This is a genomic window from Pseudomonas sp. RC10-4-2 (assembly GCF_050433085.1).
Taxonomy (GTDB): Bacteria; Pseudomonadota; Gammaproteobacteria; order Pseudomonadales; family Pseudomonadaceae; genus Pseudomonas; species Pseudomonas aeruginosa.
This window is the reverse complement of the sequence record NZ_JBNPXX010000005.1, coordinates 1-113861: the sequence shown is the minus strand read 5'-3', so window position 1 is coordinate 113861 and position 113861 is coordinate 1. Positions and strand designations below refer to the sequence as shown.

The window sequence follows — 113861 nt, the reverse complement described above, 5'->3', positions numbered from 1 at the left end:
GGTGTGCCGGTGAAGGAGCTGTGCCGGCGGCATGGCTTTAGTGATGCCTCGTTCTATACTTGGCGCGCCAAGTTCAGTGGCATGACCGTGCCGGATGCCAAGCGGCTCAAGGATCTCGAACTGGAGAACAGCCGGCTGAAAAAGCTGCTGGCCGAAGCCCATCTGGATATCGAGGCACTGAAGGTGGATGCTCGGGGAAAAGGGTAAGCCCGACAGCTCGACGGGAAGCAGTGCAGGAGATGCGGGCTCAAACCGGCATCTCCCAGCGCCGTGCCTGTCAGCTGATCGGGCTATCTCGCTCGGTGCTGCACTATCAACCCCGCGCCAGCGAGCAAAACACCAGGCTGCAAACCCAACTCGTGGAACTGGCACAGGAGCGCCGGCGTTTCGGCTATCGGCGCCTGCATATCCTGCTGCGGCGCGCTGGCGTGCAGGTCAACCACAAGCGGATCTATCGCCTGTACCGGTCTGCCGGTTTGATGGTGAAACGGCGGAGGCGCCGTCACGGTGTCGCCATAGAGCGCGAACGCCTAAGCCTACCGATCGCGCCGAATCAGGTGTGGTCGATGGACTTCGTCTTCGATGCGCTCAGTACGGGGCGGAGGATTAAATGCCTGACGGTGGTCGATGACTTTACCAAGGAGGCGGTGGGTATCCTTGTGGATCACGGCATCAGCGGCTTTCGCGTTACTCGCGCACTGGATGAAATGGCTCGGTTCCGCGGTTACCCGACAGCAATCCGCACCGACCAAGGCCCGAATTCACTGGCAAGGCACTCGATCAATGGGCCGGCCTATCAGCGCGATATCAAGCTGAAGCTGACTCAGCCTGGCAAACCCACACAGAATGCGTTCATCGAGTCCTTCAACGGCAAGTTTCGAGACGAATGCCTGAATGAGCACTGGTTCTGCTCACTGGCCGAGGCCAGAATTCGCATCGCAGCCTGGCGGAGGGATTACAACGAGCACCGACCGCATAGCGCTATCGGCAATCTCACCCCAGCAAAGTTTGCTGCGAAATGGCGGGCGAGTCAGCAGCAACCACGACATGAAAAATTGATATCAACCCCAGGACGTACTAACTAGGAAGAGGTACTAAGACTGGGGGCAGGTCAACGTCACCGTAGACCACCTGGCGAGGGGATTAAGCACTGCCCCAGCCATGGGCGGATATCTCATAGCCAGAAGTTATTCGGCCTTGCTTTTTTTGACGGTGTAGAGTTTAGATTTTTTAACTTCACCTTTGAACTTAAGTACTTTCTTAAGGTAATACTCCATTGCATTGCAGAGTTCATCCGGGGCGCGGGGATCGAATACAATCTGCTGGATCAGTTCGTGACCATTAACACTGACCTTAACCGGGCTAATCCTTGGGTTTTCGATCCGCTCTGCGTTTCCATTGTAGAGAATTGCTCTTACTTCATTCTCGTGCTTGAATGCGCTTCGCTTCAGGCAAAGTATATCCGCTGCTAAACTTGGCTCGCTAGCAATTAACTGCATGATGCCATCAATCCCGTCCACTCTATCCCGATATTTTACTGGCGAAAGATATTCGACATCTGCAACGCGACACTTAAATCCAGGATTAGCTTTTGCATACCCTCGCAATGCTACTAACAAAGTCTCTCTTCTCGTTCTCAGCCGGACCCCCAGCATATTTGGCGAGTAGATACGCCACATAGCGTCCGATACGCTTGACTTGGTCCAGCATTGGCCAAAGACTGCATGGTCGTACTCATGTTTGACATGCGTTTCGTATGGATCATCCCATGACGACGGATGCGAAAAGTGAAGGTCTCCTTTTAGAATTTCCACCGCACGATCAAACCTGACGATTCGGTACAGATATCCTAGATTATTTTTCGTCAATGGCCACCTCAGCAACAAAAGCTTGTCAAATTACTTTTTATCTGTAATCGAGTTGAGCGGGCGAATTTGAAACTTCCTCGAATACAATGGAGAAGTAAAATATCGGCCATCCTTAACAGCACTAGATATTAGTCTATCCATTGCTGCCTCTAACCCCTGATCAGCATAAGCGATAGACTCTTCATTGGCAGAGTAAGGAAGGTCTGGATTTGATGTGATACATGGTATTGAAGGATGCCCTATCTCTTCCAAATAATTATAAAAAGCATCCTTTGCTACAGCTAGTCCATATTGACGCCATGCATATTTCCTCCCCCAGTAATAGTCACCTCCACCTTCATGCCTTACTCGTTGGTCATTTTTTGCTACATTTTCATCTCTCTTATCCAAAGAAATTTTCTTTGCTACCTGATAGCTCAAATTTTTATCGACACCATCCGAGCGCCCCAAAGCAGTCACTTCAACAACATTCCTGCCATTAGGCGTCACATAAAAACCTATGTTGTACCTATCACCCTCGGTCAACACTGGCGAGCTATTAGCTACAAACTCATATACTGTATCAGTAGTAGCAGGAGTAAACTGATGGAGATATTTCCCATCAGGAAGCGCAGAAATTCTATAATTACTCACAATGAGATCATGAATTGTGCGCAAATCTCTAGACCTCATTCCAGCCCCCTAATTATTCAAAGACGCCTTTTCAGCATTCTTTTCTCAATATTGCTCAGACCATCCATAGCCCCAGCCCCCCTTATCCTTCTTCGAATCTCTTCTATATCTTTGACCCCAGACAGCCTATCCGAAAGCACTGATATTATTGACCGTGGAAGCCCTGCATCTGCCAGTAAAATATCTTGAGGCTCCGTACTTCCATATTGAAGCCTTGTAATAAAAAGAGAGAAGCTAACCTTCTCATGATACACGAAATTATATATATTCTCTAAAGACTTTATATACTTAGGCAAAGCATATTCAAAATACGTATAAACCAAGTCAAGGACATTCCTTATCCTCGTATCCTCCTTAGCCGCAGAGTGCTCTTTAATCATCTGCTTAATAGACGGATTATGGTAAATATGAAATTTAACAAATCGAGAAATATTCCCTGTAGACCAAGCCCTTCTTTTGTCAGAGTCAGCAAATAATATTTCGTGGACCAACTCAATAATCAGATCAACCTGTCGCTTATTCGGGGGATTGAGAGCCCCCTTCAGCTCTAAACGTATATCAGGGTTCGACCTGAGATATTCAATTAACCTAAGCTGATTATCAAATGGCACATATTTATTCTGCCTGAGGATTTCAATCGGGACATTTTTAGAGCCTACAATACTATTTATTTCCTCCCTCTGCTCCCTAGCCTTAGCACTTAAATCACCATAAGAAATCTGAATATTATCCTCGGGCAACAAACTGTCATAATCGAATATCGGGAAAAATATCTCCCCCATATCTCTCTGCTCCTCATGACTCTCGAGGAAAATTGCGCGCCCTATAAAGTGTTGTCCAAAGCGCCCAGACCGGCCAACAACGTTCTTCACCTCGAATCCGGTTAAAGCTATATCAGCTTTCGTAGTATCGTAGAATATTACATTTTTTGCGCTAGTATTAACACCTTCCGTCAAAGTCGGCGTACACACAATTACATCCAGCACCCCCGCATTAAACAAATCAACTATCTCAGACTGAATATACTTAGGGACTCCTGCATGATGAAAAGCAACACCCACCTTCAGAAAATCTATCAAGTGCCATTCAGAGGAAATATTTTTCTTAATATACTCTATTAACTCAAAAAGTCCGTCATCCTTCTTTTCGAGCTTTCTAGACTTAGCGATAAACTTCGCTCTAGTTTCGGCAGAGTCCTTCCTGCCAACATAGACAATCGATTGGCCATCGATCTTCGAAAGTACCTGGGTCAATCTAGCATCTTTACTTTCTCGAGCAGGGAGCGTCCTACCATCGTAAATGGCGACCCCATCATAGTAATTAACAGTCTCTTTTTGGACTATATCTGTCTCAAACTTAACGAAGTGACCATCGGTGCGCTCGAGATATTCTTTACTAAACCCTTTAAAATATGGGCCAATTAAATAATAGTCACACTTCTTCAAGTAGGCCTTATACAGACAGTTTGAGAAAACCGACGATCTTCTATCCTCAGCGTCCACCTTATAAACCTCATCAAACACAAAGAAGTCATAAGATATTTTGTGCTCATCTGTATAGACATCAAATTTCTCAGGCGTAAATATATAAATCACCTTACCTTCAGGCGGCTCTATATGGGTGGAGAAAATGAGTCCATACTCAGAGAGGCGCACATCCTCCCTAAAGGCCTGATAAGTCTCGCTAAGCAGCGCATTAGTTGGAACAACAACCGCAATGGAGTTGTAGGAACAGTGCGTAATTATCTCTCTAACAATTCTCGACTTCCCAAATGACGTCGGAGCACTTACCACCAAGCGCCGCTTTCGCATGAATAGGTCAAATAGGTCTTTCTGTTCTTTTGTCAGCAAAATCTCGCCATCAATAGAATAGAAAGCATTTTGAGCCAAGTCCAAGAGACCGTTCTCTTCAGATATATCAACCCCTCGCTTTCTCAGCATCTCTTCATATAAAAATATACGTGACGCCTTAATACACTGCTGAAGAATACTCTTCGCGAGCGAATCACTATCGTCGGCAACCTCACAAGCGAAGCACAGCTCACGCACAGCAACCGAGTAATAGCTTTCAGATTGAAGGAGCTTATAAATATCCTCAAGGTATTTAATATAGTCAAAGGCTTCAGAATTCCGCATAGCAAGAGCATCCGTTCCCACTAACCGGCTATATGCCCTATCCGCCAAAACCTGATATATACTCATGCAAATACGGCCTCCATTGCCTCAAGCTTTTCCTTAATACTTCCTACATCTGCCAATGGCAGGAGAATGAAAAATACTTCAATATTAACATTCTGTTTGATCTCTCTCTTATCAATCAGATCAAATTTCCCTTCTATTTGCTTCGCCATCTTCGCCTTAAAGGCGTCATCCAACTTACTAAACCCATTAAACATAGCAGTCTCGTAAGTTATCAATGCCGGAATCACAATGCGGACGTCATCTAAAGAGATTGTCCCATCAAGCATCTCGATTATTTTTTCTGAGACTGGAACCTCATGATTTACTTCGACATTGGGACAAAGGATAGAAAACTCATCTTTCAAATATTGCCCCTGAGTATGTCGTTCAATCTCCCCAACGACATCATCAAGAGCTTTTGAAAAATCTTTATAGAATTTTACTTCTCCAAGCCAAAGCTTGACCTCTTCGTTCTCATCCACAGTAAAGTGAGCACAATCAAATCCTTTAATTTGATCCTTGACCGAGCTTCGTAACTTCACCTTTGTAACTAGGCGATCAGCATCATAAAAAGTCTTTAAAATGAGAAACAGCAGAAGTTCGCCATAGTCACCTTTCTTATCTTTCTTAGCTTTAGAGATTCTAGAGAATGCAAGTCTATACATCTCATCGACATCATCGTCATCCTTGAGCCTCTGATACTCTTCAGAAGTCAAAGCAAAATGAGGAAGCGCGCCACGAATGACTTTCACAAGCTCGTCTTGACGATAAGCCCCATTCTCATACGTCAAATGATAAGGGTCTTTCTGCAGACCGCTACATAGAACGTCAGACTCAAACTTGATCGCCAACTTAGAAAAACGCTTGTATAACTTCTTCATGCCTCACCACTAAATTTCCTAGATCGGTAAAGGAAACAGCGAGAGGTATCAGTAAGCTAGAGACCCAGAAGATGATCGCCAACACCATGCGTGTTGAAGGAGGAGCAGATAATCCCTTTCACGTTCTGACTGAGTCACGAACCCACGAACCAAGCCATCCTTTTGCCATCACCAACATAATCGTTAGGCCGTACGAAGGCAATGGACTTTGCTTGGTTGTAGTCAAAAATCTTCCCACGCTCAAGCCGGGGCGAGCAGCGCAAGGATAGGAACGAAAAGGTGGAATGCATGACGTGCACCCCTTGGGTGTACCAAGAAGCTGTCACACTCAGAGATTTTCAGCAGAGAAAGCCCTTTATAATTAAGGACTTAGGAAATGGAGGCGGCCCCGCCAGCCACACCCCGGCACACAATGTTCCCGCTGTGGCTGCTTCCTTCCGGACCTGACCAGGTTGACGGGTAATCGTTGCGGGGGGACCGACAGGGCCACCATTGCAGCCTACCCTCGGGTAGGCCGCGCCATTCTACCGGCTTGCGCGTAAGTTACAACCACTTCAAGCACTTACGTTTGCAATCCATTTCGCGAAAGCGGTTCATTGCTGCTGGATCAGCCCCTCCGGCGGCGGCTGGGTCGATACGCTCAGCTCGGTATCGACATACAGGTCCAGGGTGCCCCAGCCCGGCTTGGTGCTGAACGACGCATACTTCTCCTCACCGCGATGGAAGGAGAAGGCGATCCGGTAATCGCTGCCGCCGAACAGCTTCACCGGAAACTCGCGGACCTGGCCGGGCCGGATCTCCCCGGAGAAGGTTTCCACGCCCTGCTCCTTGTAGCTGTAGGCGATCGGCGCCGAAGCCTGGCCACTGTAATGCAGCAGGATGCGCGGCCGCTCGCTCCAACCCACGTAGGCGCCGAACAGCACCACCAATGCGAGCACGCCCAGCAACCGCTGCTTTCTTGCCTTGTCCATCGTTAACTCCAGTCTTCGGAAATCTTTCGCAGCAGCGCCGCCGCTTCAGCGGGCGACGCCGTGCTCGTCGAACAGTTTCAGCAGGCCGTCTTCGTCGAGCACCTTCACGCCCAGCTCGTTGGCCTTGGCCAGCTTCGAGCCGGCGCCGGGCCCGGCGACCACGCAGTGGGTCTTGGCCGACACCGAGCCGGCCACCTTGGCGCCGAGCCCTTCCAGCTTGTCCTTGGCCACGTCCCGGCTCATCGCCTCCAGGGTGCCGGTCAGCACCCAGGTCTGCCCGGCCAGAGGCAGGCCTTCGACCGCCTTGCGCTCGCTCTGCCAATGCATGCCGAACTCACGCAACTGCGCCTCGATGGCCAGGGCACGCTGCACGTTGGCCGGCTCGTCGAAGAAATCGCGCAGGCTTTTCGCCGCGCGCTCGGGCAGACGCTCCACCTGGCGTAGATCGAGCCAGTCGGCGCGGATGATGCCGTCGAGCGAACCGAAGCGGCTGGCCAGCTTTTCCGCGCCGGTGGCGGCGATGAAGGGAATGTTCAGCTTGTCGATGAAACCGGCCAGCGAGGCACAAGCGGCGAACTCCGCGGCAACCTCGCCCTCTTCCTGCAACTGCACGCCATGTTCGGCATCGCGCAACTGGGCGATCACCTGGCGGTTGTGCTCGTCGGCGAAGAAGTTGTGGATCTCGTAGGCTACCTCGGCGCCGACGTCCGGCAGGTAGGTCAACACTTCCGGGAGTGCCTTGCCGATCCGCTCGAGCGAACCCAGCGAACGCGCCAGCAGCTTGGCGGTTTCCTCGCCGACGTCGGGAATCCCCAGAGCGAAGATGAAGCGCGCCAGCGAAGGCTTGCGGCTATCGGCGATGGCCGCCAGCAGGTTGTTGGTGGACAGCTCGGCGAACCCTTCCAGCTCGAACACCTGTTCATAGGTCAGGGTATAGAGATCCGCCGGCGAGGCGACCAGCCCGCGATCCACCAGTTGCTCGACGATCTTGTCGCCAAGACCGTCGATATCCATTGCCCGGCGCGATACGAAATGGATGATCGCCTGCTTCAACTGCGCCTGACAGGAGAGGCGGCCGACGCAGCGATAGATGGCGCCCTCGCTGATCGACTCCTTGCCCTTGCTGCGCTTGACCAACTGGGTCGGCTCCACGGCCGAGCCGCAGACCGGGCAATGCTCGGGCACCTCGATAGCCTGCGCATCCGCCGGGCGGCGCTCGAGCACCACCTGCATGACCTGCGGAATCACATCGCCAGCACGGCGGATCACCACCGTATCGCCGATGCGCAGGCCCAGGCGGGCGACTTCATCCATGTTGTGCAGGGTCGCATTGGACACCGTGACGCCGGCCACCTGCACCGGCTTGAGGCGTGCCACCGGGGTCACGGCGCCGGTGCGGCCGACCTGGAACTCGACACCCAGCAGCTCGGTCAACTCCTCGCGCGCGGGGAACTTGTGGGCGATCGCCCAACGCGGCTCGCGCGCGCGGAAGCCCAGTTCGCGCTGGAAGGCGATGCGGTTGACCTTGAACACCACGCCGTCGATCTCGTAGGCCAGCGCATCGCGTCGGCGACCGATGTCGTCGTAGTAGTCGCGGCAGGCCTGGGCGCCCTTGACCAGGCGCAGCTCGCGACTGATGGGGATACCCCAGCCGCGGAACGCCTCGAGGATGCCCACCTGGGTGTCCGGCAGCGTCCCGCTGACCTGGCCGAAGCCGTAGGCACAGAATTCCAGCGGGCGACTGGCGGTGATCTTCGAATCCAGCTGGCGCAGGCTGCCGGCCGCCGCGTTGCGCGGGTTGGCGAAGGTCTTGCCGCCGGTTTCCACGGCCTTGGCGTTGAGCGCCTCGAAACCGGCCTTGGACATGAACACCTCGCCGCGCACTTCGAGGATCTCCGGCCAGCCTTCGCCGTGCAGCTTCAGCGGTACGTTGCGAATGGTGCGTACGTTGCTGGTGATGTCCTCGCCGGTGCTGCCATCACCGCGGGTGGCGCCGCGCACCAGTTGGCCGCGTTCGTAGAGCAGGCTGACGGCCAGGCCGTCCAGCTTCGGCTCGCAACTGTACTCGACCTCCGCGCCACCGCCGAGCAGGTCGCCGCCAGGCAACAGGTCGGCCAGTCCTTCGCGTACGCGGCGGTCGAAGTCCAGCAGGTCCTGCTCCTCGAAGGCGTTGCCGAGGCTGAGCATGGGGATCTCATGGCGCACTTCGCCGAACGCCGAGGCCGGCGTGCCGCTGACCCGCTGGGTCGGCGAGTCGGGCGTCAGCAGTTGCGGGTACTCGGCCTCCAGCGCCTGCAACTCGCGGAACAGGCGATCGTATTCGGCGTCGGGAATGCTCGGTTCGTCGAGCACGTAGTAACGGTAATTGTGGGTGTCCAGTTCGGTTCGCAGTTGCGCGATGCGTTCGGCGGCAGCCTGGGTGTCGGTCATGGTGGGAGTCCGTGAAACGAAAAGAGCAGCCTCGGCTGCTCTATAGAGTAGTTCGCCCCCTCCCGTACGAAGAAAGGGGCTGTGGCCGGATCAGCGCTTCTGCATCAGGCTGCGACGCTCATGGTCGATGATGCGCTGGCGGTAGTGCTCGATGGTCTGGGCGGTCAACACGCTGCGCTGCTCGTCCTTCAGCTCGCCGTTCAGCTCGTGGGCCAGCTTGCGCGCGGCGGCAACCATCACGTCGAAGGCCTGCTTCGGATGGCGCGGCCCCGGCAGGCCGAGGAAGAAGCTCACGGCGCGGGTGCTGAAGTTGTCGATGTCGTCCAGGTCGAAAGTGCCCGGTTTCACCGCATTGGCCATGGAGAACAGGATCTCGCCATTGCCGGCCATGCTTTCGTGGCGATGGAAGATGTCCATGTCGCCGAAGCGCAGGCCGCTCTCGAGGATGTTCTGCAACAATGCCGGCCCCTTGAAGCCGCTCTCGTCGCGGGCGATGACGTTGATGATCAGCACCTCGTCGACCGGGGCAGGTTCGGCAGCAACCGCAGGGGCTTTCTCCCGCTCTTTCTCCTTGCGGCCCTTCGACTTGCCCTTGCGCGGCTCCACCGTCTCGGCGGCATCGCTCGGGTCCGCCTCCAGGGCCAGCCCCTCGTCGAGGTCCAGATCGCCCTGGCGCGGCTCTTCCTGGCGCTTGCCGCCCTTGCGTTCCTTGGCTTCGCGGGCGCTGACGCTGGGCAGGTCCTGTTCGTCGAAGGATGGCTCGCGATGCTCGACCACGCGCGCCGGCCCCAGCAGTTCAGCCGAGTCGCCGTCGTCGTCCGGCAGATTGGCGAAACTGCGGTCGAGCTTGAACTTCAACTTGCCCTTGCCGCCCCGCATCCGCCGCCAACCGTCGAAGAGAATGCCGGCGATCACGATAAGCCCGATAACGATAAGCCATTCGCGCAGACCGATATCCATGTAATTCCGTAGCCCCTAGTGAAAGTGGTGAATAAAAAATGAAAAAAGGACGTCCTGTCCCTTGAAACGTGGAGCCAACCTTGTTCTGACAGAACTTTCCCACGCGATACAAAAAGTGGCCATTAAACTAACATGCCCATGCACAAGTTTACACTGCCTGACACTCAGGCTTCAGCCAATGCGACCGCCTCTTCCACGTCAACTGCAACAAGCCGTGAACAGCCCGGCTCATGCATGGTCACGCCCATCAACTGATCGGCCATTTCCATGGCGATCTTGTTGTGGGTGATATAGATGAACTGCACCTTTTCCGACATCTCCTTCACCAATCGCGCATAACGTCCGACGTTGGCATCGTCCAATGGCGCATCGACTTCGTCGAGCATGCAGAACGGCGCCGGGTTCAACTGGAAGATGGCGAATACCAGCGCCAGCGCGGTCAACGCCTTTTCCCCGCCGGACAACAAGTGGATGGTGCTGTTCTTCTTGCCGGGCGGGCGCGCCATGATCGCCACACCGGTATCGAGTAGATCTTCGCCGGTAAGTTCCAGATATGCCGTACCGCCGCCGAATACCTTCGGGAACAATGCCTGAAGGCCAGCATTGATCTGGTCGAAGGTTTCCTTGAAGCGATTGCGGGTCTCCCGGTCGATCTTGCGGATGACGTTTTCCAGCGTCTCCAGCGCTTCGGCCAGGTCGTCGTTCTGCGAGTCCAGGTAGCGCTTGCGCTCGGACTGCTGCTGGTACTCCTCGATCGCCGCCAGGTTGATCGGCCCCAGACGCTGGATGCGCGCCGCGAGACTCTCGAGGCGCTCCTCCCATTCGCGCTCGCTGGCATCCAGGGGCAGGTTGGCCAGCACCGTGTGCAAGTCGTAGCCGTCTTCGGCGAGCTGCTCCTGCAAGGCTTTGCGCCGCACCACCAGCCCCTGCCACTCCAGGCGCTGCTGCTCCAGCTGGCCACGCAGCAGTTGCGATTGCTGCTCGGCCTGGCCGCGGCGCTTCTCCACCTCGCGCAGTTCGCGATCGGCGTCTTCCAGGGCCAGCCGCGCCTGCTTGAGTTCGTCCTCGACGGCCATCCGTCGCTCCAGCAACTCCTCGAGCTTCATGCGCAGCTCTTCCAGCGGCGCCGCACCCTCCTCCAGATTGAGGTTGAGCTGTTCGCAACGCTCGTTGAGGCGCGCCGACTGCTGGTCGAGGCGCTCCAGAGCCTGCTGGGTGGAATTGTGCTGCGCCCTCAGCGAGCCGACCCGCACCGCCAGTTGGTGCGCATGGTCCTTGTGGGTACGGGCATCCTGGCGAATCCGGTCGAGCCGTTCGCGCAGGGCGTCACGCTCCGCCAGCAGGGTTTCCCGGCGCTCGGTGTCCAGCGCCATGCTATCCAGCGCTTCCTGCAGGGTCAGGCGCGCCTCGCTCAGTTGCTCCTGTTCCAGCGCGCGCTGCTCGGCCAGTTCCGCCACTTCTTCGTCGAGACGGCGGCGACGCAGCACCAGTTGCTCGACCTTGGCCTGCTGCGCGGACAACTGCGCCTTCAGCTCGCCGTGCCGGCGCCCCTCCTCCTGGACCTGGCGCCGCACCTGCTCGCGCGCGCCTTCCAGCTCGCGCTGCTCGTCGCGGGCCGCAGCCAGACGCTCCTCGCCCTCGGCGACGCGGGTTTCCAGGACCTCGCGCCGTTCCTGCAACGCCTCCAGTTCCTGGGCGCGGGCGAGCATGCCGCCTTGGGCCTCGTCGCTGCGCCGGACCCGCAGGAAGTGCCGGCCGACCCAGTAGCCATCGCGACTGATCAGGCTCTCGCCGTCGTCCAGGGCGCCGCGCTGGGCGAGCGCCTGTTCCAGGGTCTCCACCGGTTTCACCCGGGCCAACCAGGGACTCAGGTCGGCGTCGGCGCGGACCTTGTCCAGCAGCGAACCGGCCGCCGTCGCGGCTCCGCGAGCGGGGCTGAGCAGGCGCAGCTCGCCCTTGCCGAAGCCGGCCAGGGCGAGCCCGTCGAAGCCGTCCAGCAAGACCGCCTGCAGATCCGCGCCGAGCACGGTCTCCACCGCCAGCTCCCAACCCGGCTCGACACGCAAGCCTTCGGCGAGGCGCGGACGTTGTTCCAGGCCCTGCTCGCGCAACCACTCCAAGGCGCCCTGTCCGGGGTCGAGAGCGGCCTGCTGCAGGGCCTCCAGCGAAGCGATGCGCCCGTTCAGGCGCTGCAACTCGCCCTGCGCCTGGTGCTGTTCGGCGGCCAGCTGCTGCAATTCCTGGCGCAATTGTTCGAGTCGCTCGGCTTGGCCCTGCTCCTGCAATTGCAGTTCTTCCAGGGCCAGTTCGGCGATCGCCACCTGTTCGTTGAGTTCGAGGATCGCCGCGTCCTCGGGGTCGGCCGCCAACTGGCCACGCTCCTCCTGCAGGCGCCGCTCGCGATCCTGCAGGCGCTCCAGGCTCTGCTCCAGGTGCTGGATGCGCGACTGCTGCACCTCGGCCTGGCGGCGGGGTTCGGCGCTCTGCTGGTTGAAGGCATCCCACTGCTGCTGCCAGGCCTGCATGCCCTGCTCGGCCTGTTCCAGGGCGATGCCCGCTTCTTCCGCGGCGGCCGCGCTGAGTTCCTGTTCCGGTGCGAGCATGGCCATTTCCTCGGCCAGGGTCGCGAGCAAGGTACGGTCGTGCCCGAGGTGCGATTCGGTTTCCTGGCGGGTCCGTTCGGCTTCGCGCAAGTCGTCCTGCAACTGGCGCTGGCGCTGCTGGCCATGCTGGATGCTCTGCTCGACCCGGGCGATGTCGCCGCCGACCGAATAGAAGCGCGCCTGCACCTGGTTGAAGCGTTCGGACAACTCGTGATGGCCGTCGCGCAGCCGTTCGATGCCGGCATCGGCACCACGCTGCTCGGCCACCAGGGCCTCGAAGGCGATCTCCTGGTCGCCGATGACCCGCTCGCGCTGACCGACCTGCTCGTTCAGGTCGCGCCAGCGCACGGCACCCAGCTGGGCCTTGAGCTGGCGCTCCTCGGCCTTGTGTTCCTGGTATTTTTCCGCCGACTGGGCCTGCCGGTGCAGGCGTTCCAGTTGCCGCCCCAGCTCTTCGCGCAGGTCGGTGAGGCGTGCCAGGTTTTCCTGGGTCCGACGGATGCGGCTTTCGGTTTCGCGGCGGCGCTCCTTGTACTTGGAAATGCCCGCGGCTTCCTCGATGAAGTTGCGCAGGTCTTCCGGACGCGCCTCGATCAGCTTGGAGATCATGCCCTGTTCGATGATCGAGTAGCTACGCGGCCCCAGGCCGGTGCCGAGGAAGATGTCGGTGATGTCGCGCCGCCGGCACTTGGTGCCGTTGAGGAAATAGGTGTTCTGCCCGTCCCGCGAGACCCGCCGGCGAATGGATATCTCGGCGTACTGGGCGTATTCGCCCACCAGGGTGGTCTCGGCGTTGTCGAAGATCAGCTCGATGCTCGCCTGGCTCACCGGCTTGCGGGTATTCGAGCCGTTGAAGATGACGTCGGTCATCGACTCGCCGCGCAGGTTCTTCGCCGAGCTTTCGCCCATCACCCAGCGCACCGCGTCGATGATGTTCGACTTGCCGCAGCCGTTCGGCCCTACCACTGCCGCCATGTTGCTGGGGAAGTTCACCGTGGTCGGATCGACGAAGGACTTGAACCCCGCCAGCTTGATGCTCTTCAGGCGCATGCGTGCGCTCCCGCCAGGGTCGCCATCAGCGTTCGGCGAGCGCGGCCAGCACCAGCTGGCAGTTGTGGCGGCCGTATTCCAGCAGGACCTCGCGGATCCTCGCCTCGTCACGGGCGATCACCGCTTGCAGGAGCTGAGCAAAACTGCCGAGGAACTGGTTCATTTCCGCCTTGCGCCGCTCCAGCGCCAGGTGGTAGGCGCGACTCACCGCCGGCAGCAGGTTTTCGACGGTTTCCTGCAGGTAGGGATTGTTCGCGAAAGGAAAGGCCGCGCGCATGATGTCGAAGCTGGCCTCGACGAAGCCGTCGATATCGCTTTGCGCCAGGTTATTCAGCAGGCGCTGCTGGATGGCCAGGAACGGTGCCAGCTCGGCCTCGCTGCGCCAGCGCCGGGCGACGCTTTCCGCCAGCAGGATGTAGAGCTGCACGATCAGCGCGTAGAGGCTTTCCACATGTTGCGGGGACAGTTCGGACACCTGGGCGCCGCGGCGCGGCAGGATGTTCACCAGGTGGCGGCGTTCGAGAATCAGCAGCGCCTCGCGGACCGAGCCGCGACTGACGTTGAGGGTCTGGGTGACCTTCTGCTCCTGGATACGTTCCCGTTCCTTGAGTTCTCCCCGGATGATGCGTTCCGCGAGGTGGTGGGCGATCTGCTCTGCCAGGCTGTCCGGGGCCTTGAACGTCATGGTGATCCTTTTATCCAGGGGCGCGTTTTCCGGGGGTATATGGATAGGAAGTGTAACACAGGGCGTTACCCCGCCGGCTTCCCGGCGAAGCGGCGGACAGAACGAAGGTTGGGATGGGGCAGGCCGGCCAAGGGAGGACAATTGTCAGACAATCTAACAAGATAAATACGAGGACTTCCCATGTTTGCCTCGCTTTCCTCTGCCTGGATGCTGCGTCTGAAAAAGTACGGCTACTGGATCTGGCTGATCGCGGTGCTCGGCATTCCGCTCAGCTACTGGTGGTCGCTCGGTAGTGACTATCCCAACGCCTGGCCCTGGCTGGTGATCAGCGTGGTGTTCGGGCTGATCCCGATCCTCGATGCCATCGTCGGCCGCGATCCGGCCAATCCCGAGGAAGCCAGCGAAGTGCCGGAGATGGAAGCACAGGGCTACTACCGCGTACTGTCCCTGGCCACCGTCCCGCTGTTGCTGGGCATGCTCGTCTGGTCCGGCTGGATCCTCGCCCACGAGACCCGCTGGGACTGGGTCGGCCAACTGGGCTGGATCCTGTCGGTGGGCACCGTGATGGGCGCCATCGGCATCACCGTCTCCCACGAACTGATCCACAAGGACCCGCAACTGGAACAGAACGCCGGCGGCCTGCTGCTGGCAGCGGTGTGCTATGCCGGCTTCAAGGTCGAACACGTGCGCGGCCACCATGTACACGTCTCGACCCCGGAAGATGCCTCGTCCTCGCGCTACGGCCAGAGCCTCTACTCGTTCCTCCCGCACGCCTACAAGCACAACTTCCTCAACGCCTGGCGCCTGGAGGCCGAGCGCCTGAAGCGCAAGGGCCTGCCGGCCCTGCACTGGCGCAACGAGCTGATCTGGTGGTACGCCATCAGCGCCCTCTTCCTGCTCGGCTTCAGCCTGGCCTTCGGCTGGCTGGGAGCGATCTTCTTCCTCGGCCAGTCGGTGATGGCCTTCACCCTGCTGGAGATCGTCAACTACGTCGAGCACTACGGCCTGCATCGGCGGCGTCTGGACAACGGCCGCTACGAACGCACCACGCCGGAACACTCGTGGAACAGCAATTTCCTCCTGACCAACCTGTTCCTTTTCCACCTGCAGCGCCATTCCGACCACCATGCCTACGCCAAGCGCCGCTACCAGGTGCTGCGCCACTACGACAGCAGCCCGCAACTACCCAACGGCTACGCCGGGATGATCGTCCTCGCCCTGTTCCCGCCGCTCTGGCGCGCGGTGATGGACCCGAAGGTGCGCGCCTACTATGCCGGCGAGGAATACCAGCTTACCGACACCCAGCGCATCTGAGCGTCCCGCCCCTGGGAAACGGCACCTTCGGGTGCCGTTTTCGTTTATGGGGAAACTGACTGACCTACAGGTCAAAAAATTATTTGACTCAAAAGTCAGTTTTTTCTAGATTCGCCTCCATAGCTCCTACCGTGGAGCCCTGTGCGGAAACCGCCCCACTCCGGCCGGTTCTCCTGCAAGGCCTAGAATTCAATAACAAGAACCCGCCTGGAGGCACGCCTTGATCAGGTTCCTGCTCAACCGGGAGATCCGCGTCGAAGAACGCCTGGACCCCAACCTCACCGTCCTCGACTACCTGCGCCGGCACCTCGGCAAGACCGGCACCAAGGAAGGCTGCGCCTCCGGCGATTGCGGCGCCTGCACCGTGGTGGTCGGCGAACTGGTCACCGGCGAGGATGGTGCCGAACGCATCCGCTATCGCAGCCTGAACTCCTGCCTGACCTTCGTTTCCGCCCTTCACGGCAAGCAATTGATCACCGTCGAGGACCTCAAGCACCGGGACCGCCTGCACGACGTGCAGCAGGCGATAGTCGACTGCCATGGCTCGCAGTGCGGGTTCTGCACGCCGGGCTTCGTCATGTCGCTGTTCGCCCTGCAGAAGAACAGCGCCGGCGCCGATCCGGCCAAGGCCCACGAGGCGCTCGCCGGCAACCTCTGCCGCTGCACCGGCTACCGGCCGATCCTCGACGCCGCCGAGCAGGCCTGCTGCCACAAGCGCGCAGACCAGTTCGACGCCCGGGAAGCCGCCACCATCGAGCAATTGCGCGCCATCGCTCCGCGCGAAACCGCCGAGCTGAACAGCGGTGACCGGCGCTGCCTGCTGCCGCTCACCGTCGCCGACCTGGCCGACCTCTACGGCGCCAATCCGCAGGCACGCCTGCTGGCCGGCGGCACCGACCTGGCGCTGGAGGTCACCCAGTTCCATCGCGAACTGCCGGTGATGATCTATGTCGGCCACATCCGCGAAATGAAACGCATCGAAGTGGGCGCCAACTGCCTGGAAATCGGCGCCGCCACCCCGCTGACCGACTGCTACCAGGCGCTGGCCGCGGACTACCCGGACTTCGGCGAGTTGCTGCAGCGTTTCGCGTCCCTGCAGATCCGCAACCAGGGCACTCTCGGCGGCAATATCGGCAACGCCTCGCCGATCGGCGACGCCCCGCCGCTGCTGATCGCCCTCGGCGCGAAGATCGTCCTGCGCCGCGGCGAACGGCGCCGCGAGCTGCCGCTGGAGGAGTACTTCCTCGACTACAAGGTCACCGCCCGCGAAGAAGGCGAGTTCATCGAGAAGATCCTGGTCCCGCGTGCCCGGCCCAGCCAGGCGTTCAAGGCCTACAAGGTCTCCAAGCGCATCGACGACGATATTTCCGCGGTCTGCGCCGCCATCAGCCTCGACCTGGAAGATGGCCGGATCGTCCGCGCCAGGGTCGCCTTCGGCGGCATGGCGGCGATTCCCAAGCGCGCCGCCGCCTGCGAAGCGGCGCTGCAAGGCGCGCGCCTGGAAGCCGCCAGCTTCGAACGCGCCGCCGCCGCCCTGGCGAACGACTTCACCCCGCTCAGCGACTTCCGCGCGAGCAAGGAATATCGCCTGCTGACCGCGCAGAACCTGCTGCGCAAATGCTTCCTGGAGCTGCACGCTCCCGCCGTCGAAACCCGGGTGACCGCCTATGTCTAACCATCGCAAGCCGCACAAGAGCCAGGAAGAGCTGGCCGACCTGTTCCGCGCCGAGCTGACCACCGGAGTCGGCCGCAGCGTCAAGCACGAAAGCGCCCCCAAGCACGTCAGCGGCGAGGCGATCTACATCGACGATCGCCTGGAGTTTCCCAACCAGTTGCACGTCTATGCGCGCCTGAGCGAGCGCGCCCACGCCCGCATCACCCGCCTCGACGTGACGCCCTGCTACCAGTTCCCCGGCGTCGCCATCGCCCTCACCGCCGCCGACGTTCCCGGCCAGCTCGACATCGGCCCGGTGGTGGCCGGCGACCCGCTGCTGGCCGATGGCAAGGTGGAGTATGTCGGACAGATGGTCCTGGCGGTCGCCGCCGACAGCCTGGAAACCGCGCGCAAGGCGGCCATGGCGGCGATCGTCGAGTACGAAGACCTGGAGCCGGTGCTCGACGTGGTCGAGGCCCTGCGCAAGCGCCATTTCGTCCTCGACAGCCACCAGCACCGCATCGGCGATTCCGCCGCCGCGCTGGCCGGCGCGCCGCATCGCCTGCAAGGCACGCTGCACATCGGCGGCCAGGAGCATTTCTACCTGGAGACGCAGATTTCCTCGGTAATGCCCAGCGAAGACGGCGGCATGATCGTCTATTGCTCGACGCAGAACCCCACCGAAGTGCAGAAGCTGGTGGCTGAGGTCCTCGGGGTTTCCTTCAACCGCATCGTCATCGACATGCGCCGCATGGGCGGCGGCTTCGGCGGCAAGGAAACCCAGGCCGCGGCGCCGGCCTGCCTGTGCGCGGTGGTCGCCTACCACACCGCGCGTCCGGCGAAGATGCGCCTACCGCGCATGGAGGACATGCAGATCACCGGCAAGCGTCACCCGTTCTACGTCGAATACGACGTCGGCTTCGACGACGATGGCCGCCTGCACGGCATCCAGATCGACCTGGCCGGCAACTGCGGCTATTCGCCGGACCTCTCCGGCTCGATCGTCGACCGCGCCATGTTCCACTCGGACAACGCCTACTTCCTCGGCAACGCCACCATCAACGGCCACCGTTGCAAGACCAACACCGCCTCGAACACCGCCTACCGCGGTTTCGGCGGGCCCCAGGGAATGGTCGCCATCGAGGAGATCATGGACGTCGTGGCCCGCAGCCTGGGCAAGGATCCGCTGGAGGTGCGCAAGCTCAACTACTACGGCAAGAACGAGCGCAACGTCACCCATTACCACCAGACCGTCGAGCACAACCTGTTGGCGGAGATGACCGCCGAGCTGGAAGCGAGCAGCGAGTACGCCCGCCGCCGCGAGGAAATCCGTGCCTTCAATGCCGCCAGCCCGGTCTTGAAGAAAGGCCTGGCGCTGACCCCGGTGAAGTTCGGCATTTCGTTCACCGCGACCTTCCTCAACCAGGCAGGTGCGCTGATCCACATCTATACCGACGGCAGCATCCACCTGAACCATGGCGGCACCGAGATGGGCCAGGGCCTCAATACCAAGGTCGCCCAGGTGGTCGCCGAGGTCTTCCAGGTCGACGTGGAGCGCATCCAGATCACCGCCACCAATACCGACAAGGTGCCCAATACCTCGCCCACCGCCGCCTCCTCGGGCACCGACCTGAACGGCAAGGCCGCGCAGAATGCCGCCGAAACCATCAAGCGGCGCCTGGTGGAGTTCGCCGCGCGGCACTGGAAGGTCAGCGAGGAAGACGTCGAGTTCCGCAACAACCAGGTGCGTATCCGCGAGCTGATCCTGCCGTTCGAGGAACTGATCCAGCAGGCCTACTTCGGCCAGGTCTCGTTGTCCAGCACCGGCTTCTACCGCACGCCGAAGATCTTCTACGACCGCGAGCAGGCCCGTGGCCGGCCCTTCTATTATTTCGCCTACGGCGCCGCCTGCTCGGAGGTGATAGTCGATACCCTCACCGGCGAATACCGCATGCTGCGCACCGACATCCTGCATGACGTCGGCGACTCGCTGAACCCGGCCATCGACATCGGCCAGGTCGAAGGCGGCTTCGTCCAGGGCATGGGCTGGCTGACCATGGAGGAACTGGTCTGGAACGCCAAGGGCAAGCTGATGACCAGCGGCCCGGCCAGCTACAAGATTCCCGCCGTCGCCGACATGCCGCTGGACCTGCGGGTGAAACTGCTGGAGAACCGCAAGAATCCGGAGCAGACCGTGTTCCATTCCAAGGCCGTGGGCGAGCCGCCGTTCATGCTCGGCATCTCGGTCTGGTGCGCGATCAAGGACGCCGTGGCCAGCCTCGCCGACTACCGCGCGCAACCCGCCATCGACGCGCCGGCGACGCCCGAGCGGGTGCTCTGGGGCGTGGAACAGATGCGCCGGCTGAAGGCCGCCCAGGCGCAAGCGGCGGACGCCGCGGTCGAACCGGCCTGAACCGCCGCGATCGGGAGGATGACGAGATGAACTGGATCAGCGCCCTGGCCGAGTTGCAGCGTAGCGGCGAACCTTGCGTCCTGGTGACCATCATCGAGGAACGCGGCTCGACCCCGCGCAACGCCGGCTCGAAGATGGTGGTCAGCGCCGAGCGGCTCTACGACACCATCGGCGGCGGCCACCTGGAATACAGGGCCCAGGCCATTGCCCGGGAAATGCTCGCCGCGCGGACCCAGGACACCCGCCTGGAGCGCTTCAGCCTGGGCGCCAGTCTCGGCCAGTGCTGCGGCGGCGCCACGGTGCTGCTGTTCGAGCCGATGGGCCAGCCGCAGGCACACATCGCCGTGTTCGGCGCGGGCCACGTCGGTCGCGCCCTGGTACCCTTGCTCGCCAGCCTGCCCTGCCGGGTGCGCTGGATCGATTCGCGGGAACACGAATTTCCCGCGCTCCTGCCCGACGGCGTGGAGAAAGTGGTGAACGACGAAGTGCTCGACGAGGTCGAGCGGATGCCGCCCGGCAGCCACTTCATCGTCATGACCCACAATCACCCGCTGGACCTGGAGCTCACCGCGGCGATCCTGGCGCGCAACGACTTCGCCTACTTCGGCCTGATCGGCTCGAAGACCAAGCGCGTCAAGTTCGAGCACCGCCTGCGCGAACGTGGCGTCGACGCCGAACGCCTGCAACGGATGCGCTGCCCGATGGGCCTGGAGCGGGTGAAAGGCAAGCTGCCGGCGGAGATCGCCATCTCCATCGCCGGCGAGGTGATCGCCACCTACAACGCCGCCTTCGGCCTGGAACGCAAGCAGGGGCCGTCGAGCGTCACCCGGCTGACCCCGGAGTCGCGCCGCGCCCACGAATCCTGAGCGGCCCCCCGCTCCCCCGCGTCCGCCGCCAGGCGGCGGACCTCCCACGAACCTTTTTTTTTCGAGACTGCCATGACCCGCAACGCCAAAGCCTACCGCGCCGCCATCCTGCACAGCATCGCCGACCCCGCGGAGGTCGGCGTCGAACGCTCCTACGAATACTTCGAGGACGGCCTGTTGCTGGTGGAGGACGGCAAGGTCGCTCGCCTCGGTGACGCCGAGGCCCTGCTCGGCGAGATCGGCGACGTCGAGGTCTTCGAGTACCGCGACGCGCTGATCACCCCCGGCTTCATCGACACCCACATCCATTTCCCGCAGACCGGGATGATCGCCTCCTACGGCGAGCAACTGCTGGACTGGCTGAACACCTATACCTTCCCCACCGAACGCCAGTTCGGCGACAAGGCCCACGCCGACCAGGTCGCCGAGATCTTCCTGCAGGAACTGCTGCGCAACGGCACCACCACCGCGCTGGTCTTCGGCAGCGTGCACCGGCAATCGGTGGAATCGCTGTTCGAGGCCGCCCGGCGCCTGGACCTGCGCCTGATCGCCGGCAAGGTGATGATGGACCGCAACGCGCCGGACTACCTGACCGACACCGCCGAGAGCAGCTACCGCGACAGCAAGGCGCTGATCGAGCGCTGGCACGGCCAGGGCCGTCTGCTCTACGCGGTGACCCCGCGCTTCGCCCCGACCAGCACCGCGGAACAGCTGGACATGGCGGCGCGGCTGCTGCGCGAGCATCCCGGCGTATACCTGCACACCCACCTGTCGGAGAACCTCAAGGAAATCGAGTGGGTGAAGGAGCTGTTCCCCGAGCGCAGCGGCTACCTGGACGTCTACGACCACCACGGCCTGCTCGGGCCGCGCTCGGTGTTCGCCCATGGCGTGCACCTGTGCGACGGCGAATGCCAGCGCCTGGCGGAGACTGGCTCGGCGGTGGCGTTCTGCCCGACCTCCAACCTGTTCCTCGGCAGCGGTCTGTTCGACCTGCCGAAGCTGGAGCGCTACAAGGTCAAGGTCGGCCTCGGCACCGATGTCGGCGCCGGCACCAGCTTCTCCCAGTTGCAGTCCCTGAACGAGGCGTACAAGGTCATGCAGTTGCAGGGCGCCCGCCTCGATCCGTTCAAGTCGCTCTACCTCGCCACCCTCGGCGGCGCCCGTGCGCTGGAGCTGGACGACCGGATCGGCAGCTTCGCCACCGGCAACGAGGCGGACTTCGTGGTCCTCGACTACCACGCCACCCCGCTGCTCTCCTACCGCCTGAGCCAGGCCGGCAGCCTGGCCGAACGGCTGTTCGCGCTGACCATCCTCGGCGACGACCGCACGGTGAAGGAAACCTTCGCCGCCGGTCGCTCGGTGCATCGCCGCGACTGACACGCTCATGAAAAAAGCCCCGAAGGTGTCCGAACTCTAGCTGGGGGGAGCCACACTTCTGCACTGCTGAGTTTCGCGTGGCTGAGTCACCTGTATCGGTGGGCTGGAGCGGTCCTTAAATAGGCCACTGCTGGCCGGAGGCAGTCTCCCGGCCCCCCTCACTCCCCCACCCGCCCCTCGACCCTCCGCAAGCGCGCCATGCTGTACACATCCACGAAGCGCCCGTCCCGCACCGCGTAGTCGCGCATCTCCCCTTCGGTCTCGAAGCCGAACTTGCGATACAGCGCCAGCGCCGGGGCGTTGTCGGTGTAGACGGTGAGTTCGACGCGGCGCAGGTTCATCCAGTTGTCGGCGATGTCCAGCAGTTCGCCGAGCAGGCGGCTGCCGACGCCCTTGCCCTGCCAGGCGACGGCGACGCCCATGCCGATGCTGCCGCTGTGGCTGCGGCGGATGCGCGGGTGCTGTTCGAGGCTGGCGCTGCCGATGACGTCGCCCTGGTGCAGGGCGACGAGGATCAGCAGGCGGTCGTCGTCCGCGCTGTCGTGCAGGCGCTTGCGGCGCTGCTCCACCGACTGGTAGGGCATCTGCAGGACCTGGCGGGCCACGGCGGGGTCGTTGTACAGGGCGGTGAGGCCTTCCACGTGGCGTTCGCTGTAGCGTTCGAGGCGGATCGTCGGCGATTCGGCGGTCATTGCGGTCATCCCTGGGCTGTCTGGCCACCCAGCATAAGCGTCTGCGCCGGGCTCGACCAGCCGGTCGGAGATCGCGCTTTCCCTGCCGCGCGGCTCTGGCTAAGCTCGACCTTCGAACAACGAAAGGACGCCAGCATGGTCCAGAGCGCCCCAGCCAGCGAAATCGCCGCCCTCATCCTGCGCGGTTTCGACGATTACCGAGAGCAGTTCCGCGAGATCACCGACGGCGCCCGTGCCCGCTTCGAGCAGGCGCAGTGGCAGGAAGCGCAGCGCGCCTCGGCGCAGCGGATCAACCTCTACGAGGAAAAGGTCGCCGAGACGGTGGCCGGGCTGCGCGCGGGGCTGGCCGACAGCGAGCTGCTGGACGTGGAGCGCTGGCCGATCATCAAGAGCGCCTACATCGCGCAGATCGACCTGCGGCTGGACGACGAGCTGGCCGAGACCTGGTTCAACTCGATCTTCTGCGGGCTGTTCAGCCACGACAACATCAGCGACGGCACGATGTTCGTGCACACCACCCGGCCCTCGCTGCGCGCCCACGCCCGCGCGCCCTACACCCGCACCTACCGGCCGGGCGGCGACCTGCGCCAGGCGCTGGAGAAGATCTTCGACGACTACCGCTTCGACGTGCCCTACGACGACCGCGAGCGCGACCTCGAACGGATCGACGCACTGCTGCACAGCAACCTGCCGGACTGGGTGTGCAAGGACCCGGACCTGGCCATCGAGCTGATCGGCTCGGTGTTCTATCGCAACAAGGGCGCCTACCTGGTGGGCCGCCTGTTCACCCCGGACGAGCAGTGGCCGCTGGTGTTCCCGCTGCTGCACCGCGAGGGCCACGGCATCCAGTTCGACACGGTGATCACCGACGAGGCGGAAGTCTCGATCATCTTCTCCTTCACCCGCTCCTACTTCATGGTCGACGTGCCGGTGCCGGCCGAGCTGGTGGCCTTCCTCAAGCGTCTGCTGCCGGGCAAGCACCTGGCCGAGCTGTACACCTCGATCGGCTTCTACAAGCAGGGCAAGAGCGAGTTCTACCGCGCCCTGATCAACCACCTGGCGACCACCGACGACCGCTTCGTCATGGCCCCCGGCGTGCGCGGCATGGTGATGAGCGTGTTCACCCTGCCCGGCTTCAACACGGTGTTCAAGATCATCAAGGACCGCTTCAACCCGTCGAAGAGCGTCGACCACGCCACGGTGATCCAGAAGTACCAGTTGGTGAAGAACCACGACCGGGTCGGACGCCTGGCCGACACCCAGCAGTTCGCCGACTTCCGCTTCCCGGTGAGCAAGTTCGAGCCGGAGTGCCTGGCAGAACTGCTGGAAGTGGCGCCGTCGACGGTGGTGATGGAAGGCGACGTGGTGCTGATCCGCCACTGCTGGACGGAGCGGCGCATGACCCCGCTGAACATCTACCTGGAGAACGCCAGCGAGGCGCAGACCCGCGAGGCGCTGAACGACTACGGGCTGGCGATCAAGCAACTGGCGGCAGCGAACATCTTCCCCGGCGACATGCTGCTGAAGAACTTCGGCGTGACTCGCCATGGCCGGGTGGTGTTCTACGACTACGACGAGATCTGCTACCTCACCGAGGTGAACTTCCGCTACATCCCCGAGCCGCGCTTCCCCGAGGACGAGATGTCGTCCGAGCCCTGGTATTCGGTGGGGCCCAACGACGTGTTCCCGGAAGAATTCCCGCGCTTCCTGTTCGTCGACCTCAACCAGCGCCGGCTATTCGCCAAGCTGCACGGCAACCTCTACGACGCCAAATACTGGCAGGGCCTCCAGGAGCAGATCCGCGAGGGCAAGGTGATCGACGTGTTTCCCTATCGGCGGCAGGAGACGCCTGAGCAGTTGCTCAAGTAGACCGAACCAGCCGCCCATTCCTAGACCAACTGCGCCCCCAGCGCCCGCACCACCCGCTGCAACTCCACCCGTCCACCGGTGGCGACGCGCAGGCCGGTGATCTCGCGGCGCGGCGGGTAGTGTTTGCGCAGGGCGTCGAAGGCGGCGCGGCGGGTGGCGCTGTCGCCGGTCAGGCTGCGACGGAAGGCGGCGTCGTCGCTGCGCGGGTCGTATACCGCGCGGCACAGCGTGGCCAGCGCCCAGACCGGGTCGCAGCCGGGGTTGAGTTGCAGGCCGGCGAGCCAGGTTTCCGGCAGCACGTCTTGCAGGCTCACGCGTTCGGCGATGCCGCGCCAGGCGCAGTAGGCCTGGTAGATCTGTGCGGTGCCGCGCAGCTTGCCTTCCAGGCTGTAGCCGGCGATGTGCGGCGTGGCGATCAGGCAGCGCGCGGCCAGTTCGGGGTCGGCCTGCGGTTCGCCTTCCCAGACGTCCAGCGCCACTTCCAGGTCGGCGCCGCCTTCGAGCAGGCGGCGCAGGGCCTGGTTGTCGACCACCGCGCCACGGCTGGCGTTGACCAGCCAGGTGCCGGGACGCAGGGCGGCCAGGCGGGGTTCATCCAGCAGGTGGCGGGTCGGGTGTTCGCCGTCGCGGTTCAGCGGAGTGTGCAGGCTGATCACGTCGGCCTCGGCCAGCAGCCGTTCCAGCGAGACGAATTCGCCGTCCGGCTCGCGTGCCTGGCGCGGCGGATCGCAGACCAGCACTTTCCAGCCCAGCCCGCGCAGCACCTCCACCAGCCGCCCACCGACCTGCCCAGCGCCGACCACCCCATAGGTGCGTTCGGCCAGGTCGGCGCCGCGCACCTCGGCCATCGCCAGCAGGCAGCCGAGCACGTAGTCCACCACCCCGCGGGCGTTGCAGCCGGGCGCGCTGGACCAGGCGATGCCGGCCTCGGCGAAGTAGTCGAGGTCGAGGTGGTCGGTGCCGATGGTGCAGGTGCCGACGAAGCGCACCGGCGAGCCGGCCAGCGCGGCGCGGCTGACCTCGGTGACCGAGCGCACCAGCAGCACGTCGACCTCGGCCAGCGCCGCGCGGTCGATGGCGCGCCCGGGCAAGCGGCGAATGGAGCCCTGGTCGGCGAAGAAGGCGTCGACCACGGGAATGTTTTCATCGGCGAGAATACGCATGCAGACCTCCGCGAACGAGGCTGCACACTCTAGCAGGCCGAGGGCTCGCGGTGTTGCCGAACGGCTCGCGAGGCGGACCTGCCAGCGCCATGCGCAAGCCTCGACGATCGCGTTTTTCCCAACCACGACCGCGAACGATGGCCAGCTACAAGGAACAGAACCGCGAACGCCTCGTCCGTCTCCTCGACCAGGCGGCGGACGCCAGGGAGCCCGTTCATCGAGCCGGTAGCTCGCTCCGCTCCGGCATGGCCGCCAGGCGCTGGCGCATTTCCTCGCTGGCGGCAGGCCCGGCCTGTACGGTGCATTGCTCCAGCGGTACCGTTCGGCCATCGGCGAGAGCCGCCATGAACGAGCGCACCGGCCGCCCGCTTGTTCGCTCGACGAGCTGCACGCTCTGCCCTTCCTCTGCGTAGTGGCGATTGCCCCAGGCGACGAAAGCCATGAGCACGACGCGAAAATCCTCGCCCTTGGCCGTGGGCACGTACTGATAGCGCAGCGGGCGCTGGCTGTAGGGCTGGCGTTCGAGCAGGCCCGCCTCCACCAGCGCGTTCAGGCGCCGGGTGAGCATGTTCGGCGCGATATCCAGGCTGCGGGAAAATTCGTCGAAGCGGCGCAGGCCCTGTAGTGCATCGCGCATGATCAGGATGCTCCACCATTCGCCGACCCGTTCCAGGCTGCGGGCGATGGGGCATTCGGCATCGGCGAAGGTCTTGCGTTGCATGGTTCTTCCTTGGCGAGGCTCACAAAGTGCTGGTCCGCATGTTACTTTCATGATGATAGTTACGTCCACTGACTGCTATTCCAACGGAACAGAAGGACTCGGACCCTCATGAGCAAACGTATCGTCGTCACCGGCATGGGCGCGGTCAGCCCGCTGGGCTGCGGAGTCGAACCCATATGGCAACGCCTGCTGGCCGGGCAATCGGGCATCGCCACGCTCCCGGCGGAGCTGATCGGCGACCTGCCCATCAGCATCGGCGGCCAGGTCCCCGACCGTGTCCAGGACCCGCAGGCCGGCTTCGATCCCGACCTGCTGCTGGCCGCCAAGGAACAACGCAAGATGGACCGCTTCATCCTCTTCGCCCTGGCCGCCGCGCAAGAGGCCCTGGCCCAGGCCGGCTGGGCGCCGCAGAGCGCCGAGGCGCAGGAGCGCACGGCGACCGTCATCGCCTCCGGGGTGGGCGGCTTCCATGCCATCGCCGAAGCGGTGCGGACCACCGACGGCAAGGGACCGCGCCGCCTGTCGCCCTTCACCATCCCGTCCTTTCTCTGCAACATGGCGGCCGCCCATGTGTCGATCCGCCATGGCTTCAAGGGACCGCTGGGCGCCCCGGTGACCGCCTGCGCGGCGGGCGTGCAGGCCATCGGCGACGCGGCGCGGATGATCCGCGCGGGAGAGGTCGACGTGGCGCTCTGCGGCGGCGCGGAAGCGACCATCCACCGGGTGAGCCTGGCCGGCTTCGCCGCCGCGCGCGCCCTGTCCAGCGATTTCAACGACAGCCCCGAACGCGCCTCGCGCCCCTTCGACCAGGCCCGCGACGGCTTCGTCATGGGCGAAGGCGCCGGCCTACTGGTCATCGAGGAACTGGAGCACGCCCTGGCGCGCGGCGCCAGGCCCATCGCCGAGCTGGTGGGCTACGGCACCAGCTCCGACGCCTACCACATGACCGCCGGGCCGGAAGATGGCAGCGGTGCCCGCCGGGCCATGCAGCAGGCGCTGCGCCAGGCCGGCGTGGAAGCGGCCGCGGTGCAACACCTGAATGCCCACGCCACCTCCACCCAAGTAGGCGACAAGGGCGAACTGGCCGCCATCAAGGCCGTGTTCGGCGCTGGCAGCGGGCTCGCCATCAGCGCGACCAAATCCGCCACCGGCCACCTCCTGGGCGCCGCCGGCGGCATCGAGGCTATCTTCACGGTCCTGGCACTGCGCGACCAGCTCGCCCCCGCCACACTCAACCTGGAAACGCCCGACACCGACGCCGAGGGCCTCGACCTGGTTCGCGGCGAAGCCCGGCGCTGGCCGATGGAACACGCGCTGTCCAATGGCTTCGGCTTCGGCGGGGTGAATGCCAGTCTGTTGTTCCGGCGCTGGGTGTAGCGCGTCCTACTCTGGAAGCGATCGTGCCAGATGCCTGCCCTCTGCCAGCAGCCCAAGCTCCCGCTGGTGGAGGGACATCAGTTCGCCGCCAGGCCATGTCGAGCATGAGCTCAGACACATGAGGTCTTTTCCGATGCGGCAGTTACATCATGACGGCTTTTACGAGCGATCTGGAGCAAGTATCAGGAGGGTAATGTTTAGGTAACGCACCCAATTAGCGTTTTCGCTCCAAGCTAGCCATGAATATCTACCAAGGTTATTTACAATCTCAAATATCAGGGGCTCTGGTATTCTTCATGGGAAAAAAGTTTCAGGTTTAACTCGCAGGCTTTCAGATTCAAGAAATCTCCACCACAGGGAGGACTCGCAGAAAAAACCAGCCTTCCAACCCAACCAGACCAACGCCATGCTTATCGACTTGAAATTTCGCCGACCTGAACTAGCATGCCTATTAAACTCTTGGCTCATTTACTACAACCAGAAAACAGGGAGACTTGCATGATAGTTAAAAATTTATTTATATTCACGGTTGGACTCAAGGGCTGTAGCCCAATACCTAGCGTACTTGGCATTTACCACAAATATGCATCAAGAAGCGAAGTCAAATTCATTGGCTGGTACCACCTTTCTGCGAAGCGCTCGCAGAGCGATATCCAGGAAATCTTCTCGAATAATAGCGATGAGCCTTTGAAAGGTTTCGAAGTATTGGAGGCCGAAGCCGTTACAAGGCATGCCACTGAAGACATTCACACTCCAGACTTGTCAACACTTCAAGGAGATGCGGGCGCAATAATTCTTGCTCACGGTGGAGGGGCTCAGGCGGGAAGCAGCAGTGCCGAGGCCGTGGCGAAAGCGGTCGCTGACTTCAGAAAGAAAACAAAACTGCCTATGCAATTTAGAAAAATAGTATTTGACGTATGCAACATGGCCTCCCCCATCAAGACGGTCACTGCCGACCAGAGCAAGTTCTCCGGAATAGGTTTTTACGACAGCGAAGGAAATGCAATCGCCAAGTCAAAAGAATTTCAGTTAAACTTCCTACAGGCATTCACCGCCATCTATGGAGCACTGACACACGATGCCGGATCAGTAAAAGTTGCGGGATGGGACTCTGGAATTTCGGTCTTTCATCCAGCCAACGAATATGTCATGGGCACACCTGCGCCAGCTAATGGCTGGACTGCAACCGTCAGCAATCGCGAGCTCGTCGCGACACTCAAGCATGGGCAGAAATTCCTCAGCAATAGAATCAGTGATGAGGAGAATTCAAAAACCACCTACACGCTCAAATTGATTGACAATGGCGTCAGGGCCTCGCTTAAAAAAACCTACCAGTATGTATCAGTTCAGAATGAAGGCGAAAAGGGCAAAGTAATCCAGACAAAACTGGAAGGCTGGTCGGACAAAGAACTGTAGAGAAACGAGCCTAATCATTAGGCTACTCTAACCAGCCAGCTCTTATGATTTTCCAGCCCGCACGCCACCATCATGCCGCTCCCCGCAAGCCGGCCAACTAACGCTCAAATCCGAAGATACTTCGAATACGGAATCCGTAGAAGAAGAGAGCACACTGGCCCCTTTTTACCGCACGCTGTCCCTAACGAAAACAACTACCGTCCCGCGGCAGCCCCTCGAAAGTTCCCCCTCCGGTTTCGGACGGCAGCTCTCTAGCCTATCCTCCCCCGCCACAACAACAGGAGGTTCCATGCCGGTTTCGTTACCCTTCGAGCAAGTCGATGTCTTCTCCGAACAGCCCTTCAAAGGCAACGCCGTTGCCGTGGTGATTGGCGCCGACCGCCTGAGCAGCCAGCAGATGCTCGAGTTCGCCGCCTGGACCCAGTTGAGCGAGACGACCTTCCTGCTGCGGCCGACCGTTGCCGAAGCCGACTATCGCGTGAGGATCTTCACCCCGTTGCGGGAGTTGCCCTTTGCCGGGCATCCGACGCTGGGGAGCTGCCAGGTCTGGCTGAACCAGGGGGGCGGCAATGCTGCTGACGAGATCGTCCAGGAGTGTCTGGCGGGCCTGATCCGCATCCGCCGCAAGGGCGCCTTGCTGTCGTTCGCGGCGCCTCCCCTGCTTCGTGGCGGAGCGGTCGAAGACGAGGTGTTGCGACGGATCGAGAGCGGGCTTGGCCTGTCCCCGGGGCAGGTACTCGGCAGCCAATGGGTGGACAACGGACCCGGCTGGGTCGCCGTTCGGCTGGCCACGCGTGACGAGGTCCTGGCCATTCGCCCGGACTACGCGAAGCTCGACGGGCTCAACGTGGGCGTGGTCGCGCCCTGGCAAGGTCCCCAGGCGGAGGCGGATGTGGAAGTGCGCGCCTTCATGGGCGAGGAACTCAATGAAGACCCCGTTACCGGTAGCCTCAACGCGAGCCTGGCGCAATGGCTGATCGGCACGGGAGTCATGCCCGGGCGCTACACGGCGAGCCAGGGCACGGCCTTGGGTCGCCGGGGGCGGATAAGCGTCGAGCAGATCGGCGGCGATATCTGGATCGGCGGTGAGGTGCAGCCGGGCATGTCGGGGCAGGTCGTGTTCTGAGCGGGACGGCGTACCCTGTCCTTCCCCATTACCTGGCCGACCTGGATCGGCGTCCGGCATTGGACGGAAATGCCCGCCCATGACAACGGGGCCGCCTTCCCTCTGGAAGCACCCTCCCTGCCCACCGGGCCCGCCCAGGCCCGGTGGCTCCGCCCTCCCCTCACCAGTTGTGCGTATAGCTCGCCGTCAGCACCGTGCCCGGCGCCGGCAGGTGGCTGGTGTTGTTGTTGTTGCGCAGCAACTGGCTGTAGAGCGGGTAGTAGTCGCGGTTGAACAGGTTCTGGATGCCCAGGCTCAACTGGTCGTCGGGGGTGATGCGGTACTGGCTGACCAGGTCGACCGTGGTGTAGGTGCTGACCTGGCGCCGGCCGAAGCTTTCCACGCCGTCGAGACGGTAGTCCTTGGAGTCGAAGAAGGTGGCCTGCAGGCGGTTGTTCCAGTCGGCATCCGGCTTGTATTGCAGGTAGGCGGTCAGCTTCAGCGGCGGCACGCGGTAGCCGGTCATGTCCTGCCAGTCCTTGCCGTCCGGCTTCTCGCGTCCGCGCATCCAGGTGGCGCTGCCGCCCGCGCCCCAGACTTCGTCGTCGCTGAGCCAGTCGGCGCTGGCCTCGACGCCGTAGATGCGCTCCTTGGTGCGGGTGAGGATCAGGCCGTTGTTGAAGCTCTGCACGTCGCCCAGCTTGGAGGTGGTGTAGAACAGCGCCAGGCTGCCCAGGGTGTTGCCGCCGATGGCGCCGCGCCAGCCGAGTTCGTAGTTGTTGGTCTTCACCGGTTCGAGGTTCGAGGAGCCGATATCGAAGCCACGGCGGGCGTTGCGCAGCTGGATGCCGACATCGGGCAGCTGGAAGCCCTGGCTGAAGGAGGCATAGATTTCCTGGCCAGCCACCGGCGAATAGACGATGCCGAGGTTCGACAGCACCGCGTCGTAGTCGAGGTCGCCGCCCTTGACGGTCACCGGCGAGGCGGCCTTGGACTCGGAGAGCGGGATGAAGTCGTCGAATTCGGCGGTGGAGTATTCGTAGCGCAGGCCGCCGTCGATCGACCAGTGTTCGTCGAAGCGATGCTGCAACTGGGCGAACGCGCCGGCGCTGCGGGTGCGTAGCGGCGGCATGTAGGTGAGCTTGCCGATCTTGTCGAAGACCAGCCCGCCGCTGGCGTCGTAGGCCGCCGGGTCGAACACGTCGAGCGGCATGTCGCTGCGTTCCTGGTTGTAGTCGCCGCCCCAGACCAGTTCGGTATTGCCGCTTTCGCCCAGCGGCGTGCGCAGGGTCAGGCGGCTGCCGAACACTTCGCTGTTCTGCATGATCTGGTCGACGTTGCCGCCGCGGGTGGAGACGGCGCGGGCGTCGAACGGAGTGAAGCGGGTGAAATAGTCGCGGTAGTAGAGCTGCGCGGAGAGCCGGCTGCCGAGGATGTCGAGGTTCTCGTACTCGAGGTTCGCCAGGGTGTTGCGGATGCGGTTCTGCTCGTCCAGCTCCAGGCCCTTGATCGCGTTGGCCGGGACCGAGCCCGGCGGCAGCCTGGCGACCCTCGGGTCGGTGGCGTAGTCGGTGTCCTGGCGGGCGTCGTAGTGGCTGAGGGCGAGCTGCACGCGCTGGTTCTCGTCGATGCGCAGGCCGAGCTTGCCGCCGATGTTGTAGACGTTCGAGTCGAACAGGTCGCCCTGGCTGGGTTCCGGGGCGATGCGGTCGCCATGGGCGTCGTAGGAAGCGCCGACGTGACGGGTGCCGAAGTCGAACGAATAGTCGAGCGCCCCCAGGGAGCCGGCGAAGTATTGCTGGAACTGGCCGCCGAGGCCATCGCTGCCCAGCCGGGTCAGCGGCGAGGTGGCGCTGAGGCGGGTTTCCGCGCGGTTCTCGCCGCCGGCCGGACGGGTGGTGATGGAGATGATCCCGCCGGTGGCGCCGCTGCCGTAGATGGCGCTGCTGCCACGGATGACCTCGATCCGCTCGATCAGCGCCGGGTCGATGTTGGCCAGGTTGCGCGAGGAGTCGCGGTTGGTGTTCAGCGGCACGCCGTCGACCATCACCAGCATGCTGCGCCCGCGCAGGGTCTGGCCGTATTCGGTGATGGTGCGGCTGGAATCGGACATCCCCGGCACCGCCTTGGCCAGCACGGTGGCCAGGCTGTCGGAGCCCTGGCGCAGCTCCTCCAGTTGGGCATGCTCGATGACGGTGGACTGGCGCGTGGCGGAGACCAGGTCGCTGCTGGTGCGCGAGGCGGTGATTTCCATCTGCTCCATGTCCAGCGGTTCGCTGCGGGCTTGCGTAGCGGGCACGGCGGCTTCGCTGGCCGGAACGACGATGAAGGTATGTTCGTCCCTGGCCTGCGCCTTCAGGCCGCTATCCCTGAGCAACTGGCGCAATGCCTCTTCGGGGGTGAAACGCCCCTTCAGCGCGGGCGCCTGGCGGCCGGCGCCGAGATCGCCGGCGAAAAGGATCTGTACCGAGGATTGTTGCGCGAGGGCGTTGATCGCCTGGCCGAGCGGCGCGGCGGGCAGATCCACGTCGAGCTTTTCCTGGCCCTGGGCCGACACCGCCAGGAGCAGGCTGCTGGCGAGCAATGAAGGACGCAGGTGGCGACTGCGGAGGGAAAAATGCACGTCTCGATTTCCTATGCAGGTTGGCTTTTCCTGGATAGCCGCCACGGCGCGCGGGAAACCCTACCTGCGTCCGAGAATTATTTTCGCGTCGATTTGCGTTGGATCTCGACGCTGCCGTCCTCCTGCCGCGACACGGCCACGGGAAGGATGCTCGGCAGCAGGTCGAGCAGCCGGTCGGCGTTGTGCGCGACGAAGACGCCGGTCAGCCGGAGGGAGGCCAGGCTGGGGTCGTCCAGGAGAATGGGCGCCTTGCGATAATGGCGCAGCAGCGCGACGGCTTCGCCCAGGGGCGTGCGCTCGAAGACCAGGCGGTCGTCTTTCCAGGCCATCGCCGTGGCGGCATCGACCTTGGCCAGCGGCATCAGTTGCCCGCCAATGGCATCGACCTGCTGGCCCGGCAGGAGCACGACTGGCGCTTGCGCCGTAGCCGAGGTGCCGACCTCCACCCGGCCACGCTCCAGGGTCACGCGGACATCGTCGTCCAGGCGGCGCACGTTGAACCGGGTGCCGAGCACGCGGATGTCGGTCGAACCCGCGGACACCACGAAGGGCCGATAGCGCGCCGGGGATACCTCGAAAAGCACCTGCCCCGCGCGCAACGCGACCCGACGGCTGAGCGGGTGCCAACTGACCTCGATCTGGCTGCCGCTGTCGAGCAGGAGCTGGCTGCCGTCGGCCAGGGTCACGTCGCGCCGCTCACCGATGGCGGTGGCGAAGCGCTCGCGCTTGTAGGCCGGGTCCAGCCAGGCCAGGGCGCCGATGGCCAGCGCCAGCAATAGCGCGACGCCGGCCGCCTTGCTTGCCTTGCGCGATTTCGGCCGGGAGGGCGGCAGCGGGAACAGGTCCTTCAGCGCGTCGCGATGGCGCTCCAGGGCGTCGTCCAGCGGAACCTGCCCATTCCGTTTCGAGGGCTGGGTCATGGCCGTGCCTCGCCGCGGCCGAGCCGTTCCCGGCAGGCCGCCAGTCCGAGGCGCAGGTGCTTTTCCACGGTCTTGACGGAGATGCCGAGGCGGTCGGCGACTTGCGCCTGGGGAACTTCGTGGATCTTGTGCATGACGAAAACGGCCTGGCAGCGAGGAGGAAGCGTGGCGATGGCGTCGACCAGTGCCTGGAACTCGCGCTCGGCCTCATGGCGACCCATGGGCGTCGCCGCCATGCAGGCGACTTCCGGAAGCTCGGCGACGGCTTCCACCCAGGCGGTTCGACGACGGTCGCTACGATAGCGGCTCACGGCGGCGTCGTGGGAGATTTTCCGCAGCAGGGCCAGGGGCGTGTGCACGTCCTCCTTCTCGTCGCGTTCGAGCAACTGCACGCACACGTCGTGCACCACTTCGCGCGCCATGCCCCGGTCGCCGAAGCGCCGGCGAACATGGTCGACCAGTTCCTCGTAGTGACGAACCAGTGTGGACAACAGCGTCGGCTTGGCGGGATCGAACGGCACGATGCACCCAGGAAAGGAGCCTGGCTCCGAAGAATGGGGGTCGAGTGTAAATGAGAAACAGTCGCAGATGAAAGACCGGTCATCGTCAGGGATTGCCTGGGTTGGCGTGCGTAGCGGGCAGGTGGCTTTCGCCCGCCCGCGCAACTGCCGAGCCAGGGCGGAGAGGGATCCCCTTTTCGCCCCGCTACTCAACCCCCCGGCCTTGCCGGGGGGCACCGCCTCCGTCGGTTATCGGTGTCTGCGTGTGTACTCCGCCTCGAACAGCGACAGGGCGTCGCTGAGCAACGACAGCAGGGAACCGGTGATGCGGCAGATGCTTTCGCCGGGCTCTTCGGTTTCGTCGAGCAGGTCGAGGACGCTCAGCGTTCCGATCGCCGACTCCAGCCGGCGGCGGGCGGTGTCAAACAGGTCTTCGCTGGCTGCGCTGCTGTCCAGGTAGAGGGTGGCGCAACCGGGGTGCTGGTTGCATTGCGAGGTGCGTCGCAGGGGGATGAAGGTGGAAGGGGACTGTGCGGTTATTGCGGGATTCGACGTATCATCGGCCTTAGCCATGGGTCAGCTCCTTGATTAGCTGGTCTCTGGTTAGCGGGTCGTAGGTGTTCCTGCACCTGCGGCCCGCGTCTTTTCTGCCCCCAAGAAAACAGATGGACTTGGCGACCCCTCCATCTTCCTCCTACTGGTTTTTTATCCAATTCCTGGGCGTCTGAGAGAGGCTGCGGAAAAGTCTGGGGGAGATGTCCGGCGTTTCCAGGGCATGTCATCCGCCGCTGTCACGGGTATCCGGCGGATAACCGCCAGGCGGTTATTCGCCCTACGGGGTCGGGCCTCAAGCGGGCAGCGCGGGGTCGTTTGTCTGCGCGTAGCGCGGTGGGGGGCTGGGCAACCGGCACGACCCTGCTGACCCTTCCTGACCACCCCGTCAACCCGTAAACTACGCGGTTCCCCTGCCCAGACAAGGACTGCCGTGAACAGCCCCGCCCTGCCCCTTTCCCGTGGCTTGCGCATCCGCGCCGAACTCAAGGAACTGCTGACCCTCGCCGCGCCGATCATGATCGCGCAACTGGCGACCACCGCCATGGGCTTCGTCGATGCGGTGATGGCCGGGCGCGCCAGTCCGCACGACCTGGCAGCGGTGGCGCTGGGCAACTCGATCTGGATCCCGATGTTCCTGCTGATGACCGGCACCCTGCTCGCCACCACGGCCAAGGTCGCCCAGCGCTACGGCGCCGGCGACCAGCCCGGCACCGGGCCGCTGGTGCGCCAGGCGCTGTGGCTGGCGCTGCTGATCGGACCGCTGTCGGGGGCGGTGCTGTGGTGGTTGTCGGAGCCGATCCTCGGCTTGATGAAAGTGCGCCCGGAACTGATCGGGCCGAGCCTGCTGTACCTCAAGGGCATCGCCCTGGGCTTCCCGGCGGCGGCGCTGTATCACGTACTGCGTTGCTACACCAACGGCCTGGGACGGACCCGGCCGAGCATGGTGCTGGGGATCGGCGGGCTGCTGCTGAACATCCCGATCAACTACGCGCTGATCTACGGCCACTTCGGCATGCCGAAGATGGGTGGCCCCGGCTGCGGCTGGGCCACCGGCTCGGTGATGTGGTTCATGTTCCTCGGCATGCTGTTCTGGGTGAACAAGGCCTCGATCTACCGCGCCAGCCAGTTGTTCTCGCGCTGGGAGTGGCCGGATCGCGCGACCATCGGCCCGCTGGTGGCGGTCGGCCTGCCGATCGGCATCGCGGTGTTCGCCGAGTCGAGCATCTTCTCGGTGATCGCCCTGCTGATCGGCGGGCTCGACGAGAACGTGGTGGCCGGCCACCAGATCGCCCTGAACTTCAGCGCGCTGGTGTTCATGATTCCCTATTCGCTGGGGATGGCGGTGACCGTGCGGGTCGGCCACAACCTCGGCGCCGGCCTGCCGCGCGACGCGCGCTTCGCCGCCGGCGTGGGGATGGCCGCGGCGCTGGGCTACGCCTGCGTCTCGGCGAGCCTGATGTTGTTGCTGCGCGAGCAGATCGCCGCGATGTATTCGCCGGACCCGGCGGTGATCGCCATCGCCGCCTCGCTGATCGTGTTCTCCGCGCTGTTCCAGTTCTCCGACGCCCTGCAGGTCACCGCCGCCGGGGCCCTGCGCGGCTACCAGGACACCCGGGTGACGATGATCATGACCCTGTTCGCCTACTGGGGCATCGGCCTGCCGGTGGGCTACAGCCTCGGCCTCACCGACTGGTTCCAGGAACCCACCGGACCGCGCGGTCTGTGGCAAGGCCTGGTGGTGGGCCTGACCGGCGCGGCGATCATGCTCTGCATCCGCCTGGCGCGCAGCGCGCGGCGCTTCATCCGCCAGCACGAGCGCCTGCAGCGGGAGGACGCGGAGGCCGCCTCAGTCCTTGGCCGGTAGCGCCGGGGCGGCGCCACGCGACTTGACGCTGAGGGTAGTGCCGACCGAGGCGAGGATGATCGCGCCGATGGCCAGCCATTGGGTCGGGCTCAGCCGCTCGCCGAGGAACAGCAGCCCGGAGAGCGCGCCGAAGGCCGGCTCGATGCTCATCAGGGTGCCGAAGGTGCGCGCCGGCAGGCGGGTCAGCGCGACCATTTCCAGGGTGTAGGGCAAGGCCGTGGAGAGCACCGCGACGCCCAGCGCCAACGGGATCAGCGCCGGGTCGAGGAGGTCGGCGCCGGCGTGGGCGACGCCGATCGGCACAACCAGGATCGCCGCCACCAGCACCCCCAGCGCGGCGCCCTGGGCGCCATGGTCGGCGCCGGCGCGCTGGCCGAAGAGGATGTACAGCGCCCAGCACACGCCGGCACCGAGGGCATAGGCGGCGCCGACCAGGTCGAGCGGCTCGGCGCTGTTGCCCAGCGGCAGCAACAGCCAGATGCCGAACACCGCCAGGCCGATCCAGAGGAAGTCCAGCAGGCGCCGCGAGGAGAGGATCGCCACCAGCAGCGGCCCGGTGAACTCCAGGGCCACCGCGATGCCCAGCGGCACGGTGCGCACCGAGAGATAGAACAGCAGGTTCATGCCGCCCAGGGCGATGCCGTAGATCACCACCGAGCGCAGCGATTGCAGGCTCAGGCGCTTGCGCCAGGGACGCAGGAGCAACAGCAGGATCAGCGCGGCGAAGAACAGCCGCAGGGCCGTGGTGCCCTGGGCGCCGACCAGGGGGAACATGCTTTTCGCCAGGGAGGCGCCGCTCTGGATCGAGGCCATGGCGATCAATAGCAGGCCGACCGGCAACAGCGTTCCGGCGAGGCCGCGGGAGGTGGAGGTCATGGAAGAGGTCCGGCAGTGGGAAGCAGCCCGATGGACTGCGGGAAACGGGATGTGCACTATAATGCGCAAAACCGCGACAGTGAGCAATATATTGCCCAACCCTACCGAACGCCCCAGCGTCCTCGAACATGTCTCCGGCAACGTCCGCCGCCTGCGCCTGCAAGCCGGCCTCAGCCAGGAAGCGCTGGCCCGCGCGGCCAGTGTCAGCCGGCGGATGCTGGTGGGCATCGAGAGCGGCGACGTCAATGTCAGCCTGTCGACCCTCGACCGTATCGCCGCCGCCCTCGGCGTGCTGTTCCCCGACCTGGTCCAGGCACCGGCCACCGACCGCTCGCGGATCAATGCGGTGGCCTGGGTCGGCCACCACCCCGAGAGCCGCGCCACCCTCCTCGCCAGCGCACCGGCGCGGCGCGAGGTGGAACTCTGGGCCTGGTCGCTGGGACCGGGCGAGCGCTACGTATCGGAACCCGACGCCGCCGGCTGGCGGGAGATGGTTCTGGTCATCGAAGGTCGCCTGCGCCTGGAACTGGCCGACGGCGAACGGCGCATCGAGGCCGGCGACTTCCATGCCTTCGCCAGCGACCAGCCGTACGCCTACGTCAACGACGGCGACGAGGTGGTGCGTTTCACCCGCAACGTGGTGAGCTAGGCTCTAGCCTCGAGCCAGCCTTCCAGAGGAGACCGCGATGAGCGCACGCGTACGACCCTTCCTGATGTTCCAGGGGGTCCAGGCCGAGGCGGCCATGAACTTCTACCTGTCGCTGTTCGACGACGCCGAGATCCTCCAGATCCAGCGCTACGGCGCCGAGGGGCCGGGCCCGGAGGGCTCGGTGCTGAAGGCGCTGTTCCGCCTCGGCGACCAGAGCGTGCATTGCATCGACAGCCATGTGCGGCACGCCTTCGATTTCACCCCGGCGTTCTCCTTCTTCGTCGACTGCGAGAGCAACGCGCAGATCGAGCGCCTGGCCGAGGCCCTGAGCGACGGCGGCAAGGCCCTGATGCCGCTCGGCGACTACGGCTTCAGCCAGCGTTTCGCCTGGCTGGCCGACCGCTTCGGGGTGTCCTGGCAGCTCAATCTGGCCTGAGCCCGGCAGTTGCCGTCAGGCTTCCTGGAGGACTTCCTGGCACACATCGACCCACTGCGCATCCACCAGCTCGGCCATCCGTTGCGGGGCGATGCGGACCGCGCTGTGCACCGCCCCGGCGGCCGGAAGCACTTCGTCGAAGGCTTGCAGCGAGACATCGCAGTACACCGCCAGCGGCGTCGCCAGGCCGAACGGGCAGACTCCGCCGACCGGGTGCCCGGTCAGCTCGACCACGTCCTCGGCGCCGAGCATCTTCGCCTTGCCGCCGAAGGCGGCCTTGATCTTGCGGTTGTCCAGCCGCGCGTCGCCGCGCGCCACTACCAGTACGGTGCGCTCGCCGACCCGCAGCGACAGGGTCTTGGCGATGCGCCCCGGCTCCACGCCATGGGCCTCGGCGGCCAGGGCGACGGTGGCGGTGCTGGTTTCCAGCTCGATGATGCGCAGGTCCGGGGCTTTCTCGGCGAAGAACCGCCGGACGGATTCGAGGCTCATGGGGTGGGCTCCTTGGCGAAAACCCACGAACTTATGCAAGCGCGCCGAGGCTGTCCAGCACCGCGCGCTCAGGCGAAGCGCACGCAGTAGATCGGCGGCAGGTTGGCGGAGAGCTGCTGCCAGTCCTCCCCGCCGTTCTCGCTGAGCCACAGGCCGCCGGTGGTCGAGCCCATGGCCAGGCGCTCGCCGCTGGGGGCGATGTCCAGGCCGTGGCGGTAGACCAGGTCGTAGGCCGGGCCATCGGGCAGGCCGCGCTCGAGGGTCTCGAAGCTGTGGCCACCGTCGCGGGTGCGGGTGACCACGAAACGGGCGTCCCTGGGAATGCGGCATTCGTCCTTGGTCGCCGGGACGAACCAGGCCGTGTCCGGCTGCCGCGGATGCACGGCGACGGCGAAGCCGAAGCTGGACGGCTCGGCGACCACGCCCTGCCAATGCAGGCCGCCGTCGCGGGAACGGAAGATGCCGTTGTGGTGCTGCACCCAGAGGAACTCCGGGCGCGCCTGGCACTGCACCAGGCGGTGCGGGTCCTGGATCGCCGCTTCCTCGCTCTGCTCCGGCGGCATGTAGTCGGCGCGCATGCCTCTGGTGGTGCAGGTCCAGCTGCGGCCGTCGTCGTGGCTCTGCCAGACGCCGCCGCAAGACACCGCGACGGTGAGGTGGCGACTGTCGCGTGGGTCGACGCAGATGGAATGGATGCCGGGATGGTCGTAGCCGCCGCCGAACCACTGGGCGCGTTCGGGTCGTTCCCAGAGTTCGCGGTTGAGGCGCCAGCTGGCGCCACGGTCGTCGGAGCGGAACAGGCCGCCGGGGATGGTCCCGGCCCACAGCGTGCCGGGCCGGTCGGCGCCGCCTGGCTCGAGGATCCACAACTGCTGTAGCGACCAGGGTGGCTCCGCCGCCTGGCCTTCCAGCGGTTCGGCCGCTGGCGGCTGCGGCGGATAGACCGGCACCGCGCATTCCATCCAGTCCGTCGCGCCGGCGTCGCGACGCCACAGCTTGACGCCGAAATGGCCGAGGTTCAGCGCCGCGTAGAGCGCGCCATCGCGCGGGTCGGCGAGGAGCATGCTCAGCGGCTCGCCGAGGAAGTGGCTGGCCATCGGCAGCCACTGGCCCGCCGCGTTGCGCCGCAGCTCGAACAGGCCCTTGCGGGTGCCGACATAGAGTCGCTCGCTCACCGGATGTCCTCCTCTGTTGGTCAACCGCCGCTCAGCGCCTGCACCACGTAGATCTCGCTATCGTCTTGGAGCGGATCGCCCAATCCCCGGCGATCGCGGACCTGCACGCCATCGACGAACAGCGCCACATGCCGGCGCAGACTGCCCTGGTCGTCGAGCAGGTAGCCGCGCAAGCGCGGCTCGCGGGCGAAGGCCGCCTGCAAGGCGGCGGCGACGGTGGCGGCGCCGACGTCCAGCGCGGGCATGGCGACGTGCCGCTGGATGGCCGGGGCGAAGACGATACGGGGCATGCCGAGGCTCGCGGAAATGGCTCTGCCGGAACAGTGTAGAAGTCCTGCAGGCCACGGCTGGCGCGGCCCGCCCAGCGGTCAGCACACTCCGCAGCGACGCTCGTCGGCCATCCCGGCCGCTCGGCGCGGGCCTCCTATACTGCCCCGGCCAGCGAAAAAACCGCCGTCGCCTGTCGATCCGCCGGCCTGCCGTTCGACCAGTTCGGGAGGCGGGCCAGAACGGGCCGTCATTGCGCAGAACAACAAGGAGAACGCAGATGAGATTCATGGTGATCGTCAAGGCCACCCAGGCTTCCGAAGCCGGCGAGATGCCCAGCGAGGAACTGCTCGCGGCGATGGGCCGCTACAACGAGGAACTGGTCAAGGCCGGGGTGATGCTCGCCGGCGAAGGGCTACAGCCCAGCGCCAAGGGCGCCCGGGTGCGTTTCTCCGGCAACGCGCGGACGGTGATCGACGGCCCCTTCGCCGAGACCCGCGAGCTGATCGCCGGTTTCTGGATGTTCCAGGTGGCCTCCCTGGAAGAGGCCATCGAGTGGGTCAAGCGATGCCCGAACCCATTCGACGGCGAATCCGAGATCGAGATCCGCCAGGTCTTCGAGGCCGAGGACTTCGGCGAGGAGTTCACCCCGGAACTGCGCGAGCGCGAGGAGCGCCTGCGCGCCGAGCTGGAAAAACGCAACTGAACCGCCCCGCACTCCGCCAAGAACGAGGAAAGCGCCATGCAAATCGTCCCCTACCTGATCTTCAACGGTAATTGCCGGGAGGCCTTCAGCTGCTACCACCAGCACCTGGGCGGCACCCTGGAGGCCATGCTGCCGTTCGGCGACAGCCCCGAGTGCGGCGACATCCCGGCCGACTGGAAGGACAAGATCATGCACGCACGGCTGGTGGTCGGCAGCTTCGCCCTGATGGCCTCGGACAATCACCCGGCCTATCCCTACGAAGGCATCAAGGGCTGTTCCATCAGCCTCAACGTCGACAGCAAGGCCGAGGCCGAGCGCCTGTTCAACGCCCTCGCCGAGGGCGGCTCGGTCCAGATGCCGCTGGGCCCGACCTTCTGGGCGGCGAGCTTCGGCATGTTCACCGACCGCTTCGGCGTGGCCTGGATGGTCAACTGCGAGCAGGACCGGTAGCGTCCGCTACGCGGGCCCGCCGCCAGGTGAATCAGCGGCGGGCCCGCGTTCCACTGTGCGCGAGTCGCGATCGATAGACGCACTGCTGCGATAATTTAGGTTGCATTTTAAAACCAAAATTCCTAGCCTCCGCTTTAGTTTCATATTGAAACCTTACGGAGCGCTTCGCATGCCATCCTCGCCATCCTCCCTCCCCTCCGCGCTGGTGCTGCTGTTCGCCGTCGCCTGCGGTCTCAGCGTGGCCAACGTCTATTACGCCCAGCCGCTGCTGGACGTCCTCGGTGCCGAGTTCGCCATCGGCCAGGCCGGGGTCGGCCTGCTGTTCGGCGCGACCCAGGCCGGTTGCGCCCTGGCGCTGCTGCTGGTGGTGCCGCTGGGCGACCTGCTGGAGCGGCGCCGGCTGATGTTCGTCCAGCTCCTGCTGCTGGTGCTGTCGCTGCTGCTGGTGGGCTTCGCCGGCGATACCCTCGGCCTGGCGCTGGGGCTGCTCGGACTGGGCCTGCTCGGCACCGCCATGACCCAGGGACTGCTGGCCTACGCCGCGGCGCTGGCGGCGCCTGGCGAGCGCGGGCGGGTGGTCGGCGCGGCGCAGGGCGGCGTGGTGATCGGCCTGCTGCTGGCGCGCAGCCTGGCCGGGCTGCTCGCCGACCTCGGCGGCTGGCGCAGCGTCTACCTGGTCTCGGCAGCGAGCATGGGCGGGCTCGGCCTGCTGCTCTGGCGGGTACTGCCGGCGGCGCCGAGCAACGAACTGGGGCTGACCTACCGGCAACTGCTCGGCTCGATGTTCGACCTGCTGGCGAGCCAGCGCGTGCTGCAGGTGCGCGGCCTGCTCGGGCTGTTGATGTTCGCCGCCTTCGGGGTGTTCTGGAGCAGCCTGGTATTGCTGCTCGGCGCGCCGCCGCATTCGCTGTCGCACAGCGCCATCGGCGCCTTCGGCCTGGTCGGCGCGCTCGGCGCGCTGGGCGCGGCGCGGGCCGGCAGCCTGGCCGATCGCGGCCACGCCCAGGCGCTCAGCGGCGGCGCCCTGCTGCTGTTGCTGCTGTCCTGGCTGCCGCTCGCCCTCGGCGCGCATTCGCTGGCGGCGCTGATTCTCGGCGTGCTGCTGCTCGATCTCGCCGGCCAGGCGATCCATGTGCTCAACCAGAGCCTGGTCTTCGCCATCGACCCGCGCGCCCACAGCCGCCTGGTGGGTTGCTACATGCTGTTCTACGCCGCCGGCAGCGGCCTCGGCGCCAGCGCCGGCACCGCCATGTACGCCTGGGCCGGCTGGGACGCGGTGAGCCTGCTCGGCGCGGCGATCAGCCTGGCGGCCCTGGCGTTCTGGTGGTTCACCCGTGGCGTTGGCGGCGAAGCGCGTACGGCCTGCGCCAACGGCGCCTGAGCCGGCTTCAATCGAGTTCGCGCAGGCGCTGCTCGATGAAGCGCCGCTCCGGCTCCTGGCGCGCCAGGGCCAGCGCCGCGCGGTAGGCCTCGCGGGCCTCGCGGCGGCGACCGAGACGGCGGCAGAAGTCGGCACGCGCCGAGTGCGCCAGGTGGTAATCGGCCAGTTCACCTCGCGCCAGCAACGCATCGACCACGGCCAGCCCGACCTCGACGCCATCGCGCATGGCCAAGGCCACGGCGCGGTTGAGTTCGACCACCGGCGACGGCGCCAGGTACAGCAGCGCGTCGTAGAGGGCGACGATCCGTGCCCAGTCGGTGTCCTCGGCGCGCGGCGCCTGGGCATGCACCGCAACGATCGCCGCCTGCAGGGTGTAGGGCCCGACGCGGCGGCTGGCCAGGGCCCGCTCGACCAGGCCGAGCCCCTCGACGATCAGTCCACGATCCCACAGAGCGCGGTCCTGCTCGTCGAGCCGCACCAGTTCGCCGCTGGCCGAGATCCGCGCCTGGCGCCGCGAGTCGTGCAGCAACATCAGGGCGAGCAGGCCGAGGGCCTCGGGGTCGGGCAGCAGCTCGACCAGCAGGCGGCCGACGCGGATCGCCTCGCCGCTGAGATCGGCGCGGGTCAGGCTGGCGCCGGTGGAGGCCGAGTAGCCCTCGTTGAACACCAGGTAGATCACTTGCAGGACGTTGCCCAGCCGCTCGGGGAGTTCCTCCAGGGTCGGTACCTGGTAGGGAATCCGGGCCTCGCGGATCTTGTTCTTGGCCCGCACGATGCGTTGGGCGATGGCGCTGGGCGCGGCGAGGAAGGCGCGGGCGATCTCCTCGGTGCGCAGGTCGCAGACCTCGCGCAGGGTCAGCGCCACCTGTGCCTCGGGGGTCAGCGCCGGGTGGCAGCAGGTGAAGATCAGGCGTAGCCGGTCGTCTTCCACCGCATCGCCCTCCTCCGCCGGCGCCTCGGCCTGCTCTTCCAGTTGCTCGGCGAGCAGTCGCTGCGAGGCGTCGAAGCGCGCTCGCCGGCGCAGGTTGTCGATGGCCTTGAAGCGCCCAGCGGAAACCAGCCAGGCGCGCGGGTTGCGCGGGATACCGTCGCGCGGCCACTGCTCGACGGCGGCGATGAAGGCGTCGTGCAAGGCCTCCTCGGCCAGCTCGAAATCGCCGAGCAGGCGGATCAGGGTCGCTAGCACGCGCCGCGACTCCTCGCGGTACAGCGCCTCGATGCGGCTGCGCAACGGCTCGCCGTGCTCCCTCAATGGCTGGCCTGCGCGTGGCAGCAGGCGCTTTTCGGCGCCTCGTCGTAGCGGTCGTGGTGACGCAGCCAGTCCATGATCGCGTCCTCGTTGCGCCCCTTGGGCGTCAGGTCGAGGAAGGTGTAGGTGGTGAGCAGGATGTCGAGGCCGCGCGCATAGGCCGAATAGGTGTGGAACACCTCGCCCGCCGGATTGCGCAGGAACACGCTGGCACCCGGCATTTCCTCGCCGGCGTCGGGGGTCGGCTGGTAGTTGTAGTCGACGCTGCCGGCGGCCAGTTGCGCCTTGTCGAAGGACACCCCGAAGTCACGGTTGAAATCGCTGCCGTACGAGGAGTACCAGTCGAAACGCCAGCCCATGCGCCGGCGGAACGCCTGGAACTCTTCCAGGGGCGCGCGCGATACCGCCACCAGGCTGACGTCGTGGTGCGCCAGGTGCCGGTTGGCGCCGTCGATGTGGTCGGCGAGGAACGAACAGCCGACGCAGCCTTCGCTCCAGCCCGGCGCGAACATGAAGTGGTAGACGATTAGCTGGCTATTGCCGCCGAACAACTCGGCCAGCGAACGCTCACCGCGCTCGCCCTGGAAGCGGTAGTCCTTGTCCACCCTGACCCAGGGCAGCTCGCGTCGTTCGGCGGCGACCTGGTCGCGCAGGCGGGTGAGTTGCTTTTCCCGCGCCAGCAGGCGGCGACGGGCGTCCAGCCATTGTTCCCGGCTGCTCACCGGGTGGTCCTGCAAAGAAGGATTCATTGCCGATTCTCCACGGAAATTCTCGGTTTTCCAGCCTGCCCGGGGTCGTTCCGCCAGCGGCGCCGGCGCCCGGTCGCCAGGGCGAAGCCGGCCAGCGAAGCGCCGCCGGCGCACACCAGGGACAGGGATGCGATGCACAGGGGGCACATGCTTCACCTCCGGCGCCGGGCGCCCTCACTCCCATTCCTTGACCGGTCGCACCTCGACGCAGCCGAGCCGTCCCGGCGGAATCTTCGCGGCGATCTGCAGGGCCTGGTTGAGGTCACGCGCCTCGATCAGGTAGAAGCCGCCGAGTTGCTCCTTGGTCTCGGCGAACGGCCCGTCGGTCATCGCCAGCCGCCCACCCTGGTGGCGCAGGGTGGTGGCGGTCTGCACCGACTGCAGGGCGTGCGAGGCGATGTAGTGGCCGGCCTTGCCCAACTGGTCGGAGTAGGTCATGCACTCGTCGACGATGGCGGCAAGCTCCTCGGCCGGCACGGCGGCCAGCTTCGCTTCGTCGAAATAGATCAGGCAGAGGTATTTCATGGCGGTGGGCTCCTGGTGCGGATCGACGATCCGTTCGTTCGGTAGTCGCCCGGCGAGGGCGCCTTTCGACAGTGGCGGGGAAAAAAGCCCGCGGCGCGGACGAACGGTCGGCGCTCGCCGTGGAACGCCGCCGACCGCAGCACAAGCCTAGACCCGCCCGACCACCAGGCGCGGGCCGTCGGTCAGGGCTGACGCGGTGCGTAGGGATTCAGGCGGGGATCGCGCAGCGGGCTTTCCCGGGTCGGCCCGGGATCGTCCTGGCGCAGGCGGAGACTGCCGTTGCCGATCTTCAAGCCGTCCTTGGTCGTCGCCTCCCCGTCGGCGCTGGCCGCGTCGCTACCCGGCAGGTCCGGCTCGGCGGCCTCCGGTTGCGGCTGTGGCGCGCTGCCCATGGGCAACGGCGCGACCGGCGGCGCGGCGGGCAAGGCTGCCGGCAGCTCGTCCGGCAGGGGCGCGGCGAGGGTCGGTTGGCCCAGGCCGGCGAGCACCATGGCCAGGAGCAGGAAAAGGACACGCGACATGACAAAGCCTCGATAGGCCTCGGGACTTCCACCATAGCCGCGCAACGGCCCCGGCGAGCGAAGTACGGACCGGTGGCATCGCGCATTGGAAAAAGGGAATTCCTGGAATTGTTCGATAGGACCCTGGCCACCTCCGTCAGCTGTCAATCGACTTTTCGAACAACGCGCCCGCCCCCTATTAGAACAGCGCAAAAAAACTCGATCAAAAGTACAGCCTGGGCATGAGGTCGCGGATATAACCTGAAATCGAATTGCGCCCCGGCGTAGTTGCTCCGGTAACACTTCGCAGACGCAGGAGTCGAACGCCACCGAAAAGAAGATAGCACTTGCCAGAGAAACTTCCGCAGGTCCCAACGAACATCCCGGCACGCACTCGCCTCGCCATCTTTCTTCCATTCAAAGACCCGCCCACATGTAAATGAGTGGAGTAGCCAATGACGCTATTGGATATCGAAAAGCTGCTGGACATGACTCACCACATGTCGGTGCACATTCCCATCGAACTGATCATTTCCTGGGAGCAGAGCGAAGAGGCCTGGAGTGTGAAAGACAACTGTCTCAACTTCGTCTATGTCAATCGTCGCTATACCGAACTGATCACCCCGCGGTTCGGCCAGAAGAACTCCCTGCTGTCCCCCTTCAGTGCCAGCATCGAAGAGCACGACAAGCTGGTCATCCAGACCGGCAAGCGCATCGAGGCCCTGGCGCTGCTCAGGCCGGACGACCATCCGGCGCCCTGCTGCCTGTACTTCGAGCGCATGCCGCTGTATGACCGGCGCGGCAACCGCACCGGGGTGATCGCCCATGCCAAGACCCTGACCTCGGTCGCCCCGCGCGGCTTCATCGCCACCGACGGCATCGGTACCTTCACCTTCACGCCCCCCTCGGAGTTGTTCACCTCGCGCGAATGGGACGTGATCTACCTGCTGCTTTCCGGTCTCTCGGAAAAAGAAATAGCCGAACAGATCAGCCGCTCCCTGAGTACCGTCAAGTTTCACAAGAGCAACATCTTCCAGAAGGTCGGTTGCAGTTGCATCGGCGCCTTCAAGGCACTCGCCCGGCAAAAGAAGTGGAACTTCTATATCCCGCCGACCTTCGCCAGCGCCAAGTACATCATCAATCACTAGTCGCGCCTCGCGAGAGCCTTCGGCGTGCCGGGCGACGCTTTTGCCGGCGAAACCGAGCGGTTCGAATGGACAAGGACAACAGCATGTCTCGAAACAATCCTTCGCGTCATTCAATACTCGTCACTTCCAACATAAACGCGGCCAATGATGCGAATCGTCTTTCCGAGCTTTGTCGACAACTGGAAATACGCGGCTATCGGCTCTTCCAGGCGCCAAGCCGCAAGGTCGCCCTGGATTTTCTCGGCAACGCCGCGCACCCCGCCGGCATCCTCCTGCTCGTCGCGGAGCCGACAGGCGAGAACGAAGCCGCACAATTGGCGGCGCTCGATGAACTCCGCCAGCTCGCGCCGTCCATCCCGCTGTTCCTGTTGTTTCGTCAACTGCGCATCGAGCAGTTGTCCAGCCAGCTACTGGACGAGGCCCAGGGATGCTTCAACCTGGCCGCCGGCCCCGCACGCTTCATCGCCGAGCGCATCGACAGCGACCTGCGCGAATGGCGCGCCCCGGCGGGCCCCAGGCGGCTGCGCGACTATGCCCCGCCGGTCCCGCGCACGCCGGTGAGTGCCCGCTACAACGGACGCGCACACCTCGACCTGGCGCCGGCCAAGCAGTGGCGGATCGGCTCGGGGAGCACCGCGGAGCGCCTGGCGACACCGCTGAACGACCTCTCCACGGCCTACCGCAAGACGTCCGCAGGAGCCCCGGCGGCGCACGCCGGCGACATCGCCGAGGCCTTTCGCCGGGCGCTCTGGGAAGCCGCTGCGCGGCTCGCCAGGGAGGATGGCGATACGTGGTTCTTCGAGATACTGCGGGGCAACCCGGGGCCTGGCATCGAGGCCGGCCGGGAGACGCCGGCGAAGCGCTGGCACGGGCTCGCCGAGACACTCGACAGCAGTCCTCGGCTGGACCCGCTGCGCGTCGCCCTGAGCGCCCCCGGCCTCGATTCGCGCGGTCGCCCGGCCAGCTTCGGAGTACCCGCCGCGGTGGTCTGCCGCTACCTGCGCCGGCACGGCATCGCCCCGTTGCGCACCGGCGACTATCGCTTCCTGCTGCTGTTTCCCCAGGGCGCCAGGGCGGAACACGCGCAGCCGCTGGTGGACAGGCTGTGCGAATTCAAACGCCGGCACGACGACGATGCGCCGCTGAAGCAGGTGTTGCCGGAGTTGCTCGACAGCTCGCCGCTGTACCGCTACATCGGCCTGCGCGAACTCTGCGCGATGATCCACGAAGCCAGCCTGCGGCTGCACCTGACCGCCCTCGCCGACGCCGCCGCCAGGGCTGCCGGCCACGCCGCGCTGGCGCCGGCCACGGTCTATGGGCACCTGGTCAGGGACGAAACCGAAGCGGTGGCGATCGACAGGCTCGGCGGCCGTGTGGTCGCCAGCCTGGTCGGCGTCCATCCGGCGGCCACGCCGCTGCTGTTGCCCGGCGAACGGGTGGCCGAGGAATCACCGGCGCTGATCGACTACCTGCTGGCCTTGCAGGCCTTCGGCGAGCACTTTCCCGGTTTAGCTCCCGAGTTGCAGGGCATCGAGATCGATGAGCGCGGCCGCTACCGGGTCCGTTGCGTCAGGCCGGCCGCCCTCGCCCGCGGCTCCGGCCTGCGCCTGGCCACGCGCCGGCCGGACTGAGGCGCGCCGTTCAGCGCAGCGCCTTGCTCAACTGGCCACGGTGCTTGAGTTCCAGGCGCTGGACGAAGGCCTGGAGGATGCGCCGGTAGAGTTCGTCGCCGAGCTGGCCGTCCTCGACGCCGGCATCGATATTCGGGTTGTCGTTGACCTCAATGACCAGCACCTTGTCGCCGGCCTGCTTCAGGTCCACCCCGTAGAGGCCGTCGCCGATCCGCCCGGCGGCCTCCAGGGCCAGCTCCAGCACCGCCGGCGGCACCTGCTCCAGCGGCACGGCGCGGCACTCGCCGTTGACGTCCTGGCCGTCGGCCTTGTGGTTGTAGATCTGCCAGTGGCCGCGCGACATGAAGTACTGGCAGGCGTACAGCGGTTGGCGGTCGAGCACGCCGATGCGCCAGTCGTACTCGGTGTAGAAGAACTCCTGGGCCAGCAACAGGACCGAGCGCTCGAACAGCTCGCTCGCCGCCGCCAGCAGTTCGCTGTCGTCGTTGACCTTGACCACGCCACGGGAGAAGCAGCCATCGGGAATCTTCAGCACCAGCGGGAAGCCCAGGCGCCGGGCCACCCGCTGCCAGTCCTGCGGGCGTTCCTTGTAGAGGATCTCGGTGAGCGGCATGCCCAGTTGCCGGCAACCAAGCAGGTCGGCCAGGTAGACCTTGTTGGTGCAGCGCAGGATCGATGCCGGGTCGTCCATCACCACCAGGCCTTCGCGCTCGGCCTTCTCGGCGAAGCGATAGGTATGGTGGTCGACCCGGGTGGTCTCGCGGATCAGCAGGGCGTCGAACTCGGCCAGGCGCGCGTAGTCCTTGCGTCCGATCAGTTCGACGTCGATGCCGAGGCTGGCGCCGACCCGTACGAAGTTGGCCAGCGCCTGCGGGTTGGACGGCGGCAGCGCTTCGTCGGGATCGTGGAGGATCGCCATGTCGTAGCGCGCCACCCGCCGCGAACGCGGCATGCGCCAGGCGCGCCGGCTGAAACCGTCGAGGGCGTCGGCGAAAACGTCCTCCTGGTCGCTGCGCAGGCGGTTCAGCACGCCAGGGCGCACGCCCTCGATATGCCAGCCCTGCTGGCGACGGAACTCCACCAGCAGGATCGGACAGGGAAAGGCTTCGAACAACTGGCGGGCGAGGTCGGCCAGTGGCTCGAACTCGGTATGGCCGAAATACAGGGTCAGGGTGAAGCCGTCGGTGGCGCCATAGGGCGTACGGCACAGCGCCTTGTCCAGGGCCTTGTCGAGGCCACCCAGGGCCAGCCCGTACACCGACTTGCGAGCCAGTTCGCTGATGCAGCGCAGCGACGGGATCACCCGGTGGCCACGGGCCTCGGCCAGCAGCGAACAGTAGTAGCCGAGGCCGAGGTACTTGTAGCCGCGGCACAGGTTGATCACCTGCACGCGGCGGCCGCCGTGGTCGCGCGCCGATTGCTCGAGGTATTCCTGGGCGGTGAGTACTTCCTCGCTGGGCAGGTAGGAGGCCCAGTCCTCGCGTCGCTCGACGACGATCATCAGGCGGCTGCCGAGGTCGGCGAGAGCCGGCGGTCGGGGTTGCTCGACGAGGGTCATGCGGAGCGACCCGTCGAGGGTGGCTAACGAGGCTGCTGACATGAGTGGCGGTATCCTCTGAATGACGGTACCTGCCGTTCTAGACCTGCCGGCGCCTCCTGTCGCGCCTCGTTACGCAAGCTTTACGAGCGCCGCCGCCAGACGCCGGCGCGGCAACCGGCCAGGGCCGCCGGGCACCGCGCAGCGAGTGCCGAGGAGCATTTTTACGCTGGCGTTGCGCGCTCGTCAGGCCAGGCTGTCGAGCACCCCGCCGTCGACCCGCAGGGCCGCGCCGGTGGTCGCCGAGGCCTGGGTCGAGCAGGTGTAGACCACCAGGTTGGCGACTTCCTCGGGCGTCGCCAGGCGCTGGATGATCGAACTGGAACGGTGCTGCCGGACAAAGGCGGTGCCGGCCTCTTCTATGCTCTGCCCGGCCTTCTGCGCATCCTCGCGAAGCATCTCGGCGACGCCTTCGGTGAGGGTTGGTCCGGGCAGCACCGCATTCACCGTCACCCCGGTGCCGGCCAGGCGCTTGGCCAGGCCGCGCGACACCGAGAGGTTGGCGGTCTTGCTGAAGCCGTAGTGGATCATGTCCGCCGGGATGTTCAACGCCGATTCCGAAGACAGGAACACCACTCGCCCCCAACCGCGCTCGACCATTCCCGGGACGTAGGCGCGGGCCAGGCGTACCCCGGACATCACGTTGACCTCGAAGAAGCGGCTCCACTCGGCGTCCTCGATGTCGAAGAAGTCCTTCAGCTCGAAGATGCCCAGGTTGTTGACCAGGATGTCCGCCTTCGGCTCGGCCGCGACGAAGGCCGCGCAGCCTTCCGCCGTACCCAGGTCGCCGGCGACGCCGCGTATCCTGGCATCCGGCTGGCCGTTCCGGATCGCCGCGATCGCACGGTCCACCGCCGCCTGGCTGCGTCCGTTGACCACCACGGTGGCGCCGGCGGCGGCGAGGCCGCTGGCGATGGCGAAGCCGATGCCGGCGGTGGAACCGCTGACGATTGCCAGTTTGTCGCTCAGATCGATCTGCATGGGAGTCTCCTGTCGAGTGACGAACCGCTCAGGAACGCGGCTCGGGGAACAGACGACAGCCTAGACCAGCCAGCGTTCCGTGCCCGCCCTGGGCCTCAGAGACGCAGGCCGAGGTTGATCATCGCCGCCGAATTGCCGAGCAGCACCAGCTCGCTGCCCAGCGGGCCGAAGCGAACGCCCACCGAGGGGATGATCGCCGGCGCGACGCCGAAGCGGTTCAGCGGGATCTTGTCGCGGTATTCGCCGCGATAGCCCTGCAACAGGCCGCCGGTGAGCTTCAGGTAGACCGGGTAGCTGTCACTGTCGAAGCGCTTGCCCAGGTAGGCGTAGTTGGAGCGCTGGCTGAACGAGTTGCGAAAGGTCGCGCCGCCGGCCAGCACGCCATCGGCGCGGTTGTATTCGAGGCCGAGCAGGTCCTGGTGATTGTTGTGTTCCGGATCCGGGTTGAAATGCCGGGTGTAGACGCTGGTCTGCAGGTACCAGAAGTCGCCGTCGTCGGCAGCCCAGGCAGGTGCGGCGAGCACGGCCAGCAGGCTGAGGATGAGATAGCGCATGGGGACTCCAGGCGGCCGTCGCCAGGTAAGGAAGGCAAGACGTGACGGCTTGCGCCTCGCAGCGTGAATTCTGCTGAACCCGGCCTGAATCGGGCCTGAACGAAGCCTGAACAATTTCTGAACGAACCGTCAGAAAAACCCGGAATGGCTCAAGAACGGACCTCGGCGAAACGTTCGGAAAACCGAACGCCATGCCCCGAAAATATTCGGAAGAGCGGACGAAAGGCCATTTCGGGGCATTTTCATCCAAATTTAATTTCTTTTACTTTCAAATATTTAGGCTAAAAAAAGCCGGATTTCATAAGCTGGCATGCATCCTGCCACTACACTGTTCGGCAAGCACGATACTCTCGTGGCTTCCCCCGCCGGGGAAAACCGCGAAACACCCTGTCCCGGAGAGGCCAGGCGCTCGCGGCTCAATAAAAATCAAAACAAGTCGAGGAAGAAATTCATGCGTATCGCTCCCAGTCTGCTGAGCACCGCCATCGTGGCCGCTCTGTTGTCCGCTCCGGTCGTCGCTGACGAGCTCACCGGCACGCTGAAGAAGATCAAGGACACCGGCACCATCACCCTCGGTCACCGTGACGCTTCGATTCCCTTCTCCTACCTCGGCACCGAGCCGGGCAAGCCGATCGGCTACTCCCACGACCTGCAACTGAAAGTGGTCGAGGCGGTGAAGAAGGAACTCAACCTCCCCGAGCTGAAGGTCCGCTATAACCTGGTCACCTCGCAGACCCGCATCCCGCTGGTGCAGAACGGCACCGTGGACATCGAGTGCGGCTCCACCACCAACAACGAAGAGCGCCAGAAGCAGGTCGACTTCTCCGTCGGCATCTTCGAGGTCGGCACCCGCCTGCTGTCGAAGAAGACCGCCAACATCAAGGACTTCGACGACCTCAAGGGCAAGAACGTGGTGACCACCGCCGGCACCACCTCCGAGCGCCTGCTCAAGGCCATGAACGCGGACAAGAAGATGGGCATGAACATCATCTCCGCCAAGGACCACGGCGAGTCCTTCATGATGCTCGAATCCGGCCGCGCGGTGGCCTTCATGATGGACGACGCGCTGCTCTACGGCGAAATGGCCAAGGCCAAGAAGCCGGACGACTGGGTCGTCGGCGGCACCCCGCAGTCCTTCGAGATCTACGGCTGCATGGTGCGCAAGGGCGACGCGGCGTTCAAGAAAGTGGTCGACAAGGCCATCACCGATACCTACGCCTCCGGCGAGGTCAACAAGATCTACGACAAGTGGTTCACCCAGCCGATCCCGCCGAAGGGCCTGAACCTCAACTTCCCCATGAGCGAAGAGCTGAAGAAGCTGATCGCCAGCCCGACCGACAAGGCCGCCGAGCAGATGTAACGAGCGCCTGGCGTTCCTCCCGGAGCGCCAGCGCTTCGCGCGTCGCCCCCGCCTCGCAGCGGGGCCTCGGGGACGCGGGAGGGGCCTGCCCCTCCCCAGCCGTCTCCCCCGGAAGAGCAGCGCCGCCGGCCCGCACGGCCGCGCCGGCGCCTGCCTTCCCCGCCAGTGTCTGCAACCGATTGAACCGAGGGGAAACCCCAACATGAATTACAACTGGGACTGGGGCGTGTTCTTCAAGTCCACCGGGATCGGCAGCGAAACCTACCTCGACTGGTACATCGCCGGTCTGGGCTGGACCATCGCCATCGCCCTGGTCGGCTGGATCATCGCCCTGGCGCTGGGCTCGCTGCTCGGCGTCATGCGCACCGTGCCGAACCGCCTGGTATCGGGGATCGCCACCGCCTACGTGGAAATCTTCCGCAACGTGCCGCTGCTGGTGCAGCTGTTCATCTGGTACTTCCTGGTACCCGACCTGCTGCCCGAGGGCCTGCAGACCTGGTTCAAGCAGGACCTCAACCCGACTACCTCGGCCTACCTCAGCGTGGTCGTCTGCCTCGGCCTGTTCACCGCCGCGCGGGTCTGCGAGCAGGTGCGCACCGGCATCCAGGCGCTGCCCTACGGGCAGACCTCGGCGGCCCGCGCGATGGGCTTCCGCCTGCCGCAGATCTACCGCCACGTGCTGCTGCCGCAGGCCTTCCGGATCATCATCCCGCCGCTGACCTCGGAGTTCCTCAACATCTTCAAGAACTCCTCGGTGGCGTCGCTGATCGGCCTGATGGAGCTGCTGGCGCAGACCAAGCAGACTGCCGAGTTCTCCGCCAACCTGTTCGAGGCCTTCACCCTGGCCACGCTGATCTACTTCACGCTGAACATGAGCCTGATGCTGATCATGCGCCTGGTGGAGAGAAAGGTCGCCGTACCGGGCCTGATCTCCGTAGGAGGTAAATGATGGACTTCAGTGGAATCGTTCCCGCCCTGCCGAGCCTCTGGGAAGGCATGCTGATGACCCTCAAGCTGATGGTCCTCGGCGTCCTCGGCGGCGTCGCGCTGGGTACCGTGCTGGCGCTGATGCGGCTGTCGCACAGCAAGTTGCTGTCGAACATCGCCGGCTTCTACGTCAACTACTTCCGCTCGATCCCGCTGCTGCTGGTGATCACCTGGTTCTACTTCGCGGTGCCCTTCATCCTGCGCTGGATCACCGGCGAGGACACCCCGGTGGGGGCGTTCACCTCCTGCCTGGTGGCCTTCATGATGTTCGAGGCGGCCTACTACTGCGAGATCGTCCGCGCCGGCATCCAGGCCATCCCGAAAGGCCAGATGGGCGCCGCCCAGGCACTGGGCATGACCTACGGGCAGACCATGCGCCTGGTGATCCTGCCGCAGGCGTTCCGCAAGATGACCCCGCTGCTGCTGCAACAGAGCATCATCCTGTTCCAGGACACCTCGCTGGTCTATACCGTCGGCCTGATGGACTTCCTCAATTCGGCCCGTTCGCGCGGCGACATCATCGGCCAGGCCAACGAGTTCCTGATTTTCGCCGGCCTGGTCTACTTCGTCGTAAGCTTCACCGCCTCGTTCGCCGTCAAACGTCTGCAGAAAAGGTTAACCGTATGATTTCCATCAAGAATGTCAGCAAGTGGTATGGCGACTTCCAGGTCCTGACCGACTGCTCCACCGAGGTTGCGAAAGGCGAAGTGGTGGTGGTCTGCGGGCCGTCGGGCTCGGGCAAGTCGACCCTGATCAAGTGCGTCAACGCACTGGAACCCTTCCAGAAGGGCGACATCGTCGTCGACGGCACCTCCATCGCCGATCCGAAGACCAACCTGCCCAAGCTGCGCTCGCGGGTCGGCATGGTGTTCCAGCATTTCGAGCTGTTTCCCCACCTGAGCATCACCGAGAACCTGACCATCGCGCAGATCAAGGTACTCGGCCGCAGCAAGGAAGAAGCCACCAAGAAGGGCCTGGCCCTGCTCGAGCGTGTCGGTCTCAAGGAGCACGCGCACAAGCACCCCGGCCAGCTCTCCGGCGGCCAGCAGCAGCGCGTGGCGATCGCCCGCGCGCTGGCGATGGACCCGGTGGTGATGCTGTTCGACGAGCCGACCTCGGCGCTCGACCCGGAAATGGTCAACGAAGTGCTCGACGTGATGGTCCAGCTGGCCCACGAAGGCATGACCATGATGTGCGTGACCCACGAGATGGGCTTCGCGCGCAAGGTCGCCAACCGGGTGATCTTCATGGACCGCGGGCAGATCGTGGAAGACTGCGAGAAGGAGGAGTTCTTCGGCGACGTCAGCGCCCGCTCCGAACGCGCCCAGCAGTTCCTCGCCAAGATCCTCCCGCACTGATGTACCCGCCCTCGCCGGCCCGCCCGGCGGGGGCCTGCTCCACCCTCGCCTGCGATAACAATAAATAGGGAAAGCCCATGCAACCTGTGCTCTTCAGAACCCTGTCCCTCGGCGTCGCCATTGCCGCCGCATCCTCCTCGGCCTTCGCCGCCACGCTCGACGGCGGCGCCGTCGCCGCGCCCGACGAGTACGGCGCCAAGGTCGCCGCGCAGATCCTCAAGGCCGGCGGCAACGCGGTGGACGCCGCGGTGGCCACCGCCTTCACCCTGGCGGTCACCTACCCCGAGGCCGGCAACATCGGCGGCGGCGGCTTCATGACCCTGTACATGGACGGCAAGCCGTACTTCCTCGACTACCGCGAGGTGGCGCCGAAGGCCGCGAGCAAGACCATGTACCTGGACGACAAGGGCGAGGTGATCGAGAACCTCAGCCTGGTCGGCGCCAAGGCCGCTGGCGTGCCGGGCACCGTGATGGGCCTCTGGGAAGCCCACAAGCGGTTCGGCAAGCTGCCCTGGAGCGAGCTGCTGACCCCGGCCATCGGCTACGCGCAAAAGGGCTTCAAGGTCGCCGACAAGCAGTTCCAGTACCGCCAGGACGCCGTCGCCCTGTTCAACGGCAAGACCAACTTCGGCGACTACTTCGGCCACATGAAGGCCGGCGAGGCGTTCCTCCAGCCGGACCTGGCGAAGACCCTGGAGCGTATCGCCGACAAGGGCCCGGACGAGTTCTACAAAGGCCATACCGCCGACCTGCTGGTGGCACAGATGCAGCAGGACAAGGGACTGATCACCCACCAGGACCTCGCCGACTACAAGGTCAGGTGGCGCGAACCGATGCGCGTCGACTGGCAGGGCAACACGCTCTATACCGCGCCGCTGCCAAGCTCCGGCGGGATCGCCCTGGCCCAGTTGCTGGGCATCAAGGAAAACCGTGCCGCCGACTTCAAGGGCGTCGAGCTGAACTCCGCGCGCTACATCCACCTGCTGGCGGAGATCGAGAAACGCGTGTTCGCCGACCGCGCCGACTACCTCGGCGACCCGGACTTCTCCAAGGTCCCGGTGGCGCGCCTGACCGATCCGGCATACCTGAAGCAGCGTGCCGCCGAGGTCAATCCGACGGCGATCTCGCCGACCGAGAAGGTCCGTCCCGGCCTGGAACCGCACCAGACCACGCACTTCTCCATCGTCGACGCCGACGGCAACGCGGTGAGCAACACCTACACCCTCAACTGGGACTTCGGCAGCGGCGTGGTGGTCAAGGGCGCCGGCTTCCTGCTCAACGACGAGATGGACGACTTCAGCGCCAAACCGGGCGTGGCCAACGCCTTCGGCGTGGTCGGCAGCGACGCCAACGCCATCGAGCCGGGCAAGCGCATGCTCTCCTCGATGAGCCCGAGCATCGTCACCCGCGACGGCAAGGTCAGCCTGGTGGTCGGCACTCCCGGCGGCTCGCGGATCTTCACCTCGATCTTCCAGGTGCTGAACAACATCTACGACTTCCACCTGCCGCTGGAGAAGGCCGTGGCCGCGCAGCGCGTGCACCACCAGTTGCTGCCCAAGGACACGATCTACTACGACGCCTACGCGCCGCTCGCCGGCAAGGTCGCCGAGGAGCTGAAGGCGATGGGCTACACCCTGGAGGACCAGGGCTGGAACATGGGCGATATCCAGGCCATCCGCGTCGACGGCAAGGCCCTGGAGACCGCCTCCGATCCCCGTGGCCGCGGCGTCGGCCTGGTGGTGAAACCCTGACAGGACGGCGGGCGGCCGACGCCGCCCGCGCCTGATTGCGTGCAACGACGATAACCCTACCAACCTACCGACACGAGATATCGCCATGAAGCCATTGCTCCACGCGTTCGCCCCCGGTGTTATGGCCCTGATGCTCCTGCTGCCGCAGGCCGCCCAGGCCAAGGAAGTCGCACCGCAACAGAAACTGTCCAACGTGGTCATCCTGGCCACCGGCGGTACCATCGCCGGCGCCGGCGCCAGCGCCGCCAACAGCGCCACCTACACCGCCGCCAAGGTGCCGGTCGACCAACTGCTGGCCAGCGTGCCGCAGCTCAAGGACATCGCCAACGTCCGCGGCCAACAGGTGTTCCAGATCGCCTCGGAAAGCTTCACCAACGAGAACCTGCTGGAACTGGGCAAGACCGTCGCCAAGCTGGCCGATAGCGACGACGTCGACGGCATCGTGATCACCCACGGTACCGACACCCTGGAAGAGACCGCCTACTTCCTGACCCTGGTCGAGCACACCGAGAAGCCTATCGTGGTGGTCGGCTCGATGCGCCCGGGCACCGCGATGTCCGCCGACGGCATGCTCAACCTGTACAACGCCGTGGCGGTGGCCGGCGACAAGTCGGCACGCGGCAAGGGCGTGCTGATCACCATGAACGACGAGATCCTCTCCGGCCGCGACGCGAGCAAGATGGTCAACATCAAGACCGAAGCGTTCAAGAGCCCGTGGGGCCCGCTGGGCATGGTGGTCGAGGGCAAGAGCTACTGGTTCCGCGCACCGGTGAAGCGGCACACGGTGAACTCCGAGTTCGACATCAAGCAGATCTCCGCGCTGGCTCCGGTGGAAATCGCCTACAGCTACGGCAACGTCAGCGACACCGCCTACAAGGCCCTGGCCCAGGCCGGCGCCAAGGCGATCATCCATGCCGGCACCGGCAACGGCTCGGTGCCCGCGCGCGTGGTGCCGACCCTGCAGGAACTGCGCAAGCAGGGCGTGCAGATCATCCGCTCCTCGCACGTCAATGCCGGCGGCTTCGTCCTGCGCAACGCCGAGCAGCCGGACGACAAGAACGACTGGATCGTCGCCCACGACCTGAACCCGCAGAAGGCGCGCATCCTGGCCGCGGTCGCGATGACCAAGACCCAGGACAGCAAGGAGCTGCAACGGATCTTCTGGGAATACTGAGTGACCCCTTCCGGCGCCGCCTGCCGGCCGTGCCGGAAAACCGCCCGCTCCGCCGCCCATCGTGGCGGCGGGCTGGCCTAGCCGCGACTACTGTGATGGAATCCCCCGACCCGCCCTGCAGCGTACCTCCGTCACTGACCGTGAAGCCCCGCCTCGTCCGCCAGTTGCTGCTCCCCATTCCCCTGCTCCTGCTGATGCTCGGCTTCGGCTACGGCGGCTACCGGATCAGCGAGAGCGCCGGCATCCGTGCCCTCGCCGAGAATGGCGAACGCCAGCTGGAGCTGCATGCGCGGACGGTCGAGAGCGAGATCAGCAAGTACACCTACCTGCCCAGCCTGCTGGAGCTGGAGCGCAGCGTCAGTCACCTGCTCACCGACCCGACGCCATACCGGCGCAACCAGGTCAACGCCTACCTCGAAGGCCTCAACCGCCGCGCCGGCAGCCGCGCGGTGTACCTGCTGGACACCAACGGCCGGGTCCTGGCCACCAGCAACTGGAGCGACCCGGACAGCTACCTCGGCGAGGACCTGTCGTTCCGCGCCTACTGGCAGGACGCGATGAAGGGCAAGCCGGGCCGCTTCTACGGCATCGGCAGCACCCGCGGCGAGCCGGGCTACTACCTGGCCCACGGCCTGGTCCACGGCGGCCGGATCATCGGCGTGGCGGTGGTCAAGGTGAAGATGGACGCCCTCGAGGAACGCTGGGAGAAGGCGCGCCTGGAAGCCTTCGTCAGCGACGAGAACGGCATCATCATCCTCTCCAGCAACCCCGCCCTGCGCCTGAAGGCGGTGCGCTCCCTGAGCGCCGACGACAAGGAGCGCCTGGCGCGCAGCATGCAGTACTACTGGTGGGCGCTGAACGAGTGGCAACCGCTGCAGCGCGAGCCGCTGGCCGCCGGTGTGGAGAAGCTCAGCTTCCCCGCCGATGAGCAGCATCCGCGCGGCGAAGCGGTCACCTACCTGGCGCAGACCCGCGCGCTGAACGACACACCGTGGAACCTGACCCTGCTCAGCCCGCTGGAAGACCTGCGCCGCGACGCGGTACGCAACGGCATGCTGGCCGCCATCGGTTTCGCCCTCCTGGCATTCCTGCTGATCGCCTGGAACGAGCGGCGCAAGGTACTCGCCACCCGCCTCGCCGCGCGCGAGGCGCTGCAACGGGCCAACGGCGAGCTGGAAGTGAAGATCGCCGAACGTACCGCCGACCTGCAGGCCAGCAACGCACGCCTGACCGCCGAGATCCACGAGCGCCAGCAGGCCGAGGACACCCTGCGCAAGGCCCAGGACGAACTGGTCCAGGCCGGCAAGCTGGCGGTGATCGGGCAGATGTCCACCAGCATCGCCCACGAACTCAACCAACCGCTGGCGGCGCTGCGTACGCTGTCCGGCAACACCGTGCGCTTCCTCCAGCGCGGCAAGCTGGAGACCGCCAGCACCAACCTCGCCACCATCAACGAACTGGTCGACCGCATGGGCCGCATCACCGCCAGCCTGCGTGCCTTCGCCCGGCGCAGCGACGACGCCGGCCAGGCCAGCCTGGCCAAGGCGGTGGACGCGGCGCTGCTGATCCTGCACGGGCGCCTGGAGCAGGACCCGCCGACCCTGCACCGGCATTTCGACGACGTGCGCCTGGGCATCGACCAGACCCGCCTGGAACAGATCCTGGTCAACCTGCTGGCCAACGCCCTCGACGCCATGAGCGGGCAGGCCGACCGCCAGCTCTGGCTGGAAGGCCGGCGCGAGGAGGAGCGCTACGTCCTGCGCGTGCGCGACAACGGCCCCGGTATCCCGCCGGCGGCGCGCGTCCACCTGTTCGAACCCTTCTTCACCACCAAGCCCGGCGAACATGGCCTGGGCCTCGGCCTGACCCTCTCGGCCAGCCTGGCCACCGCCGCCGGCGGCAGCCTCAGCGTGCAGCACCCCGAAAGCGGCGGAACCGCCTTCGAGCTGAGCCTGTCCCTGGTTCCCGATTCCCCGACTGCGAGTCCCGCCCGATGAACGAGCCGCTTTCCGTCCTGATCGTCGAAGACGATCCGCATGTCTTGCTCGGCTGCCAGCAGGCGCTGGAGCTGGAGGACATCCCCTGCATCGGCGTCGGCAGCGCCGAGGAGGCGCTGCAACGGGTCGACCGCGACTTCGCCGGCATCGTCGTCAGCGACATCCGCCTGCCCGGCATCGACGGCCTGACCCTGCTGGAGCGTCTCAAGGCCCTCGACCCGAGCCTGCCGGTGGTGCTGATCACCGGTCACGGCGACATCTCCATGGCGGTACAGGCGATGCACGCCGGCGCCTACGACTTCATGGAGAAGCCCTTCTCTCCGGAACGCCTGGTCGAGGTCGCCCGCCGCGCCCTGGAGCAGCGCGGGCTGGCCCGCGAGGTCAGCGCGCTGCGTCGCCAGTTGGCCAGCCGCCAGGACCTGGCGCAACGGATCATCGGCCGCTCGCCGGCGATCCAGGCGTTGCGCGAGCTGATCGCCAACGTCGGCGACACCTCGGCCAACGTGCTGATCCTCGGCGAGACCGGCACCGGCAAGGAGCTGGTGGCGCGTTGCCTCCACGACTATAGCCGGCGCCACCAGCATGCCTTCGTCGCGCTGAACTGCGGCGGCCTGCCGGAGAACCTGTTCGACAGCGAGATATTCGGCCACGAGGCGCACGCCTTCACCGGTGCCAACAAGCGGCGGATCGGCAAGATCGAGCATGCCAACGGCGGCACGCTGTTCCTCGACGAGATCGAGAGCATGCCGGTCAACCTGCAGATCAAGCTGCTGCGGGTGTTGCAGGAACACACCCTGGAACGCCTCGGCTCGAACCAGTCGATCCCGGTGGACTGCCGGGTGATCGCGGCGACCAAGGCAGACCTCGCCGCCATGGGCAAGAGCGGCCAGTTCCGCAGCGACCTCTACTACCGGCTCAACGTGGTGAGCCTGGAACTGCCGGCGCTGCGCGACCGCCGCGAGGACATCCTGCTGCTCTTCGAACACTTCCTCCAGCAGTCCTCGCTGCGCTTCGACCGCCCCGCGCCGGAACTCGACCGTGCCACCGTGGCCAGCCTGATGGCCCACGACTGGCCGGGCAATGTACGCGAACTGCGCAACGTCGCCGAACGCTTCGCCCTCGGCCTGCCGGTGTTCAACAAGGGCGGCCAGGCCGTACAGACCGGCGGCCCGCGCTTCGCCGAAGCGGTGGAGGCATTCGAGAAGGCCCTGCTCGGCGACGCCCTGGCCCGCCACCACGGCAACCTGACCCAGGCCAGCCAGGACCTGGGCATGGCCAAGACCACGCTGTTCGACAAGGTGAAGAAGTACGGCCTGCAATAGGCCGGAGCGCCCTCTTCGCCCTGCCCGCCTGGCGCAGGGCGCGATGCTTCATCCGACATTTCTCACCCGCCTGCGATTCCGCTCGGCGGATAACGCCGGGGGCGTTATTCGCCCTACCCGCCTGACGCAGCGCGTCATAGGCCATTCCTCCTCCCTCGGTGCGCCCTACCCGCCGGTGTGGGGAACGCGCTATCCGGGCATTCATGAATTGAACTCAAGTGTCATTTTCCCCGGCAGCGGTTTTTCGCACGAATCGTTCCGCCAATAATGCGCCCACCTTCTTCCAGTACGCCGCGCCGCGGCCGGCCTCACGAGCGAGATCGCCATCATGCTGTTCAGCCCCTATGCCCTTGGCCACCTGACCCTCCCCAATCGCATCGTCATGCCGCCGATGACCCGTTCCCGCGCCGCCAGTGGCGAAGTCGCCACCGCGCTGATGGCCGAGTACTACAGCCAGCGCGCCGGCGCCGGCCTGATTGTTTCCGAAGGCACCCAGATCAGCCGGCAGGGCCAGGGCTACGCCTGGACACCGGGCATCCACAGCGCCGAGCAGGTCGCCGGCTGGCGCCAGGTCACCGACGCGGTGCACGCCGCCGGCGGGCGCATCTTCGCCCAGCTCTGGCACGTCGGCAGGGTCTCGCACACCTCGCTGCAACCGGGCAACGCCGCCCCGGTGTCCTCCTCGGCGCTGGTGGCCGAAGGCGTGAAGGTCTTCGTCGATCCCCAGGGCCGCGGAGCGCAGGCCGGCGGCGGCGAGATGGTCCAGCACTCGGCGCCGCGCGCACTGGCCGTGGAGGAAATCCGGGAGATCGTCGCCGACTATGCCCAGGCCGCACGCAACGCCCTCGACGCCGGCTTCGACGGGGTCGAACTGCACGGCGCCAACGGCTACCTGATCAACCAGTTCATCGACTCCCAGGCCAATGCGCGCAACGACCAATACGGCGGCTCGCTGGAGAACCGCCTGCGCTTCCTCCGCGAAGTCGCCGAGGCGGTCACCGCGGTGGTCGGCAGGGAGCGCATCGGCGTGCGCCTGGCGCCGCTGACCACCCTGCAGGGCGCGGTCGACGACACCCCGCAAGCCACCTACCTGGCCGCGGCGCGGCTACTGGACGAGATCGGCGTGGCCTACATCCACATCGCCGAGGCCGACTGGGAAGACGCCCCGGCCATGCCGGCGGCGTTCAAGGAAGCGTTGCGCATCGTCTACCGTGGCAGCCTGATCTACTCCGGCATGTACACCAAGGCGCGCGCCGAGGAAGCCCTGGCCAGGGGCTGGGCCGACCTGATCGGCTTCGGCCGGCCGTTCATCGCCAACCCTGACCTGCCCTACCGCCTGGAGCACGACCTGGCGCTGGCCGACGGCGACCGCTCGACCTACTTCGGTGGCGGCGCCGCCGGCTACACCGACTACCCGAGCCTGCCGCAGGCGGCCGGTTGAAACCCCTAGCCGACCGGACCGCGAGCGCGCGGCCGGTTGGCGAAACATGCCGCCACAACCTCGCCTTTGGTCGACTAGAACCCACGGCTGGCGGGACCTAGACTCAATTCGCCAGATATTCATTATTAATAGGCCTGATTTCCTGGACAGGGGGGACCACCGATAGCATCGAGGAACATTTCGAGGAATCCGCCATGAGCAAGTCCCTGATCGTCTCCCTGGCCGCCAGCCTGGTCGTCCTGACCGGTTGCGCCAACCCGCCGCGCAGCGTCGAACGCCCCTACAGCGACGCCGAAATCAAGTCCTACGCCCTCGACAGCCTGGAACGCAGCGACCTCTCGCCGAAGCGCCTCGACCAGTACCGCAGCGTGCTCGGCACGCCGCACCGGCAGACCCTGTAGCGCCTTCAGACGGGGCGCCGCCAGACGCTCGCTAGCCAGGGCTGCTGCTCGCGCGGCAGGCCCGGCGGCCGGTAGTAGTGCTCCAGCTCGACGAAACCGGCTTCCTCCAGCAGGCGTTTCCAGGCCGGGTAATCGTGGTAGGCACCGTAGCGTTGGCCATTCCAGCCCTCGCGGTTGTCGCCGCGCGGGTTGGAGCTGAACAGCACGCCGCCCGGCCGCAGCGCTTCGAAGAGTTCGCCGAGCACCCGCGGCAAGGCGCTGCCGGGCACATGGAACAGGCTGGCGTTGGCGAAGATGCCGTCGAAGTGCCCGGCCGGCAGTCGCAGCGCCAGGAAATTCTGTTGCCATACCTCGCAACCGCTGTCGGCCCTGGCCATCTCGACGAAGCGCGGCGTGCCTTCGAGTCCCACCGGCTGGTGGCCGAGGCGGCGGAAGGTGGCCAGGTCGCGCCCGGGACCGCAGCCGAAATCGAGGATCCGGTACGGCGGCGACCCGTCGATATGGCGCAGCAGCGCCTCGACGTTCTGGCTCACGTCATGGCCGCGGGTGCCCTCGCGGAAGCCTTCGGCGTTGCGCTGGTAGTCGGCCAGGGTGGTGGCGGTGATCGCGTCGAAATCCTCGGTGCTCATGTCTGCTCGCAGTGGCGGGGTTCCGCCCAGTCTAGCGCCGGCACGGGTTTCGCCTAAGGTTTTGTAATAGTTTCCCGCTGTGGCGAGGGCCCGCGACACAGTAGGATCGACTTCCCTTTGACTCTCAATGGCCATCATGACCACCCTTTCGGAGCCCCCCAGTCGTCCTTCCGGACAACCCTCCCCGCTTCGCCTTCGCCACCTGCGTCCGCCCCTCGACGCCGAATCCCTCGCCTCGTCCCCCTCCGTCACCGCCGGCTGCCGCAGCCGCGCCGTGCAGCGTCGCGCCAGCGCGACGGCCAGCCGGACCGGGAGGTAAGCGCACATGGAATGGATAGCTGACCCGACTGCCTGGCTCGGCCTGGCGACCCTGATCGTGCTGGAGATCGTCCTCGGCATCGACAACCTGGTGTTCATCGCGATCCTCGCCGACAAGCTGCCGCCGCACCTGCGCGACCGCGCCCGGGTCCTCGGCCTGTCGCTGGCGCTGCTGATGCGCCTGGGCCTGCTGGCGAGCATCTCGTGGATGGTGACCCTCACCGAGCCGCTGTTCGAGGTATTCGGCAAGAGCTTCTCCGGCCGCGACCTGATCATGCTGTTCGGTGGCGTGTTCCTGCTGTTCAAGGCCACCATGGAGCTGCACGAACGCCTCGAAGGCCATGTCGCCCAGCACGCCGGCAACAAGACCTACGCGCTGTTCTGGCCGATCGTCGCGCAGATCGTGGTGCTCGACGCGGTGTTCTCGCTCGACGCGGTGATCACCGCGGTGGGCATGGTCGAGCACCTGGAAGTGATGATGATCGCGGTGATCGTCTCCATCGGCCTGATGATCGTCGCCAGCAAGCCGCTGACCCGCTTCGTCAATCGTCACCCGACGGTGATCATGCTGTGCCTGGGCTTCCTGATGATGATCGGCTTCAGCCTGACCGCCGAGGGCCTGGGCTTCCATATCCCGAAAGGCTACCTGTACGCGGCCATCGGCTTCTCGATCCTCATCGAGGTGTTCAACCAGGTCGCCCGCAAGCGCCGCAAGAAGAGCCTGCAGGGCCACCGCCCGCTGCGCGCGCGTACCGCCCATGCGGTGCTGCGCCTGCTCGGCGGCCAGCGCCTGGAGGCCGACGAGGTCGGCGAGGAAGTCGCCGACCTGTTCGAGGAGGGCGACGACCAGGTGGTCTTCGACCGCCGCGAGCGGGTGATGATCAGCGGCGTGCTGCAATTGGCCGAGAAGCCCATCCGCAGCCTGATGACGGTACGCGCCGAGGTCGACTGCATCGACCTCGACAGCGGCCGCGAGGCGATCCGCGCGGCGCTGCTCGAATCGTCCTACTCGCGCCTGCCGCTGGTGCGCGACGGGCGCGTCGAGGAGCCGCTGGGCTACGTGCACAAGAAGGAACTGCTCAAGGAGCTGCTCGCCGGCGCCCAGCCGGACCTGGAAAGCCTGGCCCGCCAGCCGCTCAACCTGTTGCAGGACTGCTCGATCCTCAACGCCCTGGAGCAGATGCGCGAGGCCTCGACCCACGTGGCCTTCGTGGTCAACGAGTTCGGCGAATTCATCGGCCTGCTGACCCTGACCGACATTCTCGAATCCATCGCCGGCGAGCTGCCCGACGCCAGCGAGATCGACGGTCCGGACGTGGTCGAGGAGAACGACGGCTACCTGGTCAGCGGTGCCATGAACCTCAGCCAGGTGCGTCGACGCGTGGGGTTCGACGCGCGCGCCACGGAGGACTACCAGACCCTCGCCGGGCTGGTGATGAGCCTGCTCGACCGCCTGCCGGTGATCGGCGACCGCCTGCAGTGGCAGGACTGGGAACTGCGGGTGGTGGAAGTGGAAGAACGCCGGGTGACCCGGGTCCTGCTGCGCAGGGGCTGAGCGAAGCGGCGGCCGCCGATCCGGCCGCCGCCCTCCCCGGCGCAGCGGCAGACCGCTACAGGCGGCGCTGCCAGGCCTGCGCCTGCTCGTCCTTGACCACCTCGACGAAAGCTTCCGGCAACAGGGTGCGGAACGGTCCTTCGTCGGCCTCGGCCAGCTCGACCATCCGCGCGATCATTTCCTCCGGATCGTACTGCTCGAAGGGAAAGCGCACGCCGCTGTGGTCGGTGAAGTGGCGCTGCGGGTCGTACCAGCGTTTCCAGGTTTCCATCATGCGATCGTTGAAGCCGGTCTGGTACGGGCCGGGATTGATGGTGCCAACCTGGATGCCGAACGGCTTCAGTTCGGCATGCAGGGCCTCGGCGAAGGCCTCCAGGGCATGCTTGGAGGCGCAGTAGGGGCCGGTATAGGGTCCGGTGATCAGGCCGGCGATGGACGACACGAAGAGCACCTTGCCGCCACGCTTCTGCTCGACCATGCGCCGGACGAAACCCTGGGTCAGTTCCAGGTTGGCGAACACGTTGGTCTCGAACAGCGCGCGCACCAGTTCCAGCGGGATCTCCGCGCTGGCCCCGGCCTCGGCGCTGCCGGCGTTGTTCAGCAGCACGTCGATATCCCATTCCCAGGCGCGTTCGCGATCGGCGGCGACGGTGATGTCGAGGGTTTCCACCCGCAGCGGGACGCCACGTCGCCCGGCCTCTTCGCGCAGGTCGGCGGCCTGCCCGGCGCCGCGCACGCCGGCGATCGTCCGATGGCCGCGGGCGGCCAGGCGCAACGCCACTTCCCGACCGAAGCCGCTGCCGGCCCCGGTCACCAGGATTCGCTTCTGTTTCATCTCGATTACCTCTGGATTGTTGCCATGGCCACGGCGGCCTCGGCGATGGATTGGTCCTGGGCCGCGCTGGCGCCGGAGACGCCGACGCCACCCAGGCAGGAACCGCCGGCATCGCCCAGCGGCATGCCGCCGGCGAAGCAGGCCAGCCCGCCGTTGCTCTGCTCGATGCTCCACAACGGCTGGCCCGGCCCGGCGAGTCGGCCCAGCTCGCCGCTGGGCAGGCGGAACAGCGCGGCGCTGCGCGCCTTGCGCTGGGCCAGGTCGATGGCACCGGGAACGCTATCGTCCATCCGTACGAACGCCAGCAGGTTGGCATGGGCGTCGACCACCGCGACGCAGACCGCCAGGCGCTGCCGCTGCGCTTCGGCAATGGCCGCCGCGATGCAGCGTTGGGCATGTTGCAGAGACAGGTGGGTAGACATGGCCGGCGTCCTCATCGAGTGCTTGCGGGCCAGTCTAGAAAGGTCGAAGCTTTAACAGAACCGGCCTTCTCCTACGTAGACTTTCAAGTTTTTCTAACAATGAATCGACGCGATCCCCTCGCCGGCCTGCATGTCTTCAGGCAGGTCGCCGACACCGGCAGCTTCACCCGCGCCGCCGCCCTGCTCGGGGTGACGCCGGCAGCGGTGAGCCAGGCGATCAACCAACTGGAAGCCGAGCTGCGTCTCAAGCTGTTCCACCGCACCACCCGCGGGGTCAGCCTGAGCGAGGCCGGGCAGCGCTACCACGAACAGACCGAACAGCCCTACCGCGACCTGGTGCGCGCCCGCGAAGCGCTCGGCGAAAGCCTCGCGGAACCCTCCGGGCAGCTGCGCATCAGCGCCCTGCACCTGGCGAAGAACCTGGTGATCGCACCGATGCTCAACGAGTTCGTGCGACGCTACCCGAAGGTACAACTGGAGATCCGCTACGAGGACCAGTTGGTGGATATCGTCAGGGAACGACTGGATGCCGGCATCCGCCTGGCCGACGCCCTGCAGCCGGGCATGGTCGGGGTGCAACTGACAGCGCCGCTGGCGTGCCTGCTGGTGGCCACTCCGGCCTACCTCGCCGAGTACGGTACGCCGGCCAGCGTCGCCGACCTCGATGGGCATGCCGCCGTGCGCTTCCGTTTCCCGCGCAGCGGCCGCCTGCACAAGTGGCGCTTGCGGGAAGACGGGCGGGAACTGGAAGTGGACCTGCCGGCACGCTTCGTCAGCACCGACACCGAGGCGATCATCGAGGCGGCCCGCGCCGGCGCAGGGATCGCCCAGGCATTCATCCGCGAGCGGGTCGCCGCGGACCTCGCCGCCGGGCGCCTGGTGGAAGTGCTGCCTGGCAGTTGCCTGCCGCTGCCGCCGATGTGGCTGTATTACCTGAACCGCCGCCACGTACCGGCCAAGCTGCGCGCCTTCATCGAACTGCTACGCGAGTGGCGGCAGCCGGCCTGAACCTCAGCGGCCCTTGCCGGCCGGCCCCGGCCGGCTCAGCAGGAGGTCGTCCGGTCCGTCGATCTCGATGAAGCGACCGCTTTCCAGCGCCTCCTCCAGCGGCGTGCCGGCGAGCACGTCGGCCTTGCGCAGGGCGCTGGAGAAACGCAGGTCGGCGCTGGCCTCGACCTTCGCCAACGGCACCTGGTAGGTCTTGAACGCACCGTAGCGGAAGCCTTCGCTGGGCATCATCCCTTCCTGCCCCAGCAGGTAGGCGGACACTCCCAGTTCGCCGCTGTCGGCGTCGATCATCGCCACCACCTTCCAGAACTCCAGCGGCACCTGCACGCCCTGGTAGAGCGGATCGTCGTCGCGGAACACCGGGCCGGTGAACACCGAGATGCGGAAGCCCTCGCTCCTGGCGTTCTGCAGCACGTAGTCCTCCAGCGACAGCCAGCTGCGCTGGTTGAGCTGCGCCACCTGGGGCACCGCGTTGGTGTAGACGAAGGTGTCGTCCTCAGCCTGCCGGGCGACGGCATCGCTGTCGCCCCAGCCGGGATCCTCGCGACGCACCATGTGGCCCTTGTCGAACGAAGCCGGGCCGTAGAAGTCCTTGTGTCCGACCTGCGCGGCCGCCTCGATGCGCGGGTCGAAGCCCCAGGAATCCTTGCGCTTGAGCGAACGCTTGAGCGCGCCGTCGATATTCACCGCGGTGAGGATCGGCAAGCGCCGGCTGGCGCTCATCACCACCGAGAAATGCAGATAGTCCAGGCGCGTGCCCTTGCCCACCGGCAGCACCTGGTGGCTCTTGCCCGGCTTGGGCAAGGCCGCCTTCGGCCCGAGGAAGGCCTCGTCGAAACCCTTGCGCTCGGCCAGGTCGGCGACGCTGCGCTGCTTTTCCTGGAAGCGCGGCACGCCGCGCTTCAGCTCCGCCCCGGCCACCGGCACCCAGGCGCGACGCGCCAGCAGGCTGCGGATCACGCTGGCCTTCACCGCATAGTTGGTCTTGCGGAACTGGCCGCCGAAGTGCAGGCCGACCACCTCGCCGCCGTCGATCGAAAGCACCGCCGAGCCGGAATTGCCGCCCAGGGTCGAGCAGTCGTGGGTCAGGTACCAGGCGTCATGGGGCAATCCCACGACTTCGCCGGGAGCGAAGCGCTTGACGTCGTAGATGTTGCCGAAGATATCTTCCATCGCCCCGGCGTCGTTGCGGCTGTCGCGCGCCGGATAGCCGACCACCGCCACCGCCTGGCGCGGCTCGGCATCCTGGCGCGCGAGGACCAGCGGCGGCGGCAGCAGGTCGCCCTTCACTACCTGGAGGATCGCCATGTCCGGCGCCTCGGAGACGTCCGGGGCGATCCACAGGACCCGCGCGATCACATGCTCGTCGCTTTCCGGCTGGCGGTATTCCTCGCGGAAGTCCACGCGGGTGCGCACCTGCTTGCCGGCCTGGTTGAGACGGAAGCGGAACAGGCTGCCCTGGCGCTCGGCGAACAGGCTGGCGACATGCCGGTTGGTGACGATCAGGTCGTCCTCGATGCGCCAGCCGGTACCGCACCAGTCCATGCTGTCGTGGTCGATCAGTTCCAGCCGACCGACCGAGCGGATCGGCGTGGCCAGCGCGGCGCGATGCTTCTTCAGGCGCTGCTCCAGGCCGGCCAGCGGCGCTTCGTCGAAGATACCGTTCTTCACCAGCAGCACCGGCCGGCTCTTGAGCAGGACGATCGCCTCGCTGAAGCGCCGCGAGTCGAAGAACGAGGCGTCGGATTCCGGCGACACGCTCTTGCCCAGGTGGTCGGCGATCTGCTCGCGGCTGGCGTTGTACGCCGGCACGTTGCTCCACTCACCGCGGGCGGCGAGGTGGGCGAGTTCCTCGCGGGTGCCCTTTTCCTTCAGTACCGAGCAGACCCGCAGTTCTTCCGGCGTGGCCCGCCGGGGGTTGCGCTTGCGCATGGCCATGTCCCTCGCTGGGCGGATATCCCTGGCAGGAGTCTAGCCGAGGGACATGACAGGGCCATGTCCCGCTGGCGCACCGCCGCGCAGCTCAACCGGCGAACAGCCGGTAGGCCGGGTTGTGGGTTTCCTCCCAGTACGGATAGCCGATGGCTTGCAACGCCGCCTCCAGCTCGCCGCGCTCCTCGTCCGGCACCTGCAATCCGGCCAGCACCCGACCGTCGGCGGCGCCGTGGTTGCGGTAGTGGAACAGGCTGATGTTCCAGCGCGAGCCGAGCTTGTCGAGGAAGTTCAGCAAGGCCCCGGGGCGTTCGGGAAACTCGAAGCGGAACAGCCGCTCGCGGCGCACCTCGGTACCGTGGCCGCCGACCATGTGGCGGATGTGCAGCTTGGCCATCTCGTTGTCGGTCAGGTCGAGTACCGGGAAGCCCTGCTCGCGCAGGCCGGCGAGCAGGTCGGCGCGGCTGTCGGTGAGCGGATGGGTCTGCACGCCGACGAACAGGTGGGCCTGGCGGTCGCTGTGGTAGCGGTAGTTGAACTCGGTGATCTGGCGCCGGCCCAGCGCCGCGCAGAAGGCCTTGAAGCTGCCCGGCCGCTCGGCCACGGTGACGGCGATGATCGCTTCGCGCTGTTCGCCCAGTTCGGCGCGCTCGGCAACGTGGCGCAGGCGGTCGAAGTTGATGTTGGCACCGGAGTCGATGGCCACCAGGGTCTGCCCCTCGGTGCGTTCGCGGGCCACGTACTTCTTGATCCCCGCTACGGCCAGGGCGCCGGCCGGCTCGGTGATCGAACGGGTGTCGTCGTAGATGTCCTTGATCGCCGCGCAGATTTCGTCGCTGCCGACGGTGATCACCTCGTCGACATGGTCCTTGCAGACCTCGAAGTTGCAAGCGCCGATCTGCGCCACCGCCACCCCGTCGGCGAACAGCCCGACCTGGCCCAGCACCACCCGTTCGCCGGCGGCCAGCGCCGCCTGCAGGCAGTTGGAATCCTCCGGCTCGACGCCGATCACGCGAATATCCGGACGCAGGTGCTTGACGTAGGCGGCGATCCCGGCGATCAGGCTGCCGCCGCCGACCGGCACGAAGATCGCGTCGAGGCGGCCGCTGTGCTGGCGGAGGATCTCCATCGCCACCGTGCCCTGTCCGGCGATCACGTCCGGATCGTCGTAGGGTGGGACGAAGGTCATGCCTTCGCGCTCGGCCAGTTGCAGGGCATGGGCCAGCGCATCGGGGAAGGCGTCGCCGTGCAGCAACGCCTCGCCGCCGCGTGCCAGCACGCCCTTGACCTTGAGTTCGGGAGTGGTGCGCGGCATCACGATCACCGCCCGCACGCCCAGGCGCTGCGCCGCCAGGGCCAGGCCCTGGGCATGGTTGCCGGCGGAGGCGGTGATCACCCCGCGGGCCTTCTGCTCGTCGCTCAGGCGCGCGACACGGGTGTAGGCGCCGCGGATCTTGAAGGAGAACACCGGCTGCAGGTCCTCGCGCTTGAGCAGCACCCGGTTGCCCAGGCGCTGGGACAACTGCGGCGCGACCTGCAAGGGGGTTTCCACGGCGACGTCGTACACCGGCGCGGCCAGGATGCTTTCCACGTAGCCGGCCAGCAGGGGTTTGCTTGCGCTGAGGGTCGAGGCGCTCATCGGCTGGCCTCCGCGCTCGCCGCCACCGAGGCCAGCAGGTCGGTGCCGTAGGAGTTGTCCACCGCGCAGCGCCACTGGCCATCGGCCTCCTGGCGGAACACGTAGGTGGCCCGACGTTGCAGGCGTCCGGCCTTCGACTCGATCACCGCCTCGGCCATGACCAGCGCCGTATCTCCCGCCTCGATCACCCGCAGGTCGTGCTGGCGCACTCGCAGGCTGTGCTCGAAGTGCCGGGCGATGGCGTCGAACGCCTGGCGGATCTGCGCCTTGCCGCAGGCGTTGAGGCCCGGCTTGACCACCAGGGTGGCGTCGTCGCAATAGAAATCCATCAGGGCATCGAACTGCCCGGCATTGATCAGGGCGTCGGCCCGGCCAACGAGGTTCTGGAGGGTCTGGTGCTGCATGCTGTTCTCCCGGTTCGGTGGTTTTGGCCCAGGAGACAGAACGAAGAACCCGCCTCGAGGGCGGGTTCGGAGTGGACGCTGGCTAACCCGCCATAGCTGGAATGGCGGTAATAATGCTGCGGCGGGTAAGCAGGGTCGCGAAGGTCATGGGTATCGAAACTACGGCGCAGGCCCGTTGGCTGTCAAGCGGTCCGGCCGCGCCGGCAGGAAAAAGCCCCTGCCGCGATGGCAGGGGCTTGCCGTTTTGGCCGAACACCGCCGGAGGTCAGCGGGTCAGCAGCACCTTCTGCGGCTGCGAGCCGCTCACGGTGACCAGCTTGGTGACGGTGCCGCCCTCGGTGATGGTCTTGCCATCGCTCTGGGCGCTCCAAGTCAGCTCGCTGGAAATGTAGTAGGTGCCGTTGGGGATGTGGTCGAAGTCGAAGCGACCGTTCTGGTCGGTGGTCGCCTCGCGCACGTAGGTGGCGCGTCGCGGGTCGAGCACCGGCGGTTGCACGTCGGGATCGCGCTTGGCGGCATCGAGGTTGCCGAACTTCGCGTAGTAGGCCTTCATGTAGCTGGTCGCAGGCTCCAGGGTGACCTTGGTGTTGGTCCCCTTCTGGATCGCACCCGACGCACTGGTCAGGTACAGGTCGCCGTTGATCACGCCCTCGCCCACCTGCTGGGTCGCCGCGTATTCATGCTCCGGGAAATCCGGCAGGTCGTTGGGGTTGGAGGCGCAGGCCGCCAGGGCCGCGGTCATGGCCAGGAGGCCGAGGTTCTTCTTGATCGAAAGCATGGGCAATTCCTTTTTTCAAGCGAAGGTAACGAGTCCGTTGTGCGGCACCGACCGCGTGCTCAGGAGCGACGCCCGAGCAGGAAGCCGGCGAGCAGGCCCACCGCGGTGGTGATGGCCACGGTCTGCCAGGGATTGGCGCCGATATAGCTTTCCGTCGCATCCACCGCGTGGCGGCTGCGTTCGGCCACGGCGCTACCGCCCTTGCCGAGGGCATCGTTGGCCTTCTCCAGCAGCGCGCCGATCCGCGCACGGGCGCTATCGGCCTTGTCGCCGGCGAAGGCGGCGCTGTCGGCGAGCATGCTGTTGGCTTCGGAGAGCAGTTCCTGCAGCTCGCTGTAGCTCTGGTGCTGGATCTGCTCGAGGTTGTCTTTCACTGCGTTCTTGCGTGCCATCGAAGAGGCTCCCTGAAAAATGACTTGCAAAGGAGTTGATAGGCGCCGCAGTGAAAAAGTTCAGAGGAAATCGCCGGGAAGAACCGACGCCCAGGCAGTGGGCGCCGGCTTCCGTGGCCTGCCTGCCGTCAGAACGCGTAGATCGCCGAAAGAATCGCCGTGCGACCGTCGCCGTACTCGATGGCCGAGGAGCGCGACTGGTTGCCGTACACCTGGCGCACCCGCTCGACGTAGGCCTTGTCGAACAGGTTGTCGAGGTTGAGTTGCAGTTTCAGGTCGCGCGTCGCCTGGTAGCCGAGCATCATGTTGTGCACCCAGTAGGCATCCAGCTTGCCGTTGTCCACCGAGGTGACGTTGCGCTGGCTGACGTAGCGTGCGCCATAGCCCAGGGTCACGCCCTCGGGCAGTTCGTAGGTGCTCCAGAGGCTCAACGAGCGCGGCGGGGTATTGCCCAGGGCCTGTCCCTCACGCTGCGGGTTGCTGGATTTCAGGGTTTCGCTGTCGAGGTAGGTGTAGGTGGCGAAGAGGTCCCAGTGCTCGTTCAGCTTGCCGCTGGCGCTCAGCTCCAGGCCACGCACGCGCTGTTCGCCGGCAAGCACGTAGCTGCCGTCGGCCAGGCGTTCGCGAGCGTCCTCCTTCTTCACCTGGAACAGCGCCGCGTCCAGCTCCAGGCGCCGTCCGAGGAACTCCCACTTGGTGCCCAGCTCGTAGGTGCTGTTCTTCTCCGGCGCCAGGCCTCCGGTCGCCTCGGTCACGCCCGAGCCGGTGGTGACCAGGTGTTCCGCCGAGGGGTTGAAGGAGGTGCCGTAGGAGAAGTACACCCGCCCGTTCTCCAGCGGCTTGAATACCAGCCCCGCCCGTGTGCTCAGCTTGCCGTCGGAACTGTCGGCGCGCACCGTCGGCTTGCCTGAGGGCGTGCTCCGCGAGGTGCCGTCGATCCAGTCGTAGCGCAGGCCCAGGCTGAGGTCCCAGCGCTCGTCCAGGGCGATGGTGTCGAAGGCGTACAGCGCCTTGACCTCCAGTTCGGTCCGGTTGCGCGCGCTGTCGCGCTTGTCGGTGGGGCCGTTCCAGTAGCCCGGCGGGTTGTGCAGGTCGAAGCCGTTGGCCGGGTAGAACTTGCCCAGGTTGTAGGAGTAGGTGGTGCGGTCGTAGGTCTCGCGGGACAGCTCGAAGCCGCCGATCAGCGTATGCGCCAGGCCGAAGGTATCGAAGCGGCCGGTGAGGTTGGTCTGGTTGATCCACATCCGCGTCTTCGAATCGCGCCCGTAGGCTTGCGGTCCCGCCGGCAGGTAGCGACCCGGCGGCAGGCCCTTCTGGTTGACGTGGGAGGCGGAGATCACCGTGTCCCGATGCAGGTGGGAATAGCGGATGAGGTTCTGCAACTGGAAGTCGTCGCTGAAATCGTGTTCGAGCTTGAGGGTGGCGACGTCGTTGTCGATCCGTTCCTCGTCCAGGTTGCGCCAGCCGAAATAATCGTGGCGGCTGACGCCGTCCAGCTTGCGCCCGTTCAGCGCCGGCACGCCATAGTCGGGAAGGTTGTCGTCGCGCTGGTGGAAGTAGCTCAGGGTCAGGCGGGTCGGGGTGTCCAGGCCGAAGGTCAGGGATGGCGCGATGCCCCAGCGCTGCTTGTCGATCTGTTCGCGCCCGGCGACGTCGTTGTGGTGGGCCATGAGGTTGAGGCGGAAGGCGGTCGATTCGCCAAGCCCTTCCAGCGGCTGGTTGGTGTCCAGGGTCAGGCGCCGGTAGCGGTCCGTGCCCAGCCCGGCGCCCAGGTGGGTGAAGGCTTCGGCCTTGGGCTGCTTGCTGACCATGTTGATGCTGCCGCCGCTGGTGCCGGCGCCGCCGAACACCGAGTTCGGTCCCTTGATCACTTCCACCGCCTCCAGGTTGAACAGGTCGCTGCGGCTGGTCTGGGCGCTGTCGCGCAGCCCGTCCACCTGCATGTTGGCGTTGGCGCTGAAGCCGCGGATGTTGATGCTGTCGCCGGAACCGCCGCCGCCCTCGCCGGCGTTGAAGGTGATGCCGGAGACGTTGGACAGCACCTGGCGCAGGCTCAGGGCGTTCTGCTCCTGGATCACCTTTTGCGGCACCACCGTGACGGTCTGCGGGGTATCCAGCAGCGGCACGGCGTACTTGGCCGAGGCCGAGCGTTCGACCCTGGACGAGGCCTGCTCGCCGGTGACCGTGTCGGCTCCCAGTTCCAGGGGATCGTCCTTGCGCGCCGCGTCCTCGGCCAGGGCCGGCGAGGAGCAGGCGGCCATCAACAGCATCAGCGGCGCCAGCGGGCGTTTGGTGGGCAAGGGGGACGGCTCGTTGCGACGATCCATGAAGTACTCCATCTTGGTTATTGAGAATCATTGGCATTTGATTGATGGAGGGTTTTTTTCACAAGCCGGACAGCTCCGAAAAAGCTCCCGGAAAAATCTGATAACCAACGGCAGAGTCCCGGAACAGAGGGCTCGCCGCGCGGCCCTTCTGCCAGGCGGCGTCCGCATCCCTGCCATCGCGCAGACAAAAAAAAGCCCCGCCAATCGACCGGCGGGGCTTTCCCTAAAGCGTGTCGCCTCAGAACAGCGAGGCGACCAGATGGGTGGCGGGCGCCACCTGGAAGTCGATGGACATCATCACGCTCAGCGCGGTGATGGCGACGATGGAGAAGGCGAACAGCTTGCGCGCCCAGACCCGGTCGTCGGCGGTCCAGTAGCCGGTCAGGGCGATGGCCAGCCACCACAGGCTCACCGCCACCGCCACCAGCAGGTAGCCGTAGCCGGCGTAGCCGCCCAGGCACAAGGCGAGGGTCGCCGCCATGAAGGCGAGGATGTAGAGCACGATGTGGATCTTGGTCACCGCGATGCCGCGCGCCACCGGCAGTACCGGGATGCCAGCCGCCTCGTAGTCCTTCAGGCGGAAGATGGCGATGGCATAGGAGTGCGGCATCTGCCACAGGCAGAAGATCGCCAGCAGCGAGGCGGCGCCGGCGTCGAACTGGCCGCTCACCGCGCAGTAGCCGACCACCGGCGGCATCGCCCCGGAGAGGCTGCCGACCAGCGTGCCGTACTGCGAACGACGCTTGAACCACAGGCTGTACAGGCCGACGTAGACGAAGTAGCCGAAGCCGGCCAGCGCGGTGGTCAGCGGGTTGGTCCGCCACCACAGCAGGCCGAAGCCGGCGACCCCGAGGACCAGGCCGTGGGCCAGGGCAGCCTTCAGCGAGATCTGCCCGGTCACGGTGACTCGCCCGCGGGTCCGCTCCATGTGCCGGTCGATGTCGCGGTCGATGCAGTTGTTCAGCACGCACCCACTGGCGACCACCAGCGACAGGCCGATGACCGTGGCCAGCAACAGCATCGGCTCGACGCTGCCGCGGGCGGCGAGGAAGTATCCCCCCGCCACCGCGATCAGGTTGCCGAAGATGATTCCCGGCTTGGCCACCAGGAGATAGCGTTTCAGCTTCACGTCATGGCCCTCAGGGCATCGGCATCATCAGCATGTCGGCGCTGAAGATGATCCACAGCGAGAGACCGACCACCAGCAGGATGACGATCACCGTGAAGATGAACGCCATCACGTTCCAGCGCCCTTCCGACGACATGTTCATGTGCAGGAAGCAGATCAGGTGCACCACCACCTGCACCAGGCCGAGGACGACCATGGTGAGGATGGTCGCGTGGCGCGAGAAGCCGCCGTCCATGACCATGTAGAACGGGATCGCGGTGAGGATCACCGAGAGCACGAAGCCGATCGCGTAGGAACCCAGGCTGCCGTGGCCGGCGCCGTGGTTGTCGTGTGCAGCGCTGCTCATTACAGGGCCCCCATCAGGTAGACGACGGTGAAGACGCAGATCCAGACGATGTCGAGGAAGTGCCAGAACAGGCTCAGGCACATCATCCGGGTGTTGTTCTGCGCGGTGAGGCCGCGGGTCCAGATCTGCGCCATCAGCACCAGCATCCACAGCAGACCGGCGCTGACGTGCAGGCCGTGCATGCCGACCAGGGTGAAGAAGGACGACAGGAAGGCGCTTCGGCTCGGGCCGAAACCTTCGGCGATCAGGTGGTGGAACTCGTTGATCTCCATCCCGATGAACGCGGCGCCGAGCAGGAAGGTGACCCCGAGCCAGGCGATCGCCTGGCCCTTGGCGCCCTTGTGCGCAGAGAGCATGGCCAGGCCGTAGGTGCAGCTGGAAACCAGCAGGATGGCGGTTTCCACCAGCACGTAGGGCAGCTCGAAGATGTCCTTGCCGCTGGGGCCGCCGGCGGTGTGGTGAACCAGCACCGCGTAGGTGGCGAAGACGCTGGCGAACAGCACGCAGTCGGTCATCAGGTAGAGCCAGAAACCGAATACGGTGTTGCCGCCGCTATCGTGTGCATGATCGTGGTCGTGGCCCACTTCGTGGGCGTCGGCCAGATGCTTGTTCAATACTGCCGTCGACATGGTTCAGACCTGCTTGGCGAGTTGCTGGAAACGGGCGCTTTCGATCTTCTCGATCTCTTCGGGCTGGACGTAGTAGTCGACGTCCTGGTTGTAGCTGCGCACGATGAAGGAGCCGATCATGCCGACGAAGCCGACCGCCATGAGCCACCAGATATGCCAGATGGCGGCGAAGCCGAAGACGAAGGCGAACACGGCGATGGAGAAGCCCGCGGCGGTGTTCTTCGGCATGTGGATCGGCTGGTAGGCCGGCAGCTTGCGGTAGGCGGTACCGGCCTTCTTCATGTCGTGGAAGGCATCCACGTCCTGTACCTTCGGCAGCTCGGCGAAGTTGTAGAACGGCGGCGGCGAGGAAGTGGCCCATTCCAGGGTGCGGCCTTCCCACGGGTCGCCATTGACGTCGGCCAGTTGCTTGCGGTTGCGGACCGAGACGAACAGCTGGATCAGTTGGCAGGCGATGCCGCAGAAGATCAGCACGGCGCCGAAGAACGCGACCACCAGGTAGGGCTTCCACAGCGGGTTGTCGTAGTGGTTCAGGCGACGGGTCATGCCCATGAAGCCGAGGATGTAGAGCGGCATGAAGGCCATGTAGAAGCCCACCAGCCAGCACCAGAAGGAACGCTTGCCCCACTTCTCGTCGAGGGTGAAGCCGAACGCTTTCGGGAACCAGAAGGCGAAGCCGGCCAGGTAGCCGAATACCGCGCCGCCGATGATGGTGTTGTGGAAGTGGGCGATCAGGAACAGGCTGTTGTGCAGCAGGAAGTCCGCGCCCGGGATGGCCAGCAGGACGCCGGTCATGCCGCCGATGGTGAAGGTCACCATGAAGCCCAGGGTCCACAGGATCGGCGTGCTGAAGCGCAGGCGGCCCTTGTAGATGGTGAACAGCCAGTTGAACAGCTTCACCCCGGTGGGGATCGAGATCAGCATGGTGGCCACGCCGAAGAAGCCGTTGACGTCACCGCCCGAACCCATGGTGAAGAAGTGGTGCAGCCACACGGTGAAGCCGAGGAAGGTGATCGCGGCGCTGGCCCAGACCATCGACTTGTAGCCGAACATGCGCTTGCCGGCGAAGGTCGCGGTGACCTCGGAGAAGATACCGAAGGCCGGCAGGATCAGGATGTACACCTCGGGATGGCCCCAGGCCCAGAAGAGGTTGATGTACATCATGGCGTTGCCGCCGAGCTCGTTGGTGAAGAAGTGCATGTCCAGGTAGCGGTCGAGCGACAGCAGGCCCAGCGCAGCAGTGAGGATCGGGAACGAGGCGACGATCAGGATGTTGGCGAAGGTGCAGGTCCAGGTGAAGATCGGCATCTGCATCAGCTTCATGCCCGGGGCACGCATCTTGAACACGGTGACCAGGAAGTTGATCCCCGTGAGCAACGTGCCCATCCCGGATATCTGTAGCGCCCAGATGTAGTAGTCCACCCCTACCCCGGGGCTATAGGCCAGCTCCGACAGCGGCGGATAGGCCACCCAGCCGGTACGGGCGAATTCGCCCAGGCCCAGCGACACGTTGACCAGCATGGCGCTGACCACGAGCAGCCAGAAGCTCAGCGAGTTGAGGAAGGGGAACGCCACGTCGCGCGCGCCGATCTGCAGCGGCACGGCCAGGTTCATCAGGCCGGTCATGAACGGCATGGCCATGAAGATGATCATGATCACGCCATGCGCGGTGAAGATCTGGTCGTAGTGCTCCGGCGGCAGGTAGCCGTGGTTGGCGCCTTCGGCCAGGGCCAACTGGCCGCGCATCATGATCGCGTCGGCGAAGCCGCGGACCAGCATGACCAGGGCGACGACGATGTACATCACGCCGATCTTCTTGTGGTCGACCGAGGTCAGCCACTCGGTCCACAGGTAGGTCCACTTGCGGTAGTAGGTGATCGCACCGACCACGCCGAGGCCCAGCAGGGCGACGACGGCCAGTGTGACCATGACGATGGGCTCGTGGTAAGGCACGGCCGAGAGTGTCAGTTTCCCGAACATCTGCGCTTACTCCTGGGTACTCGGTTGCATGTGCATGTCCTTCATGTCTTTCATGCCCTGCATGGCTTGCATGTCCATGTCCTGCATGTCGTGACCGGTCATGGCGGCTTCGTGCTCAGCCCCGGCGTGCTCGCCGTGCGCGGCACCCTTGGCGTCGCCGTGGTGCTCGTACTTGGTGAGGATGTGGCCAAACAGTTCCGGGCTGACCGAAGAGAAGTAGGTCGGCGGAACGTTCTCGCTCGGCTTGACCAGTTCCGGATAGGTGCCGATCGACAGGCTGGCCGGTGCCGCCTTGACCTTGGCGACCCAGTCCTGGAAGCCCTGCTCGGAGGTGGCGATGGCCTTGAAGCGCATGCCGGAGAAACCGCCGCCGCTGTAGTTCGCGGAGATACCGTCGAACACGCCTTCTTCGTTGGCGATCAGGTGCAGCTTGGTCATCATCCCGGCCATCGAGTAGATCTGGCTGCCCAGCTGCGGGATGAAGAACGAGTTCATCACCGAATCCGAGGTGATCTGGAAATTCACCGGGGTGTCTTTCGGGAAGGCGATCTCGTTGACCGTGGCGATACCCTGCTCCGGGTAGATGAACAACCACTTCCAGTCCAGCGAAACGGCCTGGATGGTGACCGGCTTGACCTCGGAGTCCAGCGGACGGTACGGGTCGAGCTTGTGGGTGCTTTCCCAGGTGATCCAGCCGAGGATCGCGATGATCACGCAGGGCACCAGCCAGACCACCGCCTCGATGCGGTTGGAGTGGTGCCAGTCCGGCTTGTACTCGGCCTGGGTGTTCGAGGCGCGGTACTTCCAGGCGAACGCCAGGGTCATCACGATCACCGGGATGACCACGATCAGCATCAGCAGGGTCGCGGTAATGATCAGGGTGCGCTCGTCCATGCCCACCTGCCCTTTCGGGTTGAACAGGGTCATGTCGCAGCCGCCGAGCAGCAGCGCGGGCGCCAGGGAAAGCCATTTCAATGCGGCAAACGGGTTTGCTTTGGTCATCTTCCGGCCTTAATCGATGGAAGGAGCGAGTGGTCGCTCATGGATGTCTCCTTGCAAGGCTTGTGGCGGAGACCGCTGGCTTCAGCCAGTTCCAGACATGCAGTCGCCGCCGGGGTACGGAACGGCCATTGCCCGGCCACGGGAGAAGGCAAGCGGATACCTTTCCCGATTCCGGTGGCGGACTCGTTCCACGCGCTGAGTCGTTCCTTGATGAACAGCGTTTTCGAAGCTGTGCCGGAAGAGGCCAAGGGCGGCCAAGGCACGTGCATGCCTGGGCGAGAAGGATTGCCCTTCCCGCCGGGTGATCAGGTCGCAGTTATCGGTCGGCTATTTGTTGTGCAACAGGCAAGGCAGGAACCCATTTATCGCGATGCGGAGCAGAGACTCGCGCGACGCTCGTTGGACCGAAACTGAGCGTCAGTTATTACAATTCATTTCAGCTGAGGAGCCTATGACACATCTTGCAATAGACTTTCTCAAACATAGATAAAGTAGGGCTTTTACCTGCCTGCGACAGGTTGTCGCAGGCCATACCCTAGCACAACAGTTGGAATACGCGAATATTCTTCGCTTCAAGCAGCATAACGCAAGGAAATCGCCCCCACGCCAGCATCGTGACCCGAGAGTCAGTGTCTATCGGCCTGCAACTGTACCCCTGCCGTTCGTCCAGATGCGCCAACTGTATCCGCCGCCGGGCCGGCGCTAACGCGCAGGCGCCAGAGCAGCGCGGCGGCCAGCAGGGCGCTGGCTCCGGCCACCAGCATAGCCAGACGGAAGCCCTCGGCCAGCGCGGCCGGCAGCTCGGCGTCGAGCCCCGCCAGGGAACCAGGCAAGCGATGGGACGTGACCGCCTGGGTGGCGAGCCGTTGCGCATCGGCAATCCCCAGCCCCTCCAGCCGATCGCCCAGGACGACGATCGCCCGCCCGCTCAGCAGCGCTCCCAGCAACGCGATGCCGACGGCCATGCCGGCCTGGCGCAGGGTATTCATGGTCGCCGAGGCCATCCCGGAACGCTCGCGGGCCACGCTCGCCATGACCGCCAGACCGGTGCCGGGAACGGCCAGGCCCATGCCCAGGCCGAGCGCCACCAGCAACAGGCCGACCCAGGGATACGCGGTTCCCGTACCGCAAGCGGCCAGCGCCAGCATGGCCAGGCCGATCACCAGGTAGCCCAGCACCAGCAGGCGTCGCAGCGGTACGTGCCGCTGCAACCGGCCGAACAGCATGGACAGTGCGCCCATGGCGAGGAACTGCGGCGCCAGGTAGAAGCCGGCCTGCTGCGCCGAGGCACCCTGCACCTGCTGGAAGAACAGGGAGAGGAAGAACAGGCTGGCGTAGCCGGAAAAACCGAGGACGAACGAGGCCAGGTTGCAGACGGCGAACCCGGCCTGGCGGAACAACCCCAGGGGCAGCAGCGGTCGGGCGGTCCGCCGCTCGACGAAGAGGAAGCCAAGCAGGCCGACCCCGGCCAGGAGCAGCGCCGGCCAGGCCGTGGGAGACAACCAGCCGCCCTCTCCCGCGGCGATCAGGGCGTAGGTCAACGCTCCCAGCCAGACCACGCTGAGCAACTGCCCCAGGGGATCGAAGGCGGCGTGCTCGGGGTGCGCGGTTTCCTCGATGCCCCACAGGCCCAGGGCGAGCGCCAGCAGGCCGAGCGGCAGGTTGATCAGGAAGATGCTCTGCCAGCCGGCGTGCTCCACCAGCAGGCCGCCGAGCAGCGGGCCGAGGATCAGCGACAGCGCGCTGAAGGAGGTCCAGCCGCCGATCACCTGGGCGCGCTGGCCGGGATCGTGGAAAGCCTGGGTAAGGATCGACAGCGCGCCGGGTATCAACAGCGCCCCGGCGATGCCCTGGACCGCGCGTCCGAACAGCAGCAGCGGCAGCGAGGTGGCCAGCGCGCAGAGCAGCGAACCGAAGCTGAACAGGCCGACCCCGAGCAGCCAGGTGAGCTTGCGGCCGTAGCGGTCGCTCAGCGGTCCGGAAGACAGCATGAAGGCGCTCAGGCACAGCGCATAGGCGTCGACCACCCACTGCAGGCCGGCCAGGTCGGTATCCAGGGCGTACTGCAGCGTCGGCAGGGCGAGGTTGACGATGCTGATGTCGAGCGAGGCGATGAAGGTTCCCAGGTAAATGGCGGCGACCAGGGCGACACGACGCGAAGGGTTCATGGAGTACTCCGATGAGAGGGCGCTGGCCCAGGAATAATCCATTGACCGACGGTCAGTCAATAAATATCGCGAAACATTCTCATCTTCCTGTCATGCCTCGTCTTCCCCCCCACGCTCTTTTACACTGCGGCCAACCCAACCACCGGACCCGCGCTCCATGCCCGATCGCCACGCCGAACAGCCTGCCCGCCAACCGCGCACCAAGCCTGCGGAGGTTCGTCTCGAGGAACTGATGGCGGCGGCGCAGCAACTGTTCCTAGACAAGGGTGTGGACGCCACCACCATCAGCGACATCGTCGCTGCCGCGGGGGTCGCCAAGGGTACCTTCTATCACTACTTCCAAGCCAAGACCGACATCCTCCTGGCCCTGCGCGAGCGCTTCACCCAGGCTTTCCAGCAGCGCATCGCGAATGCCGTCGAGGCCTGTCCGGCGAACGACCATCCCGGCCGCCTGCGCGCCTGGACCGAGAGCGGCCTGGCGGGCTACCTGGAGGGCTACCGGCTGCACGATGTGGTCTACAGCGAGCACCATCACCACCAGCGCGGCAACCAGGAGCGCGACCGCGTGCTGGAGCAATTGGCGGAGCTACTGGAGAACGGCGCGGCGGCCGGCGCCTGGCCGCTGCGCAACCCACGGCTGAACGCCCTGCTGCTCTACTCCGGGCTGCATGGCGCCGCCGACGACGCCATCGCCGGCGGCCGCCTGGATACCCAGCCGCTGGCCGGCGAACTCGCCGATGCCTTCCTGCGCCTGCTCGGTGCCAGCGACTGAGGCAGGCTCAGCCGCAGAAGGTTTCCTGCAGGTGGCGCCAGTACAGCCGCCCTTCGTCGTCACGGTGCAGGACTACGGTGGACAGGCGCTCGCTGCGACCCGCCGCGTCGGACTGGATTTCCCGATAGGCCAGGGTCGCGCCATCCACGCCTGAAGCCAGCAGACTCTCGCCGTCGATCTCGATGCGCAGCCCAGGACGGGTGCCGCCCTTGCTGCGGAACAGCTCGCCCAGAGCAGTCTTGTCCAGGACCACGCCATGCGGCGTGACCATCGAGAAGTCCTCGGCGAAACGCGCCATCAACGCATCCAGCGCGTCAGCCCGTGAGTCGCCGGCCAGCCAGTCGCGGATCGCCACGTGGGCATGGTGGATTTCCCGGCGGTAGGCACAAGTCATGGTGTAGCTCCTTTCAGGTCTGGACCAGGGCGCGAACCCCGGCGGAATCGATACGCCTCACCCACGGCAGAGGCAATAGCGTGAAAGCGGCGGCGAACAGGAAGCAGTGGACGAAGGCCGCGGGGTCGGCCCGCGCCTGCAACAGGTTGAGCAACCCACCGAGCACGGCCATGCCCAGGCAGAACGCCAGTTGCCGATTGATGTTCCACAAGGCGCTGGCATGGCCCATGCGCGCCGCCGGGACGTCGAGCAAGGCCATGCCCTGTGCCGCGCTGCTACACAGGCTGCCGCCGAATCCCATGGTCGCGTAGGCCCCCGCCAGTTGCCAGAAGCCGCTCCCCTCCCCGCTTCGAGCCAGCCACAGCAGGCCGCCGGCCTGTATCGCCATGCCCGCCAGCAGCAAGGATTTCGGCCCCCAGCGATTGAAGCGTCGCCGGGTCAGGCCGATGGCCAGGCCGGCCGCCAGCGCCCAGGGCAGCATCAGCGCACCGGCACGGCTCGCGCTGAGGCCGAGGGGGCGTTGCAGATAGAGCATGGCGACCAGGTTGGCGCCCATGAAGGCTCCCGGCACGCAGAGATAGACCAGCATCGCCGTACGCAGCAATGGCGCCTCCAGCAAGCCAAGGTCGAGCAGCGCGTCGGTACGAGCGCGCCCGTCACGCCAGTAGCAGCAGCCCAGCACGCAGGCCAGCAGCGCCAGGAGCAGGCCACGCCCGCCGCCGCCGGGCGATCCCAGCCAGGCGAGCGCCACCAGCAGCGTGGCCAGCGCCGCCGAGCCGAGCAGCAGGCCGCGCAGGTCCAGGCGCTGCGCCGCATGCTTGTGCCTGGGCAGCCAGCGCATCGCCAGGGCCAGCACCAGCAGCGCCGGCGCCACGCTGGCGAAGAAGATCCCACGCCAGGACAGGCTGTCCACCAGCCAGCCGCCGAGGGCAGGCGCCACGGCGGGAACGATCAGCGCCACCAGCATCACCCGTGCGGTCAGGCCGGCCCGTGCCGACGCCGGGACATTCCGATAGGCCATGGCCTGGCCGAGGGGGATCAGCAACCCGCCGGCCAACCCCTGGCACAGGCGCCAGACGATCAACGTCGCCGCCGATCCAGCCAGGCCGCAACCCAGCGAAGCGCTGGCGAAACCGGCCAGTGCCAGCAGCATCAGTCGCCGTTCTCCCAGGCGCGAAGCGAGCCAGACGCTCAACGGAATCACCAGGGTCAAGCCGAGCAGGTAGGTGTTGCCGATCCACGCCAGGGTCGCCACCGAAGCGCCAAGGGAACGCCCGATGTCCGGGTAGGCGACGCTGGCGATGAAGATGTTCACCAGGTCCAGGGCGAACCCCAGCAGGTACAAAGTGGCCAGGCGGGACGGTTGATTCATGGGCGCTCCGGAGGTTTGCCGGGGAGCATAGCGAGGCGCTCGCGCTATCTGGAGAGGCTAATCGCGCATAGACTGTCAAATCGAATTTGACAATAGGGACGCCTTCCATGGTCAGCCTCGACCGCTTCGAAACCTTTCGCGCCGTGGTCGACTGCGGTTCCCTCAGCGCCGCCGCCGACACCCTCGGCCAGACGCGTGCGGTAGTCAGCTTCAACCTCAAGCGGCTGGAGGCCGAGCTGGGCGTTTCTCTGCTCAGCCGCAGCACCCGGCGGATGGCCCTGACCGATGCTGGCGAACGCTTCTACCAGCGCTGCGTGAAGGTGCTCGACGAGGCGCGCCTGGCCATCGACGACGCCCGCGCCGAGCATGGCGAACTGCGTGGCAGCCTGCGCGTCACCACCACCCAGGAATACGGCCTGCGCCAACTGGTGCCGGCCCTGCAGGCATTCGCCCGGCTGCACCCGGCGTTGCAGGTACAATTGTCGACCTCATCGCTGCATGCCGACCTGATTGGCGAACGCTTCGACGTCGCCATCCGCCTGGGGCGCCTGGAGGACTCCACCCACCATGCGGTGCAACTGGCCAGCTTCGAGGTCCTGGCGGTGGCCAGCCCGGCCTGCCTGGCGGCGCTCGGCGAACCGCCGCCGACCGACCTGGAGAGTCTGGAGCGCCTGCAGAATCTCGGTCACAGCCGGCTGGCGGACTCCCTGCCCTGGCAAGTACGCGCCCCCGACGGCGCCCTGCGCAGCTACCGCGGACCGCGCCATCCCATGCTGCTGGCCGACAACGCCGCGGCCCTGCGCGCCTTTGCCCTCGACGGCCTGGGTATCGCCGTGCTGCCGGACTGGCTGGTGCAGGCCGACTTGCGCTGCGGCGCACTGCAACGCCTGCTGGCGGACCACGGGTTTCCGCTCCAGGGCGTGCATGCCGTTTATCCGCCGACCCGCCACCTGCCGTCGAAGGTCCGCGCGTTCATCGACTTCCTCAAGACTCGCCTGGGGCACCCGGACGCCGGTTAGAAAACCGAGGCCGCCGCGGTTGCCCGCGGCGGCCTCGGCACAGACGTGGCTCAGTTACCCTGCGGCATCTCGCCGCGCGCCAGGCGCGCATTGATGTCGCGGACCACCGCCGGCAGCTCGGCGATGGTCTCGATCAGGTAGTGCGGACGCGAACCTTCGAACATCTGTTCGATACGCGTCCGCTCGCGCTCCAGTTCGGCCGCCGGCAGCGCCTTGTACTGCTCGTAGGTGAGGCCCAGGGCATTGCCCGAGCAGGTCAGCGCCACCGTCCACATCCCGGCGCGGCGCCCTTCGAGGATACCCGGCCAGGTGTCGTCGACCTTCACGCAGGCCGCCACATCGTCGATCCCCAGGGCGATCACGTTGGCCAGCGCCTGGGCCGGCCATGGCCGGCCGTTGGGCACTTCGTCGGTGGCCACCACGTGGTCGGCGACGTAACCGTTGGTCTCGGCCAGGGCTACCACCTTCTCCATCACCACCGCCGGATAACCGGAACAGGAACCGATCTTCAGGCCCATCCCGCGGAGTTCGGCGATCGCCTGCAGGGCGCCGGGGATCAGCGCCGAATGTTCGGCGATCTTTTCGATCTGCAGCGGCATGAAGCGCTCGTAGATGGCGGTGACATCGTCGTCGCTGGGCAGGCGGCCGAAGACGGCGCGGTAGCGCTCGGCGATCGCCGGGATGTCGCAGAGGGTGCGGATGTGGTCCCACTTGCCCATTCCCATCGGACCGCGCGCTTCCTCCAGGCTGACCTGGACGCCGAATTCGGCGAAAGCCTCGACGAAGATCTGGGTCGGCGCGAAGGAGCCGAAATCGACCACGGTTCCCGCCCAGTCGAGGATGGCGGCCTGGAGGGTGGCTGGCTGGTTGTAATTCATTGTCGTGAACCCTTTTCTGCTCGTTGTCGTTCAGTTCAGATCTCGAGGACTTCCAGTTCGCGCAGCGCCTCGCCGATGGCGGCGACCGCCTGCCGCATCTCCGCGGCGTCGACGTGGCCGATGCAGCCGACGCGGAAGGTTTCCACCTGGGTCAACTTGCCCGGATAGAGGATGAAGCCCTTCTCCCGCACGCGTTGGTAGAAGTCGGCGAAGCGGTAGCGCGGATCGCGCGGCGCGTGGAAGGTAACGATGATCGGCGCCTGGATTTCCGCCGGCAGGAAGCTGCGGAAACCGAGCCGGGCCATCTCGCCGAGCAGCGTTTCGCAATTGCTCGCGTAGCGCCGCTGGCGCGCCGGCAGGCCGCCCTCCTCTTCGTACTGGCTGAGCGCTTCGTGCAGGGCGGCGACCACATGGGTCGGCGGGGTGAAGCGCCACTGCCCGGTCTTGCGCATATAGGCGTGCTGGTCCTGCAGGTCCATGGCCAGGGAGTGGCAGTTGCCGGCGCTGGCTTCCAGGGCGGCGCTGCGGGCGAAGACGAAGCCCATCCCGGGGACGCCCTCCAGGCACTTGCCGGAGGCGGCGATCAAGGCATCGAACGGAACTTTCCGGGCATCGATCCCGATCGCCCCGAAGGAGCTCATGGCATCGACGATCAGGCGCTTGCCGTGACGCTCGACGACCTTGGCGATGGCCTCGAGCGGATTGAGGATGCCGGTGCTGGTCTCGCAGTGGATCAGCGCCACATGGCTGATCGCCGGATCGGCGGCCAGCAGACGCTCGACGTCAGCGGCGGTGGTCGGCACGTTCTCTTCGGTCTCGAAGGTGCTGAAGGGCCGTTGCAGAACCTCGCAGATCTTCGCCAGGCGCTTGCCGTAGGCACCGTTGATCAACACCAGGACCTTGCCGTCGCGCGGCACCAGGGTGCCGATCGCCGCTTCCACGGCGAAGGTGCCGCTGCCCTGCAACGGTACGCAGGTGTGGCTGCCTTCGCCGCCTACGATCTTCAGCAGGCGCTGGCAGACGCTGGCGGTGAGTTCGTTGAAATCGCTGTCCCAGGAGCCCCAGTCGACCATCATCGCCCGACGGGTACGGTAGGAGGTGGTCAGCGGACCGGGGGTCAGCAGGATGGGTGCGCGTTCGGCAGTGCTCATGCTCATTTCCTCTGCGGGAATCGGCCAAAGAAACCGGATCGGGCTTCGCGGTCCGGGCGGTCGTTCCGCGCCGGCGTTCCAGGGAAGCCTGGAGACATAAGGTGAGCGCCGCGCTACTATCGTTCAAATTGTTTGTTCCGATGCCAGCCATAAGCCAGGCCGATACCATGAATCTCTTCCAGCTCCGCGCCTTCGACGCCGTCGCCCGCGAAGGCAGTTTCACCCGCGCCGCCGAGCGCCTGTGCATCAGCCAGCCGGCGGTGACCGGACACGTCAAGGCACTCGAGGAGCACTACCAGGTCACCCTGTTCCGGCGCACCGCCCGGCGCATCGAACTGACCGAGGAGGGCTCGCGCCTGGTGGCGATCACGCGCACCCTGTTCGCCCTGGAGGAAGAAGCCGAGGCCCTGCTCGACGCCAATCGACAATTGGTCTCCGGCCGCCTCGAAGTCGCCGCCGACGGCCCGCACCTGGTGATGCCGATGCTCGCCCGGCTGCGCGCGAGCTATCCGGGAATCACCGTCAACCTGCGTCTGGGCAACGCCCAGGAGACCCTCGCGGCGCTGCTCAGCGAACACGTCGACGTCGCCGTGCTGACCGAGGTCGAGGCGCGTCCCGGGCTGTTCCTGGAGGAGTTGGTGAATTCGCGCATCTGCGCCCTGTTGCCTCGCCAGCATCCCTGGTGCGAACGCAACGAAGGCGTACCGCTGGAAGAGCTCGACCAGCAGATCATGGTGCTGCGCGAACCCGGTTCGATCACCCGCCGCACCTTCGACCGCGCCTGTGCCGAGCAGGGCGTGCAGCCACGGGTGCTGCTGGAGCTGGACAGCCGGGAAGCGGTGACCGAAGCGGTGGCCGCCGAACTGGGCGTCGGCGTGGTGTCTTCCCTGGAGGTCGGCAACGATCCGCGGGTTCGCGCGGTGCCGCTGGTCGGTCCCGAGCTGACCAACCGCCACCTGATCGGCTGCCTGGAGAAGCGCCGCGGCCTACGGGTGATCAGGGCATTCCTGGAACTGGCGGCGGCCTGAGTCGCGCCTCAGCTCCAGTGACGCTCGCGGGTGCGGCGGTCTTCGCCGAAGCCGAACAGCGAGGCCAGCGAATACACGATCAGCTCGGCGATCCAGGCGACCAGCAAGGCGCAGCCCAGGCCCCAGGCGATCACCTCGGGCTTGAGCAGGACCTGGTAGCTGTAGCTGGCATAGGTTTCCATCAGCAACTCATGGTTCGGTGCGCGCAGCATGTGCCAGGCGCGGGCGTACCAGGGACCCTGCATGGCCTGCCACTCAGCGTCGAGCATGCGCGCGCGACGCATCAGGCGGTCGAGGTTCTCGCCGTCGCGCTGGAACACCGGATCGCTGTTGCTGCGGTAATGCCTGACCAGTTCCTCCAGGCTACCGTTGAAGAACTGCCCGGCGGTCTGCTGGAAGCCCTGGATGTTCTGCGCGGCCTCCAGGCGATGGGCGTCGACGCGCTTGGCGTAGTCGTCGATGAAACCGGGCACCTGCACCCCGAGCAGCAGGCCCAGGGTGAACAGCAGCAGTCTCAGGTAACTGCGGAACATGCGCTCTCCTCGTTCACGGCGGCGATTCAGACCCGCCCCTTGGCCAACACCTCGCCGCCCCACCAGAGGACCCACTCGCCGCTCTGCTGCAAGGTCCAGTTCTCGTTGTCGGTGAGCGGCTCGGTGGCGATCACCGTGACCACATCGTCCGGCGTGGTTTCCGCATGGAAGTCCACGGTCAGGTCGGCATCCTTCAACCGCGCCGGGCCGAATGGCGCACGGCGGGTAATGTAGGCGAGTTTGCTGGAGCAGAAGGTGAACAGCCAGTCGCCGTCGCTGATCAGGGCATTGAACACACCTTTCTTGCGATATTCGTCACAGGCCGAGATCAGCACCGGCAACAGCACCTCCACCGGCACCGGCTCGGGGAAAGCCCGGCGCACGCGGTTCAGCAGGTCGCAGAAGGCCGCCTCGCTGTCGGTCTCGCCGACCGGGCGGTAGAAACCGGGCTTGGGCTGGAAGTCGGCCAGTTGGCCATTGTGCGCGAAGGTCCAGTAGCGCCCACCGAGTTCGCGGATGAAGGGGTGGGTGTTGCTCAGCCCGACCTTGCCGACGTTGGCCTGGCGGATGTGCCCGATGACCGTCTCGCTCTTGATCGGGAAGCGCTGCACCAGCCGCGCCACCTCCGAATCGACGCTCGCCAGCGGGTCCTGGAACAGCCGCACGCCGCGTCCTTCGTAGAAGGCGATGCCCCAACCGTCGCGGTGCGGGCCGGTACCGCCGCCGCGCTGCATCAGTCCGGTGAAGCTGAAGACGATGTCCGTCGGGACGTTGGCGCTCATGCCCAATAGTTCACACATGGCTCAAACCTCCCTGAGCAAGGCTGTACGTAGTAGTTCTCGTTCCCGCTGCAGACGCGCCTGCAGGCTCGCGCGACCGACCGGCAGGAAACGGGTCAGGGCGCGCCAGAGCAGTCGCGGCAGGTCGCCGCGACGCCGGGGAATCAGGTGCAGATGCAGGTGCGCCACGTGCTGGTTGGCCGCCACGCCATCGTTGAGCAACAGGTTGATGCCTTCCACGCCGAAACCGGCCCGGCGCAATGCGCGACCGATACGCTCGGCGAGCGCCAGGAGGGCGTCGCGGGCGGCGGCGGAAAGATCGCTCAGGTGCGGGGCGTGCTCGCGGGCTACGATCAGCACGTGCGCCGGTCGCAGCGGAAAGATGTCCAGCAGGACGATGAAATGCTCGTCCTCGAAGAGTCTGTGCGCCGGCTCGCGGCCACCCGCTATGGCGCAGAACACGCAATCCATGGGAAATCCCGACATAGGCCTCGCCTCATGCTGAACGCCTGCCGGGCGTAGCGCAAGAATGGATTTCGTCGCGAAAGGCTACAGGCGCGGCTCGATGCGCATGCGCCGGTCGCCGTGCTCGTCGGTGCGGGTGTCGACGTCCGGCATCAACTCGGGCTGCATCATCTGCCGCAGGGTCGGCTCGTCCTCGGCGTCCTGCGACGGATGCCGACGATTCTTCCAGGCCCGCTCCAGCGGCCAGCGGATGGCGGCGATCAGCAGGTACAGGCCGAAACCGAGCAGCGCCACCAGGGCCAGGTCAGAGACCGCGCGCCAGGCGTTGTTGCCGACCTTGAACACGACATCCAGCGCGGTGATGGCGATGGCCGGGGCGTAGAGGTCGTTCTGCGGGTCCACCGGAGTCGGCGTGAACAGCAGGATGAAGACGATCAGCCGCAGGGGTTCGCGCAGCCAGCGCCACATCCAGCCGGTCATCAGCCAGAACACCAGCATCAGGCCGAGTCCGGCGATGGCGTAGGCGCCCCAGGCGATCAGATAGTCTTGTTCATTCATGCGGCGTGCGTGGCGATAGCGGTGATGGGGGGCTTATGATAGCCGCTTTTGCATGCCGACGCGCCTACCCACCGATGGCGGGCGCCGCGCCGCCAGTTTTATTCAGATTTCCCGGCCTCGCGCATGGCCGGATCGACGAGGATTCCCGATGCCCCATCCGCAGCCCCCCATCGCCCGCCGCGACGCCGGAAGCGACCCCTACGCCTGGCTGGAGGAGCGCGACGCCCCGGAGGTGCTCGACTACCTGAAGGCCGAGAACGCCTACCTGGATAGCGAACTGGCCGACCAGGCCGGGTTGCGCGAGACCCTGTTCGAGGAGATCAGGGGACGCATCCGCGAGACCGACCTGTCGTTGCCCAGTCCGTGGGGTCCGTGGCTGTACTACCAGCGCACCACCGCCGGCGACGAATACCCGCGCCACTACCGCTGCCCGCGTCCGGCGGACGGCAGCCTGGCGGTCGACGAAGGCGCCGAGCAACTGTTGCTCGATCCCAACCAGTTGGCCGACGGCGGCTTCCTCTCCCTCGGCGCCTTCAGCATCAGCCCCGACCAGAGCCTGCTGGCCTACAGCCTGGACACCAGCGGCGACGAGATCTACCGCCTGTTCGTCAAGGACCTCGCCAGCGGCGCGGTGCAGGCCCTGCCCTTCGACGACTGCGACGGCAGCCTGACCTGGGCCAACGACAACCGCACGCTGTTCTTCGGCGAACTGGACGACACCCACCGCCCGCACAAGCTCTATCGCCACCGCCTGGGCGAGGCCGGCGCCGAGCTGGTGTTCGAGGAAGGCGACGGGCGCTTCTTCCTGCACTGCTACCGCTCCAGCTCGGAACGCCAGCTGATCCTCCTGCTCAACAGCAAGACCACCAGCGAGGCCTGGGTGCTCGACGCCGACCAGCCGCAGGGAACGTTCCGTTGCCTGGCGCCGCGCGAGGAAGGCCACGAGTACTACCCCGACCACGGTCGCCTCGACGGCCGGGGCCTGTGGCTGATCCGCAGCAACCAGGCGGGGATCAACTTCGCCCTCTACCAGGCCGAGGAGTCGCGGCCGACTCGCGAGCACTGGCAACTGCGCGTGGCCCACGACCCGCAGCGGACCCTGGAAGATGTCAGCCTGAACGCCGAGGCGGTGATCCTCGGCCTGCGCGACGGCGGCCTGCCGGTTATCGAGGTGCAACCGCAGGGCCTGCCGGCCTACCGCGTGCAGTTGCCGGACGCCGCCTACAGCCTCTACGTGCAGGACAGCCTGGAATTCGACAGCCCCTGCGTGCGACTGCGCTACGAGGCCCTGAACCGTCCGGCGCAGGTACGCCAGCTGAACCTCGCCGATGGCACGCAGACCGTCCTCAAGCAGACCCCGGTGGAAGGCCCATTCGACGCCGACGCCTACGCCAGCCGGCGCATCTGGGCCAGCAGCGGCGACGGCACGCAGGTGCCGGTCAGCCTGGTGGCGCGCAAGGAAGTCCTCGACGGCATCGCCGCCGGGCGCCCCGCGCCGCTCTATCTCTATGGCTACGGCGCCTACGGGCATAGCCTCGATCCCTGGTTCTCCCACGCCCGCCTGAGCCTGCTCGAACGCGGCTTCGTCTTTGCCATCGCCCATGTCCGTGGCGGCGGCGAACTGGGCGAAGCCTGGTACCGGGCCGGCAAGCTGGAACACAAGCAGAACAGCTTCGACGACTTCATCGCCTGCGCCGAGCACCTGCTCGCCGAGGGCTACTGCCGTCCCGAGGGTCTCGCCATCAGCGGCGGCAGCGCCGGCGGGCTGTTGATCGGCGCGGTGCTCAACCAGCGCCCGCAACTGTTCGGCGCGGCCATCGCCGAGGTGCCTTTCGTCGACGTGCTGAACAGCATGCTCAATCCGGACCTGCCGCTGACCGTCACCGAATACGATGAGTGGGGCAACCCGCAGGAGCCCGAGGTGCATGCGCGGATCGCCGCCTACGCGCCCTACGAGAACGTCAGGGCCCAAGACTACCCGCACCTGCTGGTGGTCGCCGGCTACAACGACAGCCGCGTGCAGTACTGGGAAGCCGCCAAGTGGGTGGCGAAACTGCGGGCGACCAGGACCGACGCCAACCTGCTGCTGCTCAAGACCGACCTCGGCGCCGGCCACGGCGGCATGAGCGGCCGCTACCAGGGGCTGAAGGACGTGGCGCTGGAATACGCCTTCCTGCTCAAGGTCCTCGGCCTGGTATGACCACCGCGGGGGCCGGCGACGCCGGCCTTCCGCCACGAAAAAGGGAACCTTCGTGAAACGACGCTTCTGGCCCGCCATGGGCCTGCTCGCCGCGATCATGCTGGCCGTCTACCTGGCGAATCCGTTCGGCACCGCCAGTCTCGACCCGCGCGCACGGCTCCTCGGCGTGGCGCTGTACAAGATCCCTTCGCGCTCGATGGAACCGACCTTGCAACAGGGCGACTTCATCCTCGCCAACGCCGCGCGCTACGCCTTCGCCGACCCGCAGGTCGGCGACCTGGTGGTGTTCCGCTTCCCGCCGCAGCGCAGCATCGCCTATGTGAAGCGCATCGCCGGGATACCCGGCGATCGCGTGCGGATCGATGGCGGCCGGCTCTACGTCAATGAGCGCCCGGTGACGGAGCCCTACCTGGCGCAACAGGCGCTGCGCCAGCCGGACTCCCTGCGCATGGCCGAGCGGACCGTCCCCGCCGGCCAATACTTCATGCTCGGCGACAACCGCGACAACTCCAACGACAGCCGCTACTGGGGCTACGTACCGCGCGCCGACCTGGTCGGCCGGGTGTTCGCCGTCTGGTATGCCGAGGACACCCGGCGCATCGGTTCGGTGCGCTGACGCCCCTCAGAAGAACTGGGTGACGCTGATCTTGGCGTTGCGTCCCTGGCTGTAGACCAGGTCGCCGCCCAGCGGCTGGCGATAGGAGCGGTTGAACAGGTTGTCCACGGTGAAGTCGATGCGGGTGTCCTTCAGGCCCAGCTTGGCCGGGACCCACTCGGCGAACAGCCGATGAGTGTCGTAGCTGTCGTTGGCCGCGTGATCCCAGTAGATATCGCCGGAACCGGTACCCATCCCGCCGCTGTAGCGATCGCTGGGCAGGCGGTCGGTCTTGCGCACGAACTCGCCCTGCCAGCCGAGCTTGGCATCCCATTCCGGAACCTTCAGGCCGAGCATGGCCACCCACTTCGGCGGCGGGATGTCGCGCGCCCACACGTTCGGTCCCCAGGGATTGCTGTAGGCCCCATCGTGCTTGCCGGTCATCCACGAGTAGGACAGGCTGCCGAACAGCCGCTGGCTGTCGTAGAAGCTCTCGATCTCGAAGCCCTTGATGGTCAGGCCCGGCAAGTTGCGGTAGTTGCTCAGCGGCAGCATGTCGCCGCAGCTACCACCGATACTGCCGTTGTCGATCGACTGCTGGCGGCAGCCGACGCTGCGGGTGCGGAATATCTCGTCCTTGATGCGGTTCTGGAACAACGTGGTGCGGATCTGCAGGCTGTCGCCGGCGACCAGCAGGTCCGGCAGGTTGATCACGCTGCCGCCACGGATCGCATGGATGCGCTCGGCGTCCAGGTCGCGGCTGCTGCCACCGATGGTCGAACTGTTCTGCACTTCGTACTGCTCGTCGATCACCGGCGCTCGCCAGGTCTCGGTGTAGTCGGCGAAGAACGCCAGGTTCGGCGTCGCGGTCCAGAACACCGACAGCCGCGGCGACCAGCCGGAGTAGGTCTGGGCGCGATAGTCATGGCCGAGCTTGGGATTGTCGTAGATCGGCGCCAGGTTGGCCTGGCCGTCGTTGCGCACGCTGTCGAAGCGCATCGATGGGGTGACGGTCAGGCTGCCGTAGGTGATCGCGTCCTGGATGTAGAAGCTCTGCGTGTCCTGCTTGCCGGCCGGCATGAATGCCGGTTGCAGCCAGCCGTAGTTGTAGCGCGGGGTCTCGTAGGTCTTGCCCGGCATGTGCATGAGGATGTCGCGCTTGTGCTTGTGCAGCGCCGCGCCCAGGGTCAGCTCGTGCTGTAGCGCTCCGGTATCGAAACGGCTGGTGTTGCGCAGCTCCAGGACCTTGTCCTGGTACTCGGTACGCATCCGTTTGCCACCGGTGGCGAGCTGGTAGAAGGCGGTGTCCTCGCGACGGTCGAGTTGCTCGGTGCGGGCGTCGGAATAGCTCAGTTGCAGGTCGATCCAGGGGTTGTCCAGCGGATGGTAGTTGTACTTGCCGGTCCAGGTGGTGTCGGTGGTATCGCGGTGGGCCAGCAGGCGGGTCAGGCCCAGCTCGTAGCCGTAGCGGTCGATGGTCCACTGGCTCGGCGGGGTCGGGTAGCTGCTGGCGGAGAACGGCGTCCAGCGCGAGCTTTTCGAGCGCAGGTAGGTGAAACCCAGGTCGTGCTCCTCGGTGGGGTGCAGGTTGAGCTTGAACAGGCCGGTCTTCTCGTCCTGGGCGCTGTTGGGCAGGCGCTTGGGGTTGATCGGGTAGTCGGTGGGCGACAGCGGCAGGTTGTCGGCCAGCTTCATGTCGCGGCCGTCGCGACCGTTGAGATAGAGCAGGGCATCGACGCGGCGGTCTTCGCTGCGACCGAACACGGCGCCGGAGTAGATCTTCTGCTGGTCGTTGGAGTGATAGCCGTACTTGAGCATGGCGCCGACGTCGCGGCCTTCGCGCAGCAGGTCCGGCGCGTCCTTGGTCTCCATGTGCACGGTACCGCCGAAGCCGCCATTGCCGGTGAACACCGAGTGCGGTCCCTTCTCCACCTCGATGCGCTTGATCATTTCCGGTTCGATGAACACGGTGCCCTGCTGGTAGCGCTCGAAGCCGCTCTTCTGCGCGCCGTCCAGGGTATAGGGCACGTCCTCGGCGTCGCCCAGGCCCCAGATGTTGGTGGTCTGTCCGCCCGGCTTGGGCGAGCCGCCCATGGTCACTCCGGGCAGGGTCTGCAGCAGGCTGGGGATGTTGTCCGCCTGCTGGCGTTCGATATCCCGCTGGGTCAGGGTCGAACGGCCGACGTTGCTGGCGTCCACTTCGCGACCGTTGCCGACGATGGTCTGCGCGTCCAGTTGCAGAGCGTTGTCGCTGTAGGCATCGACCTGGCGCCGGCGCACCACGTAGCCGCCGCCCGCCTCCACCAGCTCCAGCTCGGAACCGACCAGCAACCGCTCCAGCGCCTCGCGCACCCCGTAGCTGCCGCTCAGCGCCGGAGCGCGCAGGCCCCGCAGGAGCGACTCGTCGAACAGCACCTGGACCTGCGCCTGCTGCGCCAGGCGCGACAGCGAGGCGGCCAGCGGCTGCGCCGGCAGGTCGAAGCGTCGTTCGGCAGCGCTGGCGCCGGCGGCCCACAACGCGGCGCCGAGTACGGCGGCGGAACACAGCGGGCGCCAGGCGGCGCGGGTGAAAGGCAAGGTCATGCTGGAACTCTCCCCAAGTGACTGCTGGATGTCGCCGGCAGCGGCGACGGACAGCAGAGAAGACGCAGCAGGGAGAAAAACCCACATATGCGAATGAAAAATATTTTCATTGATGCTGACGACGCGCCTCAGCGCGCCAGGATCAGCACCTCGCCACCAGCCTGCGGCTGCACCCGCACCGGCAATAGCGCCGGCAGGGCGAGGAGAAAATCGTCGGGGCGGGCGATCCGCACCGTACCGGAGACCCGCTTGCCGGCAAGCCGGGGATCTCCCAGGCGGATCGGCGCGGCGCGATAGCGCGACAGTTCCTCCACCAGTTCGCCCAGCGGCTTGTCGCGGAACACCAGTTGCCCATCGCGCCAACTGGCGACCTGCTCCGGCGCCACATGGCCGAGTTCCAGGCGCTGCTCGGCGAGGTCCAGGCGCGCGCTGTCGCCAGCCAGCAGCACATGTTCGGCATCCTTCTCCAGGGACGGCTGCAACGCCACGCGCCCCTGTTTCACCGCCACGGCGAGGGCCTGCGCGTTGCGCCGGACGCTGAACTGAGTACCGAGTACGGTGACCCGGCTGTCGCCGCTGCCGACCCGGAAAGGCCGGGCCGGATCGTGGCTGACCACGAAGAACACCTCGCCTTTCTTCAACAGCACGTCGCGGGTGCGCTCGGCGTAACGCACCTGCACTTGGGTATCGACGTCGAGGAACAGCTTCGAGCCGTCCGCCAGGACCACCTCGCGCTGCTCGCCAGGCGCCGTGCCGTAGGCGAGGTTCGGCCCGAGCGACTGGTCGCGCCAGAACAGGGTGGCGACGAGCAGCGCGCAGAACACGAAGAACGCCGCCGCCAGCGCCCGTGGCAGGCGCCAGGCCGGCACCGGCTCGGGAATATCGTCCAGCGCCGGGCGCGGCAGGCCGTCGAATTCGCGCCAGAGCCGCTCCATGCCCTCGAGCGCTTCGCGATGGCGCGGATCGGCGCATAGCCAATCCTCCAGCTCGGCCCGGCAGGCAGCGCTGAAATGCCCGGAACGACGCCGGCTGAACCAGTAGGCGGCGCGGTGATCGATGTCCTCTTCGGTTTCGTCGGCGAACAGCGGTTCCAGTCGTTCCAGCGGCTTCATCCTTCGCCTCCCTGGCCAAGCCGCCGCTTGCAGTGCAGCAAGGCGCTGGCGATGTGCTTTTCCACCATGCTCAGGGAGATTCCCATGCGCTCGGCCACTTCGACCTGGGACAGGCCGTCGAACTTGTGCAGGACGAACGCTTCGCGCCGCCGCGGCGGCAGCTCGGCCAGCGCGGCCGCCAGGTGGCTGAGACGCTGCTGCTGTTCGAAACGCTCGCCCGGCCCGGCCGCCTCGCCTTCCAGCGCGGCGGGTTCGTCGTTCGCCGCCGGCCGGTCGAGATCCTGGCCGCGGCTCTGCTGCCGGCGCCAATGGTCGCGCAACAGGTTGCGGGCGATCTGGAAAAGAAATGCGCGCGGCTGCTCGACCGATTGCCGGCCCGGCCATTTCAGCCACTGGGCGAAAGTATCCTGGGCGAGGTCGGCGGCGTCCGCCGAACTGCCCAGGTGCTTGCGCAGGAAGCGCAGCAACTCGCCATGGAACGCCTGATAGGCATGCGAGACGGAACCACGGAAGCGCTCATCCATCCGTGCATCCTCCGGCGGCGCCCCCCGCGCCGTTGACCCGCTGCAACACCTCGCCTCCCCGCTTCCGTCGGATACGGAAGTCCCTTGCAAATATGCGAATGATAATACATATCATTTAACAAAGTAAGGAAGTGCGACGGACGCGAGCTCAGCCGGCGCGGAAGATCAGGTAGTCCTCCCAGTCGTCCTCGGCCACCTGGGTCTCGCTGAGCATGCGCCCGGACTGGGAAATGCGTTCCTTGTGGACCCGCTCCGGGTCGCCGCAGACCAGGTGGTGCCAGAGCGGCAGGTCCTTGCCTTCGGCAACCAGGCGATAGCCGCAGGTCGGCGGCAACCACTGGAACTCGTCGGCCTGCGCCGGGGTGAGCTGGATACAGTCGGGGACGAAACGGATGCGCTCGGCGTAGTTGGTGCAGCGGCAGCTTTGCAGGTCGAGCAGCTTGCAGGCGATACGCGTGTAGTAGACGCTGCCGTCGTCCTCGTCCTCGAGCTTCTGCAGGCAGCACAGGCCGCAACCGTCGCACAGCGACTCCCACTCGTCCTGGTCGAGTTGGGCGAGGGTCTTGCGTTTCCAGAAGGGTTCGACTTTGGCGGCCATGGCATCGGGGGCTGGTGAAAAGGCGCGATAGTCTAGTCCCCCGCCCCCTCCAGGCCAAGCACCGGCCGGCACATGGCTACTTCAGGTAGGAACGCAGCGCGGTCACCACCAGTTCCAGGTCTTCGCGACGCTGCTCCGCGCTCGCCTGCTCGGCGCCGAGGTGTTCGCGGATGTGCCCCTCCAGCACTTCGTTCATCAGGCCGTTCACCGCACCGCGGATCGCCGCGATCTGTTGCAGCACCGCCGCGCATTCGCTGCCCTCTTCCAGCGCCTGCTCCAGCGCCCGGGTCTGCCCGGCGATGCGGCGCACCCGCGCCAGGAGCTTCTTCTTCCCATGGATGGTATGGGCCACCGCTCTCTCCTCAAGGTAATATACTGGGGTATAGTATATTTTCGACGTCTCGACAGGACAGTAGCAAATGCCCGGCACCCCGACTACCCAGCCCCTGCGCCATTCCCATCGGTTCGACCAGGGCAACCCGCTGGCCGAGCGCAACACGCGCTGGGCGGTATTGCTCACCGCCTGCATGATGGTCGCGGAAATCGCCGGCGGCTGGCTGTTCAACTCCATGGCCCTGCTCGCCGACGGCTGGCACATGAGCTCCCATGCCCTGGCCCTGGGTCTTGCGGTACTCGCCTACGGCGCCGCGCGGCGCTATGCCAACGACCCGCGCTTCAGCTTCGGTACGTGGAAGATCGAGGTGCTCGGCAGCTACACCAGCGCTCTGCTGCTTCTGCTGGTGGCCGGGCTGATGCTCTACCAATCGGTCGAACGCCTGCTCGACCCCAGCCCGATCCACTACCAGCAGGCGATGCTGGTCGCCGCGCTCGGCCTGCTGGTCAATCTCGCCTGCGCCTGGCTGCTGCGCGACGGCCATGCCCACCACGGGCACGGCCACTCGCACCACCACCACCACCACGACCATCATGCCCACCGGCACGATCTGAATCTGCGCGCCGCCTACCTGCACGTGCTGGCGGATGCCGCCACCTCGCTGCTGGCGATCGTCGCGCTGGCCGGCGGCCTGCTGTGGAACGCGGCCTGGCTGGACCCGCTGATGGGTATCGTCGGCGCGGTACTGGTCAGTGTCTGGGCATGCGGCCTGATCCGGCAGAGCAGCCGGGTATTGCTGGATGCGCAGATGGACGCGCCGGTGGCTGCGGAAATCCGCGCGGCGATCGCCAGCAGCCCGCTGCCGGCGGAACTGCTCGACCTGCACCTGTGGCAGGTCGGCCAGGGCAAGTACGCCTGCCTGCTGAGTCTGCTGACCACCGAGGAAGGCAGCGCCGACTATTTCAAGCGCCGCCTGGCCGAGCATGAGGAACTGGTGCACATCACCGTCGAGGTGAACCCGCTGCTCCCGCTCGCCGCCTGAGGGAACGCGGCTCAGTAGCCGCGAGCGAAGTCCACCTCGCCGCGCATGGCGGTACCCGCCCAGAAGCGCGCGAGGTTGTCGCGGAACAGTTCGACCATCGCCCCCGGCAGGGTCGGCGCGGCGGTGTGCCCGGTCAGCAAGAGGCGCGGGGTATGCCAGAACAGGTGGTTGGCCGGCAGCGGCTCTTCGCGGCAGACGTCGATCACCGCGCCGGCCAGTTGGTTGTTCTCCAGTGCCGCCACCAGGTCGGCGTCCACCACCGCGACACCACGCCCGGCATTGATAAACAGCGCCGTGGGCTTGAGCCGGGCGAACAGCGCACGGTCGTAGATGTCGTGGGTATCGGGGGTGTCGGGCAGCAGGTTGATCAGGTAGTCGGCCGTCTCCACCAGGCGACCGAGGTCGTCGAGCGACCCCATGCGGTTGAACGGCACCAGCGAACGCGGATTCTTCGCCACCCCGGTCAGGTCCATGCCGAAGCCGGACAGGGTATGCGCCACCGCCTGGCCGATCTCCCCGGTGCCCACGATAACCACCTGCCGGCCACGCAACCCGCCAGGCGTGCGGCTATCCCATTGCGAACCGACCTGGCTGGCCAGGCGACCGAGGAACTGGCGCTCGTGGGCGAGCATGTAGGTCAGCAGGTATTCGCTCATCACCTGGCCGAAGATGCCTACCGCGCGTGTCAGGCTGTAGTCCTTCGGCAGGTCGGCGGCCAGCAGCGGCGTGATGCCCGCCCAGGTCGACTGCACCCAGACCGGATGCACGCCCTGGCGCAGCATCTGCGCCACCAGGTCGGGCTGGCCGAGCCAGATCGAGCACTCGCTGGCGGCGTCGATGAGCTGCAGGGGATCGTCCCCCGCCACCACCTTCAGGCTGGGGTCGGCCGCCATCAGCAGCGCGGCATAGAGAGCGTGGTCACGTTCGAGAATCAGCAAGCGCATGGGTCACACTGCCAAGCCGGACAAGGGCTGGCGATCAGGCCGGAGAATATTGTTCTTTCATGCATCACGGCTCCTGGAGGGAAGCCCTCGAGAGCAGCAGGTTTGGCGCTGGTAGACCACGGTCGCTGCCAGGGGTTCCGCTATCGTGCGACATCTTGCGGACATCATGCACCGAAGGCGCAGCCTTGCACAGAGCGGGTTTCACGTCGTGAAAGTGGCGCCGGGAAGCCGGCGCCAGCGGGGTACGGCTCGCGTCAGAGCGGGTCGTTCATGCGCAGCAACTCTTCCGGGAGATGCTCGATGTACTCTTCTTCGCCCGGCGGCATCTGCAAGTGGAAGCCCTGCTTCTCGATGTTCTCCAGGACCTTGGCGACATCCTCGCGGGCCAGTTGGCGCTCGGGGGTGAGCAGCAGGTCGAAGACATGTTGCGGCGCGCCGAACGGCACCAGCAGGGCCTCGGGTACGCGGCTCAACGCCTCGCGCTTGTCGACGTAGAGGTACATCTCGTTCTTGCGCGGGCTCTTGTAGACGGAACAGATTCGTTTCATGCGCTCTCCAGGGCGTCCAGCAGGGCCTGGCCCATGCGTTCGCGGCGCCAGCCGCGGAGGGAATCGGGCAGTTCGTAGGGACCGTCGGGATAGCCGCTCTTGAGCAGTGCCTCGAGGATCTTCTTGCGCAGCATCAGCTCAGGCGCCATGCCCAGGGTCTCCGCTTCGCGCTGGCCGATGGCGCGCAGGCTCTTGAGCAGCGGGGTGACCTCCGGCGGCAGCGGCTCGGGCAGCGCCTCGGGCCATTCGCTCTGCGGCAGGCGCGAAGCCTGGGCGATCAGTTCGATGAGGAAGTCGCCGTCCTGGCGCACGGTGCGCGGATGCATGTCTTCGATCGCCGCCAGGTCGGTCTTGTTCTTCGGCAGCAGGCGCGCCAGCGGCCACAGGGTACGTTCGCGCAGCACGTGGTTGCGCGGCCGGTTGCGCAGGCGTGCCTGCTCCTCGCGCCAGGCGCAGAGTTCGCGGAGCACCGCCAGTTGCTGCGGACGCAGCCGCCAACCCAGCTTGACCTCGCGGTAGGCCTCGCGCGGATCACTCTCGCGGCAGAGGTTGGCGACCAGTTCGGCGCCGTCCTCCAGCAGCCAGGCGCGTTTCTCCTCGCTCAGCCGCGCATCCAGGGCCAGGTAGACCTGGGCGAGGTGCTGGACGTCGTCGGCGGCGTAGCGCATCTGCATCTCGGTGAGCGGCCGTTGCAACCAGTCGGAACGGGTCTCGTCCTTGGGCAGGTCGATGTCCAGCACCTCCTTCACCAGCTTCGAGTAGCCCATCGAATGGGCCATGCCGAGATAGGCGGCGGCCAACTGCGTATCGAACAGCGGCACCGGCAGGCTGCCGGTGAGGCGCAGGAACACCTCGAGGTCTTCGCTGCAGGCATGCAGCACCTTCACCACCCGCTCGTCTTCGAGCAGCTCGGCGAAGGGGCTCCAGTCCTGGATCAGCAGCGGATCGATCAGCCACTCCTGCCGGCCATCGCCCACCTGCACCAGACCGGCCGCGGGATAGAAGGTATCGACGCGCATGAACTCGGTATCGAGCGCGAGGTACGGCTGTGTGCGCCATTCCCGGCATTGCTGCGCCAGGCTGGCATCATCGCGGATCCACTGGATTTCGGGCGCGGTCACGAACATCTCCTTGGTCAAGTGCGGCGCATTATATAGAGCCTGGCGCCATGCGAGCATTCCGCTCGGCACCGCGCTTGCCGATGAGCGTAGCGAATGTCCATACTCCGCCCTTTGTCCGACAATCCGAACAAGGGAACTGCATGAAGAAGCTCAGCGGAATAATCGTCCTCCTGCTGGCTGGCGCGGCTCTTTACCTGGCCCTGAAGACCAGCCCGATCGACCCGCTCGCCTGGGATGCTCCGGCCGCTCCGCAGATGACCGGGGTCCTCGAACCCAACGACACCCTGATGAAGGCCGAGCTGCTTGGCCAGGGCCAGTTGCACGGCCCCGAAGACACCGCCGTGGACAGCCAGGGCCGCGTCTATGCCGGTCTCGCCGACGGCCGCGTGGTACGCCTGGACGCCAGCGGCAAGGTCGAGACCTTCGTCGACACCGGCGGCCGCCCGCTGGGCATGGACTTCGATGCCGCCGGCAACCTGATCCTCGCCGACGCCTGGAAAGGCCTGCTGCGCATCGATCCGCAGGGCAAGGTGGAAACCCTCGCCACCGAGGCCGACGGTGTCCCCTTCGCCTTCACCGACGACCTCGACATCGCCAGCGACGGCCGCATCTACTTCAGCGACGCTTCCAGCAAGTTCCACCAGCCCGACTACATCCTCGACCTGCTCGAGGCCCGACCGCACGGCCGCCTGCTGCGCTACGACCCGTCCACCGGCAAGACCGAGGTGCTGCTCAAGGACCTGTACTTCGCCAATGGCGTGGCACTCTCGGCAAACGAGGACTTCGTACTGGTCAACGAGACCTACCGCTATCGCATCACCCGCTACTGGCTGAAAGGCGAGAAGGCTGGCCAGCACGAGGTGTTCATCGACAACCTGCCGGGCTTGCCGGACAACCTCCAGGGCGACCGCAAGGGTACCTTCTGGGTGGCCCTGCCGACCCCGCGCAAGGCCGACGCCGACTTCCTCCACCGGCATCCCTGGCTGAAGGCGCAGCTGGCCAAGCTGCCGCGCATGTTCCTGCCCAAGCCGACCGCCTACGGGCTGGTCATCGCCATCGACGAACAGGGCAGGATCGTCCGCAGCCTGCACGACACCAGCGGCCACCACCTGCGCATGATCACCTCGGCGAAGCCGGTGGGCGACCAGCTCTACTTCGGCAGCCTGGAAAACGACCGGATCGGCCGCCTGGCGATCCCCTGAAAAGCCGAGCGTCTAGTCCTGAAGTAGGTTTACACCTTGCTCCATCTAGTTCTCCGGAAAATCGGCATGGGAGGTGTAAACCTTATTCAGGACGGGACAGCGGAAACGAAAAAGCCCCGCATCGCGGGGCTTTTCAATGCTTCGGATCAGGCCGCCGAATCGCTGTCGGCCTTGGCCCGGCGTGGCTTCTTCTTGCCGCCGAGGAGGTGCGAGAACACCGCGTGCAAGTCGCCGGAAGCGTTGTCGCTCTCCAGGTTGAGCTTGCTGTCGATGTGCTCCATGTGGTGCATCATCAGGGTCACCGCGCGCTCCTTGTCGCCCTTCTCGATGGCGTCGAGGATCTCGTTGTGCTCGTCGAACGAGCAGTGCGAGCGACCGCCGCTTTCGTACTGGGCGATGATCAGCGAGGTCTGCGACACCAGGCTGCGCTGGAAACTCACCAGAGGAGCGTTGCGCGCCATCTCGGCAAGCTTCAGGTGGAACTCGCCGGACAGGCGGATGCCGGCGCCCCGGTCGCCACGGGCGAAGCTGGATTGTTCCTGCACCACCATCTCGCGCAACTCGGCCAGACGCTCGGCGGTGGCGTTGTCGGTGGCCAGTTCGGTGATGGCGCGCTCGACTGTGCGGCGGGCGAATAGGATCTGCCGGGCCTCGTCGATGCTCGGGCTGGCGACCACCGCGCCGCGGTTCGGCCGTAACAGCACCACCTGCTCGTGGGCCAGGCGCGAGAGGGCGCGGCGAATGATGGTGCGGCTGACACCGAATATCTCGCCGAGCGCCTCCTCGCTCAGCTTGGTGCCGGGGGCCAGGCGTTGTTCGAGGATGGCGTCGAAGATGTGGGCGTAGACGATCTCGTCCTGGGTACCGCTGCGGGCAGCCTTGCCGGTGCGCGGCGGCTTCCTGATGTGTTGCAACTGATCGGTCATCGGTCTCGAACCTTGTGCGTCCGGCTTGTGGCCTGGGCTGATCCTCGCTCACGGGCGTGGGTGAGGCACGCCGGCGGCTGATAGCGAAATAGTGTACACAAGCAGCGGCATCCGACGCACCACCCCTTTCCGCCCCTCGTTCCGAGCGCGCGGCACCGCCCGGAAGGGGGCGTGACGGAAAGCTGATAAAAATGTGGCGAAACACCCTCAAACATTCTTTGACCTTTTTGTATACAAAGGCATAATCGCTCGCACGAGTTCTTGACCCAGAGGTCAGAAAATCGTGCCCTCACATCACCTTCGAGCCGCGTCAGGGACCTGGTAACCAACCGGCCCGCAGGACCTAACAACAAGAGCGATGAGGAGTACCTGCTGTGGAAAGCACCAAACAAGAAGAACAAGGGATCTACGCTGCGACACCGCCCGCCACCGGCCTGCTCGAACGCCTGTTCAAGCTCCGCCAGCATGGTACGACGGTCAGGACCGAGCTGGCGGCCGGGCTGACCACCTTCATCACCATGGCCTACATCATCTTCGTCAATCCCAACATCATGGCCGACGCCGGCATCGACCACGGCGCGGCGTTCGTCGCCACGTGCCTGGCAGCCGCCCTCGGCTGCTTCCTGATGGGCCTGTACGCCAACTGGCCGGTGGGCCTGGCGCCGGGAATGGGACTGAACGCCTTCTTCACCTACACCGTGGTCGGCACCATGGGCTACAGCTGGCAGATCGCCCTGGGCGCGGTGTTCATCTCCGGGGTGATGTTCATGCTGCTGACCTTCTCCCGGGTCCGCGAATGGCTGCTCAACAGCATCCCCCGCAGCCTCAGGTTCGCCATGGGTGCGGGAGTCGGCCTGTTCCTCGGCCTGATCGGCCTGAAGACCGCCAGCATCGTGGTGGCCAGCCCGGCGACCCTGATCAAGCTCGGCCACCTCACCTCGCCCGGCCCGCTGCTGGCGGCACTGTGCTTCCTGATGATCGCCGTGCTCGAGTACCGCCGGGTGTTCGGCGGCATCCTCATCAGCATCCTCAGCGTCACCCTGGTCGGCTGGGCCCTCGGCCTGGTGCAGTACGGCGGGGTATTCTCGGCGCCGCCGAGCCTGGCGCCGACCTTCCTGGCGATGGACATCGCCGGCGCGTTCAACGTCACCATGATCAGCGTGATCCTGGCCTTCCTCTTCGTGCACATGTTCGATACCGCCGGCACTCTCATGGGCGTCGCCCAGCGCGCGCACCTGGTGAAGGAGGACGGGCGCATCGAGAACCTGTCGAAAGCGATGAAGGCCGACAGCGCCTCCAGCGTGTTCGGCGGCATGCTCGGTGTCCCGCCGGTGACCAGTTACGTGGAGAGCGCCGCGGGCGTGGCCGCCGGCGGACGTACCGGGCTCACCGCGGTGGTGGTCGGCGTGCTGTTCGTCGCCGCGATGTTCTTCGCCCCGCTGGCCGGGATGATCCCCGCCTTCGCCACCGCCGGCGCGCTGATCTACGTGGCCATGCTGATGATGGGCGGAATGGCGCACATCGACTGGGACGAGCACACCGAGACCATCCCGGCGATCGTCACGGTGATCATGATGCCGCTGACCTTCTCGGTGGCCGACGGTATCGCCCTGGGCTTCATCACCTACGTCGCGATGAAGGTCCTCACCGGCAAGCACCGCGAAGTCTCGGCCAGCCTCTATGCCTTGTTCGTGATATTCGTCGCCAAGTTCATCTTCCTCTGACCCGCCCGGATGGCGGATGGCCGCACGCGGCTATCCGCCTCGAACCTGTCGTTGCCCCGCAGGGCTCGCGACGCGCAGCTTCATCCCCCGCCCATTCGTACCCTGCGCCGCATTTCCCTTCCTGCCCACGAGTGGCGGATAACCGGCAACCCTCGGCGCACTCCCCGCGAACGAAAAAAAGCCCGCTCGATGGCGGGCCAGGGAAAAGGACTCGGAGAGTCAGTGTTTCGTGGCACGCACCTAGCTGCCGCGATAGGTCGAATAGCTGTAGGGCGAGATCAGCAGCGGCACGTGGTAGTGATCGTCGGCGGAGGCGATGCCGAAACGCAGCACCACCTGGTCGAGGAAGGCCGGCTCCGGCAATTGCACGCCGCGGGCGCGATAGTAGTCGCCGGCATTGAACACCAGTTGATAGACCCCGGGACGGAAGTCCTCGCCTTGCAGCACCGGCTGGTCGCAGCGGCCGTCGTGGTTGGTCAGGGTGGTGGCGATCAGTTCCAGTTGCTGGCCTTCTACCCGGTACAGCTCGATCTTGATGCCATGGCCGGGGCAGCCGTGTGCGGAATCCAGTACATGCGTGGTCAAACGTCCCATGGGTTGCGGGCGCCCGCTGGCGGACACCACTCCTCCTCTTGCCTTCGTTCGATGGGGATCGCTCCGGGACCTGCCCGGCGCCGCTCGCTTGCAGCCCGCCAGGGAGCCGCTTGCGAAGCAATATAAGTTATCCTTCGATGAATTGTATACAAAAAACACCGCCACAACCGAAAATGCGGCAGCCGCCCCGAAATCGGGCATTCCTTCCACAAGCCCCACCCCGCAGGGCCTCATTCTTCGATAACTGACCAGTCGGGCAGGTTTTTTGCTGGATGAATGGCAGGGATCGGCAAGCAGGATTGTATTTACAGACCGCAGGCAAACTTGTATACAATAAATCCATCACGGCATCCCCGGCCCGTCCGGCCCGCCGCCCCATCCACAATAAGGAACACTGCTGTGAGCGCTGACTACCCACGCGACCTGATCGGATACGGCAACAACCCTCCCCACCCTCACTGGCCCGGCGATGCCCGCATCGCCCTGTCCTTCGTGCTCAATTACGAAGAAGGTGGCGAGCGCTGCGTCCTGCATGGCGACAAGGAGTCCGAGGCGTTCCTTTCCGAGATGGTGGCTGCCCAGCCCTTGCAGGGCGTGCGCCACATGAGCATGGAATCGCTCTACGAATACGGCAGCCGCGCCGGGGTCTGGCGCCTGCTCAAGCTGTTCAAGCGACGCAACGTGCCGCTCACCGTGTTCGCCGTGGCCATGGCGGCGCAGCGCAACCCTGAGGTGATCAGGGCGATGGTCGCCGACGGCCACGAAATCTGCAGCCACGGCTACCGCTGGATCGACTACCAGTACATGGACGAGGCCCAGGAGCGCGAGCACATGCTCGAAGCCATCCGCATCCTCACCGAACTCACCGGCCAGCGCCCGGTGGGCTGGTACACCGGACGCACCGGCCCGAACACCCGGCGCCTGGTGATGGAGGAAGGCGGCTTCCTCTATGACTCCGACACCTACGACGACGACCTGCCCTACTGGGACCCGGCCAGCACCGCGGAGAAACCGCACCTGGTGATTCCCTATACCCTGGACACCAACGACATGCGCTTCACCCAGGTGCAGGGCTTCAACAATGGCGAGCAGTTCTTCCAGTACCTGAAGGACGCCTTCGACGTGCTCTACGAAGAAGGCGCGACGGCGCCGAAGATGCTCTCCATCGGCCTGCATTGCCGGTTGATCGGTCGCCCGGCGCGGATGGCCGCTTTGGAGCGCTTCATCCAGTACGCGCAGAGCCACGACAAGGTCTGGTTCGCCCGCCGCGAAGACATCGCCCGCCATTGGCACCGTGAGCATCCTTTCCAGGAGACCGAGGCATGAGCCGTTTCCAGACCCTGACCCCCGCCTCGCTGTCCCGCGAGGCCTTCGTCGAAGCCTTCGCCGACATCTACGAACACTCCCCCTGGGTCGCCGAGAAGGCCTATGACCTGGGTATCGACGACAGCCTCAACGATATCGAGGGCCTGCACCAGCGCATGGCCGACATTCTCCTGTCGGCAAGCCGCGAGGCCCAGCTGGCGCTGATCAACGCCCACCCGGACCTCGCCGGCAAGGCGGCGATCCGTGGCGAACTGACCGCCTCCAGCACCTCCGAGCAGGCCGGCGCCGGGATTCACGAATGCAGCGCCGAGGAGTTCGCCCGCTTCACCGAACTCAACGACGCCTACAAGGCCAGGTTCGGCTTCCCCTTCATCAAGGCGGTGAAGGGCAGCAACCGCCATCAGATCCTGGCGGCCTTCGAGGAACGCATCCAGCACTCCGCCGACGAGGAGTTCGCTACCGCGCTGGCCGAGATCAACAAGATCGCCCTGTTCCGCCTGCAGCAGCTCTGAGGCCTGCGGAGACGAGCATGAACGCCGAACACTCGCCCTTCCGCCACTACCTCGACCTCGCCGACGCGCGCCTGGGCAGCCAGGTGGTCGCCGTCAGCGACGAATGGTTCGCCCCGGCCAGCCGCATGCTGCAGGCCGGCGAACCGGTGTGGAAGGAAGGCGTATTCGACGACAGCGGCAAGTGGATGGACGGCTGGGAAACCCGCCGCAAGCGCTTCGAGGGCCATGACCAGGCGGTGATCCGCCTGGGTGTGCCGGGCGTGCTGAAGGGCGTCGACATCGACACCCGCTTCTTCACCGGCAACCATCCGCCGGCGGCTTCCCTGGATGGCTGCTTCTGCGCCGAAGGCGACCCGGACGACAGCACGTCCTGGAGCGAAGTGCTGGCGGCGGTGGGGCTGCAGGGCGATAGCCATCACTACCACCCGATAGACGACGAACGTCCCTGGACCCACCTGCGCCTGAACATCTACCCGGACGGCGGTATCGCCCGCCTGCGCCTCTATGGCGTGCCCTACCGCGACTGGAGCAACCAGCCGCCGGGAACGGCGCTCGACCTGGCCGCAGCGGTCAACGGCGGCCGGGCGCTGGCCTGCTCCGACCAGCATTTCGGACGCATGGGCAACCTGCTCAACCCCGGACGTGCCATCAACATGGGCGACGGCTGGGAAACCGGCCGCCGCCGCACGCCGGGCCACGACTGGGTGATCGTCGCCCTCGGCCATCCCGGCAGCATCGAGGCGGCGGTCGTCGATACCTTGCACTTCAAGGGCAACTATCCGGAAAGCTGCAGCATCCAGGCCGCCTTCGTGGAAGGCGGAAACGAGGCCCGGATCGAGGCGCAGAGCCTCTTCTGGCGCGAGCTGCTGCCAGCGCAGAAGCTGGAAATGCACCAGGAACACCGGTTCGAGCGGCACCTCAACGCCCTCGGCCCGATCACCCATGTACGCCTGAACATCTTTCCCGACGGCGGCGTCAGCCGCCTGCGCCTGTTCGGCAGGCCACAATTACCGTGAGACCCGGGCCCCGCGTGCGTCCGGAATACAACAAACAGAATCGACAGGATCAGTATGCGCACTCTCAAGATCGAGCCGTTGACCAAGGAAGCCTTCGCCCCGTTCGGTGACGTGATCGAAACCGCCGGCAGCGACTATTTCATGATCAACAACGGCTCCACCCGCCGTTATCACAAGCTGGCCACGGTCGAGACCGCGCAGCCGGAAGATAACGCGATCATCAGCATCTTCAGCGCCGAGAAGCTGGAAATGCCGTTGCGCATCCGCATGCTGGAACGCCATCCGCTGGGCAGCCAGGCCTTCATCCCGCTGCTCGGCAACCCCTTTCTGGTCGTGGTCGCGCCACTTGGCGATGTACCTGTACCGGGCCTCGTCCGCGCCTTCCTGACCAACGGAAGGCAGGGCGTCAATTACCACCGCGGCGTCTGGCACCATCCGGTGCTGACGATCGAAAAGCGGGATGACTTCCTGGTGGTCGATCGCAGCGGTTCCGGGAACAACTGCGACGAGCATTTCTTCACCGAGGACGAACAGCTCCTCCTCGACCCCCAATCAAACCAATAAGAGAGGTCCTGCCGCCGGTCCGCCGGCCAGGGCAAGAGGTACAAGACTGTGGAAGCACATCTCATCGAATGGCTGAACCTGCTGGTGCGCTGGATTCACATGATCGTCGGGATCGCGTGGATCGGCGCTTCGTTCTATTTCGTCTGGCTGGAGAACAACCTCAACCGCAGCAACCCGCGTGAAGGCCTGTCCGGAGACCTCTGGGCAATCCACGGTGGCGGCATCTACCACCTGGAGAAGTACAAGCTGGCTCCGCCGAAAATGCCGGAGAACCTGCACTGGTTCAAATGGGAGGCCTACTCCACCTGGATGTCCGGGGTGGTGTTGCTGACCATCGTGTTCTACCTGAACCCGACCCTCTACCTGATCGCCCCCGGCAGCGACCTGGCGCCGGCAGCGGCCATCGCCATCGGCATCGGTTCGCTGGTCTGCGGCTGGTTCGTCTACACCGTCCTCTGCGATTCGGCACTGGGCAAGACCCCTGCCCTGCTCGGCCTGGTCCTGTTCGTCCTGCTGGTCGCCGCCGCCTACGGCCTGACCCAGGTGTTCAGCGGCCGCGGCGCCTACCTGCACGTCGGCGCGATCATCGGCACCATCATGGTCGGCAACGTGTTCAGGGTGATCATGCCGGCCCAGCGCGCGCTGGTGAAAGCCATCGAAGAAAACCGCGAGCCCGATCCGGTGCTGCCGGCCAAGGGCCTGCTGCGCTCCCGGCACAACAACTACTTCACCCTGCCGGTGCTGTTCATCATGATCAGCAACCACTTCCCGAGCACCTACGGCAGCCAGTACAACTGGCTGATCCTGGCCGCCATCGCGGTGCTCGCGGTACTGGTACGCCACTACTTCAACACCCGCCACGAAAGCAACCGCTTCGCCTGGGCACTGCCCGCCGGCGCGCTGGGCATGATCGCCCTGGCCTTCGTCACCACGCCGAACTACCAGCAGGCTTCCGCACCGCTGGCCAGCACCCCGGCGGCGGCACCGGCACAACCGGCGACCGGCGGCGACGCACCAGCCGCGCCCGCCGCGACCCAGGCCTCCAATGCCGGGGCCGCGAGCGGAGCCGACTTCGACAAGGTCCATCACGTGATTCAGGAGCGCTGCACCGTCTGCCACTCGGCGAAACCGACCAGCCAGCTGTTCAGCACCGCGCCAGGCGGGATCATGCTCGACACCCCGCAGCAGATCCAGCAACTGGCACCGAAGATCCAGGCCCAGGCCGTGGCCTCGCAGATCATGCCGCTGGGCAACATCACGCAGATGACCCAGGAAGAACGCAACCTGATCGGCAGCTGGATCGCCAAGGGCGCACAGATCAACTGAGCCTTGGCCGAAAGGCTAAGAACCGCACCTCCGGTTCCCCGCAGCAGAACAACCCTGCTGGCCCTACCCCAAAAGCCCTCTCCATAGAGGGCTTTTGGCCATAACTGGCCATATCTTTCAGCCCCCAACCTCTCCGATAACTCACTTTCCTTCACCCTGGGCCGATGGAACGAAACCGTGCGGCGCTCCACCATTGAAAGCGACCAACCAACCATCGCTATCCGCAGGTACGTGTCGTCTCGTATTTGCCCAGCAAACTTCGCTCGGGTGATCTGTGTGGCCGGGGGACCTGTGCTGCGTCGTGTGATAGTGCGCGCCCCATCTTCGGCTGCCTTGCCAATGAAGAACTGTGCAACTTTTTGGTTGATAACGTTGTGGATAGAACGCTAGGGAACAAATACCCAAAGGGCTCCGAGAGAGTGCGCAACTTTTTGCAAGCGGTGCGCAAAAAGTTGCGCAATTTTCAGTGTTCTTCCCATGAGAATCGCCAGCGAATTTTTGGCTTCCCCCAATAACGCCTTGATGGAAAAGAGTTTCAAGACTAGTGGCACGGTTCTTGTCTAGCTCCGATGCCCCCGGCATATCGCCTGGGCACTTTCAACGACAAGGAACGTATCCATGGCAACCCCCGCCTACATGTCCATCATCGGCACCAAGCAGGGCCTGATCACCGCCGGCGCCTTCACCGAGGATTCGGTCGGCAACACCTACCAGGAAGGCCACGAGGACCAGGTGATGGTCC

103 protein-coding genes, 1 other RNA gene and 1 pseudogene (1 of these 105 running past the window's edge) are annotated in these 113861 nt (G+C 65.5%); 44 read left to right on the top strand and 61 right to left on the bottom strand.

The annotated features are described in order from the left end of the window. A protein-coding gene (locus FHW81_RS21790) for an IS3 family transposase (protein WP_374956786.1) occupies positions 1 to 1085 on the top strand; the annotation gives its coding sequence in 2 pieces (ribosomal slippage) (positions 1 to 186 and positions 189 to 1085; 1140 coding nt in all) (it extends 57 nt beyond the left edge of the window). A 102-nt stretch (positions 1086 to 1187) separates the two neighbouring features. On the opposite strand, the gene FHW81_RS21785 is transcribed toward FHW81_RS21790, so the two are convergent. The 10 genes from FHW81_RS21785 to FHW81_RS21740 all read right to left on the bottom strand — a co-directional run bounded on the left by FHW81_RS21785 (position 1188) and on the right by FHW81_RS21740 (position 14300). Next, on the bottom strand, positions 1188 to 1619 hold the full coding sequence (locus FHW81_RS21785; protein WP_228383336.1) for a hypothetical protein: 432 nt from the start codon (positions 1617 to 1619) through the stop codon (positions 1188 to 1190). A 279-nt stretch (positions 1620 to 1898) separates the two neighbouring features. Then, positions 1899 to 2501 (bottom strand): hypothetical protein, encoded by a 603-nt coding sequence (locus tag FHW81_RS21780; RefSeq protein ID WP_196724431.1) that lies wholly within the window; start codon positions 2499 to 2501, stop codon positions 1899 to 1901. Between the two features lie 56 nt (positions 2502 to 2557). Next, the gene (locus FHW81_RS21775; RefSeq protein ID WP_023090674.1) at positions 2558 to 4741 is read right to left on the bottom strand and encodes a helicase-related protein; all 2184 of its coding nucleotides are present in this window, start codon (positions 4739 to 4741) and stop codon (positions 2558 to 2560) included. Beyond that, positions 4738 to 5601, bottom strand: a complete 864-nt coding sequence (locus tag FHW81_RS21770) for a HamA C-terminal domain-containing protein (RefSeq protein ID WP_023090675.1) — start codon at positions 5599 to 5601, stop codon at positions 4738 to 4740. Before FHW81_RS21770 ends, FHW81_RS21775 begins: the two co-directional genes overlap by 4 nt. 386 nt (positions 5602 to 5987) lie before the next feature. Then, positions 5988 to 6084: signal recognition particle sRNA small type (gene ffs, locus FHW81_RS21765), an RNA gene on the bottom strand. 110 nt (positions 6085 to 6194) lie between these two features. Beyond that, positions 6195 to 6572, bottom strand: a complete 378-nt coding sequence (locus tag FHW81_RS21760) for a hypothetical protein (RefSeq protein ID WP_003083354.1) — start codon at positions 6570 to 6572, stop codon at positions 6195 to 6197. A gap of 45 nt (positions 6573 to 6617) precedes the next feature. Continuing rightward, positions 6618 to 9002, bottom strand: coding sequence for an NAD-dependent DNA ligase LigA (gene ligA / locus FHW81_RS21755; RefSeq protein ID WP_106120586.1), 2385 nt, complete (start codon positions 9000 to 9002; stop codon positions 6618 to 6620). Positions 9003 to 9092: 90 nt separating this feature from the next. Beyond that, positions 9093 to 9962: a cell division protein ZipA gene (zipA, locus tag FHW81_RS21750; protein ID WP_003083352.1), complete on the bottom strand. Its 870-nt coding sequence runs from the start codon at positions 9960 to 9962 to the stop codon at positions 9093 to 9095. Between the two features lie 164 nt (positions 9963 to 10126). Continuing rightward, positions 10127 to 13615 carry a chromosome segregation protein SMC gene (gene smc, locus FHW81_RS21745; RefSeq protein ID WP_003133020.1) on the bottom strand — a complete coding sequence of 1163 codons (3489 nt, stop codon included), beginning with the start codon at positions 13613 to 13615 and terminating at the stop codon, positions 10127 to 10129. Positions 13616 to 13640: 25 nt separating this feature from the next. Next, positions 13641 to 14300, bottom strand: coding sequence for a GntR family transcriptional regulator (locus FHW81_RS21740; RefSeq protein ID WP_003087224.1), 660 nt, complete (start codon positions 14298 to 14300; stop codon positions 13641 to 13643). A gap of 180 nt (positions 14301 to 14480) precedes the next feature. On the opposite strand from FHW81_RS21740, the gene alkB2 reads away from it, so the two are divergent. The 5 genes from alkB2 (at position 14481) to guaD (ending at position 21924) form a co-directional block, all read left to right on the top strand. Beyond that, positions 14481 to 15614, top strand: coding sequence for an alkane 1-monooxygenase AlkB2 (alkB2, locus tag FHW81_RS21735; RefSeq protein WP_003083349.1), 1134 nt, complete (start codon positions 14481 to 14483; stop codon positions 15612 to 15614). A gap of 220 nt (positions 15615 to 15834) precedes the next feature. After that, positions 15835 to 17289, top strand: coding sequence for a xanthine dehydrogenase small subunit (xdhA, locus tag FHW81_RS21730; RefSeq protein ID WP_023090676.1), 1455 nt, complete (start codon positions 15835 to 15837; stop codon positions 17287 to 17289). Continuing rightward, positions 17282 to 19681 carry a xanthine dehydrogenase molybdopterin binding subunit gene (xdhB, locus tag FHW81_RS21725; protein ID WP_171893937.1) on the top strand — a complete coding sequence of 800 codons (2400 nt, stop codon included), beginning with the start codon at positions 17282 to 17284 and terminating at the stop codon, positions 19679 to 19681. The genes xdhA and xdhB overlap by 8 nt, the downstream gene beginning before the upstream one ends. Positions 19682 to 19707: 26 nt before the next feature. Continuing rightward, positions 19708 to 20547, top strand: coding sequence for a xanthine dehydrogenase accessory protein XdhC (gene xdhC / locus FHW81_RS21720; protein WP_023089003.1), 840 nt, complete (start codon positions 19708 to 19710; stop codon positions 20545 to 20547). 72 nt (positions 20548 to 20619) lie between these two features. Continuing rightward, entirely contained in the window at positions 20620 to 21924 is a 1305-nt protein-coding gene (gene guaD, locus FHW81_RS21715) for a guanine deaminase (protein ID WP_003120467.1), read from the top strand. Between the two features lie 158 nt (positions 21925 to 22082). Here the strand turns inward: guaD and FHW81_RS21710 are convergent, their stop codons facing one another. Beyond that, the gene (locus tag FHW81_RS21710) at positions 22083 to 22616 is read right to left on the bottom strand and encodes a GNAT family N-acetyltransferase (RefSeq protein ID WP_003082887.1); all 534 of its coding nucleotides are present in this window, start codon (positions 22614 to 22616) and stop codon (positions 22083 to 22085) included. 135 nt (positions 22617 to 22751) lie between these two features. On the opposite strand from FHW81_RS21710, the gene aceK reads away from it, so the two are divergent. Next, the gene (gene aceK / locus FHW81_RS21705) at positions 22752 to 24485 is read left to right on the top strand and encodes a bifunctional isocitrate dehydrogenase kinase/phosphatase (RefSeq protein ID WP_003133326.1); all 1734 of its coding nucleotides are present in this window, start codon (positions 22752 to 22754) and stop codon (positions 24483 to 24485) included. Positions 24486 to 24505: 20 nt separating this feature from the next. Here the strand turns inward: aceK and pdxB are convergent, their stop codons facing one another. Further along, a complete protein-coding gene (gene pdxB / locus FHW81_RS21700) occupies positions 24506 to 25648 on the bottom strand; it encodes a 4-phosphoerythronate dehydrogenase PdxB (RefSeq protein WP_004348869.1) in 1143 nt (380 codons plus the stop codon). A 214-nt stretch (positions 25649 to 25862) separates the two neighbouring features. After that, positions 25863 to 26369 carry a winged helix-turn-helix transcriptional regulator gene (locus FHW81_RS21695; RefSeq protein ID WP_003086962.1) on the bottom strand — a complete coding sequence of 169 codons (507 nt, stop codon included), beginning with the start codon at positions 26367 to 26369 and terminating at the stop codon, positions 25863 to 25865. Positions 26370 to 26477: 108 nt separating this feature from the next. Between FHW81_RS21695 and fabF the strand changes: the two genes are divergently transcribed. From fabF to FHW81_RS21680, 3 genes are all read left to right on the top strand, one after another. Beyond that, positions 26478 to 27746 carry a beta-ketoacyl-ACP synthase II gene (gene fabF / locus FHW81_RS21690; protein ID WP_003109587.1) on the top strand — a complete coding sequence of 423 codons (1269 nt, stop codon included), beginning with the start codon at positions 26478 to 26480 and terminating at the stop codon, positions 27744 to 27746. A gap of 498 nt (positions 27747 to 28244) precedes the next feature. Next, positions 28245 to 29162 (top strand): hypothetical protein, encoded by a 918-nt coding sequence (locus tag FHW81_RS21685; protein WP_023090678.1) that lies wholly within the window; start codon positions 28245 to 28247, stop codon positions 29160 to 29162. A gap of 289 nt (positions 29163 to 29451) precedes the next feature. Beyond that, on the top strand, positions 29452 to 30288 hold the full coding sequence (locus FHW81_RS21680; protein WP_003109588.1) for a PhzF family phenazine biosynthesis protein: 837 nt from the start codon (positions 29452 to 29454) through the stop codon (positions 30286 to 30288). A 160-nt stretch (positions 30289 to 30448) separates the two neighbouring features. Here the strand turns inward: FHW81_RS21680 and FHW81_RS21675 are convergent, their stop codons facing one another. From FHW81_RS21675 to FHW81_RS21660, 4 genes are all read right to left on the bottom strand, one after another. Beyond that, positions 30449 to 32890 (bottom strand): TonB-dependent siderophore receptor, encoded by a 2442-nt coding sequence (locus FHW81_RS21675; RefSeq protein ID WP_003086926.1) that lies wholly within the window; start codon positions 32888 to 32890, stop codon positions 30449 to 30451. A gap of 77 nt (positions 32891 to 32967) precedes the next feature. Beyond that, complete coding sequence (locus FHW81_RS21670; protein WP_033980901.1) at positions 32968 to 33810, bottom strand: FecR family protein; 843 nt, start codon at positions 33808 to 33810, stop codon at positions 32968 to 32970. Next, a complete protein-coding gene (locus FHW81_RS21665) occupies positions 33807 to 34331 on the bottom strand; it encodes an RNA polymerase sigma factor (RefSeq protein WP_003086922.1) in 525 nt (174 codons plus the stop codon). Before FHW81_RS21665 ends, FHW81_RS21670 begins: the two co-directional genes overlap by 4 nt. A 228-nt stretch (positions 34332 to 34559) precedes the next feature. Beyond that, entirely contained in the window at positions 34560 to 34883 is a 324-nt protein-coding gene (locus FHW81_RS21660; protein WP_033980900.1) for a hypothetical protein, read from the bottom strand. A 412-nt stretch (positions 34884 to 35295) separates the two neighbouring features. Between FHW81_RS21660 and pmpM the strand changes: the two genes are divergently transcribed. After that, entirely contained in the window at positions 35296 to 36729 is a 1434-nt protein-coding gene (pmpM, locus tag FHW81_RS21655; protein ID WP_023084432.1) for a proton-coupled multidrug efflux MATE transporter PmpM, read from the top strand. Here pmpM and rhtA read toward each other — a convergent pair. Continuing rightward, positions 36712 to 37605 (bottom strand): threonine/homoserine exporter RhtA, encoded by an 894-nt coding sequence (gene rhtA, locus FHW81_RS21650; protein ID WP_033980899.1) that lies wholly within the window; start codon positions 37603 to 37605, stop codon positions 36712 to 36714. The genes pmpM and rhtA overlap by 18 nt on opposite strands. On the opposite strand from rhtA, the gene FHW81_RS21645 reads away from it, so the two are divergent. Next, positions 37604 to 38254: a helix-turn-helix domain-containing protein gene (locus FHW81_RS21645; protein ID WP_003082844.1), complete on the top strand. Its 651-nt coding sequence runs from the start codon at positions 37604 to 37606 to the stop codon at positions 38252 to 38254. The two genes, rhtA and FHW81_RS21645, sit on opposite strands and share 2 nt — an antisense overlap. 37 nt (positions 38255 to 38291) lie before the next feature. Beyond that, positions 38292 to 38690, top strand: coding sequence for a VOC family protein (locus tag FHW81_RS21640; protein WP_003106807.1), 399 nt, complete (start codon positions 38292 to 38294; stop codon positions 38688 to 38690). A gap of 15 nt (positions 38691 to 38705) precedes the next feature. Here FHW81_RS21640 and FHW81_RS21635 read toward each other — a convergent pair whose 3' ends face one another. The 3 genes from FHW81_RS21635 to FHW81_RS21625 form a co-directional block, all read right to left on the bottom strand. Then, on the bottom strand, positions 38706 to 39182 hold the full coding sequence (locus FHW81_RS21635; RefSeq protein ID WP_003086914.1) for a YbaK/EbsC family protein: 477 nt from the start codon (positions 39180 to 39182) through the stop codon (positions 38706 to 38708). Between the two features lie 68 nt (positions 39183 to 39250). Then, positions 39251 to 40357: a WD40/YVTN/BNR-like repeat-containing protein gene (locus FHW81_RS21630; RefSeq protein ID WP_033992471.1), complete on the bottom strand. Its 1107-nt coding sequence runs from the start codon at positions 40355 to 40357 to the stop codon at positions 39251 to 39253. Positions 40358 to 40377: 20 nt separating this feature from the next. Continuing rightward, positions 40378 to 40647: a MoaD/ThiS family protein gene (locus FHW81_RS21625; protein WP_003086912.1), complete on the bottom strand. Its 270-nt coding sequence runs from the start codon at positions 40645 to 40647 to the stop codon at positions 40378 to 40380. Between the two features lie 257 nt (positions 40648 to 40904). Between FHW81_RS21625 and FHW81_RS21620 the strand changes: the two genes are divergently transcribed. The 3 genes from FHW81_RS21620 to FHW81_RS21610 all read left to right on the top strand — a co-directional run bounded on the left by FHW81_RS21620 (position 40905) and on the right by FHW81_RS21610 (position 43161). Then, positions 40905 to 41330: a YciI family protein gene (locus tag FHW81_RS21620; protein WP_003086910.1), complete on the top strand. Its 426-nt coding sequence runs from the start codon at positions 40905 to 40907 to the stop codon at positions 41328 to 41330. A gap of 36 nt (positions 41331 to 41366) precedes the next feature. Next, a complete protein-coding gene (locus tag FHW81_RS21615) occupies positions 41367 to 41780 on the top strand; it encodes a VOC family protein (RefSeq protein ID WP_003082839.1) in 414 nt (137 codons plus the stop codon). A gap of 169 nt (positions 41781 to 41949) precedes the next feature. Further along, complete coding sequence (locus FHW81_RS21610; RefSeq protein WP_003082806.1) at positions 41950 to 43161, top strand: MFS transporter; 1212 nt, start codon at positions 41950 to 41952, stop codon at positions 43159 to 43161. 7 nt (positions 43162 to 43168) lie between these two features. Here FHW81_RS21610 and FHW81_RS21605 read toward each other — a convergent pair whose 3' ends face one another. The 4 genes from FHW81_RS21605 to FHW81_RS21590 form a co-directional block, all read right to left on the bottom strand. Further along, the gene (locus tag FHW81_RS21605; protein WP_003082803.1) at positions 43169 to 44392 is read right to left on the bottom strand and encodes an RNA polymerase sigma factor; all 1224 of its coding nucleotides are present in this window, start codon (positions 44390 to 44392) and stop codon (positions 43169 to 43171) included. 17 nt (positions 44393 to 44409) lie between these two features. Further along, positions 44410 to 45159, bottom strand: coding sequence for a DUF899 domain-containing protein (locus FHW81_RS21600; protein WP_003112385.1), 750 nt, complete (start codon positions 45157 to 45159; stop codon positions 44410 to 44412). Between the two features lie 174 nt (positions 45160 to 45333). Next, positions 45334 to 45684, bottom strand: a complete 351-nt coding sequence (locus FHW81_RS21595) for a YciI family protein (protein ID WP_003082795.1) — start codon at positions 45682 to 45684, stop codon at positions 45334 to 45336. A 182-nt stretch (positions 45685 to 45866) separates the two neighbouring features. Next, a complete protein-coding gene (locus FHW81_RS21590; RefSeq protein WP_003112384.1) occupies positions 45867 to 46205 on the bottom strand; it encodes a hypothetical protein in 339 nt (112 codons plus the stop codon). Between the two features lie 434 nt (positions 46206 to 46639). Here FHW81_RS21590 and FHW81_RS21585 point away from each other — a divergent pair, with 434 nt between their 5' ends. Both FHW81_RS21585 and FHW81_RS21580 read left to right on the top strand, forming a co-directional pair. Next, on the top strand, positions 46640 to 47332 hold the full coding sequence (locus FHW81_RS21585) for a helix-turn-helix transcriptional regulator (RefSeq protein WP_003082787.1): 693 nt from the start codon (positions 46640 to 46642) through the stop codon (positions 47330 to 47332). A gap of 65 nt (positions 47333 to 47397) precedes the next feature. Further along, entirely contained in the window at positions 47398 to 48963 is a 1566-nt protein-coding gene (locus FHW81_RS21580; protein WP_033992473.1) for an Orn/Lys/Arg decarboxylase N-terminal domain-containing protein, read from the top strand. Between the two features lie 10 nt (positions 48964 to 48973). On the opposite strand, the gene FHW81_RS21575 is transcribed toward FHW81_RS21580, so the two are convergent. From FHW81_RS21575 to pagP, 3 genes are all read right to left on the bottom strand, one after another. Beyond that, positions 48974 to 50563 (bottom strand): RimK family protein, encoded by a 1590-nt coding sequence (locus FHW81_RS21575; protein WP_023087633.1) that lies wholly within the window; start codon positions 50561 to 50563, stop codon positions 48974 to 48976. A gap of 183 nt (positions 50564 to 50746) precedes the next feature. Next, complete coding sequence (locus tag FHW81_RS21570; RefSeq protein ID WP_003120480.1) at positions 50747 to 51541, bottom strand: SDR family NAD(P)-dependent oxidoreductase; 795 nt, start codon at positions 51539 to 51541, stop codon at positions 50747 to 50749. Between the two features lie 95 nt (positions 51542 to 51636). After that, complete coding sequence (gene pagP, locus FHW81_RS21565; RefSeq protein ID WP_003082771.1) at positions 51637 to 52095, bottom strand: palmitoyltransferase PagP; 459 nt, start codon at positions 52093 to 52095, stop codon at positions 51637 to 51639. Between the two features lie 451 nt (positions 52096 to 52546). Here pagP and FHW81_RS21560 point away from each other — a divergent pair, with 451 nt between their 5' ends. From FHW81_RS21560 to FHW81_RS21515, 10 genes are all read left to right on the top strand, one after another. Beyond that, positions 52547 to 53455 carry a glutamate/aspartate ABC transporter substrate-binding protein gene (locus FHW81_RS21560; protein ID WP_003124984.1) on the top strand — a complete coding sequence of 303 codons (909 nt, stop codon included), beginning with the start codon at positions 52547 to 52549 and terminating at the stop codon, positions 53453 to 53455. A gap of 202 nt (positions 53456 to 53657) precedes the next feature. Further along, positions 53658 to 54404 carry an amino acid ABC transporter permease gene (locus FHW81_RS21555; protein WP_003082767.1) on the top strand — a complete coding sequence of 249 codons (747 nt, stop codon included), beginning with the start codon at positions 53658 to 53660 and terminating at the stop codon, positions 54402 to 54404. After that, a complete protein-coding gene (locus FHW81_RS21550) occupies positions 54401 to 55069 on the top strand; it encodes an amino acid ABC transporter permease (RefSeq protein WP_003082765.1) in 669 nt (222 codons plus the stop codon). The genes FHW81_RS21555 and FHW81_RS21550 overlap by 4 nt, the downstream gene beginning before the upstream one ends. After that, positions 55066 to 55800 carry an amino acid ABC transporter ATP-binding protein gene (locus FHW81_RS21545; RefSeq protein WP_003082761.1) on the top strand — a complete coding sequence of 245 codons (735 nt, stop codon included), beginning with the start codon at positions 55066 to 55068 and terminating at the stop codon, positions 55798 to 55800. The genes FHW81_RS21550 and FHW81_RS21545 overlap by 4 nt, the downstream gene beginning before the upstream one ends. 77 nt (positions 55801 to 55877) lie before the next feature. Next, positions 55878 to 57551 carry a gamma-glutamyltransferase gene (gene ggt / locus FHW81_RS21540; RefSeq protein WP_003086881.1) on the top strand — a complete coding sequence of 558 codons (1674 nt, stop codon included), beginning with the start codon at positions 55878 to 55880 and terminating at the stop codon, positions 57549 to 57551. A gap of 85 nt (positions 57552 to 57636) precedes the next feature. Next, positions 57637 to 58725, top strand: coding sequence for an asparaginase (locus FHW81_RS21535; RefSeq protein ID WP_003109247.1), 1089 nt, complete (start codon positions 57637 to 57639; stop codon positions 58723 to 58725). A gap of 95 nt (positions 58726 to 58820) precedes the next feature. Then, a complete protein-coding gene (locus FHW81_RS21530) occupies positions 58821 to 60722 on the top strand; it encodes a sensor histidine kinase (protein ID WP_003115580.1) in 1902 nt (633 codons plus the stop codon). Continuing rightward, positions 60719 to 62044, top strand: coding sequence for a sigma-54-dependent transcriptional regulator (locus FHW81_RS21525; RefSeq protein ID WP_023120756.1), 1326 nt, complete (start codon positions 60719 to 60721; stop codon positions 62042 to 62044). Before FHW81_RS21530 ends, FHW81_RS21525 begins: the two co-directional genes overlap by 4 nt. 328 nt (positions 62045 to 62372) lie before the next feature. Beyond that, complete coding sequence (locus FHW81_RS21520; RefSeq protein WP_003082755.1) at positions 62373 to 63485, top strand: alkene reductase; 1113 nt, start codon at positions 62373 to 62375, stop codon at positions 63483 to 63485. A gap of 194 nt (positions 63486 to 63679) precedes the next feature. Next, positions 63680 to 63886: a hypothetical protein gene (locus tag FHW81_RS21515; RefSeq protein WP_003082754.1), complete on the top strand. Its 207-nt coding sequence runs from the start codon at positions 63680 to 63682 to the stop codon at positions 63884 to 63886. A gap of 5 nt (positions 63887 to 63891) precedes the next feature. Here the strand turns inward: FHW81_RS21515 and FHW81_RS21510 are convergent, their stop codons facing one another. After that, the gene (locus FHW81_RS21510) at positions 63892 to 64515 is read right to left on the bottom strand and encodes a class I SAM-dependent DNA methyltransferase (RefSeq protein WP_003449511.1); all 624 of its coding nucleotides are present in this window, start codon (positions 64513 to 64515) and stop codon (positions 63892 to 63894) included. Positions 64516 to 64840: 325 nt separating this feature from the next. Between FHW81_RS21510 and FHW81_RS21505 the strand changes: the two genes are divergently transcribed. Beyond that, complete coding sequence (locus tag FHW81_RS21505) at positions 64841 to 66388, top strand: TerC family protein (RefSeq protein WP_003082751.1); 1548 nt, start codon at positions 64841 to 64843, stop codon at positions 66386 to 66388. Positions 66389 to 66443: 55 nt separating this feature from the next. Here the strand turns inward: FHW81_RS21505 and FHW81_RS21500 are convergent, their stop codons facing one another. Both FHW81_RS21500 and FHW81_RS21495 read right to left on the bottom strand, forming a co-directional pair. Then, positions 66444 to 67223, bottom strand: a complete 780-nt coding sequence (locus tag FHW81_RS21500; RefSeq protein WP_003109252.1) for an SDR family oxidoreductase — start codon at positions 67221 to 67223, stop codon at positions 66444 to 66446. Between the two features lie 5 nt (positions 67224 to 67228). Further along, a complete protein-coding gene (locus FHW81_RS21495) occupies positions 67229 to 67660 on the bottom strand; it encodes a GlcG/HbpS family heme-binding protein (protein WP_003082743.1) in 432 nt (143 codons plus the stop codon). An 84-nt stretch (positions 67661 to 67744) separates the two neighbouring features. On the opposite strand from FHW81_RS21495, the gene FHW81_RS21490 reads away from it, so the two are divergent. Continuing rightward, positions 67745 to 68653, top strand: a complete 909-nt coding sequence (locus tag FHW81_RS21490; protein WP_003112374.1) for a LysR family transcriptional regulator — start codon at positions 67745 to 67747, stop codon at positions 68651 to 68653. Positions 68654 to 68656: 3 nt separating this feature from the next. Here FHW81_RS21490 and FHW81_RS21485 read toward each other — a convergent pair whose 3' ends face one another. The 12 genes from FHW81_RS21485 to FHW81_RS21430 form a co-directional block, all read right to left on the bottom strand. Then, positions 68657 to 70585, bottom strand: coding sequence for a DNA/RNA non-specific endonuclease (locus tag FHW81_RS21485; protein ID WP_003116047.1), 1929 nt, complete (start codon positions 70583 to 70585; stop codon positions 68657 to 68659). Between the two features lie 91 nt (positions 70586 to 70676). Next, positions 70677 to 72224: a threonine ammonia-lyase, biosynthetic gene (gene ilvA / locus FHW81_RS21480; RefSeq protein WP_003082739.1), complete on the bottom strand. Its 1548-nt coding sequence runs from the start codon at positions 72222 to 72224 to the stop codon at positions 70677 to 70679. Next, on the bottom strand, positions 72221 to 72628 hold the full coding sequence (locus tag FHW81_RS21475; protein WP_003082737.1) for a YybH family protein: 408 nt from the start codon (positions 72626 to 72628) through the stop codon (positions 72221 to 72223). Before FHW81_RS21475 ends, ilvA begins: the two co-directional genes overlap by 4 nt. A 265-nt stretch (positions 72629 to 72893) precedes the next feature. Further along, positions 72894 to 73406, bottom strand: a complete 513-nt coding sequence (locus FHW81_RS21470; RefSeq protein WP_003123080.1) for a hypothetical protein — start codon at positions 73404 to 73406, stop codon at positions 72894 to 72896. A gap of 59 nt (positions 73407 to 73465) precedes the next feature. Then, positions 73466 to 73798 carry a DUF883 family protein gene (locus FHW81_RS21465; protein WP_003082731.1) on the bottom strand — a complete coding sequence of 111 codons (333 nt, stop codon included), beginning with the start codon at positions 73796 to 73798 and terminating at the stop codon, positions 73466 to 73468. A gap of 128 nt (positions 73799 to 73926) precedes the next feature. Next, complete coding sequence (locus FHW81_RS21460) at positions 73927 to 76125, bottom strand: TonB-dependent receptor (protein WP_003082728.1); 2199 nt, start codon at positions 76123 to 76125, stop codon at positions 73927 to 73929. A 238-nt stretch (positions 76126 to 76363) separates the two neighbouring features. Continuing rightward, on the bottom strand, positions 76364 to 77254 hold the full coding sequence (cyoE, locus tag FHW81_RS21455) for a heme o synthase (RefSeq protein ID WP_003082726.1): 891 nt from the start codon (positions 77252 to 77254) through the stop codon (positions 76364 to 76366). Between the two features lie 10 nt (positions 77255 to 77264). Then, the gene (gene cyoD / locus FHW81_RS21450) at positions 77265 to 77600 is read right to left on the bottom strand and encodes a cytochrome o ubiquinol oxidase subunit IV (protein WP_003109258.1); all 336 of its coding nucleotides are present in this window, start codon (positions 77598 to 77600) and stop codon (positions 77265 to 77267) included. Continuing rightward, positions 77600 to 78229, bottom strand: coding sequence for a cytochrome o ubiquinol oxidase subunit III (gene cyoC / locus FHW81_RS21445; protein WP_003086858.1), 630 nt, complete (start codon positions 78227 to 78229; stop codon positions 77600 to 77602). Before cyoC ends, cyoD begins: the two co-directional genes overlap by 1 nt. 3 nt (positions 78230 to 78232) lie before the next feature. Next, entirely contained in the window at positions 78233 to 80209 is a 1977-nt protein-coding gene (gene cyoB, locus FHW81_RS21440; protein WP_003082705.1) for a cytochrome o ubiquinol oxidase subunit I, read from the bottom strand. Positions 80210 to 80215: 6 nt separating this feature from the next. Beyond that, positions 80216 to 81211 (bottom strand): ubiquinol oxidase subunit II, encoded by a 996-nt coding sequence (gene cyoA, locus FHW81_RS21435; protein ID WP_003082702.1) that lies wholly within the window; start codon positions 81209 to 81211, stop codon positions 80216 to 80218. A gap of 626 nt (positions 81212 to 81837) precedes the next feature. Next, on the bottom strand, positions 81838 to 83379 hold the full coding sequence (locus tag FHW81_RS21430; RefSeq protein ID WP_023086419.1) for an MFS transporter: 1542 nt from the start codon (positions 83377 to 83379) through the stop codon (positions 81838 to 81840). Positions 83380 to 83536: 157 nt separating this feature from the next. Between FHW81_RS21430 and FHW81_RS21425 the strand changes: the two genes are divergently transcribed. Further along, entirely contained in the window at positions 83537 to 84151 is a 615-nt protein-coding gene (locus FHW81_RS21425; protein WP_003082696.1) for a TetR/AcrR family transcriptional regulator, read from the top strand. Positions 84152 to 84158: 7 nt separating this feature from the next. On the opposite strand, the gene FHW81_RS21420 is transcribed toward FHW81_RS21425, so the two are convergent. After that, positions 84159 to 84545 (bottom strand): DUF4440 domain-containing protein, encoded by a 387-nt coding sequence (locus FHW81_RS21420; RefSeq protein WP_003082694.1) that lies wholly within the window; start codon positions 84543 to 84545, stop codon positions 84159 to 84161. Positions 84546 to 84558: 13 nt separating this feature from the next. Next, complete coding sequence (locus FHW81_RS21415; RefSeq protein ID WP_023085059.1) at positions 84559 to 85917, bottom strand: MDR family MFS transporter; 1359 nt, start codon at positions 85915 to 85917, stop codon at positions 84559 to 84561. Between the two features lie 107 nt (positions 85918 to 86024). On the opposite strand from FHW81_RS21415, the gene FHW81_RS21410 reads away from it, so the two are divergent. Further along, on the top strand, positions 86025 to 86936 hold the full coding sequence (locus FHW81_RS21410; protein WP_003082689.1) for a LysR family transcriptional regulator: 912 nt from the start codon (positions 86025 to 86027) through the stop codon (positions 86934 to 86936). Between the two features lie 50 nt (positions 86937 to 86986). Here FHW81_RS21410 and phnX read toward each other — a convergent pair whose 3' ends face one another. Together phnX and phnW are read right to left on the bottom strand one after the other, a co-directional pair. Continuing rightward, positions 86987 to 87814 (bottom strand): phosphonoacetaldehyde hydrolase, encoded by an 828-nt coding sequence (gene phnX / locus FHW81_RS21405; RefSeq protein ID WP_003100114.1) that lies wholly within the window; start codon positions 87812 to 87814, stop codon positions 86987 to 86989. Between the two features lie 35 nt (positions 87815 to 87849). Then, positions 87850 to 88965: a 2-aminoethylphosphonate--pyruvate transaminase gene (phnW, locus tag FHW81_RS21400; protein ID WP_003086851.1), complete on the bottom strand. Its 1116-nt coding sequence runs from the start codon at positions 88963 to 88965 to the stop codon at positions 87850 to 87852. Positions 88966 to 89132: 167 nt separating this feature from the next. Here phnW and FHW81_RS21395 point away from each other — a divergent pair, with 167 nt between their 5' ends. Then, complete coding sequence (locus FHW81_RS21395) at positions 89133 to 89993, top strand: LysR substrate-binding domain-containing protein (RefSeq protein WP_003082684.1); 861 nt, start codon at positions 89133 to 89135, stop codon at positions 89991 to 89993. Between the two features lie 8 nt (positions 89994 to 90001). On the opposite strand, the gene FHW81_RS21390 is transcribed toward FHW81_RS21395, so the two are convergent. The 4 genes from FHW81_RS21390 to FHW81_RS21375 form a co-directional block, all read right to left on the bottom strand. Further along, entirely contained in the window at positions 90002 to 90526 is a 525-nt protein-coding gene (locus FHW81_RS21390; protein WP_003082681.1) for a DUF2937 family protein, read from the bottom strand. A gap of 26 nt (positions 90527 to 90552) precedes the next feature. Continuing rightward, a complete protein-coding gene (locus FHW81_RS21385; RefSeq protein WP_003082680.1) occupies positions 90553 to 91326 on the bottom strand; it encodes a class II glutamine amidotransferase in 774 nt (257 codons plus the stop codon). 3 nt (positions 91327 to 91329) lie between these two features. Continuing rightward, on the bottom strand, positions 91330 to 91791 hold the full coding sequence (locus FHW81_RS21380; protein ID WP_003082677.1) for an HIT family protein: 462 nt from the start codon (positions 91789 to 91791) through the stop codon (positions 91330 to 91332). A 63-nt stretch (positions 91792 to 91854) separates the two neighbouring features. Beyond that, positions 91855 to 92328, bottom strand: coding sequence for a hypothetical protein (locus FHW81_RS21375; RefSeq protein WP_003086834.1), 474 nt, complete (start codon positions 92326 to 92328; stop codon positions 91855 to 91857). A 148-nt stretch (positions 92329 to 92476) separates the two neighbouring features. On the opposite strand from FHW81_RS21375, the gene FHW81_RS21370 reads away from it, so the two are divergent. Then, positions 92477 to 94528, top strand: coding sequence for a S9 family peptidase (locus tag FHW81_RS21370; RefSeq protein WP_003112365.1), 2052 nt, complete (start codon positions 92477 to 92479; stop codon positions 94526 to 94528). A gap of 76 nt (positions 94529 to 94604) precedes the next feature. Then, positions 94605 to 95144, top strand: coding sequence for a signal peptidase I (gene lepB / locus FHW81_RS21365; protein WP_003082673.1), 540 nt, complete (start codon positions 94605 to 94607; stop codon positions 95142 to 95144). Between the two features lie 6 nt (positions 95145 to 95150). Here lepB and hxuC read toward each other — a convergent pair whose 3' ends face one another. The 5 genes from hxuC to FHW81_RS21340 all read right to left on the bottom strand — a co-directional run bounded on the left by hxuC (position 95151) and on the right by FHW81_RS21340 (position 100292). Next, positions 95151 to 97706, bottom strand: a complete 2556-nt coding sequence (gene hxuC / locus FHW81_RS21360) for a heme receptor HxuC (RefSeq protein WP_023090686.1) — start codon at positions 97704 to 97706, stop codon at positions 95151 to 95153. Positions 97707 to 97834: 128 nt separating this feature from the next. After that, positions 97835 to 98818 carry a FecR family protein gene (locus FHW81_RS21355; protein WP_023090687.1) on the bottom strand — a complete coding sequence of 328 codons (984 nt, stop codon included), beginning with the start codon at positions 98816 to 98818 and terminating at the stop codon, positions 97835 to 97837. Further along, entirely contained in the window at positions 98815 to 99342 is a 528-nt protein-coding gene (locus FHW81_RS21350) for an RNA polymerase sigma factor (protein ID WP_003082669.1), read from the bottom strand. Before FHW81_RS21350 ends, FHW81_RS21355 begins: the two co-directional genes overlap by 4 nt. Positions 99343 to 99490: 148 nt before the next feature. Continuing rightward, positions 99491 to 99940, bottom strand: a complete 450-nt coding sequence (locus tag FHW81_RS21345) for a YcgN family cysteine cluster protein (protein ID WP_003082662.1) — start codon at positions 99938 to 99940, stop codon at positions 99491 to 99493. 76 nt (positions 99941 to 100016) lie between these two features. After that, positions 100017 to 100292 carry a metal/formaldehyde-sensitive transcriptional repressor gene (locus FHW81_RS21340; protein WP_003082658.1) on the bottom strand — a complete coding sequence of 92 codons (276 nt, stop codon included), beginning with the start codon at positions 100290 to 100292 and terminating at the stop codon, positions 100017 to 100019. A 67-nt stretch (positions 100293 to 100359) separates the two neighbouring features. On the opposite strand from FHW81_RS21340, the gene aitP reads away from it, so the two are divergent. Further along, positions 100360 to 101316 (top strand): CDF family iron/cobalt efflux transporter AitP, encoded by a 957-nt coding sequence (gene aitP, locus FHW81_RS21335; RefSeq protein WP_016851819.1) that lies wholly within the window; start codon positions 100360 to 100362, stop codon positions 101314 to 101316. Positions 101317 to 101327: 11 nt separating this feature from the next. On the opposite strand, the gene FHW81_RS21330 is transcribed toward aitP, so the two are convergent. The 3 genes from FHW81_RS21330 to rnd form a co-directional block, all read right to left on the bottom strand. Continuing rightward, entirely contained in the window at positions 101328 to 102260 is a 933-nt protein-coding gene (locus FHW81_RS21330; protein WP_003082652.1) for a D-2-hydroxyacid dehydrogenase, read from the bottom strand. Between the two features lie 254 nt (positions 102261 to 102514). Further along, on the bottom strand, positions 102515 to 102808 hold the full coding sequence (locus FHW81_RS21325; protein WP_003082651.1) for a YcgL domain-containing protein: 294 nt from the start codon (positions 102806 to 102808) through the stop codon (positions 102515 to 102517). Next, positions 102805 to 103929 (bottom strand): ribonuclease D, encoded by a 1125-nt coding sequence (rnd, locus tag FHW81_RS21320; protein WP_003145300.1) that lies wholly within the window; start codon positions 103927 to 103929, stop codon positions 102805 to 102807. Before rnd ends, FHW81_RS21325 begins: the two co-directional genes overlap by 4 nt. 140 nt (positions 103930 to 104069) lie before the next feature. On the opposite strand from rnd, the gene FHW81_RS21315 reads away from it, so the two are divergent. Next, complete coding sequence (locus tag FHW81_RS21315) at positions 104070 to 105131, top strand: SMP-30/gluconolactonase/LRE family protein (RefSeq protein WP_003082649.1); 1062 nt, start codon at positions 104070 to 104072, stop codon at positions 105129 to 105131. A gap of 146 nt (positions 105132 to 105277) precedes the next feature. Here the strand turns inward: FHW81_RS21315 and FHW81_RS21310 are convergent, their stop codons facing one another. After that, positions 105278 to 106057: a GntR family transcriptional regulator gene (locus FHW81_RS21310; protein ID WP_003083340.1), complete on the bottom strand. Its 780-nt coding sequence runs from the start codon at positions 106055 to 106057 to the stop codon at positions 105278 to 105280. A gap of 374 nt (positions 106058 to 106431) precedes the next feature. On the opposite strand from FHW81_RS21310, the gene FHW81_RS21305 reads away from it, so the two are divergent. After that, complete coding sequence (locus FHW81_RS21305; RefSeq protein WP_023090688.1) at positions 106432 to 107781, top strand: NCS2 family permease; 1350 nt, start codon at positions 106432 to 106434, stop codon at positions 107779 to 107781. 240 nt (positions 107782 to 108021) lie between these two features. Here FHW81_RS21305 and uraH read toward each other — a convergent pair whose 3' ends face one another. Continuing rightward, positions 108022 to 108402: a hydroxyisourate hydrolase gene (uraH, locus tag FHW81_RS21300; RefSeq protein ID WP_003087207.1), complete on the bottom strand. Its 381-nt coding sequence runs from the start codon at positions 108400 to 108402 to the stop codon at positions 108022 to 108024. Positions 108403 to 108774: 372 nt separating this feature from the next. Here uraH and puuE point away from each other — a divergent pair, with 372 nt between their 5' ends. The 6 genes and pseudogenes from puuE to FHW81_RS21270 form a co-directional block, all read left to right on the top strand. Then, complete coding sequence (gene puuE / locus FHW81_RS21295) at positions 108775 to 109701, top strand: allantoinase PuuE (RefSeq protein WP_003083336.1); 927 nt, start codon at positions 108775 to 108777, stop codon at positions 109699 to 109701. Further along, positions 109698 to 110213: a 2-oxo-4-hydroxy-4-carboxy-5-ureidoimidazoline decarboxylase gene (gene uraD / locus FHW81_RS21290; RefSeq protein WP_003087205.1), complete on the top strand. Its 516-nt coding sequence runs from the start codon at positions 109698 to 109700 to the stop codon at positions 110211 to 110213. Before puuE ends, uraD begins: the two co-directional genes overlap by 4 nt. A gap of 17 nt (positions 110214 to 110230) precedes the next feature. Then, positions 110231 to 111229, top strand: a complete 999-nt coding sequence (gene alc / locus FHW81_RS21285; RefSeq protein WP_003114681.1) for an allantoicase — start codon at positions 110231 to 110233, stop codon at positions 111227 to 111229. Between the two features lie 54 nt (positions 111230 to 111283). Continuing rightward, the gene (locus FHW81_RS21280) at positions 111284 to 111793 is read left to right on the top strand and encodes an ureidoglycolate lyase (RefSeq protein ID WP_003083329.1); all 510 of its coding nucleotides are present in this window, start codon (positions 111284 to 111286) and stop codon (positions 111791 to 111793) included. A 48-nt stretch (positions 111794 to 111841) separates the two neighbouring features. Beyond that, positions 111842 to 113119 carry a urate hydroxylase PuuD gene (locus tag FHW81_RS21275; protein WP_003122923.1) on the top strand — a complete coding sequence of 426 codons (1278 nt, stop codon included), beginning with the start codon at positions 111842 to 111844 and terminating at the stop codon, positions 113117 to 113119. Between the two features lie 618 nt (positions 113120 to 113737). Further along, positions 113738 to 113861: pseudogene (locus FHW81_RS21270) on the top strand (Hcp family type VI secretion system effector); the annotation flags it as partial.

Bases quoted from the DNA above. Each gene is read 5' to 3' on its own strand.
- FHW81_RS21775 (WP_023090674.1), bottom strand. From the start codon at position 4,741: ATGAGTATATATCAGGTTTTGGCGGATAGGGCATATAGCCGGTTAGTG.
- FHW81_RS21770 (WP_023090675.1), bottom strand. From the start codon at position 5,601: ATGAAGAAGTTATACAAGCGTTTTTCTAAGTTGGCGATCAAGTTTGAG.
- FHW81_RS21760 (WP_003083354.1), bottom strand. From the start codon at position 6,572: ATGGACAAGGCAAGAAAGCAGCGGTTGCTGGGCGTGCTCGCATTGGTG.
- ligA (WP_106120586.1), bottom strand. From the start codon at position 9,002: ATGACCGACACCCAGGCTGCCGCCGAACGCATCGCGCAACTGCGAACC.
- zipA (WP_003083352.1), bottom strand. From the start codon at position 9,962: ATGGATATCGGTCTGCGCGAATGGCTTATCGTTATCGGGCTTATCGTG.
- smc (WP_003133020.1), bottom strand. From the start codon at position 13,615: ATGCGCCTGAAGAGCATCAAGCTGGCGGGGTTCAAGTCCTTCGTCGAT.
- FHW81_RS21740 (WP_003087224.1), bottom strand. From the start codon at position 14,300: ATGACGTTCAAGGCCCCGGACAGCCTGGCAGAGCAGATCGCCCACCAC.
- alkB2 (WP_003083349.1), top strand. From the start codon at position 14,481: ATGTTTGCCTCGCTTTCCTCTGCCTGGATGCTGCGTCTGAAAAAGTAC.
- xdhB (WP_171893937.1), top strand. From the start codon at position 17,282: ATGTCTAACCATCGCAAGCCGCACAAGAGCCAGGAAGAGCTGGCCGAC.
- xdhC (WP_023089003.1), top strand. From the start codon at position 19,708: ATGAACTGGATCAGCGCCCTGGCCGAGTTGCAGCGTAGCGGCGAACCT.
- guaD (WP_003120467.1), top strand. From the start codon at position 20,620: ATGACCCGCAACGCCAAAGCCTACCGCGCCGCCATCCTGCACAGCATC.
- FHW81_RS21710 (WP_003082887.1), bottom strand. From the start codon at position 22,616: ATGACCGCCGAATCGCCGACGATCCGCCTCGAACGCTACAGCGAACGC.
- aceK (WP_003133326.1), top strand. From the start codon at position 22,752: ATGGTCCAGAGCGCCCCAGCCAGCGAAATCGCCGCCCTCATCCTGCGC.
- pdxB (WP_004348869.1), bottom strand. From the start codon at position 25,648: ATGCGTATTCTCGCCGATGAAAACATTCCCGTGGTCGACGCCTTCTTC.
- FHW81_RS21695 (WP_003086962.1), bottom strand. From the start codon at position 26,369: ATGCAACGCAAGACCTTCGCCGATGCCGAATGCCCCATCGCCCGCAGC.
- fabF (WP_003109587.1), top strand. From the start codon at position 26,478: ATGAGCAAACGTATCGTCGTCACCGGCATGGGCGCGGTCAGCCCGCTG.
- FHW81_RS21685 (WP_023090678.1), top strand. From the start codon at position 28,245: ATGATAGTTAAAAATTTATTTATATTCACGGTTGGACTCAAGGGCTGT.
- FHW81_RS21680 (WP_003109588.1), top strand. From the start codon at position 29,452: ATGCCGGTTTCGTTACCCTTCGAGCAAGTCGATGTCTTCTCCGAACAG.
- FHW81_RS21670 (WP_033980901.1), bottom strand. From the start codon at position 33,810: ATGACCCAGCCCTCGAAACGGAATGGGCAGGTTCCGCTGGACGACGCC.
- FHW81_RS21660 (WP_033980900.1), bottom strand. From the start codon at position 34,883: ATGGCTAAGGCCGATGATACGTCGAATCCCGCAATAACCGCACAGTCC.
- FHW81_RS21645 (WP_003082844.1), top strand. From the start codon at position 37,604: ATGGAAGAGGTCCGGCAGTGGGAAGCAGCCCGATGGACTGCGGGAAAC.
- rhtA (WP_033980899.1), bottom strand. From the start codon at position 37,605: ATGACCTCCACCTCCCGCGGCCTCGCCGGAACGCTGTTGCCGGTCGGC.
- FHW81_RS21640 (WP_003106807.1), top strand. From the start codon at position 38,292: ATGAGCGCACGCGTACGACCCTTCCTGATGTTCCAGGGGGTCCAGGCC.
- FHW81_RS21635 (WP_003086914.1), bottom strand. From the start codon at position 39,182: ATGAGCCTCGAATCCGTCCGGCGGTTCTTCGCCGAGAAAGCCCCGGAC.
- FHW81_RS21625 (WP_003086912.1), bottom strand. From the start codon at position 40,647: ATGCCCCGTATCGTCTTCGCCCCGGCCATCCAGCGGCACGTCGCCATG.
- FHW81_RS21620 (WP_003086910.1), top strand. From the start codon at position 40,905: ATGAGATTCATGGTGATCGTCAAGGCCACCCAGGCTTCCGAAGCCGGC.
- FHW81_RS21615 (WP_003082839.1), top strand. From the start codon at position 41,367: ATGCAAATCGTCCCCTACCTGATCTTCAACGGTAATTGCCGGGAGGCC.
- FHW81_RS21610 (WP_003082806.1), top strand. From the start codon at position 41,950: ATGCCATCCTCGCCATCCTCCCTCCCCTCCGCGCTGGTGCTGCTGTTC.
- FHW81_RS21600 (WP_003112385.1), bottom strand. From the start codon at position 45,159: ATGAATCCTTCTTTGCAGGACCACCCGGTGAGCAGCCGGGAACAATGG.
- FHW81_RS21595 (WP_003082795.1), bottom strand. From the start codon at position 45,684: ATGAAATACCTCTGCCTGATCTATTTCGACGAAGCGAAGCTGGCCGCC.
- FHW81_RS21590 (WP_003112384.1), bottom strand. From the start codon at position 46,205: ATGTCGCGTGTCCTTTTCCTGCTCCTGGCCATGGTGCTCGCCGGCCTG.
- FHW81_RS21585 (WP_003082787.1), top strand. From the start codon at position 46,640: ATGACGCTATTGGATATCGAAAAGCTGCTGGACATGACTCACCACATG.
- FHW81_RS21580 (WP_033992473.1), top strand. From the start codon at position 47,398: ATGGACAAGGACAACAGCATGTCTCGAAACAATCCTTCGCGTCATTCA.
- FHW81_RS21575 (WP_023087633.1), bottom strand. From the start codon at position 50,563: ATGTCAGCAGCCTCGTTAGCCACCCTCGACGGGTCGCTCCGCATGACC.
- FHW81_RS21570 (WP_003120480.1), bottom strand. From the start codon at position 51,541: ATGCAGATCGATCTGAGCGACAAACTGGCAATCGTCAGCGGTTCCACC.
- pagP (WP_003082771.1), bottom strand. From the start codon at position 52,095: ATGCGCTATCTCATCCTCAGCCTGCTGGCCGTGCTCGCCGCACCTGCC.
- FHW81_RS21560 (WP_003124984.1), top strand. From the start codon at position 52,547: ATGCGTATCGCTCCCAGTCTGCTGAGCACCGCCATCGTGGCCGCTCTG.
- FHW81_RS21555 (WP_003082767.1), top strand. From the start codon at position 53,658: ATGAATTACAACTGGGACTGGGGCGTGTTCTTCAAGTCCACCGGGATC.
- FHW81_RS21550 (WP_003082765.1), top strand. From the start codon at position 54,401: ATGATGGACTTCAGTGGAATCGTTCCCGCCCTGCCGAGCCTCTGGGAA.
- FHW81_RS21545 (WP_003082761.1), top strand. From the start codon at position 55,066: ATGATTTCCATCAAGAATGTCAGCAAGTGGTATGGCGACTTCCAGGTC.
- ggt (WP_003086881.1), top strand. From the start codon at position 55,878: ATGCAACCTGTGCTCTTCAGAACCCTGTCCCTCGGCGTCGCCATTGCC.
- FHW81_RS21535 (WP_003109247.1), top strand. From the start codon at position 57,637: ATGAAGCCATTGCTCCACGCGTTCGCCCCCGGTGTTATGGCCCTGATG.
- FHW81_RS21530 (WP_003115580.1), top strand. From the start codon at position 58,821: ATGGAATCCCCCGACCCGCCCTGCAGCGTACCTCCGTCACTGACCGTG.
- FHW81_RS21525 (WP_023120756.1), top strand. From the start codon at position 60,719: ATGAACGAGCCGCTTTCCGTCCTGATCGTCGAAGACGATCCGCATGTC.
- FHW81_RS21520 (WP_003082755.1), top strand. From the start codon at position 62,373: ATGCTGTTCAGCCCCTATGCCCTTGGCCACCTGACCCTCCCCAATCGC.
- FHW81_RS21515 (WP_003082754.1), top strand. From the start codon at position 63,680: ATGAGCAAGTCCCTGATCGTCTCCCTGGCCGCCAGCCTGGTCGTCCTG.
- FHW81_RS21510 (WP_003449511.1), bottom strand. From the start codon at position 64,515: ATGAGCACCGAGGATTTCGACGCGATCACCGCCACCACCCTGGCCGAC.
- FHW81_RS21505 (WP_003082751.1), top strand. From the start codon at position 64,841: ATGGAATGGATAGCTGACCCGACTGCCTGGCTCGGCCTGGCGACCCTG.
- FHW81_RS21500 (WP_003109252.1), bottom strand. From the start codon at position 67,223: ATGAAACAGAAGCGAATCCTGGTGACCGGGGCCGGCAGCGGCTTCGGT.
- FHW81_RS21495 (WP_003082743.1), bottom strand. From the start codon at position 67,660: ATGAGGACGCCGGCCATGTCTACCCACCTGTCTCTGCAACATGCCCAA.
- FHW81_RS21490 (WP_003112374.1), top strand. From the start codon at position 67,745: ATGAATCGACGCGATCCCCTCGCCGGCCTGCATGTCTTCAGGCAGGTC.
- FHW81_RS21485 (WP_003116047.1), bottom strand. From the start codon at position 70,585: ATGCGCAAGCGCAACCCCCGGCGGGCCACGCCGGAAGAACTGCGGGTC.
- ilvA (WP_003082739.1), bottom strand. From the start codon at position 72,224: ATGAGCGCCTCGACCCTCAGCGCAAGCAAACCCCTGCTGGCCGGCTAC.
- FHW81_RS21475 (WP_003082737.1), bottom strand. From the start codon at position 72,628: ATGCAGCACCAGACCCTCCAGAACCTCGTTGGCCGGGCCGACGCCCTG.
- FHW81_RS21470 (WP_003123080.1), bottom strand. From the start codon at position 73,406: ATGCTTTCGATCAAGAAGAACCTCGGCCTCCTGGCCATGACCGCGGCC.
- FHW81_RS21465 (WP_003082731.1), bottom strand. From the start codon at position 73,798: ATGGCACGCAAGAACGCAGTGAAAGACAACCTCGAGCAGATCCAGCAC.
- FHW81_RS21460 (WP_003082728.1), bottom strand. From the start codon at position 76,125: ATGGATCGTCGCAACGAGCCGTCCCCCTTGCCCACCAAACGCCCGCTG.
- cyoD (WP_003109258.1), bottom strand. From the start codon at position 77,600: ATGAGCAGCGCTGCACACGACAACCACGGCGCCGGCCACGGCAGCCTG.
- cyoC (WP_003086858.1), bottom strand. From the start codon at position 78,229: ATGTCGACGGCAGTATTGAACAAGCATCTGGCCGACGCCCACGAAGTG.
- cyoB (WP_003082705.1), bottom strand. From the start codon at position 80,209: ATGTTCGGGAAACTGACACTCTCGGCCGTGCCTTACCACGAGCCCATC.
- cyoA (WP_003082702.1), bottom strand. From the start codon at position 81,211: ATGACCAAAGCAAACCCGTTTGCCGCATTGAAATGGCTTTCCCTGGCG.
- FHW81_RS21430 (WP_023086419.1), bottom strand. From the start codon at position 83,379: ATGAACCCTTCGCGTCGTGTCGCCCTGGTCGCCGCCATTTACCTGGGA.
- FHW81_RS21425 (WP_003082696.1), top strand. From the start codon at position 83,537: ATGCCCGATCGCCACGCCGAACAGCCTGCCCGCCAACCGCGCACCAAG.
- FHW81_RS21420 (WP_003082694.1), bottom strand. From the start codon at position 84,545: ATGACTTGTGCCTACCGCCGGGAAATCCACCATGCCCACGTGGCGATC.
- FHW81_RS21415 (WP_023085059.1), bottom strand. From the start codon at position 85,917: ATGAATCAACCGTCCCGCCTGGCCACTTTGTACCTGCTGGGGTTCGCC.
- FHW81_RS21410 (WP_003082689.1), top strand. From the start codon at position 86,025: ATGGTCAGCCTCGACCGCTTCGAAACCTTTCGCGCCGTGGTCGACTGC.
- phnX (WP_003100114.1), bottom strand. From the start codon at position 87,814: ATGAATTACAACCAGCCAGCCACCCTCCAGGCCGCCATCCTCGACTGG.
- phnW (WP_003086851.1), bottom strand. From the start codon at position 88,965: ATGAGCACTGCCGAACGCGCACCCATCCTGCTGACCCCCGGTCCGCTG.
- FHW81_RS21395 (WP_003082684.1), top strand. From the start codon at position 89,133: ATGAATCTCTTCCAGCTCCGCGCCTTCGACGCCGTCGCCCGCGAAGGC.
- FHW81_RS21390 (WP_003082681.1), bottom strand. From the start codon at position 90,526: ATGTTCCGCAGTTACCTGAGACTGCTGCTGTTCACCCTGGGCCTGCTG.
- FHW81_RS21385 (WP_003082680.1), bottom strand. From the start codon at position 91,326: ATGTGTGAACTATTGGGCATGAGCGCCAACGTCCCGACGGACATCGTC.
- FHW81_RS21380 (WP_003082677.1), bottom strand. From the start codon at position 91,791: ATGTCGGGATTTCCCATGGATTGCGTGTTCTGCGCCATAGCGGGTGGC.
- FHW81_RS21375 (WP_003086834.1), bottom strand. From the start codon at position 92,328: ATGAATGAACAAGACTATCTGATCGCCTGGGGCGCCTACGCCATCGCC.
- FHW81_RS21370 (WP_003112365.1), top strand. From the start codon at position 92,477: ATGCCCCATCCGCAGCCCCCCATCGCCCGCCGCGACGCCGGAAGCGAC.
- lepB (WP_003082673.1), top strand. From the start codon at position 94,605: ATGGGCCTGCTCGCCGCGATCATGCTGGCCGTCTACCTGGCGAATCCG.
- hxuC (WP_023090686.1), bottom strand. From the start codon at position 97,706: ATGACCTTGCCTTTCACCCGCGCCGCCTGGCGCCCGCTGTGTTCCGCC.
- FHW81_RS21355 (WP_023090687.1), bottom strand. From the start codon at position 98,818: ATGAAGCCGCTGGAACGACTGGAACCGCTGTTCGCCGACGAAACCGAA.
- FHW81_RS21350 (WP_003082669.1), bottom strand. From the start codon at position 99,342: ATGGATGAGCGCTTCCGTGGTTCCGTCTCGCATGCCTATCAGGCGTTC.
- FHW81_RS21345 (WP_003082662.1), bottom strand. From the start codon at position 99,940: ATGGCCGCCAAAGTCGAACCCTTCTGGAAACGCAAGACCCTCGCCCAA.
- aitP (WP_016851819.1), top strand. From the start codon at position 100,360: ATGCCCGGCACCCCGACTACCCAGCCCCTGCGCCATTCCCATCGGTTC.
- FHW81_RS21330 (WP_003082652.1), bottom strand. From the start codon at position 102,260: ATGCGCTTGCTGATTCTCGAACGTGACCACGCTCTCTATGCCGCGCTG.
- FHW81_RS21325 (WP_003082651.1), bottom strand. From the start codon at position 102,808: ATGAAACGAATCTGTTCCGTCTACAAGAGCCCGCGCAAGAACGAGATG.
- FHW81_RS21315 (WP_003082649.1), top strand. From the start codon at position 104,070: ATGAAGAAGCTCAGCGGAATAATCGTCCTCCTGCTGGCTGGCGCGGCT.
- FHW81_RS21310 (WP_003083340.1), bottom strand. From the start codon at position 106,057: ATGACCGATCAGTTGCAACACATCAGGAAGCCGCCGCGCACCGGCAAG.
- uraD (WP_003087205.1), top strand. From the start codon at position 109,698: ATGAGCCGTTTCCAGACCCTGACCCCCGCCTCGCTGTCCCGCGAGGCC.
- alc (WP_003114681.1), top strand. From the start codon at position 110,231: ATGAACGCCGAACACTCGCCCTTCCGCCACTACCTCGACCTCGCCGAC.
- FHW81_RS21280 (WP_003083329.1), top strand. From the start codon at position 111,284: ATGCGCACTCTCAAGATCGAGCCGTTGACCAAGGAAGCCTTCGCCCCG.